This window comes from Nocardia sp. NPDC020380 (assembly GCF_044386975.1).
In the GTDB taxonomy this organism is placed as follows: Bacteria; Actinomycetota; Actinomycetes; order Mycobacteriales; family Mycobacteriaceae; genus Nocardia.
In genome coordinates this window covers 56,652-169,407 of the sequence record NZ_JBIRVQ010000002.1, presented here as the reverse complement: position 1 = coordinate 169,407, position 112,756 = coordinate 56,652, and the positions used below count along the sequence as shown (strand labels likewise).

General features: G+C 66.8%; 116 protein-coding genes and 4 tRNA genes (1 of these 120 running past the window's edge). 59 read left to right on the top strand and 61 right to left on the bottom strand.

What is annotated here, in order from left to right:
* A protein-coding gene (locus ACH438_RS04375; RefSeq protein ID WP_397001111.1) for a TetR/AcrR family transcriptional regulator crosses the window boundary here: on the top strand, positions 1–50 show its final stretch. It extends 589 nt beyond the left edge of the window; 50 of the gene's 639 nt are visible here — the last part of the coding sequence; its start codon lies off the left edge, out of view; the stop codon is at positions 48–50.
* Here the strand turns inward: ACH438_RS04375 and ACH438_RS04370 are convergent.
* Together ACH438_RS04370 and ACH438_RS04365 are read right to left on the bottom strand one after the other, a co-directional pair.
* Positions 47–808, bottom strand: coding sequence for an alpha/beta fold hydrolase (locus ACH438_RS04370; RefSeq protein ID WP_397001109.1), 762 nt, complete (start codon positions 806–808; stop codon positions 47–49). The two genes, ACH438_RS04375 and ACH438_RS04370, sit on opposite strands and share 4 nt — an antisense overlap.
* A gap of 106 nt (positions 809–914) precedes the next feature.
* The gene (locus tag ACH438_RS04365; RefSeq protein ID WP_397001107.1) at positions 915–1,898 is read right to left on the bottom strand and encodes an NADP-dependent oxidoreductase; all 984 of its coding nucleotides are present in this window, start codon (positions 1,896–1,898) and stop codon (positions 915–917) included.
* An 87-nt stretch (positions 1,899–1,985) separates the two neighbouring features.
* On the opposite strand from ACH438_RS04365, the gene ACH438_RS04360 reads away from it, so the two are divergent.
* Complete coding sequence (locus ACH438_RS04360; protein ID WP_397001105.1) at positions 1,986–2,900, top strand: LysR substrate-binding domain-containing protein; 915 nt, start codon at positions 1,986–1,988, stop codon at positions 2,898–2,900.
* Here ACH438_RS04360 and ACH438_RS04355 read toward each other — a convergent pair.
* The 4 genes from ACH438_RS04355 to ACH438_RS04340 all read right to left on the bottom strand — a co-directional run bounded on the left by ACH438_RS04355 (position 2,853) and on the right by ACH438_RS04340 (position 6,532).
* The gene (locus ACH438_RS04355) at positions 2,853–4,031 is read right to left on the bottom strand and encodes an RNA polymerase sigma factor (protein ID WP_397001103.1); all 1,179 of its coding nucleotides are present in this window, start codon (positions 4,029–4,031) and stop codon (positions 2,853–2,855) included. The genes ACH438_RS04360 and ACH438_RS04355 overlap by 48 nt on opposite strands.
* Positions 4,028–4,435, bottom strand: coding sequence for a YciI family protein (locus ACH438_RS04350; RefSeq protein WP_397001101.1), 408 nt, complete (start codon positions 4,433–4,435; stop codon positions 4,028–4,030). The genes ACH438_RS04355 and ACH438_RS04350 overlap by 4 nt, the downstream gene beginning before the upstream one ends.
* Before the next feature lie 47 nt (positions 4,436–4,482).
* On the bottom strand, positions 4,483–4,980 hold the full coding sequence (locus ACH438_RS04345) for a pyridoxamine 5'-phosphate oxidase family protein (protein ID WP_397001099.1): 498 nt from the start codon (positions 4,978–4,980) through the stop codon (positions 4,483–4,485).
* Between the two features lie 109 nt (positions 4,981–5,089).
* Positions 5,090–6,532, bottom strand: coding sequence for an FAD-dependent monooxygenase (locus ACH438_RS04340; RefSeq protein ID WP_397001097.1), 1,443 nt, complete (start codon positions 6,530–6,532; stop codon positions 5,090–5,092).
* A 115-nt stretch (positions 6,533–6,647) separates the two neighbouring features.
* On the opposite strand from ACH438_RS04340, the gene ACH438_RS04335 reads away from it, so the two are divergent.
* From ACH438_RS04335 to ACH438_RS04280, 12 genes are all read left to right on the top strand, one after another.
* Entirely contained in the window at positions 6,648–7,640 is a 993-nt protein-coding gene (locus tag ACH438_RS04335; RefSeq protein WP_397001095.1) for an Lrp/AsnC family transcriptional regulator, read from the top strand.
* Positions 7,641–7,716: 76 nt separating this feature from the next.
* Positions 7,717–8,085, top strand: coding sequence for a nuclear transport factor 2 family protein (locus tag ACH438_RS04330; RefSeq protein WP_397001093.1), 369 nt, complete (start codon positions 7,717–7,719; stop codon positions 8,083–8,085).
* A 115-nt stretch (positions 8,086–8,200) separates the two neighbouring features.
* Positions 8,201–9,622, top strand: coding sequence for an MFS transporter (locus ACH438_RS04325; protein WP_397001091.1), 1,422 nt, complete (start codon positions 8,201–8,203; stop codon positions 9,620–9,622).
* Positions 9,623–9,779: 157 nt separating this feature from the next.
* Entirely contained in the window at positions 9,780–10,361 is a 582-nt protein-coding gene (locus ACH438_RS04320; protein WP_397001089.1) for a Uma2 family endonuclease, read from the top strand.
* Between the two features lie 127 nt (positions 10,362–10,488).
* Positions 10,489–11,313 (top strand): CoA transferase subunit A, encoded by an 825-nt coding sequence (locus tag ACH438_RS04315; RefSeq protein ID WP_397001087.1) that lies wholly within the window; start codon positions 10,489–10,491, stop codon positions 11,311–11,313.
* On the top strand, positions 11,310–12,092 hold the full coding sequence (locus tag ACH438_RS04310) for a CoA-transferase subunit beta (RefSeq protein WP_397001085.1): 783 nt from the start codon (positions 11,310–11,312) through the stop codon (positions 12,090–12,092). Before ACH438_RS04315 ends, ACH438_RS04310 begins: the two co-directional genes overlap by 4 nt.
* Positions 12,089–12,805, top strand: coding sequence for a protocatechuate 3,4-dioxygenase subunit beta (gene pcaH, locus ACH438_RS04305; protein ID WP_397001083.1), 717 nt, complete (start codon positions 12,089–12,091; stop codon positions 12,803–12,805). Before ACH438_RS04310 ends, pcaH begins: the two co-directional genes overlap by 4 nt.
* On the top strand, positions 12,798–13,340 hold the full coding sequence (pcaG, locus tag ACH438_RS04300; protein ID WP_397001081.1) for a protocatechuate 3,4-dioxygenase subunit alpha: 543 nt from the start codon (positions 12,798–12,800) through the stop codon (positions 13,338–13,340). The genes pcaH and pcaG overlap by 8 nt, the downstream gene beginning before the upstream one ends.
* Complete coding sequence (gene pcaB, locus ACH438_RS04295; protein ID WP_397001079.1) at positions 13,333–14,685, top strand: 3-carboxy-cis,cis-muconate cycloisomerase; 1,353 nt, start codon at positions 13,333–13,335, stop codon at positions 14,683–14,685. Before pcaG ends, pcaB begins: the two co-directional genes overlap by 8 nt.
* A complete protein-coding gene (gene pcaD, locus ACH438_RS04290) occupies positions 14,682–15,482 on the top strand; it encodes a 3-oxoadipate enol-lactonase (RefSeq protein ID WP_397001077.1) in 801 nt (266 codons plus the stop codon). Before pcaB ends, pcaD begins: the two co-directional genes overlap by 4 nt.
* Positions 15,479–15,877, top strand: a complete 399-nt coding sequence (gene pcaC, locus ACH438_RS04285; protein ID WP_397001075.1) for a 4-carboxymuconolactone decarboxylase — start codon at positions 15,479–15,481, stop codon at positions 15,875–15,877. Before pcaD ends, pcaC begins: the two co-directional genes overlap by 4 nt.
* Positions 15,878–15,888: 11 nt before the next feature.
* Entirely contained in the window at positions 15,889–16,716 is an 828-nt protein-coding gene (locus ACH438_RS04280) for an IclR family transcriptional regulator (protein ID WP_397001073.1), read from the top strand.
* A gap of 6 nt (positions 16,717–16,722) precedes the next feature.
* Here the strand turns inward: ACH438_RS04280 and ACH438_RS04275 are convergent, their stop codons facing one another.
* Genes ACH438_RS04275 through ACH438_RS04265 form a run of 3 tightly spaced genes read right to left on the bottom strand, consistent with a single transcriptional unit; the run spans position 16,723 to position 19,839 of the window.
* Positions 16,723–17,901 (bottom strand): 4-hydroxybenzoate 3-monooxygenase, encoded by a 1,179-nt coding sequence (locus tag ACH438_RS04275; RefSeq protein ID WP_397001070.1) that lies wholly within the window; start codon positions 17,899–17,901, stop codon positions 16,723–16,725.
* Positions 17,898–19,172, bottom strand: a complete 1,275-nt coding sequence (locus ACH438_RS04270; RefSeq protein WP_397001068.1) for an MFS transporter — start codon at positions 19,170–19,172, stop codon at positions 17,898–17,900. Before ACH438_RS04270 ends, ACH438_RS04275 begins: the two co-directional genes overlap by 4 nt.
* Before the next feature lie 52 nt (positions 19,173–19,224).
* Positions 19,225–19,839: a TetR/AcrR family transcriptional regulator C-terminal domain-containing protein gene (locus ACH438_RS04265; protein ID WP_397001066.1), complete on the bottom strand. Its 615-nt coding sequence runs from the start codon at positions 19,837–19,839 to the stop codon at positions 19,225–19,227.
* 126 nt (positions 19,840–19,965) lie between these two features.
* Here ACH438_RS04265 and ACH438_RS04260 point away from each other — a divergent pair, with 126 nt between their 5' ends.
* Complete coding sequence (locus tag ACH438_RS04260) at positions 19,966–21,468, top strand: APC family permease (protein WP_397001064.1); 1,503 nt, start codon at positions 19,966–19,968, stop codon at positions 21,466–21,468.
* Positions 21,469–21,605: 137 nt separating this feature from the next.
* Here the strand turns inward: ACH438_RS04260 and ACH438_RS04255 are convergent, their stop codons facing one another.
* The gene (locus tag ACH438_RS04255) at positions 21,606–21,953 is read right to left on the bottom strand and encodes a group II intron maturase-specific domain-containing protein (RefSeq protein ID WP_397001062.1); all 348 of its coding nucleotides are present in this window, start codon (positions 21,951–21,953) and stop codon (positions 21,606–21,608) included.
* A gap of 144 nt (positions 21,954–22,097) precedes the next feature.
* Positions 22,098–23,003: a reverse transcriptase domain-containing protein gene (locus ACH438_RS04250; RefSeq protein WP_397001060.1), complete on the bottom strand. Its 906-nt coding sequence runs from the start codon at positions 23,001–23,003 to the stop codon at positions 22,098–22,100.
* A gap of 601 nt (positions 23,004–23,604) precedes the next feature.
* On the opposite strand from ACH438_RS04250, the gene ACH438_RS04245 reads away from it, so the two are divergent.
* The 3 genes from ACH438_RS04245 to mdlC all read left to right on the top strand — a co-directional run bounded on the left by ACH438_RS04245 (position 23,605) and on the right by mdlC (position 27,566).
* On the top strand, positions 23,605–25,203 hold the full coding sequence (locus ACH438_RS04245; protein WP_397001058.1) for an amidohydrolase: 1,599 nt from the start codon (positions 23,605–23,607) through the stop codon (positions 25,201–25,203).
* 24 nt (positions 25,204–25,227) lie between these two features.
* Entirely contained in the window at positions 25,228–25,860 is a 633-nt protein-coding gene (locus ACH438_RS04240) for a hypothetical protein (RefSeq protein WP_397001056.1), read from the top strand.
* Positions 25,861–25,952: 92 nt separating this feature from the next.
* Entirely contained in the window at positions 25,953–27,566 is a 1,614-nt protein-coding gene (mdlC, locus tag ACH438_RS04235; RefSeq protein WP_397001054.1) for a benzoylformate decarboxylase, read from the top strand.
* On the opposite strand, the gene ACH438_RS04230 is transcribed toward mdlC, so the two are convergent.
* Positions 27,567–27,947: an ArsR/SmtB family transcription factor gene (locus ACH438_RS04230; RefSeq protein ID WP_397001052.1), complete on the bottom strand. Its 381-nt coding sequence runs from the start codon at positions 27,945–27,947 to the stop codon at positions 27,567–27,569.
* 114 nt (positions 27,948–28,061) lie between these two features.
* Between ACH438_RS04230 and ACH438_RS04225 the strand changes: the two genes are divergently transcribed.
* Entirely contained in the window at positions 28,062–29,195 is a 1,134-nt protein-coding gene (locus ACH438_RS04225; protein WP_397001050.1) for a HoxN/HupN/NixA family nickel/cobalt transporter, read from the top strand.
* A 71-nt stretch (positions 29,196–29,266) separates the two neighbouring features.
* Positions 29,267–30,121, top strand: coding sequence for an MBL fold metallo-hydrolase (locus ACH438_RS04220; protein ID WP_397001048.1), 855 nt, complete (start codon positions 29,267–29,269; stop codon positions 30,119–30,121).
* A gap of 13 nt (positions 30,122–30,134) precedes the next feature.
* On the opposite strand, the gene ACH438_RS04215 is transcribed toward ACH438_RS04220, so the two are convergent.
* The 3 genes from ACH438_RS04215 to ACH438_RS04205 all read right to left on the bottom strand — a co-directional run bounded on the left by ACH438_RS04215 (position 30,135) and on the right by ACH438_RS04205 (position 32,698).
* Positions 30,135–30,914, bottom strand: coding sequence for a spermidine synthase (locus ACH438_RS04215; protein WP_397001046.1), 780 nt, complete (start codon positions 30,912–30,914; stop codon positions 30,135–30,137).
* Positions 30,907–31,641 (bottom strand): GntR family transcriptional regulator, encoded by a 735-nt coding sequence (locus ACH438_RS04210; RefSeq protein ID WP_397001044.1) that lies wholly within the window; start codon positions 31,639–31,641, stop codon positions 30,907–30,909. Before ACH438_RS04210 ends, ACH438_RS04215 begins: the two co-directional genes overlap by 8 nt.
* A 175-nt stretch (positions 31,642–31,816) precedes the next feature.
* Positions 31,817–32,698, bottom strand: coding sequence for a carbohydrate kinase family protein (locus ACH438_RS04205; RefSeq protein ID WP_397001042.1), 882 nt, complete (start codon positions 32,696–32,698; stop codon positions 31,817–31,819).
* A gap of 115 nt (positions 32,699–32,813) precedes the next feature.
* Here ACH438_RS04205 and ACH438_RS04200 point away from each other — a divergent pair, with 115 nt between their 5' ends.
* Positions 32,814–34,193, top strand: a complete 1,380-nt coding sequence (locus tag ACH438_RS04200; RefSeq protein WP_397001040.1) for a trehalose-6-phosphate synthase — start codon at positions 32,814–32,816, stop codon at positions 34,191–34,193.
* On the opposite strand, the gene ACH438_RS04195 is transcribed toward ACH438_RS04200, so the two are convergent.
* Entirely contained in the window at positions 34,150–35,271 is a 1,122-nt protein-coding gene (locus ACH438_RS04195) for a GNAT family N-acetyltransferase (protein WP_397001038.1), read from the bottom strand. The two genes, ACH438_RS04200 and ACH438_RS04195, sit on opposite strands and share 44 nt — an antisense overlap.
* Before the next feature lie 50 nt (positions 35,272–35,321).
* Between ACH438_RS04195 and ACH438_RS04190 the strand changes: the two genes are divergently transcribed.
* Positions 35,322–38,021: an HAD family hydrolase gene (locus ACH438_RS04190; RefSeq protein WP_397001036.1), complete on the top strand. Its 2,700-nt coding sequence runs from the start codon at positions 35,322–35,324 to the stop codon at positions 38,019–38,021.
* Between the two features lie 57 nt (positions 38,022–38,078).
* Positions 38,079–38,840 (top strand): dienelactone hydrolase family protein, encoded by a 762-nt coding sequence (locus ACH438_RS04185; protein ID WP_397001034.1) that lies wholly within the window; start codon positions 38,079–38,081, stop codon positions 38,838–38,840.
* 33 nt (positions 38,841–38,873) lie between these two features.
* Here the strand turns inward: ACH438_RS04185 and ACH438_RS04180 are convergent, their stop codons facing one another.
* From ACH438_RS04180 to ACH438_RS04135, 10 genes are all read right to left on the bottom strand, one after another.
* Positions 38,874–39,752 (bottom strand): family 16 glycosylhydrolase, encoded by an 879-nt coding sequence (locus ACH438_RS04180; RefSeq protein ID WP_397001032.1) that lies wholly within the window; start codon positions 39,750–39,752, stop codon positions 38,874–38,876.
* Positions 39,745–40,821 (bottom strand): GNAT family N-acetyltransferase, encoded by a 1,077-nt coding sequence (locus ACH438_RS04175; RefSeq protein ID WP_397001030.1) that lies wholly within the window; start codon positions 40,819–40,821, stop codon positions 39,745–39,747. The genes ACH438_RS04180 and ACH438_RS04175 overlap by 8 nt, the downstream gene beginning before the upstream one ends.
* A 9-nt stretch (positions 40,822–40,830) precedes the next feature.
* Complete coding sequence (locus ACH438_RS04170) at positions 40,831–41,793, bottom strand: NAD-dependent epimerase/dehydratase family protein (RefSeq protein WP_397001028.1); 963 nt, start codon at positions 41,791–41,793, stop codon at positions 40,831–40,833.
* Between the two features lie 34 nt (positions 41,794–41,827).
* Entirely contained in the window at positions 41,828–42,634 is an 807-nt protein-coding gene (locus ACH438_RS04165; protein ID WP_397001026.1) for a polysaccharide deacetylase family protein, read from the bottom strand.
* Entirely contained in the window at positions 42,631–43,014 is a 384-nt protein-coding gene (locus tag ACH438_RS04160; protein ID WP_397001024.1) for a hypothetical protein, read from the bottom strand. Before ACH438_RS04160 ends, ACH438_RS04165 begins: the two co-directional genes overlap by 4 nt.
* Entirely contained in the window at positions 43,011–48,116 is a 5,106-nt protein-coding gene (locus tag ACH438_RS04155; RefSeq protein ID WP_397001022.1) for a glycosyltransferase, read from the bottom strand. The genes ACH438_RS04160 and ACH438_RS04155 overlap by 4 nt, the downstream gene beginning before the upstream one ends.
* 11 nt (positions 48,117–48,127) lie before the next feature.
* Complete coding sequence (locus tag ACH438_RS04150; RefSeq protein ID WP_397001020.1) at positions 48,128–49,396, bottom strand: glycosyltransferase; 1,269 nt, start codon at positions 49,394–49,396, stop codon at positions 48,128–48,130.
* On the bottom strand, positions 49,393–50,139 hold the full coding sequence (locus tag ACH438_RS04145; protein WP_397001018.1) for a glycosyltransferase family 2 protein: 747 nt from the start codon (positions 50,137–50,139) through the stop codon (positions 49,393–49,395). Before ACH438_RS04145 ends, ACH438_RS04150 begins: the two co-directional genes overlap by 4 nt.
* Positions 50,140–50,277: 138 nt before the next feature.
* Positions 50,278–51,384: an NADH:flavin oxidoreductase gene (locus ACH438_RS04140; protein WP_397001016.1), complete on the bottom strand. Its 1,107-nt coding sequence runs from the start codon at positions 51,382–51,384 to the stop codon at positions 50,278–50,280.
* A gap of 85 nt (positions 51,385–51,469) precedes the next feature.
* Positions 51,470–52,402, bottom strand: coding sequence for a GlxA family transcriptional regulator (locus ACH438_RS04135; RefSeq protein ID WP_397001014.1), 933 nt, complete (start codon positions 52,400–52,402; stop codon positions 51,470–51,472).
* Positions 52,403–52,474: 72 nt separating this feature from the next.
* Between ACH438_RS04135 and ACH438_RS04130 the strand changes: the two genes are divergently transcribed.
* On the top strand, positions 52,475–53,161 hold the full coding sequence (locus ACH438_RS04130) for an HD domain-containing protein (protein WP_397001012.1): 687 nt from the start codon (positions 52,475–52,477) through the stop codon (positions 53,159–53,161).
* Between the two features lie 37 nt (positions 53,162–53,198).
* Positions 53,199–53,618 (top strand): RidA family protein, encoded by a 420-nt coding sequence (locus ACH438_RS04125; protein WP_397001010.1) that lies wholly within the window; start codon positions 53,199–53,201, stop codon positions 53,616–53,618.
* Between the two features lie 52 nt (positions 53,619–53,670).
* On the opposite strand, the gene ACH438_RS04120 is transcribed toward ACH438_RS04125, so the two are convergent.
* Complete coding sequence (locus tag ACH438_RS04120) at positions 53,671–54,552, bottom strand: SDR family oxidoreductase (RefSeq protein ID WP_397001008.1); 882 nt, start codon at positions 54,550–54,552, stop codon at positions 53,671–53,673.
* An 87-nt stretch (positions 54,553–54,639) separates the two neighbouring features.
* Here ACH438_RS04120 and ACH438_RS04115 point away from each other — a divergent pair, with 87 nt between their 5' ends.
* On the top strand, positions 54,640–55,212 hold the full coding sequence (locus ACH438_RS04115) for a TetR/AcrR family transcriptional regulator (protein ID WP_397001006.1): 573 nt from the start codon (positions 54,640–54,642) through the stop codon (positions 55,210–55,212).
* A gap of 6 nt (positions 55,213–55,218) precedes the next feature.
* Here ACH438_RS04115 and ACH438_RS04110 read toward each other — a convergent pair whose 3' ends face one another.
* The 3 genes from ACH438_RS04110 to ACH438_RS04100 all read right to left on the bottom strand — a co-directional run bounded on the left by ACH438_RS04110 (position 55,219) and on the right by ACH438_RS04100 (position 57,798).
* Entirely contained in the window at positions 55,219–55,914 is a 696-nt protein-coding gene (locus tag ACH438_RS04110; protein WP_397001004.1) for a DUF2993 domain-containing protein, read from the bottom strand.
* Between the two features lie 91 nt (positions 55,915–56,005).
* Positions 56,006–56,947, bottom strand: coding sequence for an SDR family NAD(P)-dependent oxidoreductase (locus ACH438_RS04105; RefSeq protein ID WP_397001002.1), 942 nt, complete (start codon positions 56,945–56,947; stop codon positions 56,006–56,008).
* Positions 56,948–57,009: 62 nt separating this feature from the next.
* Entirely contained in the window at positions 57,010–57,798 is a 789-nt protein-coding gene (locus tag ACH438_RS04100; RefSeq protein WP_397002276.1) for a serine hydrolase, read from the bottom strand.
* Between the two features lie 204 nt (positions 57,799–58,002).
* Here ACH438_RS04100 and ACH438_RS04095 point away from each other — a divergent pair, with 204 nt between their 5' ends.
* A complete protein-coding gene (locus ACH438_RS04095; protein ID WP_397001000.1) occupies positions 58,003–58,347 on the top strand; it encodes a VOC family protein in 345 nt (114 codons plus the stop codon).
* Positions 58,348–58,359: 12 nt separating this feature from the next.
* Here the strand turns inward: ACH438_RS04095 and ACH438_RS04090 are convergent, their stop codons facing one another.
* Positions 58,360–59,253 carry a LysR family transcriptional regulator gene (locus tag ACH438_RS04090; protein WP_397000998.1) on the bottom strand — a complete coding sequence of 298 codons (894 nt, stop codon included), beginning with the start codon at positions 59,251–59,253 and terminating at the stop codon, positions 58,360–58,362.
* 120 nt (positions 59,254–59,373) lie between these two features.
* On the opposite strand from ACH438_RS04090, the gene ACH438_RS04085 reads away from it, so the two are divergent.
* Positions 59,374–60,225 (top strand): NAD(P)-dependent oxidoreductase, encoded by an 852-nt coding sequence (locus tag ACH438_RS04085; RefSeq protein ID WP_397000996.1) that lies wholly within the window; start codon positions 59,374–59,376, stop codon positions 60,223–60,225.
* A gap of 21 nt (positions 60,226–60,246) precedes the next feature.
* Here ACH438_RS04085 and ACH438_RS04080 read toward each other — a convergent pair whose 3' ends face one another.
* Positions 60,247–60,624: a DUF427 domain-containing protein gene (locus tag ACH438_RS04080; protein WP_397000994.1), complete on the bottom strand. Its 378-nt coding sequence runs from the start codon at positions 60,622–60,624 to the stop codon at positions 60,247–60,249.
* Between the two features lie 119 nt (positions 60,625–60,743).
* Positions 60,744–61,406 (bottom strand): GntR family transcriptional regulator, encoded by a 663-nt coding sequence (locus tag ACH438_RS04075; RefSeq protein ID WP_397000992.1) that lies wholly within the window; start codon positions 61,404–61,406, stop codon positions 60,744–60,746.
* Positions 61,407–61,521: 115 nt separating this feature from the next.
* Here ACH438_RS04075 and ACH438_RS04070 point away from each other — a divergent pair, with 115 nt between their 5' ends.
* The 7 genes from ACH438_RS04070 to ACH438_RS04040 all read left to right on the top strand — a co-directional run bounded on the left by ACH438_RS04070 (position 61,522) and on the right by ACH438_RS04040 (position 69,485).
* The gene (locus tag ACH438_RS04070) at positions 61,522–62,466 is read left to right on the top strand and encodes a dihydrodipicolinate synthase family protein (protein ID WP_397000990.1); all 945 of its coding nucleotides are present in this window, start codon (positions 61,522–61,524) and stop codon (positions 62,464–62,466) included.
* Positions 62,467–62,509: 43 nt separating this feature from the next.
* Positions 62,510–63,973, top strand: a complete 1,464-nt coding sequence (locus ACH438_RS04065) for an aldehyde dehydrogenase (NADP(+)) (RefSeq protein ID WP_397000988.1) — start codon at positions 62,510–62,512, stop codon at positions 63,971–63,973.
* A complete protein-coding gene (locus ACH438_RS04060) occupies positions 63,970–65,187 on the top strand; it encodes an NAD(P)/FAD-dependent oxidoreductase (RefSeq protein WP_397000986.1) in 1,218 nt (405 codons plus the stop codon). Before ACH438_RS04065 ends, ACH438_RS04060 begins: the two co-directional genes overlap by 4 nt.
* Positions 65,184–65,498: a (2Fe-2S)-binding protein gene (locus ACH438_RS04055; RefSeq protein WP_397000984.1), complete on the top strand. Its 315-nt coding sequence runs from the start codon at positions 65,184–65,186 to the stop codon at positions 65,496–65,498. The genes ACH438_RS04060 and ACH438_RS04055 overlap by 4 nt, the downstream gene beginning before the upstream one ends.
* On the top strand, positions 65,495–67,000 hold the full coding sequence (locus tag ACH438_RS04050) for an FAD-dependent oxidoreductase (RefSeq protein WP_397000982.1): 1,506 nt from the start codon (positions 65,495–65,497) through the stop codon (positions 66,998–67,000). The genes ACH438_RS04055 and ACH438_RS04050 overlap by 4 nt, the downstream gene beginning before the upstream one ends.
* Positions 67,000–68,001, top strand: a complete 1,002-nt coding sequence (locus ACH438_RS04045) for a proline racemase family protein (RefSeq protein ID WP_397000980.1) — start codon at positions 67,000–67,002, stop codon at positions 67,999–68,001. The genes ACH438_RS04050 and ACH438_RS04045 overlap by 1 nt, the downstream gene beginning before the upstream one ends.
* A 65-nt stretch (positions 68,002–68,066) precedes the next feature.
* A complete protein-coding gene (locus ACH438_RS04040; RefSeq protein WP_397000978.1) occupies positions 68,067–69,485 on the top strand; it encodes an amino acid permease in 1,419 nt (472 codons plus the stop codon).
* A gap of 47 nt (positions 69,486–69,532) precedes the next feature.
* On the opposite strand, the gene ACH438_RS04035 is transcribed toward ACH438_RS04040, so the two are convergent.
* Positions 69,533–70,192 (bottom strand): HD domain-containing protein, encoded by a 660-nt coding sequence (locus ACH438_RS04035; protein WP_397000976.1) that lies wholly within the window; start codon positions 70,190–70,192, stop codon positions 69,533–69,535.
* Positions 70,193–70,263: 71 nt separating this feature from the next.
* Here ACH438_RS04035 and ACH438_RS04030 point away from each other — a divergent pair, with 71 nt between their 5' ends.
* Entirely contained in the window at positions 70,264–71,229 is a 966-nt protein-coding gene (locus ACH438_RS04030; protein ID WP_397000974.1) for a GlxA family transcriptional regulator, read from the top strand.
* A 5-nt stretch (positions 71,230–71,234) separates the two neighbouring features.
* On the opposite strand, the gene ACH438_RS04025 is transcribed toward ACH438_RS04030, so the two are convergent.
* From ACH438_RS04025 to ACH438_RS04000, 6 genes are all read right to left on the bottom strand, one after another.
* A complete protein-coding gene (locus tag ACH438_RS04025) occupies positions 71,235–71,435 on the bottom strand; it encodes a hypothetical protein (protein ID WP_397000972.1) in 201 nt (66 codons plus the stop codon).
* The gene (locus tag ACH438_RS04020) at positions 71,432–72,859 is read right to left on the bottom strand and encodes an amidase (protein WP_397000970.1); all 1,428 of its coding nucleotides are present in this window, start codon (positions 72,857–72,859) and stop codon (positions 71,432–71,434) included. The genes ACH438_RS04025 and ACH438_RS04020 overlap by 4 nt, the downstream gene beginning before the upstream one ends.
* Entirely contained in the window at positions 72,860–73,732 is an 873-nt protein-coding gene (locus tag ACH438_RS04015) for a GntR family transcriptional regulator (RefSeq protein WP_397000968.1), read from the bottom strand.
* Between the two features lie 180 nt (positions 73,733–73,912).
* Positions 73,913–74,611, bottom strand: a complete 699-nt coding sequence (locus tag ACH438_RS04010; protein ID WP_397000966.1) for a hypothetical protein — start codon at positions 74,609–74,611, stop codon at positions 73,913–73,915.
* Positions 74,612–74,652: 41 nt separating this feature from the next.
* Positions 74,653–75,441 (bottom strand): SMI1/KNR4 family protein, encoded by a 789-nt coding sequence (locus ACH438_RS04005; RefSeq protein WP_397000964.1) that lies wholly within the window; start codon positions 75,439–75,441, stop codon positions 74,653–74,655.
* Positions 75,442–75,471: 30 nt separating this feature from the next.
* Positions 75,472–76,689 carry an erythromycin esterase family protein gene (locus tag ACH438_RS04000; RefSeq protein WP_397000962.1) on the bottom strand — a complete coding sequence of 406 codons (1,218 nt, stop codon included), beginning with the start codon at positions 76,687–76,689 and terminating at the stop codon, positions 75,472–75,474.
* A 112-nt stretch (positions 76,690–76,801) separates the two neighbouring features.
* Between ACH438_RS04000 and ACH438_RS03995 the strand changes: the two genes are divergently transcribed.
* On the top strand, positions 76,802–77,497 hold the full coding sequence (locus ACH438_RS03995; protein ID WP_397002274.1) for a TioE family transcriptional regulator: 696 nt from the start codon (positions 76,802–76,804) through the stop codon (positions 77,495–77,497).
* Positions 77,498–77,743: 246 nt separating this feature from the next.
* Positions 77,744–79,333, top strand: coding sequence for a CocE/NonD family hydrolase (locus ACH438_RS03990; protein WP_397000960.1), 1,590 nt, complete (start codon positions 77,744–77,746; stop codon positions 79,331–79,333).
* Positions 79,334–79,361: 28 nt separating this feature from the next.
* Here the strand turns inward: ACH438_RS03990 and ACH438_RS03985 are convergent, their stop codons facing one another.
* Positions 79,362–80,558: an FAD-dependent oxidoreductase gene (locus tag ACH438_RS03985; RefSeq protein WP_397000958.1), complete on the bottom strand. Its 1,197-nt coding sequence runs from the start codon at positions 80,556–80,558 to the stop codon at positions 79,362–79,364.
* A 153-nt stretch (positions 80,559–80,711) separates the two neighbouring features.
* On the bottom strand, positions 80,712–81,068 hold the full coding sequence (locus tag ACH438_RS03980) for an ArsR/SmtB family transcription factor (RefSeq protein WP_397000956.1): 357 nt from the start codon (positions 81,066–81,068) through the stop codon (positions 80,712–80,714).
* A 144-nt stretch (positions 81,069–81,212) separates the two neighbouring features.
* On the opposite strand from ACH438_RS03980, the gene ACH438_RS03975 reads away from it, so the two are divergent.
* Together ACH438_RS03975 and ACH438_RS03970 are read left to right on the top strand one after the other, a co-directional pair.
* Entirely contained in the window at positions 81,213–82,712 is a 1,500-nt protein-coding gene (locus ACH438_RS03975; RefSeq protein WP_397000954.1) for an MFS transporter, read from the top strand.
* A 1,025-nt stretch (positions 82,713–83,737) separates the two neighbouring features.
* A complete protein-coding gene (locus ACH438_RS03970; protein ID WP_397000952.1) occupies positions 83,738–84,508 on the top strand; it encodes an SDR family NAD(P)-dependent oxidoreductase in 771 nt (256 codons plus the stop codon).
* Here ACH438_RS03970 and ACH438_RS03965 read toward each other — a convergent pair.
* A complete protein-coding gene (locus tag ACH438_RS03965; protein ID WP_397000950.1) occupies positions 84,496–85,467 on the bottom strand; it encodes an Rpn family recombination-promoting nuclease/putative transposase in 972 nt (323 codons plus the stop codon). The two genes, ACH438_RS03970 and ACH438_RS03965, sit on opposite strands and share 13 nt — an antisense overlap.
* A 216-nt stretch (positions 85,468–85,683) precedes the next feature.
* Between ACH438_RS03965 and ACH438_RS03960 the strand changes: the two genes are divergently transcribed.
* Positions 85,684–86,637 carry an acyl-ACP desaturase gene (locus ACH438_RS03960; RefSeq protein ID WP_397000948.1) on the top strand — a complete coding sequence of 318 codons (954 nt, stop codon included), beginning with the start codon at positions 85,684–85,686 and terminating at the stop codon, positions 86,635–86,637.
* On the opposite strand, the gene ACH438_RS03955 is transcribed toward ACH438_RS03960, so the two are convergent.
* The 7 genes from ACH438_RS03955 to ACH438_RS03925 form a co-directional block, all read right to left on the bottom strand.
* Positions 86,634–87,116, bottom strand: coding sequence for a hypothetical protein (locus ACH438_RS03955; protein WP_397000946.1), 483 nt, complete (start codon positions 87,114–87,116; stop codon positions 86,634–86,636). The two genes, ACH438_RS03960 and ACH438_RS03955, sit on opposite strands and share 4 nt — an antisense overlap.
* A gap of 153 nt (positions 87,117–87,269) precedes the next feature.
* Positions 87,270–87,608, bottom strand: coding sequence for an Lsr2 family protein (locus ACH438_RS03950; protein WP_397000944.1), 339 nt, complete (start codon positions 87,606–87,608; stop codon positions 87,270–87,272).
* A gap of 143 nt (positions 87,609–87,751) precedes the next feature.
* Complete coding sequence (locus ACH438_RS03945) at positions 87,752–88,141, bottom strand: hypothetical protein (protein ID WP_397000942.1); 390 nt, start codon at positions 88,139–88,141, stop codon at positions 87,752–87,754.
* Between the two features lie 866 nt (positions 88,142–89,007).
* Positions 89,008–89,424, bottom strand: a complete 417-nt coding sequence (locus ACH438_RS03940) for a pyridoxamine 5'-phosphate oxidase family protein (protein ID WP_397000940.1) — start codon at positions 89,422–89,424, stop codon at positions 89,008–89,010.
* Between the two features lie 21 nt (positions 89,425–89,445).
* A complete protein-coding gene (locus ACH438_RS03935) occupies positions 89,446–89,727 on the bottom strand; it encodes an alpha/beta fold hydrolase (protein WP_397000938.1) in 282 nt (93 codons plus the stop codon).
* Between the two features lie 2 nt (positions 89,728–89,729).
* Positions 89,730–90,572 (bottom strand): SDR family NAD(P)-dependent oxidoreductase, encoded by an 843-nt coding sequence (locus tag ACH438_RS03930; RefSeq protein ID WP_397000936.1) that lies wholly within the window; start codon positions 90,570–90,572, stop codon positions 89,730–89,732.
* A gap of 51 nt (positions 90,573–90,623) precedes the next feature.
* Positions 90,624–91,211, bottom strand: coding sequence for an NADPH-dependent F420 reductase (locus ACH438_RS03925; protein WP_397000934.1), 588 nt, complete (start codon positions 91,209–91,211; stop codon positions 90,624–90,626).
* 83 nt (positions 91,212–91,294) lie between these two features.
* On the opposite strand from ACH438_RS03925, the gene ACH438_RS03920 reads away from it, so the two are divergent.
* A complete protein-coding gene (locus tag ACH438_RS03920) occupies positions 91,295–91,798 on the top strand; it encodes a MarR family winged helix-turn-helix transcriptional regulator (protein WP_397000932.1) in 504 nt (167 codons plus the stop codon).
* On the opposite strand, the gene ACH438_RS03915 is transcribed toward ACH438_RS03920, so the two are convergent.
* The gene (locus ACH438_RS03915; RefSeq protein WP_397000930.1) at positions 91,788–92,981 is read right to left on the bottom strand and encodes an MFS transporter; all 1,194 of its coding nucleotides are present in this window, start codon (positions 92,979–92,981) and stop codon (positions 91,788–91,790) included. The genes ACH438_RS03920 and ACH438_RS03915 overlap by 11 nt on opposite strands.
* Before the next feature lie 107 nt (positions 92,982–93,088).
* Here ACH438_RS03915 and ACH438_RS03910 point away from each other — a divergent pair, with 107 nt between their 5' ends.
* The gene (locus ACH438_RS03910) at positions 93,089–93,466 is read left to right on the top strand and encodes an ArsR/SmtB family transcription factor (protein ID WP_397000928.1); all 378 of its coding nucleotides are present in this window, start codon (positions 93,089–93,091) and stop codon (positions 93,464–93,466) included.
* Here ACH438_RS03910 and ACH438_RS03905 read toward each other — a convergent pair.
* On the bottom strand, positions 93,403–94,059 hold the full coding sequence (locus ACH438_RS03905) for an NADPH-dependent F420 reductase (protein WP_397000926.1): 657 nt from the start codon (positions 94,057–94,059) through the stop codon (positions 93,403–93,405). The two genes, ACH438_RS03910 and ACH438_RS03905, sit on opposite strands and share 64 nt — an antisense overlap.
* Before the next feature lie 95 nt (positions 94,060–94,154).
* Between ACH438_RS03905 and ACH438_RS03900 the strand changes: the two genes are divergently transcribed.
* Positions 94,155–94,544, top strand: a complete 390-nt coding sequence (locus ACH438_RS03900) for a winged helix-turn-helix transcriptional regulator (protein WP_397000924.1) — start codon at positions 94,155–94,157, stop codon at positions 94,542–94,544.
* Here ACH438_RS03900 and ACH438_RS03895 read toward each other — a convergent pair.
* From ACH438_RS03895 to ACH438_RS03885, 3 genes are all read right to left on the bottom strand, one after another.
* The gene (locus ACH438_RS03895) at positions 94,541–95,110 is read right to left on the bottom strand and encodes a class F sortase (protein ID WP_397002272.1); all 570 of its coding nucleotides are present in this window, start codon (positions 95,108–95,110) and stop codon (positions 94,541–94,543) included. The two genes, ACH438_RS03900 and ACH438_RS03895, sit on opposite strands and share 4 nt — an antisense overlap.
* Positions 95,111–95,178: 68 nt before the next feature.
* Positions 95,179–96,015, bottom strand: a complete 837-nt coding sequence (locus tag ACH438_RS03890) for a hypothetical protein (protein WP_397000922.1) — start codon at positions 96,013–96,015, stop codon at positions 95,179–95,181.
* 107 nt (positions 96,016–96,122) lie between these two features.
* Positions 96,123–97,256, bottom strand: a complete 1,134-nt coding sequence (locus tag ACH438_RS03885; RefSeq protein ID WP_397000920.1) for an MFS transporter — start codon at positions 97,254–97,256, stop codon at positions 96,123–96,125.
* A gap of 300 nt (positions 97,257–97,556) precedes the next feature.
* On the opposite strand from ACH438_RS03885, the gene ACH438_RS03880 reads away from it, so the two are divergent.
* Genes ACH438_RS03880 through ACH438_RS03870 form a run of 3 tightly spaced genes read left to right on the top strand, consistent with a single transcriptional unit; the run spans position 97,557 to position 101,229 of the window.
* Positions 97,557–98,741 (top strand): cytochrome P450, encoded by a 1,185-nt coding sequence (locus ACH438_RS03880; protein ID WP_397000918.1) that lies wholly within the window; start codon positions 97,557–97,559, stop codon positions 98,739–98,741.
* A gap of 11 nt (positions 98,742–98,752) precedes the next feature.
* Entirely contained in the window at positions 98,753–100,039 is a 1,287-nt protein-coding gene (locus ACH438_RS03875; RefSeq protein WP_397000916.1) for an NAD(P)/FAD-dependent oxidoreductase, read from the top strand.
* The gene (locus ACH438_RS03870; RefSeq protein ID WP_397000914.1) at positions 100,036–101,229 is read left to right on the top strand and encodes a cytochrome P450; all 1,194 of its coding nucleotides are present in this window, start codon (positions 100,036–100,038) and stop codon (positions 101,227–101,229) included. The genes ACH438_RS03875 and ACH438_RS03870 overlap by 4 nt, the downstream gene beginning before the upstream one ends.
* Positions 101,230–101,416: 187 nt before the next feature.
* On the opposite strand, the gene ACH438_RS03865 is transcribed toward ACH438_RS03870, so the two are convergent.
* Positions 101,417–102,520 carry a DGQHR domain-containing protein gene (locus tag ACH438_RS03865; RefSeq protein WP_397002270.1) on the bottom strand — a complete coding sequence of 368 codons (1,104 nt, stop codon included), beginning with the start codon at positions 102,518–102,520 and terminating at the stop codon, positions 101,417–101,419.
* A gap of 56 nt (positions 102,521–102,576) precedes the next feature.
* Between ACH438_RS03865 and ACH438_RS03860 the strand changes: the two genes are divergently transcribed.
* Together ACH438_RS03860 and ACH438_RS03855 are read left to right on the top strand one after the other, a co-directional pair.
* The gene (locus ACH438_RS03860; RefSeq protein ID WP_397000912.1) at positions 102,577–102,816 is read left to right on the top strand and encodes a YlcI/YnfO family protein; all 240 of its coding nucleotides are present in this window, start codon (positions 102,577–102,579) and stop codon (positions 102,814–102,816) included.
* Positions 102,813–103,115: a type II toxin-antitoxin system PemK/MazF family toxin gene (locus ACH438_RS03855; protein WP_397000910.1), complete on the top strand. Its 303-nt coding sequence runs from the start codon at positions 102,813–102,815 to the stop codon at positions 103,113–103,115. The genes ACH438_RS03860 and ACH438_RS03855 overlap by 4 nt, the downstream gene beginning before the upstream one ends.
* Before the next feature lie 263 nt (positions 103,116–103,378).
* Here the strand turns inward: ACH438_RS03855 and ACH438_RS03850 are convergent.
* Positions 103,379–103,450 (bottom strand) — tRNA-Val (locus ACH438_RS03850).
* A 391-nt stretch (positions 103,451–103,841) separates the two neighbouring features.
* On the opposite strand from ACH438_RS03850, the gene ACH438_RS03845 reads away from it, so the two are divergent.
* The 7 genes from ACH438_RS03845 to ACH438_RS03815 all read left to right on the top strand — a co-directional run bounded on the left by ACH438_RS03845 (position 103,842) and on the right by ACH438_RS03815 (position 106,804).
* A tRNA-Gly gene (locus ACH438_RS03845) sits at positions 103,842–103,914 on the top strand.
* 23 nt (positions 103,915–103,937) lie between these two features.
* Positions 103,938–104,008, top strand: a tRNA-Cys gene (locus ACH438_RS03840).
* A 22-nt stretch (positions 104,009–104,030) separates the two neighbouring features.
* Positions 104,031–104,105 (top strand) — tRNA-Val (locus ACH438_RS03835).
* Between the two features lie 155 nt (positions 104,106–104,260).
* Positions 104,261–105,049, top strand: coding sequence for an MBL fold metallo-hydrolase (locus ACH438_RS03830; protein ID WP_397000908.1), 789 nt, complete (start codon positions 104,261–104,263; stop codon positions 105,047–105,049).
* A gap of 25 nt (positions 105,050–105,074) precedes the next feature.
* Positions 105,075–105,719, top strand: a complete 645-nt coding sequence (locus ACH438_RS03825) for a TetR/AcrR family transcriptional regulator (RefSeq protein WP_397000906.1) — start codon at positions 105,075–105,077, stop codon at positions 105,717–105,719.
* Positions 105,720–105,740: 21 nt separating this feature from the next.
* Entirely contained in the window at positions 105,741–106,274 is a 534-nt protein-coding gene (locus ACH438_RS03820; protein WP_397000904.1) for a VOC family protein, read from the top strand.
* Between the two features lie 26 nt (positions 106,275–106,300).
* Positions 106,301–106,804, top strand: coding sequence for a carboxymuconolactone decarboxylase family protein (locus ACH438_RS03815; protein WP_397000902.1), 504 nt, complete (start codon positions 106,301–106,303; stop codon positions 106,802–106,804).
* Here the strand turns inward: ACH438_RS03815 and ACH438_RS03810 are convergent.
* Positions 106,801–107,307 (bottom strand): response regulator transcription factor, encoded by a 507-nt coding sequence (locus tag ACH438_RS03810; RefSeq protein WP_397000900.1) that lies wholly within the window; start codon positions 107,305–107,307, stop codon positions 106,801–106,803. The genes ACH438_RS03815 and ACH438_RS03810 overlap by 4 nt on opposite strands.
* The gene (locus ACH438_RS03805) at positions 107,273–107,824 is read right to left on the bottom strand and encodes a hypothetical protein (RefSeq protein WP_397000898.1); all 552 of its coding nucleotides are present in this window, start codon (positions 107,822–107,824) and stop codon (positions 107,273–107,275) included. Before ACH438_RS03805 ends, ACH438_RS03810 begins: the two co-directional genes overlap by 35 nt.
* A gap of 124 nt (positions 107,825–107,948) precedes the next feature.
* Here ACH438_RS03805 and ACH438_RS03800 point away from each other — a divergent pair, with 124 nt between their 5' ends.
* Complete coding sequence (locus ACH438_RS03800) at positions 107,949–109,373, top strand: amidase (protein ID WP_397000896.1); 1,425 nt, start codon at positions 107,949–107,951, stop codon at positions 109,371–109,373.
* On the opposite strand, the gene ACH438_RS03795 is transcribed toward ACH438_RS03800, so the two are convergent.
* A complete protein-coding gene (locus ACH438_RS03795) occupies positions 109,363–110,274 on the bottom strand; it encodes a LysR family transcriptional regulator (protein WP_397000894.1) in 912 nt (303 codons plus the stop codon). The genes ACH438_RS03800 and ACH438_RS03795 overlap by 11 nt on opposite strands.
* Positions 110,275–110,477: 203 nt before the next feature.
* Between ACH438_RS03795 and ACH438_RS03790 the strand changes: the two genes are divergently transcribed.
* Positions 110,478–111,032, top strand: coding sequence for a DUF6817 domain-containing protein (locus ACH438_RS03790; RefSeq protein ID WP_397000892.1), 555 nt, complete (start codon positions 110,478–110,480; stop codon positions 111,030–111,032).
* 154 nt (positions 111,033–111,186) lie between these two features.
* Positions 111,187–111,690: a hypothetical protein gene (locus ACH438_RS03785; protein ID WP_397000890.1), complete on the top strand. Its 504-nt coding sequence runs from the start codon at positions 111,187–111,189 to the stop codon at positions 111,688–111,690.
* A gap of 19 nt (positions 111,691–111,709) precedes the next feature.
* On the opposite strand, the gene ACH438_RS03780 is transcribed toward ACH438_RS03785, so the two are convergent.
* Positions 111,710–112,603, bottom strand: coding sequence for a hypothetical protein (locus ACH438_RS03780; protein ID WP_397000888.1), 894 nt, complete (start codon positions 112,601–112,603; stop codon positions 111,710–111,712).
* Positions 112,604–112,756: the final 153 nt, after the last annotated feature.

Genomic DNA, 112,756 nt, shown 5'->3' with positions numbered 1-112,756 from the left:
TGCCGCCCGTGCCGCGACTGCTGCCCGCGGAATCGATATTCGCCCGTTAGGCGGGGGCCGGCGCGATCTCGCGGACGGCATCGGCGACGGCGCGAAAATCCTTGCGCAAGATGGCGCCGTGGTTACTGGCCACCTTTGCGCTGATTCGAATGTTCGGATTGCGGTCGCATACGCCGGGCAGGCTGTCACGGATCCGTTCCTGCTCATCGCCGTGACTGCCGAATGACGAACCCGACGCGACCACGTACCGGACCGGGACAGTGATCCGGTCCAGCACCGGGCTCAATTCCCGCACCCGGGCGAGCTTTCCCAGTTGAATATTGATGTCTGCCATCTGGTCGGCACTCAGTCGCGGGGTCAAGCCCGTCGGATGCAGCAGCGGCATGAACCAATTCAGCCGCTTGAACAACTTCCGAATCCGCAATTCCATTGCGTCGTCGAGCCAATCGTAGGGCTGCGCACCGTCTACCAGCACGGCTCCCAAGGCACGCTGGGGATTCCGGCTGACCCAATGGGCGGCCACGAACGCCCCATAGGACCATCCCATCACGAGCGCCCGGCCCACGCCCCGGGCCGCCAGTACCGCGTCGACATCCCGGACGGCGGCCTCGAACGAGTAATCCGCCGAACGCCCGGACTTTCCGCGGGCTCGCTCGTCATAGGTGATATGCCGGAACCCGTCCCCGAGTTCGCCGATGACCCGCCGCCAATATCCTTGGGTCGCGAACTGGCCGTTCAGATAGACGACGGAAATACCGGACCCTCCGGTGTCGGTGACGGCGAGCGCCGTATCCTCGACCGGAACCATTCCACGCCACTTCGAATCAGTTTGTGCTGTATTGGTTTTCGCCATACCAGCGACGCTCCGCCGCCGACCTGACATCACCCTGACACGGACCTGACACGGCCCTCGGTCACGGGACGAGTACGAGCTTGCCGGGAGCATGCCCGGCTAGTCCGGCGCGGTGGGCCTGTGCCGCCTCGGACAAGGGATAGACAGCGTTGATGAGAATGCGCAGTTCGGTTGCGCGGGAAGCCAGATCGGCGCGGGCGGCCTCGCGGAGCTCGGTGCCCGCATCCTGGCCGGGGCCGTAGCCGAGGGCCTTGATACCGGCGGCGACGTGGCGGTCGGTGGCGACGATCGAGGCGATGCGCTGTCGATCGGATACCAGTTCCAAGGAGGCGTCGAGGGCTTCGTCGCCGCCGGCGCAATCGATTGCGGCGGTGACCGGCCCGGGGGCGGCGCCGCGCACGCGGTCGAGCAACCCGGGGCCATAGGTAACCGGGATAGCGCCGAGGTCGCGCAGCAGTTCGTGATTGCGTGCGCTGGCGGTGGCGATGACGGTTGCGCCTGCTGCTGCGGCCAATTGCACGACCAGCGAACCGACGCTGCCCGCGCCGCCGTGGACGAGCAGGGTGTCGCCCTCGCCCACGCCGGCGGCGTGCAGGGCATGTGCGGCCGTGGTGCCGGCCAGCATCAGTGAACCCGCCTCGGGCCAGCCCAGATCGGCGGGCTTGGGGATCAGCGAGGTCGCGGGGGCGGTGACGTAGTCGGCGTAGGCGCCGGTGACGGGGTAGACGATGACCTCGTCGCCGACCTCGATACCCCGCACCTCGTCGCCGATCGCGGTGACGACTCCCGCGCATTCCAGGCCGAGCTGGGGCAAGTCGTCGGCGAGTCCGGCGGAGTCCTTGTGCTCGTCGTCCACTTTGTGGAAGGCGCCGCTGTAGAGCTTCCAATCGATGGGGTTGACCCCGGCCGCGCGGACCTGCACGACGACCTCGTCAGCAGCGGGTTCCGGTATGGGCGTCGAAACGATCGCGAGGACGTCCGGTGTCCCGTATGCGGTCGGCCGCACGGCCCTGGCCTTGGTTGTCAATTCCTGTGCGCTGCTCATGAATTCAGTCTCGGCCGCACGTGACATGATGTCTACTGCAATCTCTGCACTCTGAGTTTGCGTTGAACGCAATCGTCAGGAGGGCTCATGGCCGACCAGTTGGACCTCAATCTGCTGCGGGTATTCGACGCGTTGATGGACACCGGAAGCGTGTCCGCGGCCGCCGAGCGCCTCCACCTGTCCGGCCCCGCGACCAGCAGAGCCCTGGGCCGGCTACGGCGAGCAATGAACGACCAGATCCTCGTACGCGCCGGCCGCGGCCTGGTCCCAACCCCGTTCGCCCTCCAGAGCGCCCCCAAAGTCAAAGCACTCCTGAACGATGCCGCCGCCCTCCGCTCCGACCCCGCGAGCAACGACCCTCGCTCCTGGCAGCGCACCTTCACCATCCGCATCAACGACGCGTTGGTCCCCGTACTCGCACCCCGCCTGACCCGCCTGATCGCCGACAGCGCTCCCGGTGTCCGACTCCGTTTCGCCCCTGAGGCCTCCGAAGCCGCCGACCCCCTCCGAGACGGCACCCTCGACCTGGACGTAGGCGTAGCCGACCCACCCCCACCCGACGTCTGCACCGAACCGTTGTTCACCGACCACTTCGTAGCCGTGGTAGCAGCCGACTCCGAATTGGGCCGTGCCCCCGAGCTGACGGTCGACGCCCTCTGCGCCTACCCCCACATCTCCGCCTCCCGCCGAGGCTTAGCCCACGGACCTCTCGACGAGGCCTTGCGCCGCGCAGGCCGCACCCGCACCGTCAGTGCGGTTGTCCCCTCCTACGCCGTAGCGGCCCTGATCGCCTTGGAGGAGGACGTCATCACCCTCCTCCCCCAAATCCTGGCCCAACACCTGATCCACCGCGGAATCCCCGTCCGCTCCCACAACATCCCCTTCCCCCTCCCCCCAGCCGAAGTCGAATCCCGCTGGCACCGCCGCCTCAACGACGACCCCGCATCCCACTGGCTAAGAGCCCAACTGAAATCCGCCCTCCACCCCATCGGGGAGCAGTAGTTGCCGGATGCGGGCGGCTTCGCGGGTGAGGTGGTCACGCTCGGGGATGTTGGTGGCGGTGCGGGAGGCTTCGCTGTAGAGGGTGGCGGCTTGTTCGAGGTCGCCGGTTCGTTCGACTAGGTAGGCGCGGACTGCGGTGTGGCGCGGGAGGTTCGGGTCGAGGTCGGCGAGGGCGGCCAGGCCGGCTCGCGGGCCGTCGGCCTCGCCGACCGCTACCGCGCGGTTCAAGCGGATCACCGGGGTATCGGTGCGGAGCAGCAGTTCGTCATACCACTCGACGATCTGGACCCAGTCCGTCTCGGCGGTGCTGCGGGCGTCGGCGTGCAGGGCGGCGATGGCGGCTTGGGCCTGGTATTCGCCCAGGCGATCACGGGCCAGCGCGGCTTGCAGAATGTCGACGCCCTCGGCGATAAGGGTGGTGTCCCAAAGGGATCGATCCTGCTCGGCGAGGGGTATCAGGCGACCGTCCAGGCCGGTGCGAGACGCACGGCGGGCGTGGTGCAGCAGCATCAGGGCGAGCAGGCCCGCGACTTCGGGCTCGTCGGTGGCGGCGGCGAGCTGGCGGGTGAGCCGGATGGCTTCGGCCACCAGGTCGATATCACCGCTGTAGCCCTCGTTGAAGACGAGGTAGAGAACGCGCAGCACCGTCGCGAGATCACCCGGGCGGTCCAGTGGCAGGCCTGCAATGCGCCGCTTGGCACGGCTGATCCGTTGCGCCATAGTCGCTTCGGGGACGAGGTAAGCCGTGGCTATCTGCCGAGTCGTGAGACCACCGACAGCACGCAAGGTCAATGCGACGGCCGACCCCGTGGGCAGGGACGGGTGCGCGCACAGGAAATACAGCCACAGCGAATCATCCGTGGCGGGAACGGGACCCGAGGGAGGCTCGACCTCCACTGCGAATTCCCTTCCCCGCCGCGATGTTTCGGCACGCATGGCATCGATGAACTTGCGCCAAGCGGCCGCGACGAGCCAGCCCTTGGCATCACGCGGCGGATCATCCGCCCACGCTTCCAACGCCCGAATGAGGGCCTCCTGCACCGCATCCTCGGCCGCGGCAAAGTCCGCTCCCCGCCGAACGAGGACGCCGATCACCGCCGGCACGAGTTCGCGCAACAGGGATTCGTTCACTCGGTCACCGTAGGCAACCCCGAAAAGAACGGCCGAATCTCCAGCCACTCCTGCACCGGCTTCCCACCCGCCCCCGGCGCCGCCGACAACTCCCCCGCCAGTTCGAGCGCCCGCTCATAACTCTCGACATCGATGATCGTCCACCCGGCGATCAGATCCTTCGTCTCCGCGAACGGCCCATCGGTAACCGGCGGCCGCCCCTCCCCATCCGACCGCACAAACGTGCCTCCCGGAGCAAGCGCCCGATGCTCGACGAACTCCCCACTCTCCTCCAGCCGCGCACCGAAGTCCTGCATGTACTGCACATGCGCCGAAATCTCCTCCGGCGTCCACTGATCCATCGGCACGTCGTTCACCGATGCCGGCGCCCCCCGATAGTGCTTGAGCAGCAAATACTTAGTCACGATTCTCTCCTCTTCAGTCAGTGTCATCCTCGCCTGTCCGATCGATTTCATGCACCCTGCCGCGCAGCCCGCTCCCGTATCAGCTCTTCGACCGCCGTAGGCAAGGTGTTCTCGAAGTCGATCAACTTCACCCAAGTAGGAGTAATAACAACCCGAACCATCCCGTCATACAACGACCGAACCTCAGCCTCCCACTCCACCCGCTGCTCAGCAGTCATCCCATAACTTCCATTCATCCGCAAATACTCCTCAGGAATCCCCTCCACCACATCCAACTCCGCCCGCCCCCGAATAAGCAGAATCTTCGGCGGATGCACCTCGGTATCAATAGTCAACGCCACCTCGGGATTCCCCCTGAGCGAAGCCAACTTCGGAGCATTCTTACTGGTACAAACAACGACTGCTGACCCGTTCCAGGTAAACGCAATCGGAATGTTCCTAGGCGACCCATCCTTCGCCACATACGCCATCCGCAACAGATCCCGCCCCAACAACTCCCGACTGATCGGCAGCCCCAAAATCCCAGCAATCTCGTCCGGTCCCATACCCACTCCTCAATCGATGTCACGGAGCCCCGTCCGGCTCCTCACCCCTGGGACGGAGCCACCCACCCGTTCTCGACAGTCCCACCCCAACAAATCTCCAAGTTCCGCGTCAGGGCTTGCCGAACCAGTGGGTGAGGGCGGGTTCGAGGGGGTCGGTGTTGTGGGTGGGGTCGGTGGTCCAGGCTATGTAGCCGTCGGGGCGGATGAGCATGGGGGCGTGGGGGGTGGGGTGGGTTATGCGGGTTAGGAGGGGGGACCAGGGGGCGGCGGTTTCGGCGAGAGTGTTTGTTGGGTCCAGGAGGAGGGGGCGGGCGGGGTGGAGGAGGGTGTTGAGGTGGGTGGGGCCGATTGGGAGGTTGGGGGCGGGGAGGCCGGTGCTGGGGTGGGTGGCGGGGAAGGGGTAGCGGATGCCCATGCCGGAGAGGGTGTCGTCGAGGTGGTATTGGACTTCGGGGAGGGTGGCGAGGGAGGCGAAGAGGGATTTGGCGGCGGTTATGTCGGGGGCTCGGGTGCCTTCCCAGTCCATGAGGAGGCTTTGGGCTTGGACGTTGCGGAGGACGGCGGCGGCTACCGGGTGGCGTTCGGTGTGGTAGGTGTCGAGGAGGTGGGCGGGGGCCCAATTGTTCACTGCGGCGGCGAGTTTCCAACCCAGGTTGAGGGCGTCTTGGATGCCGGTGTTCATGCCTTGGGCGCCGATGGGGAGATGGACGTGGGCGGCGTCGCCGGCCAGGAAGACTCGGCCGTGGCGGTATCGGGCGGCCTGGCGGGCGGCGTTGGTGATGCGGCGGGCGTAGCGGAGTTCGAGAAGTTTTACCTGCGAACCGAATACGCTGCTGAGGCCTGCGCGGATCTCGTCTTCGGTGACCGGGACCTCGCGGGAGAGGGAGCGGCCGGGGCCGCCGAGGGCTAGGCGGTGGAGGGGCCGGCCTTCGGGGTCGGTGCCGAGTGGGAAGATCTGGGCCCAGTGGCCGTCATCGCTCCAACTGTGGCTCAGCGCGGGGGCGTCGCCGTCCAAGCGGACATCGGCGGCGACCACGGTGACTGTGCCGGGGCTGCCAGGGAATTCGGCGTGCAGGAGTGATCGCACCGTGCTGTGGGCACCATCGGCGGCAACGACATACCCGGCCTCGATGACGACGCCGTCTGCGAAGGTCGCGGTCACGGACTTGTCGTTCTGGGTGAGGGCGATCAGTTCGTGGTTGCGGCGGACGTGGATGTCGTGGGCGGCCAGGTGGTCTTCGAGCACGCCCTCGACCACGACCTGCGGTATGGACCGCCACGGCTGACGATGCCGGTCGCGGGTGAGCGGGAGCGGGATGCCGGCGAAGTGCGCGGTGCTGATCTGGTGATTTCCGGTGGCCAGCAACGGTTCCAGCAGACCGCGCTGATCGAAGGCTTCCTGGGTGCGGGACTGCACGCCACCCGCTTTGGACAACATGCTGCGCGCCGCGAGCTTGTCGACCAGCACCGTCGATACCCCGGCTACTCGGAGTTCGTTGGCCAAGGTCATACCGGTCGGGCCGGCGCCGATGATGAGAACGTCTGTGTCCATTGCATTTCCCCTTTTCGCGTCGATCGGAACACCAGCAACGCTGCGCTCACCGGGGGCGCCGAGCCACAAACCGGCCCTATTGTGCCGATACCTGACACTGATTACCGTCTACACAGTGGAATTCGACACCGACGAGCTGGATCACCGTCTCCTGCACGCCTTGCAGATCGACGGCAGGGCCGCATTCAGCGCAATCGCGGAAGTTCTCGGCGTGTCGGATCGCACCATCGCCCGCCGCTACACGCGCTTGTTGTCGGTCGGGGCGGTACGAGTGATCGGCGGCGTCGACCCGACAGCACTCGGCGCGACGACCTGGTTCCTGCGGGTGCGTTGCGCACCCGCCGCCGCGGTCCCGATCGCCGAAGCACTGTCCCGGCGCCCCGACACCTCCTGGGTGAGCCTCTGCTCGGGCGGCACCGAGATCACCTGCGCCGTCCGCACCGAGAACGAAACCGACAGCGAGACACTGCTCCTCGCCAAACTCCCCCGCACCTCCCGCGTAGAGGGCGTCACCGCGCATTCCGTAATGCACAACTTCTACGGCGGATCCGACAGCCTGATCGCCAAAGTCGGTGCCTTGCAACCCGAGGAGATCGCGCGGCTGCGCCCACCCCCGATGCCGGAAAGGCCGGGCCCCGTCCACCTCGACGACGCCGACCGCACACTGCTCGCCACCCTCGCCGACGACGGCCGCGCAACCATCGAGCAGCTGGCCGCGGTAACCGGCTGGTCGCCCACCACGGTCCGCCGCCGCATGACCGAACTGCGCGAACACCGTGTCCTGTACCTGGATCTCGACATCGACTGGCGGCTACTCGGCCGCGGCACCCGCACCCTGCTCTGGCTCTCGGTAGCCCCCGCACACCTGGAGGAGGCCGGAGCCGCCCTGGCCCGCCATCCCGAAATCGCCTTCGCCGCAGCCACAACCGGCCCGACCAACCTCTACGCGACAGCCATCTGCGCTGATCAGCGCGAGCTCTACCGCTATCTCACCACCCGCGTCGCCGCCCTCCCCGCCATCACGCACATGGAGACCGCGCCGGTGATCAAAACCCTCAAACAAGCCGCGAATCGGATCCACGCCGGCGTACAAGTCGTCAGTACCTAAGTACGACAGATTCCGCCCCGGTCGAAGCTCAATAACTTTGTGGTCAGCAAGTACGGAACCACGAAGGAGAAACACCATGAGCGACATCAACGAGCTGGTCGACCGCTACCTGGACGCCTGGAACGCCACCGACCCGGCCCGCCGCGCGGAACTGGTCGCCGAGGTGTTCACCGAGGACGCCGAGTACGTCGACCCGCTGGCCGCGGTGCAGGGGCACGCCGACCTGGCCGCCACCATCGCGGCGGTGCAGGGCCAGTTCGCCGGACTGGAATTCAGCCGCGGCGGGGCCGTCGACGCGCACCACAATATCGCCCGGTTCACCTGGAATCTCGGACAGCCGGGCGCGGAGCCGCTGATCGTCGGCTTCGATGTCGCGGAGCTCGCCGCGGACGGGCGGATCGTCCGGGTCAACGGCTTCCTCGACAAGGTGCCCGCCGGCGCCTGAGCCCGCTCTTCCGGTGGGAAACCCGCACGGCGCGTGCGGGTTTCCCACCGGGCTCCACCGAATCACCTGCGGCAGTTCACGGGACACTGTCCATCGATCGCTAGGACATTTCGTCATGTCATCACCGACCCTTCAGCGGCCCTCCGCCGCATCAACCCGGCCCGAGGCCGACCAGGCGTCGCTGGGCACCCTGCTCATCCTGCTCGCCGGTATTTTCGTGGCCACCCTCGATTTCTTCATCGTCAATGTCGCGATCCCGGACACGCAGTCCGATCTGCATATCGGTAATGCCGCCACGCAGTGGATCGTCGCGGGTTACGGCCTGGCCGTCGCGGCCGGCCTGATCACCGGCGGACGCCTCGGCGACATGTACGGCCGGCGCCGCCTCTACGGGATCGGAATGGCGGTATTCACACTGGCTTCCGCCGTGTGCGCCCTCGCCGGTGGTGCGGGTGAACTGATCGCCGCACGGGTCGTGCAGGGCGCTGGTATGGCGCTGCTCATGCCGCAGGTGCTCGGCATCATCACCGTCGTGTTCACCGGCGCCCGGCAGGCCCGCGCCTTCGCCGCCTACGGCGCGACCATGGGCCTGGCCGCGGTCTTCGGCCAGTTGATCGGCGGCGCGCTGATTCAGGCCGACCTGTTCGGCCTCGGCTGGCGCACCATCTACTGGATCAATGTGCCGGTGGGCGTGGTCGCTCTCGCACTGCTGCGGCGTATGGTGCCCGAGTCTCGTGGCGCCGCCGGTACCCGGCTCGATCCGATCGGCGTGGATCTGATCATCGCCGCGCTGGTCGCCATGGTGCTGCCGCTGATCCAGGGTCCCTCGCAGGGCTGGCCGCTGTGGACCTGGTTGTCGCTGGCGACCGCCGCCGTGCTGCTGGTGGTATTCGCCTGGTACCAGACACGATTGGCCGCTCGTGGCGCCTCGCCGCTGGTGGATCCCGACCTGTTCCATGAGCGTTCGTTCCGGGTGGGTGTGGTGGTCGCGCTGATCTACCAGATGAGCGTCGCCTCGTTCTTCCTCTTCCTGGCGCTGTATCTGCAACAGGGCCGCCACCTTTCGCCCCTGACGTCCGGCCTGTTGTTCCTGGCGATCGGCGCCCCCTACCTGCTCACCTCGAAACTGTCGGAGCAGCTCGCGGTCCGGCTCGGCCGCCAGGTGATCACCGTCGGCGCCGTCCTCCAGGCCCTCGGCTTCCTCCTCCTCATCCCGGCCACCACCGAATCGATCTCCCTGCTGATCCCCGGCCTGATCATCGTCGGCGCCGGCATGGGCCTGGCGATGGTCCCCCTCCCCGGCACCGTCCTGGCCCGAGTCTCCATCCACCACGCCGCCTCCGCCGGCGGCGTCCTCTCCACCGCGAACCAGGTCGGCGGCGCCCTCGGCATCGCCGTAGTAGGAATCCTCTTCTATAACCACCTCACCGGCGGCCTCGGCTCGGCCTTCGTCTGGAGCCTGCTCCCGATGATCGCACTCTGCGTCCTGTCCGCAGCCCTGGTCCAACTCCTCCCCAAGCTGACCTCCGAAAACTGAATCGGCCCGAACAGTTTCGACCCCGGTCACCCCTACAGGTGACCGGGGTCGACACGCGCATTACCTGCGCACGCGACCCGCCCAGCTATCGACGATATTCTGGCCGTGTCTACGCGTTTGCTTCCGTCGCCCGAAAGCGGCCCCCTACCGTGAGGACATGACCGCCGTGCATGAGTCACTCATGACGATCGAGGAGTTCGAGGAACTCGCTCGTGCGGCCGATCGCATTGCGGAAGGTGTGAGGCTCGAGTTCGTCGACGGGAAGCTGGGGGCCAAGGCGGTGCCGGACGGGGATCACAATCGAATCATCCAATGGCTGATCCGCATCTTCATGACCGTCCGCCCGGATCTGTTCCTCAGCCCGGAGCAGGGGCTCCGGATCGAACGGTATCGCAAAGGCCGAGCCAGGCCGGACGGTGTGCTCGCCGATGCGGATGCTTTTGTCGGCCAAGGGGAATGGGCCGATCCGGCACCCGTCCTGTTGGCGGTCGAAGTCACCTCGGACGATCAGGACACCGAACGCCGCGACCGGCAGGAGAAGCCGCGGGCCTACGCGGACACCGGAATCCCCGTCTACCTGCTGATCGATCGCGAGACGTGCGAGGTAACCGTCTACAGCGATCCCCGGGACGCTCGGTATCACCGCATCCTGACCGTGCCTTTCGGCGCTGTTGTCGAACTTCCGGAGCCGGTGAACGTCACGCTGGACACCGAGCCGCTGAAGCACTGGGTGCAGTAGACCCGAAGTCCCCTGGAGCAGGCCATCAGCCGAAAGCTGATGGCCTGCTCTTTTGTTTTGGTTGACCCACCCCCGGAGCGGTGTTCATAATGAGCACAGACGTTCACTATGCGAACATTGGAGTGATGTGGGCAAGGTATCGGGGTTGACGGAGGCGATTGCGCGGCTTGTTCATGATGGGGATGTTGTTGCGCTGGAGGGGTTTACGCATTTGATTCCGGTGGCGGCGGGGCAGGAGATCATTCGGCAGGGGCGGCGGGGGTTGACGTTGGTGCGGATGACGCCTGACATCGTTTATGACCAGATGATCGGGGCGGGGTGCGCTCGGAAGTTGGTCTTCTCGTGGGGCGGGAATCCTGGGGTGGGGTCGTTGCATCGGTTTCGGGATGCGGTGGAGTGTGGGTGGCCGGGGGCGTTGGAGATCGAGGAACACAGTCATGCGGGGATGGCCAATCGGTATGTCGCGGGGGCTTCGGGGGTGCCGTTCGCGGTGTTGCGGGGGTATGTCGGGACGGATTTGGCCACGGTGACGGACACCATCAAGCCGATCGTGTGCCCTTTCACCGGTGAGCAGTTGACGGCGGTGCCGGCGTTGAATCCCGATGTCACCGTGATTCATGCGCAGCGGGCCGATCGGGCAGGGAACGTGCAGTTGTGGGGGTTGCTGGGGGTGCAGAAGGAGGCCGTGCTGGCGGCGCGGCGGAGTCTGGTTACGGTCGAGGAGATCGTGGACACGCTCGAACCTGTTCCGGGCGCGATCGTGTTGCCCGCTTGGGCGGTGACCGCGGTCGCCGAAGTGCCCGGTGGGGCGCATCCGTCGTACGCGCAGGGCTACTCGGAGCGTGACAATGCCTATTACGCCGCCTGGGATGCGATCAGCCGCGACCGTGACACCTTCGACAACTGGTTGCATGAAAACGTATTCGCCTCTGCCGTCGGGAACAACGCATGACCGCCGCCCAGCCGCTCGAAACCACCACCGGCACAAGCACATACACCGCCGATGAGATGATGACCATCGCCGCCGCGCGGGCATTGCGCGGAGACAAGCGGTGTTTCGTCGGAATCGGCCTGCCGTCGACCGCGGCCAACCTGGCCCGCACCACCCACGCGCCCGATCTGGTGCTCGTCTACGAGTCGGGCACGCTGGGTTCCAAGCCGGATCGCCTGCCCGCGTCGATCGGCGACGGCATTCTCGCCGAGACCGCCGACGCCGTGATCAGCGTGCCCGAGGTGTTCAACTACTGGCTGCAGCCGGGCCGCATCGATATCGGATTCCTCGGCGCCGCACAGCTGGACCGGTTCGGCAATATCAACACCACCGTCGTCGGCGACTACGCGCACCCGCGGGTCCGGCTGCCCGGCGCGGGCGGGGCGCCAGAGATCGCCGCTTCCTGCGGTGAGGTGTTCGTCGTGGTCCGGCAGTCGCGGCGCTCGTTCGTCGAGCAGGTCGATTTCATCACCTCCTTCGGGCACGGGCGGGGCCGCGGGGAACGCGCCGCGCTGGGCCTGCGAGGTGCGGGCCCGACCCTGGTCATCACCGATCTCGGAGTCATGCGTCCTGACCCCGACGGTGAATTGGTCCTTGCCGCAACGCATCCCGGCGTCACCGTGAACCAGGTACGCGAAGCGACCGGCTGGGACCTACGGGTCGCGGACGACCGCACGGTCACCGAGCCACCGACCACCGCCGAACTATCGGCGCTCCGGGCCTTGCAGGCGGCGTCATGAGCAACGCCTACCGCCGCGATCCCGCGGACACGCACCCACCGCTGGACTCCCCCGCCTACGTCTCCACCGCGCTCCGACATCCCGGCCATCCGCTGGTCCTACTGCCGCAACGACTCACGGAACTCACCGGCCCCGTCCTCGGCGAGGGCCGGATCGGAACGAAGGACAACGATCTCACCGCCCAGCATCGCGGCGAACCCATCGGGCAGCGAATCATCGTGCACGGCAGGCTCCTCGACGGTGACGGCAAACCCATCCCGAATTCGCTCGTCGAGATCTGGCAGGCCAATGCGGGCGGGCGCTACCGCCACGACCGCGATCGCTGGGATTCCGCACTGGACCCGAACTTCGACGGCGCCGGCCGGACCCTCACCGACAGCGAAGGCCGCTACGAGTTCACCACCATCAAGCCCGGCGCCTACCCGTGGCGCAATCACCACAACGCCTGGCGCCCGGCGCACATCCACTTCTCCGTGTTCGGACTGGCGTTCACCCAGCGACTGGTCACGCAGATGTACTTCCCCGATGATCCGATGTTCTTCCAGGACCCGATCTTCCAAGCCGTACCCGAGCCTGCCAGGAAACTGCTGATCAGCCGCTTCGATTACGAACGCACCGAACCCGCACGAGCCCTGGCCTTCGAGTTCGACCTCGTCCTGCGCGGCCGCGAGGCGACTCCCTTCGAGACCGACGAGGACGACCACGATGACTAGCCTGCCGACCACCCCGTCGCAGACCGTCGGGCCATTCCTGCACATCGGCCTGATCTGGGACGACGGACCCTACGCCGTACCGCTGGGCACCGAGGGCGCGTGCTGGCTCCGCGGCCGGGTACTCGACGGCGCCGGCGCGGTGATCGACGACGCCCTGGTCGAGATCTGGCAGGCGGACCCGGACGGCCACTTCGACCATCCCGGCAGCCGCCCGGTCCGGCCCGGCTTCCGCGGTTTCGCCCGCAGCGACACCCGCAGCAGCGAATTCGCGCTCCACACGGTCGTTCCCGGCGACGTGGACGACGGCCTGCAGGCCCCGCACATCGACATGTCGGTCTTCGCCCGCGGCTTGCTGCACCGGGTGGTCACCCGCGTCTACTTCCCCGAGCACGCCGACCGGCACCGCACCGATCCGGTACTGGCCGCTGTTCCGCCGGAGCGTCGCGGCACGCTGATCGCCGCGCGCGGCAACGACGGATATGTTTTCGATGTGCACCTACAGGGCGACTCCGAGACGGTGTTCTTCGATGTCTGACGGACTGTTCGACGCCGTGCTCGCGGCCGGACCGGTCGCCGGGCAGGTCAGCGATCGCGCCTGGGTGCAGGCCATGCTGGATTTCGAGGGCGCACTCGCCTTGGCCTCCGCCGACGCCGGCGTGATACCGACCGCGGCCGCCGAGGAGATCGCCCGCCAATGCCGGGCCGATGACTACGGCATCGCTGAAATAGGTTCCCGCGCAGTCGATATCGGCAACCCGGCCGGCCCCCTGGTCCGCGCCCTCACCACGCGCGTCACACCGCAGGCGGCCGCCTACGTGCATCTCGGCGCGACCAGTCAGGACGTGTCCGACACCGCCGCAATGCTGGTGACCGCACGAAGTTTCGACGCCCTGCGCACCGAACTGCGCTCGGCCGCCGCCCTCCTGGCCGGACTGGCCGAGGAACATGCCTACACGGTCATGCCCGGCCGGAGTCTGCTCCAGCAGGCGCCACCCGTGACATTCGGATTGACCGCAGCCGGCTGGCTCAGCGGTATCACCGCGGCGCAATCCCGGCTCAACGCGATCCGGCGCGACCGCCTGGCCGTCCAATTCGGCGGCGCCGTCGGAACACTCGCGGCATTGGGCGACAATGGAATACGCGTCCTCAGCGGCATCGCCCAGCGGCTCGAACTGACCGAACCGGTACTACCGTGGCACACCGAACGCAGCCGAATCGCCGAGGCGGCAACGGCTTTGGGCCAGACCTGCGGCGCAGTCGCGAAGATCGCCCGCGATATCACCCTGCTCGCCCAGACCGAGATCGGCGAGGTTGTCGAACTCGGACCCGCAGGCACCGGCGGCTCATCGACCATGCCACACAAACGCAACCCGGTCGCCGCGGTGCTGGCCGCCGGCTCGGCCGGTCCGGCGCCAGGATTGGTCGCCGCACTACTCGGTGCCTCGGCACACGAGCATCAACGAGCGGCCGGGGCCTGGCACGCGGAGTGGCGGCCATTATCGGAGTTATTGCGCACCACCGGATCCGCGGTGCACTGGCTGGTGATCAGTCTGGAACGGCTGCGCGTCGATCCGGAACGCATGCGGTCGAACCTCGAGCGCACCGGCGGGCTACTGCTGGCCGAGAATGTGGCGATCGAACTGGTGTCGGCCTCGCAAGGAGCGGTCGGCAGACAGACAGCGGGCGATGCCGTGGCAGCCTGCTGCCGAGCAGCCCTCGCCGACTGCGGTGAACTCGTCGAGCTGCTCGCGGACGATCCGCTGATCGGGCAATATCTGGAACGCAGACGGCTGGCCGAATTGCTCGACCCCGCAGGCTATCTCGGCTCGGCAGACGAATTCATCCGGCGAACACTGGACGACTGGAAGGCACAGTCGTGAACCGAGTCCACTCGCGCCGAGCGAGCTCCGTCGCCGTGCGGTATGTCGAGGACGGCCCGCGCGGAGGGCGGCCCATCGTATTGAGCGGATCGCTGGGTAGTGATCTGCGGATGTGGGAGCCACAGCTCGCGGCATTGACAGGAGCCGGGTACCGCGTCATCCGCTATGACCTGCGCGGGCACGGCGATTCGCCGGTACCGCCGGGGCCTTACACGCTCGCCGATCTGGGCAGTGATGTCCTTGCCTTGCTCGACCGGCTCGATATTGCGGCCGCGGATTTCGTCGGGTTGTCCCTCGGCGGCATGATCGGCATGTGGCTCGCCGAGCAAGCACCCGAGCGGCTGCGCACCCTGACCTTATGTTGCACATCCGCCGAGCTCGGTCCGCCCAGCGGGTGGTCCGAGCGGGCGCGGTTGGTCAGGGCCGAGGGGATTCAGGCGATTTCGCAGTCGGTCGTGCAGCGCTGGTTCACTCCGTCCTGGCTCGCCGCCAACCCCGAACGGACTCGCGACTACGAAAAGATGGTCGCGGCAACGCCTTCCGAAGGGTACGCGGCATGCTGCGCCGCGATCGAGACGATGGACATCGCCACGGGACTGCCGGGAATCACCACACCGACGCTGGTCATCTCCGGCGCCGAGGACCCCGCAACGCCACCACCACACGGCCGGCGCACAGCCACCGCGATCCCCGGGGCGAAGTTCGAAATCGTCTCTCCGGGAGCACATCTGGCCAGTGCCGAACAGCCCGCTGTCATCAATGACCTGATCCTCCGACACCTGAAGGACCATCCATGAACGAGCGAGCCGAACAGGGCATGGCCGTCCGTCGTGAGGTGCTCGGCGACGCGCATGTCGACCGCGCGGTAGCGGCGACCACCGAGTTCACTCGCCCGTTCCAGGAGTACATCACCGAGGCCGTCTGGGGTTCGATCTGGACCCGTGACGGCCTGGACCGGCGCACCCGCAGCTGCATCACGCTGGCGGTGCTCACCGCCCTCGGCCGGCACGAGGAGATCGCCATGCATGTGCGGGCCGCGATCGGCAATGGCCTCACGGCCGCCGAGATCGCCGAGGTGCTGCTGCATACCGGCGCCTATGCTGGTGTGCCCGCGGCGAATGCCGCATTCGCCATCGGGCAGCGTGTGCTGGCCGAGCTGGGCGATGACGCGGCCCGGACGGCACAGGAGTGAGGAGGACGAGGATGGCGAGCGACGAGCTCGACGGCGCGGCCGACCAGGACGACGTCAAACGCGGCGCGCATCATGTGCAGTCCCTCGAGCGCGGGCTGGCCGTCATCAAGGCCTTCGATGCCCAGCACCCGCAGCTGACGCTCTCCGATGTGGCCCGCCGGACCGGTCTCACCCGGGCTGCGGCCCGCCGGTTCCTGCTCACTCTCGCCGATCTCGGTTACGTCCGCACCGACGGCAAGCACTTCACGCTGGCCGCCAAGGTGCTGGAGCTCGGTTACTCGTATCTGTCGAGCATGACGCTGCCCGAAGTGGCGCAACCACATCTGGAGCAGCTCTCCACCGAGGTGCACGAGTCCAGTTCGGTGTCCGTGCTCGACGGCGCCGATATCGTGTACGTCGCCCGCGTCGCCGCTTCCCGGATCATGACGGTCAGCATCAATATCGGCACCCGGTTCCCGGCGTACGCCACCTCCATGGGCCATGTGCTGCTGGCCGGCTTGACCGCGCCGCAACTGGACGCCTATCTCGCCGCGACGGCGCTGGCCCCGCTCACCTCGCACACTCTCACCGACCCCGATGCCTTGCGTGCGGAGCTGGAAACCGTTCGTAACCAGGGTTATTCGATCGTCGATCAGGAGCTGGAGGCGGGCCTGCGCTCGCTCGCCGCACCGGTGCGCGACCAATCGGGCACGGTGATCGCGGCCATCAATATCTCCACCCATGCCACCCGGCAGGACATGGATTCCATTCGGACGCAACTGGTTCCGCGACTGCTCGCCGCCGCCGGGCGGATCGAGCACGATCTGGCCGGCGCGGCGCCGATAGCCCGCCTGGGTTGATCGCGCTCATTTCGAGTGCTGCCACCCCGTATAAGCTTCCGCGAGGTAGGCCGCACCGTGGCGCGACCCGGTAATCAGGGACAATTCACCGCGCTGCCGCTCGATATCGAATGCGGTCGCGCCTGCGGCACTGTGCAGCATGGTCGTCATCCAGTACGAGAAGTGCTGGGCCTTCCACACCCGGTCGAGGGCCCGATCGGTATAGACGCCGAGCACATCCTCATCTCCGTCCGCGAGGAACTCGGTGATCACCTCATGCAGTACCCGCACGTCCGCGAGTGCGAGATTCAGGCCTTTGGCGCCGGTCGGCGGGACGGTATGGGCCGCATCCCCGGCCAGCAGCATCCGGCCGTGCCGCATGGGCGCGGTGACGAACGACCGGAACGGCAATACCATCGCGCCGCTGATCGGCCCTTCGTTCAGTTCGAATCCGTTGCCGTTGACCCGCTTCCGCATCTCCGCCCAGATTCGATCCTCGCTCCAGTCCTCGACGCGCTCGTCGGGTGAGCATTGGAAGTACATGCGCTGCATGGCCGGTGTCCGCTGGCTGATCAGCGCGAACCCGTGCGCTGAGCGGGTGTAGATCAGTTCCGGATGCGATTGCGGCGCTTCCGCGAGGAATCCGAACCACGCGAACGGATATTCCCGGAACCACTCGGTGCGAATGCCCGGCGGAATGGCCCGGCGGCAGATCGAATGCGACCCGTCCGCGCCGATCAGTAGTTCCGCCTCGACACGCGTTGCGACACCGTCGGAGTCGGTGAACGTCATCGCCGGTCGATCGCCGATGTCGACGGCGGTATCCGAAACCCCGTAGCGCACGTCTCCCCCATCGGCCTTGCGACGCGCGGCGAGATCGAGGAACACATCGGTCTGCGGATACAGCCACACCGATTCGCCCACCAGGTCCTGGAAGTCGATGCGATGGTTCTCGTCGTCGAACCGCAGTACGACCCCGTCGTGCCGATCCCCTTCGGTGACAACCCGATCCGAGACGCCCGAGTCCACCAGCAACCGCACCGACCCGGCCTCGAGGATGCCCGCCCGGATCGTGGTGGCGATCTGCTCGTGCGTGCGATGGTCGACGACAACGGACTCGATCCCGGATCGATGCAGCAGATGCGAGAGCATCAGCCCGGCCGGACCGGCCCCGACAATGGCGACCCGGGTACGGAGAGTCCTCATGCCACATAGCCTTTCGACGTATCGAGCGCGCCGTGCTCAGCGACCGTGGGCCGACCGGCGGCCGCCAGGCGCGGCACGATCGCCATGGCGAGCAACCCGCAAGCCGCCACCACGGCGAAGAAGTAGAACCCCCACGGATTCGCCGACCCCGCGACAATGAGCCAGCCGGTAATGGTCGGCCCGAGAATCGCACCGAGCCGCCCCACGGACGCCGCCAGCCCGAGCGCGGTCGCCCGCACCTCCGCCGGATACGCCTGCGTGACATAGGCATAGACGAGCACCTGCGCGGAGAACACGAAGACCCCGGTAACCAGCACCAGCGCATCCAGCAGCAGACTGCTCGATACCTGGACGCTCAGCAATGCCAGCAATACGGCACCCGCACCGAACCACACCAGCGCCGTCTGTTTGATGCCCTGCCGATCGGCGAGCGCGCCGGCGATGAGCAGCCCGATGATCGCGCCGATATTGAGCACCAGCAGCAGTGTCAGCGAGGTCGACATGTTGTATCCCGCATCGCGCATCAGCTTCGGCAACCAGGTGTTGAGGCCGTACACCAGCAGCAGTCCCATGAACGATCCGACCCAAACCCCCAGTGTCACACGCAGATACGGCCGCTGCAGCAATACCGTCGGCCGGACCCGGTTGGGTGCGGTCCGCCGCGCCAGATACGCCTCGGATTCGGGCAGTTTCGCCCACATGACCGGCAGCAAGAGCAGACCCGCCACGCCGCCCGCATAGAACAGCGGCTGCCAGTGCGGGATCAACCGCAACGCGATGAGCGACGTGATCACGGCGCCGGTGTGATAGCCGGTCATGGTGATCGTGCTGGCGAACGCACGCCGGGAGGCGGGCATGTGCTCGGCCATGAGGGTCAGCGCCGTCGGCATGCACGACCCGAGCCCGAGCCCCGCCAACAGCCGGAACGCGCCGAACACGGCAACCGAACCGGCGAGCGGAAGCGCCGTGGTGAACACCGAGAACAGTGCGATCGAGGCGAGCAGCACGCTGCGGCGGCCGAACCGATCGGCGAGCGGTCCCGATCCGGCCGCGCCGATCGCCACGCCGACCAGCGAGATCGTCGCCGCGAATGTGGCCCGGGCAGCGGTGAATCCGAGGTGGTGGTGCTCGATGAGGGTCGGGATGGCCGCACCGAGCACGACGAGGTCGTAGCCGTCCAGCAGCACGGTGAGCCAGCACAGTGCGGCCGGCCAGGAAAGCAGTTTGCGCATCATCGACAATCTGTTCGCATAGCGCACAGCTGTGCGCATATTGTTCGATGTGACGGTAGTCACCGCCCAATGCGCATGTCAAGACGCCGAATTACGCTTCAGCGCTTCGCGACACCCCTTCGAGCAAGGCCGCCAACCCCAATTCGAAGGCGGCATCGGCCCGCCGGCGACCGGCCGGTCCCGCCGTCACCGCAGCGCTGAGCGCGGGCAGGTCGGCGCGATCGGCGACGACCCAGGGCTGATCCGGCGCCGTGAGATCGAATGCCGAACCCAGGGCGAACGAGTCGAGCGCCGTGATCCACGGGACGATATCGGCCCCGGCCACACCGGCCCTGGCCAGCAGGCCGGCGACCCGGTCGTAGCTGCGCAGGCCCGATTCGGAGGTCATCGGCTGCGCGATGAGCAGCGGGATCAGATTGGGATGTGCGGCCATGGCCCGGCGGTAGGCGTGCATCCAGCCCGAGATCGCGCCGGTCCAGTCGTGATCGTCCGGCGCGGGCGAATCGATTGTGGCCCCGACCCGTTCGCGCAGCGCTTCGATGATCGCGCCGCGGCCGGGCAGGTGGTGATAGACCGAGGACGGGCTGGTGCCGAGCCGCGTAGCGAGTTCGGCCATTGTCAGACGGCCGGATTCGTCGATGCAGGCGAGGGCCGCATCGAGTATCGACTCGAGGCTCAGTAACCGATTCCGTCGCTTAACAACCATGTCTCCACCGTATTCGTTACAAATATGTTGACTACACACTGAATCCGCGTTTCTCGAGGTAGCGTGGCGCCCAGCTCTTAACCGAATGACGTTCACTTAAGCGTCGCGGATCGAAAGAACGATCTCATGGTCGAAAATCCCAGCACGCCATCCGCCGGTCGGACCGGCAACAACGAACTCGAGCGCGGCGTCCTCGGGACCGGCAGCCTGGTGTTCATGGTGGTCGCGGCCGCCGCACCACTGACCGTCATGGCAGGCGTTGCACCGCTGGCCATTTCGATCGGCGGCATCGGCGCCCCGACCGGCTACCTGGCCGCGGGCCTGGCACTGGCCGTCTTCGCGGTCGCGTTCACCCGGATGACCCGGCACGTCGGCAATGCCGGCGCGTTCTACGCCTATATCGCCCTCGGCCTCGGCCGCGGCTGGGGCATCGCCGCCGCGGTGCTGGCCCTGGTCTCCTACAACGCACTGCAGATCGGCGTGTACGGCCTGTTCGCGACGCAGACCAATCAGACGCTCTCCGATCTCTTCGGCTTCACGCTGCCGTGGCCGATCATCGCCTTCGCGGCGGTCGCCGCGGTCCTGCTGGTCGCGCGGCTCGGCATCGATATCGGCGCGAAAGTACTCGGTGTGCTGCTGGTCCTGGAATCGGGGATCCTGGGGTTGATGGCAATCCGCGTGGTCGTCAAGGGCGGGGCCACGGGTATCGGCTTCGGTTCGTTCACCCCGTCGGCCGTGTTCACGCCCGGCATGGCCGGGGTGCTGGGGATCTGTTTCGCGGCGTTCATGGGCTTCGAATCGACCGTGCTCTACCGGCGTGAGGCCCGGGATCCGGAGCGCACGGTCCCCCGCGCCACCTATCTGGCCGTCGGATTCATGGGGATCTTCTACTGCTTCATCGTATGGTCGGTGATTCAGGCCTTCGGGCAGGGCAATGCGGTCGCGGCGGCGCAAAACGATCTGTCGGGGCTGTTTTTCTCCGTCATCCGCAGTTATGTAGGACCTTGGGCCGCAACGGTGATGCACCTGCTGATCATCACGAGCGTGTTCGCCGCGCAGCTCGCCTTCCACAATGCGATCACCCGCTACGCGCACGCCCTGGCTGATGACGGCGTGCTGCCGGCCTGGTTCGGCAAGACCCATCCCCGCTATCGCTCGCCCTACCGGATCTCGGTGATCCAGACCGTGCTCGCGGTGATCGTGATCGCCGCCTTCGCCGCCGCGGGGGCCGACCCGTACACGCGACTGCTGCTGTGGGGGAACACTCCCGGCGTGGTGGGATTGCTGGTCCTGCAGACGTTCACCGCGGCCGCGGCCGTCGTCTACTTCCTGCGCCGCAATCCGGCGGCGAGCACCCCGATCGCCTTGGCCGCCGGGATCGCGTCCACGATCCTGCTGGGCGGCGCGACCTACCTGCTCATCGCGCACATCGACCTGCTGACCGGCACGACAGGCCGGATCAATGCACTGATCGTGGGTCTCGTGCCGATCGCACTGCTGGCCGGCGGCGCACTGGCGCTGTGGCTTCGACGCCGACGCCCCGACGTCTATGCCGGTTTCGGCGACAGCACTCCGATCACCACCTCCGAGGAAACCAGCGGTCGGGTCGGGAACTGGAGTAGCGAATGATCTCTGACGGTAGGACCCAGGGCCTTCGTGCCGCCGGTTTCCCGGTCGGTTGTGCGTCCCCTGATGCCCGTGGTCAGGCAGTCACCTCTCCAGCTCCCGCCGCCTCAAACCGTGCATGCGGTTCTCCCGCACACGGCTTACCTACGCCGTTCACCGCCGGTATTCGGTTTCTCCCGCCAGGGCTTGTTCGCCCTGGGTGCCACGACAGTCCCGGTCAGGTCCACCAGCCCACATCCATCCGGCGAGTGACACATCGCGGTCCAGCCGAAGCCACGGCCGCGTTTGTGCTTCTTACCGATGAACAGGGCAAGTCGCAGACGAGCGTGTGTCTCGATCAATTTGAAGCGGGTAGCGCTGTGACCGTAACGGAAATATCCGGTCCATCCGCGCAGGAACCTGTTGAGGTCTTTCACCACTTCCTCGACCGGCAACAACAACCGGGACCGCCTCGTCAGCTCGGCGATCCGGTCCCGTGCTCGTCGCATCGCCCGATCACTGGGCCAGCGAGCCAGAAACACCACACCGCGCCTACCAGTGACACCCCGCGACCGCACCAGCCGAAGAAGAAAGCCGAGAACAACGACACCCTCTCCGCCCTCGACCAATTCGACGATGCGGGTCTTGGCTTCCTACGGCGACAAGCCGAGTTCAGCCAACAACTGCCGCAGCCGCGCGAGCGCGGCCTCGGCTTGGTACCGGGATTTACACATCACCAGCAGATCATCAGCGAAACGCACCAGCATCCCGAATGCGCGTGTGTCCCAAGCCCGATCGAGCCGATGCAGGTACACGTTGCACATCAAGGGACTGATCACCCCGCCTTGCGCGGTTCCGGTATCGGAGTGTTCGACCACACCGGCATCCATCACTCCCGCGCGCAGCATCGCTCGCAGCAGTTTGAGCACCGACTGGTCACACACCCGTTCGGAGATCGCTTGCATCAACCCGTCATGCGGTATCGCCGAAAAGCAGTTGGCGATACCGGTTTCCACCACCCACCGGCGGCCCCGGAAACTCTCGTCCATCAGGACCTGCAATCCGTCGTGCTGACTGCGTTTCGGGCGGAACCCGAAACTGCAGTCAGCGAAGTCGGCCTCGAAGATCGGCTCGAGCACGATCTTGACCGCCGCTTGCACGACGCGGTCACGCACCGCGGGAATCGACAGTGGCCGTTGCTCTTTCGTTCCAGGCTTCGGGATGAACACCCGACGCGCCGGCAACGGCCGATAGCGGCCTTCCCGCAGTTCGGTGGCCAGTTCGTCCACGAGCCGGTCCGCGCCGTACTCGTGTTCGATCCAGTCCAGGGTGATCCGGTCGATGCCCGATGCGCCGTTGTTGGCGCGCACCGCGATCCAGCCTCGCCACAGGACGTCTCTGCGCGAGACCTTGTCCCACAGCGCATGGAACCGTCGTCCGGGATCGGCCTTGGCCGTCCGGTAGAGCATGTGTTGCAGGGCACGCACCTTGTCCACCGAAACCCTGCCCTCGGCACGGGTTTCAGTTGCGGCGGGACTAGCCAGCTTGAGGGCACTCACCGAGCACTTCTCCTGTCAATCGCATGCATCGACGTAGTAGTGGCCCTTCCCTCACCGGCGGTTATGTTGTCCGCTCGGCTCGATCGGTACTACGGCCACCTCCGACGCCCTTCCGGCTGGCTTCCACTTCCCGGCTCCTCACCGGTTATAGGTCGCCGCACTCCGGCAGCACTGCGCAGTCTGCTGGGCCGGGGAGGGCCTCTCCAGTTCCCGCCGTCACTATCCGAACGTTCCGAGCCCTCTACGCCGGAGAGTCCTTCACGGCTGCTCTTCCAGGGTCTTCACCGCTTCCATGGCCTTCGCCCGTCCTTTCGGGGCTCGGCACTCTCTCGCCCCATCCGTTTCCGGGCAGGTCAGGTAACGACGCGGCAGGCTTCACTTCACGTTACGGACCGTTCGGTTGCACACCCCACACACGAGGGTGCTCGACGCTGGGCTTCGACCCCGCCCGTTTCCAGACGAGACCGCCAGCCTGCTACCGGGCCTCCTGGCAGCTACCCGGACCGGACTTCCACCGGCAAGCGACGACGAGCTTACGAATCAGCCGTCAGTACTTCACATACCAACCACCTTTCCTACTGGACGCACAAGGGACGACCCGATGAACGCAGATCTCATAGTTTGCGCCGACACCGTACACACGCTGGCCGATGACCCGCGGCCGGTCGAGGCGATCGCCGTGCGCGACGGCGTCATCGTCGCGACCGGATCCCGCGACGAGTCCCGGGACTGGCGCGGAAACCACACCGAGACACTCGATCTCGGCGCTGCCATCATCACCCCCGGGTTGATCGACGGGCACAGCCACCCGGTGTCCGGCCTCGAACTGACCGACGGCACAGACCTGTCCGGAGCCCGGACGCTCGACGAAGTGCGTGCGCTGCTGTCCACCGCCGCGGCCGAATGCGCGCCGGGCGAGTGGGTGCTGGCGTGGGGCCTCGACCCGAATGTCTTCGGCGCCAACCCCATCGACAACACGACCCTCGACAAGGCCGTCGACGGGCGGCCGACCTTGGTGCGCCTGTTCGATGCCCATTCCGCACTCGCGACCGCGGCCGCCTTACGGATAGCCGGCGTCGACGGACCACGAACCTTCCGCGAACGGGCGAGCGTGGTCTGCGACGAGCGCGGCCGACCCACCGGCCTGCTCCTCGAAAGCGCGGCGGTAGACCTTGTCGCCCAGCACATTCCGGCCCGATCGGCGGCGGTGCGCGGCGCCCGGTTGCAGGCGCTGCTCGCCGAGATGGCCGCCACCGGACTCACCGGCGCCCACGTCATGGACAGCAATGGTGACAGCGAAGCGATCCTGCGGGCCGCCGAGGAACTCGGCGATCTTCCGCTGCGACTACGCGTCGCGCCGTGGTGCGAGCCCGGCATCGACCGCGACGGACTCGCGGCACTGATCGACGGGCAGGGCAGCGGCGGTCACCGCTGGCGGATCGGCGGCGTCAAGCTGTTCATCGACGGCACCGTCGACAATGGCACGGCCTGGCTCGAAAAGCCCGATGCGCTGGGGCAATCCACCGACAGCTTCTGGCCCGACCCCGCCCGCTACACCGAGGCGGTCCGCATGCTCGCGGCGGCGGGCGTACCGACCGCGACGCACGCGATCGGCGACGCCGGGGTCCGGCACGTCCTGGACAGCCTCGACGGACTCGGCCGCCCCGCGGCGGCGCCGCACCGCATCGAGCACATCGAGACCCTGCCCACCGAATTGATCGGCCGATTCCTGCGGCAGCAGGTGGTGGCGAGTATGCAGCCCGCGCACTGCCGTTTCACCCGCGCCGATCACACCGATAATTGGTCGACCAGGCTCGGCGGCGAACGCGCCGACCGGGCGTGGCGTTGCCGCGATCTGCGGGAGGCCGGGGTGCCGGTGGTACTCGGCTCCGACTGGCCGATCGCGCCGTTCGACGCCCGCGCCGGGCTGGCGACCGCGCAATTGCGCCGGCCCGCCGAGGATCCGAATGTTCCTGCGGTGCAACCGGATCAAGCTCTCACCGCCCGTATGGCGTTGGAGGGCTACACAATCCTGGCCGCCGCAGCAGCCGGCGAGACGGGCGCCCTGACGGTCGGCGCGGGCGCGAACCTCACCGCCTTCGTGGTCGATCCGCTGCGATCCGATCCGGACGAACTGGCGGACGCTCCCATCGCATTGACCCTGGTCGAGGGCCGGATAGCCCACCGATCACAAAGTTAGCAAACAGTCTTCTGCAGAATTTCCTTGACCGGCTTCTCCCAAGGCGGCGAGGCGGCCACGGCCGTGGGTGAAGCCTTGCAGGCCAACCAGATCCCCGGCTTCGGACTCGCGGCACTCGCCCCGATCAGCGGCCCCTACGACGTACAGCACGTCGAATTCCCCGCAGGCGTCGACGGCCGTGTCTCCCCCGCCGACGCGGTCTTCTACTTCGCCTACTGGCTCACTTCGATGAACCGCATCTACCACCTCTACGACAACCCGGCCGAGGCCTTCCAACCGCCCTACACCGACGCGGCAGAACTCTTCGACGGCAAACACGACGAAGCGGCAATCGGCAAGGCCCTGCCTCCCACTCCCGACAAGCTCCTCCAGCCGGCCTTCGTCAGCGCCGCTCTCGCGAACCCCACCGGTCCCCTGCTGCAGGCCATGAACGCCAGCGACGGCACCTGCGACTGGACCCCGCACGTCCCGGTCCACCTCTACGCCGCGTCCGGCGACCGCAACGTCCCCATCGCCAATGCCCAGAGCTGCCTAGCCGCCCTTCACACCGACCAGGCTACCCTCACCGATCTCGGCCAAATCGACCACACCACAACAGTTCACGTCGCTCTCCCCCAAATTCTCACCTGGTTCCAGCAACAAGTTCCCGCCACCTGATCGGGCAGCCCGCCGGTGCGTCGTATGGTGGTGATCATGCGCGACCACCAGGGATGGTCTCGGTCGTGAGCCTGCCGGACTGAGGAGACGCGATGGGGCTCGGTGCAGGACATTCGGTTGCGGAGGAAACGTTCGATGTCATGCGCCGGTTCGGGGTGACGCGCATGTTCGGCAATCCGGGGTCGACGGAGATGGCGTGGTTCCGGTACTGGCCCGGGGATATCGAGTACATGCTGACACTGCAGGAGGCCAGCGCGGTGTCGATGGCGGAGGGATTCGGGATCGTCTCGGGGACACCGGGATTCGTCAATCTGCACTCGGCGGCCGGAATCGGGAACGCGATGGCCGGCATCATGACGGCTTGGCGCAATCAGTCGCCGGTGGTGGTGACCGCGGGGAATCAGGCTCGCGCGCTGCTGCCGGTCGATCCTTATCTGGGGCAGATCTATCCGACCGAGTTTCCCAAGCCGTATGTGAAGTGGGCCGATATGCCCGCACGGGGCGCGGACGTGCCGGGGGCCATCGCACGTGCCTGTGCGACGGCGCTGACCGCGCCCTGTGGGCCGACATTGGTGACCATTCCCAGTGACGATTGGGAGCAGCCCGCGCAACCGGTGCCGCCGCATACGGTGGTACAGGGCCTCGGCGCGGACCCGGCCGGCATCGCGCGCTTCGCGGAAGTGCTTACCGCGGCACGGAATCCGGTGCTGGTGCTGGGCCAAGAGGTCGACCGCGACAATGCCGGCGCCGATGCCGTACGACTCGCAGAGAAGTTGAACGCCGGCGTATTCGAGGCGCCATGGTCGTCACGGTGCAATTTCCCCGAACGGCATCCCTTGTTCCAGGGGTTCCTGGCCGCGTCGAAGGACGCGGTGGCCGCCGCGCTGCGCGGCCATGATGTGGCGCTGGTGATCGGCGCACAGGTCTTCACCTATCACGTCTATACCGACGGGCCGTATCTGCCGGAGGGCACCGCGGTGCTGCAGGTGACGGAGAACCCGGAGCACGCTTTCTCAGCGCCGGTGGGCGAGAGCCTGATCGCCACGGCGGGCAATGCGATTCGAGCCCTCATCGACGCGCTGCCCCGCACCGAGCGCACAGGTCCGCCGGTGCGCCCGGAACCGGAGCCCGTCGGCGCGGGAAAGTCCATGACGGGTGCGTACGTGATGAAGACCGTGCGAGATCTGGTGCCGCTGGACACGCGGACGTTCGAGGAGGTTCCGTCGTTTCGCGCGACGATGCGCGACCAGTACCGCGTCGAATCCCCCGGGCTGTTCTTCAATGCGTTCAGCGGCGGCCTGGGCTGGGCACTGCCCGCGAGTGTCGGTGGCGCGCTGGCGGATACGAGTCGCAAGACGGTCGCCCTGATGGGCGACGGATCGATGATGTACTCCATCCAGGCCCTCTGGACGGCAGCGCAGCAGCGGGCGCCGCTCACCGTCCTGGTCATGAACAACGGCGAATACGGCGCGATGAAATCGTTCGCCACACTGTTCGGGATTCCCCAGTTCCCCGATTCGATCCAGCGCAGCCTGGACCTCCCCCGCATCGATTTCTCCGCGCTGGCAACGGGTTTGGGCGTGCCCGCGCTGACTGCGGACAATCCGGGCGTGCTCGGCGACATGCTGCGACAGGCCATGGCCGAGCCCGGCCCGATCCTGGTGGACGTGCACGTCGAGGCCCTGCGCGGTGTCGGCCCGCTGTGACTACCGGTGGTCCGCGCGTGCGGCCGTATGCGTGGCGCGAGCCATGGCCAGTATCGGACCGAGCGTGCGGTCGGTGAGCCGGTAGCGGATCACCCGGCCGTCACGCGTTCCGGTGACGGCGCCGGAAGCCCGGAGCAGGCGCAGCACTTGGGAAACCGAGGTGGCGGTCAGGCCGGTGGCCAGGGCCAGATCGGTGACGCTGATCGGGCCCGCGCGATCGACGGAGAGCAGGATGGCGAGCCGGTTCGGATCGCTGACCAGAGCGAACCTTTCGGCCCAGGCGGCAACGTGCCCGGGATCGCCGAGAGCCTCGATGGCCTCGCAGGCCCGATGCTCGTCGATGGCGGGCTGACCGGCCCGCTCGGGCGGCACGAGGTGCATGCCCCCACTCTTCCACACGCCTGATACCTAGACAGCTATGCAGACTTGCAGGTGTGGTGCGGCGGGCCTTACCCTGAAATCCTCTGTGCCTGTCCGCATCCCCGGGAGGATGCCGTGTTCTCGACTCTCACTGCCCGGACCCGCTCGATCGCCGGCGCCCTGCATCCCGCCGAATGGGGACGATTGGGGTCGATGGCCCTGGTCATCCTCGCGCTCAATGTGTTCGGGTGGGGTATCTACATCATCACCGTGCTGCCGCACCACTTCCGATACACCGGGCTGGGCATCGGTTTGGGGGTCGCGGTCACCGCGTGGACCCTCGGCGCCCGGCATGCCTTCGACGCCGACCACATCTCCGCCATCGACAATTCCACCCGCAAGCTCATGGCGGATGGCCGGCGCCCCTTGGCCAGTGGCTTCTTCTTCGCGCTCGGGCATTCCACGGTCGTGGTGGCGGTCGGGGTCGGCATCACCTTCGCCGCGAAGGCGGTGTTCGGCGCCATGGTGGACCCCGCGTCCACCTACGAGACGGTCGGCGGCGCGATCGGCACGCTCACCGCGGCCGGATTCCTGTATCTGATCGCGGCCCTGAATCTGATTGTGCTGCTGGGCATCTTCAAGGTCTTCCGCGATATGCGGCGCGGCGTCTACGACGAGGCGGAACTCGAGCGGCAATTGCAGGCCCGCGGCATGATGTGGCGATTCTTCGGCCGTTTCATGCGCTCGATCAACCACACCTGGCAGCTGTTCTTCGTCGGCCTGGTATTCGGGATCGGATTCGACACCGCCACCGAGGTGGTCCTGCTCGCCGCCACCGCTTACGCCGCCACCTCCGGGCTGCCGTTCTACGCGGTGCTCGCCCTGCCGATCCTGTTCTCCGCCGGGATGATCCTGTTCGACACCCTGGACGGCTGTTTCATGAACTTCGCCTACGGCTGGGCCTTCGCCCGCCCCGTGCGCAAGGTCTACTACAACCTCGTCATCACCGGCTTGTCCATTGCCGCAGCCTTTCTCATCGGCACCATCGAAGCGCTGGGCGTCCTGACCAGCGAACTGCACCTGAGCGGCCCGTTCTGGGATTTCATGGCGAACTTCGATATCAACAAGGCCGGCTTCGCGATCGCCGGACTCTTCGTGATCACCTGGCTCGCCGCCCTGGCGTTGTGGCGATACGGCAGGGTCGAAGCCCGCTGGCAAGCCGCCCTCGGCGCCTCAGATCCGGTAACCGACCCCTCGGGCGCGGAGTAGCGGAAGGATTGCCCGCTCGTATAGCCTCCGAAGATCGGTAGTGACCCGCGAAACCAACGAGGGAGCACGAGATGTCCGACGATGACCCGGTGGCATTGCGATTCGACATCCTGTGTGGTCGCCGCCCGGGACTCACCCGAGATCTCCCACCCGGTAAAGAGGACCTGCAATGGGTGGTCAATACCGCCACCCTGATCTACGACGACACCGATGCAGTGCTGGTGGACACCTTCACGACCGTCGACCAGAACCAGGAACTGGTCGACTGGGTCGAGGGCTACGGCCGGAATCTGAAGTACATCTACATCACGCACGGTCATGGCGATCACTTCTTCGGCGTCAAACAGTTGAAGGAAGCGTTCCCCGCCGCCCGCGCAATCGCCACCGCCGCTGCCGCGAAACAAGCCGCATACGAGGGCAGCCCCGAATATCTGGACATCTTCTGGGGCAAGGCTTTTCCCGGCCAGATTCCTACGCCGCCGGTGGCTCCGGAGGCGCTCGACGGCGACCGGTTCGAGATGAACGGCCACACCTTCCAGGTGATCGAAACCGGGTACACCGACACACATGACACCAGTGCCCTCTGGGTGCCGGAGCTGCGGTTGGTAGTCGCCGGCGACGTCGCCTACAACGGCATCCACCAGTACATGGCCGAAACCACCACCGAGTCCCGCGAGGAGTGGGCGCGCGCCACCGATATCCTCGCGGCCCTCGACCCGAGGTACGTCGTCGCGGGTCACAAGATCCCCTCGAATTCCGACGATCCGAAGATCCTGGCCGAGACCAAGCAGTACCTGACCGATTTCAACCGCCTCGACGCCACTACCGGCACCGCCGGCGAGCTCTACGAAGCAATGCTGCAGCTCTACCCTGATCGCGCCAATCCGGGATCACTGTGGGGCGGTGCGAAGAAGGCGAAATCCTGACGGCGGTCGTTTCTCACTCAGGGGTTTCGGGCGCGACGCGGGCCGGAGGCCACGTCTGCTCCGCGCGCTGATACAAGGCATCCAACGGGAGTGGCGCCCGGCTCACCGCCAGCACCTGGTTGCCGATGTAACCGGCGAACACGTCGCCGTCCACCAGCACCCGGTGGGGGAACATCGCACGAATGTCCTCCAGATGATGCCGGGTGCCGACCAGGTTCAGCAGGTAGACGCCCTCGGGCCGCAGAACCCTGGCCACCTGGGCGGTGAAGTCCGCACCGGTGATGCCCTGTGCGATCCGGAGCCCTTCGAAGGCATCGGCCACCACGATATCCGCGGAATCCGCAGGCAGCGTGGCGATTTCGGTCAGACCGTCACCGATGCGCAAGTCGACGCCCGGCAATCCGCGTAACCCGAGTCGCTCGTCGACGAAATCCGCCAGTGGCGCGTCGGCCTCGATGATCAAGTGCCGCGAGCCCGGGCGTACGGCGGCCAGGTAGCGCGGGAAGGCGGCGCCACCGCCGCCGACGTGCAGCACGTCCAATGCCGCGTCGGCGGGTTCGAGTGCGTCGACGACATAGGCCATGTACCGGAGGTATTCCAGTTCCAGGTAGGTCGGGTCGTCCAGGTCGATATAGGACTGCGCAATGCCGTTGACGGTCAGCAGCCAGCCGCCGGGCCGTTCCTCGTCCGCCGACAGTTCGGCGATGCCGAAGCGGACCGTCCGGGTTCCGGGGAACGGTTCGGGCGCCGGGCGCATGTCCTCGTCGGAGGCGGCTTCGGGGTATTTACTCATCGGCCGGCTGCCAATTGCCGGTCAGGCGGGCGGTGGCCGCGGAGCGGACCTGGGCGATCATGTGCTTCTCGGCGCCGTCGGCGTCGCGGGCCTCCAGCAGGGCCAGCAGCCGGGCATTGGATTCGACTGCGTGCGCGGCCATTTCGGGATGCGACCAGACCGATTGGCCGATAGGGACCGGATGCGTCTCCCAGATCCAGCCGAGGTGGCGGGCAATGATCGAGCGGCCGCCGACGCGGGCGATCCGATCGTGGAAGCGCCGGCTGGCCGCCGCCATGGCCTGCGGATCACCGTCCGCCGAGGCCTGGCGCAATTCCTGATGGGCCGCCCGCAGCGGGCCGAGTTCGGCTTCGGTGATCGAGGTCGCTGCCAGGCGGGCGGCCAGCCCCTCGACGGTGGCGCGCAGCGTGTAGAGCTCTTCGATTTCGGCCGCGGTGAATTCGGCGACCTTCGCGCCGAAGTTGGCCTCGTAGACGACCAGTCCCACCGATTCCAGGTTGCGCAGCGCTTCCCGGACGGGGGTGATGGAGACGCCGAGTCGTTCGGCGATGGCGTCCTGCAGGATCGGTGCGCCCGGAGGCATTGTGCCGCTGAGGATCTCGGAACGCAGCACGTCCTGGACGTAGCTGGCCCGGCTGCCGGGTGGTTTGACGGTGCCGTAGGCCTCGCCCGAGATCGCGGCGATCGGCGCCGCCGTGGCGGCGGCGGACTTGCTGCGTCGAGCCATCGAATCCGTCTCCCGTTCGTGTCCGCAAGGTTTCCCTGAATCGTAGTGCGGCGCGGAGGCACCCTTGGCGCACTAACTTATAACTTAATCTCCATGATGCGGTACGAACCGCTGAAGGTCGGCACCAGCCGCGGCGCACCGGCCAGCCTTTGTCGGAAAACGAACTACGGGCCAACTATGACAATCCTGCGAGCCGGCGGCCGAGTTCGGCGGCATCGGGCGCCGCCGACGAGCCGGGACCGCCGACGACGGCGGACCCGCAGGCCACCGCGGCGGCAAGGCATTTCGGCAGATCCCATCCCGCGAGCCGGCCGTGGACGAAACCGGCGTCGAAGCAGTCCCCGGCGCCGGTGGTGTCCAGCGCCGCAACAGGCTGTGCCGCAACGTCGTAGCGCCGGCCGGCGTGCAGCGCGATGGCTCCGGCCCCGCCGAGTTTGATCACCACGGTCGGCGAGAGCGCACCGAGCCGCGCCAGCGCCTCGTCGACGGTCGCCGTCCCGGTCAGGCGGAGCGCCTCCGCGGCATTGGGTGTGAACACATCGGTGAGCGCCAATGCCTCGCGGACTCCCGGCGTCTCCAGGTCGGCGGGGATGTCCTGGCAATCCATGACCACGGCGGTGCCGAGCCGGCGGGCCAGCCGCAGCGACCGCACGGTCTCGGCGTCGTAGCGCAGCTGCGGCACCATCAGCAGCCGGGGGCGGTAGCGGTGCAGCAACACCGCTATCGGCTCGGGCGTGACGGGATCCTGAAAGCTGATCATGGCGCGGTCCCGCGGTGTGGACAGTGCCACCGTCAGGCTGCGAAGGGACCGTGGGTGGCGCCGGAAGGCGGTGTCGTCCAGGCCTTCCGCACGCGCGGCCCGCAGCACATGCGCGCTGAACGGATCGGTGCCGAAGTCGGCCGCCCAGATCACATCGTGGCCGAGCCGGTGCGTGGCCATCGCCAGGGTGTAGGCGCCACCGGGCACCATCGCGAAACCGTCGGCGAACACCTCCTGCCCCGGACGTGCGACCTCGGACAGTCCATGGAATATCAGATCCGCGAAATACGCTCCCACAACGAGAATTTCGCGGCCCTCGCCAGCGGATTCAGAACGGTATGTTTTCGTATCTTGTTCTACACCAGCAGAATTCGCAGCACTTTCCATACCCGGCAATGCTACGTTTTCCTCGGTGACGAACTCCCGGGCCGCGGCCTCCGATGGCGTGCACTCGCTGGTCATCGGCTATCACCGACCACCCGGTATCCGCTCCGGCGCCACGCGGCGGGCGCCGTCCAGCCCCAACGGGATCCTGCCCACCCTGACCGGCCTGTTCGAACAGGGCCTGCCCGGTATCTGGGTTGCCGCAGCGCCGGGCGCCAATGGCCACCACGCCGCGATACCGGAGGACGTGCCGCTCGCGTTGCTCCCGCTCACGACGGCCGAATGGAACGGCTACTTCCATCGCGCGTGCAAGGACACGCTGTGGCCGGTGCTCATGTCCGAGCCGCACCGGCTGCGCTTCGATGCGCGCGCCTGGGCCGAGTACCGCGCGGTCAACCGGCGTTTCGCCGCGCACATCGCCGCCCGGGCCGCGCGCGGCGCCACCGTCTGGCTGCACGACTACAACCTGTGGCTCGTTCCGGCGGCGCTGCGCCGACTCCGGCCGGACCTGCGCATCGGGCTGTTCCACCACACCCCGTTCCCGCCGCCGGAGGTGTTCGCCGCGCTGCCCGTCGCGGAGGAGCTGCGCCGTTCGCTCGCGATGCTGCACTGGGCGGGATTCCACACCGATGTCTTCGCCGGCAACTTCCGGCGCGCACTCGGCGACCGGCCCGGCCCGCCGGTCCTGGGTATCCACCCGCTCGGTATAGACCGCACCGCTGTCGAGGCGCTCGCCCGCAACCGCGCACGTCGCACGACATTCCCGGCCCACCGATTGGTGCTGTCGGTGGAACGCCTCGACTACGCCAAGGCGCCTGTCCAGAAGGTCGAGGCCATCGCGGACCTGCTGACCCACGCTCCGGAGTACCGCGGCCGCTTGACCTTCCGGCTGGTCTGCCCGCCGCCGGAGCCCGGCATCACCGCCTACGACAGCACCCGAGATCAATTGGAGCGCCGCATCGCCCAACTGAACCGGGTATGGCGTACCGGCGACTGGCAGCCGATCGACTACATCCCGCGCAACCTGTCGTTCCCGGACGTCATCGATCAATACCTGGCCGCGGACGTCTTCTGGGTGACCTCCCTCCAGGACGGAATGAACCTGACCGCAAAGGAATTCATCGCCACCCGCTGGGCCGCTCTGCCACTGGGCGGCGCACCCGGCGTCCTCGTGCTCTCCCGGCACACCGGCGCCGCGACCGCTCTCGGCGACGCCGCCGTACTGACCGATCCGCACCGTCCCGGCGATCTCGCCGCCGCCCTGTCCCACGCCCTGGCCCTCGGCCCACTCGAACAGCGAATCCGGCTGCGGCACTTGGCCATGCGACTGGGCAACGATCGCCCGCTGGACTGGGCCAACCGCATCATCGACGCCATCCGCGGCCGGACACCGGTGCGGGCAGGCTGACCGACGATGCGAGACCAAGTGCACGACTGCGCAGCGCGGTACGGGCGCCGTCGAGCCTGGGGATCGGGAGCCGCTGGAAGGTGTATTCCGCGCCGTCGAATTCGATGGCTCCGAGTCTCTCCTTGACGTGCCGGATCCCGTTCATGCCTCCGGATTCCCCCATGACGAAGGTGCGGCAGCCGATATCGCATGCGTACTCGATCGAACGGCACTGCAACAGTTCCTGCGCCCGCGAGGATCCGGCGAATGCGCGGTCACCGTACGCACGCCAGCCGACGGCGACATATTCGTGGAACAGGGCGATATTGGCGGCCACGGGTGCGCCGTCGAGCTCCGCGACCCAGATCCGGCAGTCCGCACCGAGCATCGCGGCGACCGTCTGGAAACGACACAACGGTTCCGCGCTGCTCCACAGAGCGGCCAGCGGGCGCAGCGATCGCCATTGCTGCGCCCGCTGGTCCAGCCAGCGCAGATAGACCCGGTAGAAATCCGCGACCAGGTCCGGAGTGTTGCCGATCCGGATATCGATTCCGGCCGCGACCGCCTTGCGTTCGGCATTGCGAATACCGTTGCGCGCCTTGGAGGTGAATCTATGGGACCACACCTGGGCGAATCCGCCGGAGAGGTCGAGCACGTGGGTGCTGCGTGGCACGCTGTAGGTGGACCGGAATCGCTGCCGCGGTCCCTCGGCCGAGATCCGGGCCCACGTATAGGCCGCCGCATAGCCGGGCCGGATCATGGTCCGCAGTCTCGGATTTCGGCACAGGTCGGCGTACACGACGGCGATATCCTCCGCGGTGGCCCCGCCCGGGGCGAGCACACCGCCCGTCCCCCAGCCATGGGGAAAAGACGCCTGCACGACGGGCACCGGTCCCCGGGTGGACGCACCCACCAGGGGGCGGCGCACCAGCGGAAGTATCAGGGTGCGGCCGTCGGGCATCCGATACAACCGGCTGGCGTCGTGCCACCCATCGCTGCGGCACACGGAGTCGAGCCAGGTCGGCGTCTGTGACGGCGTCGCGGTCGGGTCCGCCGACAGCACCCGCAGCCAGACGTCTCTCGGTGCCGGACTCGTCACTGATTCGATCCAGACATCGTATCGACGATTCCCCGATGCCGATATGACCTGTGCGAGACGATGTTTACATCGAGAACGAGCCGGTCACCGGTCCCGACGCGATCGACCTGCTGCAGTCTGCGGACGCGCTGTGCAGGTCGCTTCGCGAGTCGGTCGCGGCCGAGGAATGGCTCGACGCATACCTGTCGGCGTGCGGGTTGTGGCAGCTGGTCGAGGATCATCTGCATCCGGATCGACTGCAACTCAGGCGCATTGCCTCGTATCTGACGGAACCTCGGACTCCGCCACCCGCGCGGCTGGCCGGTCGGGCCGCCGCGGCGGCCGCCGTGCCGGTCAATCTGTCCGGTCCGCGGCGGCTACACCGATTGACCCGAGCGCAGAATGCGCTGACCACACTCACGGTCCGATTGGCAGCTCAGCTGCTCTCGGCGGACGGCAATGCGGCCGATACGGCGCCTATCGCCGGGCTGATCCGTGAGATCGAACCGGTGACAACAGTGTTGGAGGGCGATGTATTACGGCTTCCGGCCTGCTTCCGCGACATCGACCAGTCTCCCGACGATCTGCGCAGGCTGGCGGCGAAACTACTCGCGGAAGTAGAAGTGCCGAGCTCTCAGCAGCTCCACGTGGTCGGGGTCCGGACGTCCGGCTGTTATCTGGCGCCCTTACTGGTCGCAGCGCTACGCGCGCAGGGACGCTCGGGTGCGCAAATGGCGACCTACCGGCCGGGACGGCCATGGCGGCGCAGCGAACGGAATGCGTTGCGATACTGCGCACGTGCGGGCGGGCGGATTCTGTTGATCGATGATCCGCCGGTGTCAGGCCGGTCCCTGGTGGCATCCGCACGAGCGCTCGCAGCGAGCGGAGTCGCCGAGGCCCGCATCGTTTTGATGGTGGCGACAGGCGCTGACGCCGACGAGCTCCCGGAGTCGTTGCGGCACTGGCCGGTAGTGCAATTGCCGTGGCGAGAGTGGGCCGTACACGAGTTGCTCACGCCACGATCGGTCCAGGCCACGCTCGGCACACTGGCGGGTCCCGAGTGGCGAGTCGGTCTGCCGATCGCACGTCCCGAATCGATTGCGCCGGGCCGCGATCACCTGTGTGCCAGGTACTCGGTGCCGTTCACCGACGCGGACGGTGAACACACGGAGATACGTGAACTCGCGATCGAGGGCGCCGGTCAGGGGCGCTGGGGTCGGCATGCCGTTTTGGTCGGCGAACAGTTGGCCGCCGAGGTGCCACGGATGTACGGCTTCGCCGACGGACTGCTGTATCGCGAGTGGATACCTGAAGGGCCGCAGCCGGATTCGGCCATTACCGCCGATCGAATCGCCGATTACGTCGCACAACGCCAGCTGTGGCTGCGCACTCCTCACGACCCTTCCCGAGCACTGCGCGGCCGTGGCCCGATCTGGGAAGTCGCGGCCTACCTGCTCAGCGGCGAATTCGGAGCGCTCGGTCCGATAGCGCGATTACTCCTGCTGGAACCGATGACCCGCATGCTGCTGACCGTGGACCAGCCCTGCATCATCGACGGCGCCACAGAACGCCGCTATTGGGTGCCCGATCCGGTTGCGCCGCAAGCACTACGAAAGGTGACATTCCAACGATCAGCATTCGGCAACCGCCAATTAGCCTGCTATGACGCCGTATTCGATCTGGCTGGAGCGGCCGTCGACGCAGCCGATGGGGCGTTCACGCAAGCACTGAGATCGAATTTCGAGTCCCGGACAGGCGCCGACGTCGACGGTGAACGGTGGCTGCTCTACCGCCTGGTGCACCTCTGGCAGCTCGATCGCGCAGGCAAGATCGGCGCGACCGACTTCACCCGCCGACGTGCTGCCGTCGTGCACGACTACCTAGCGGAATATCTACTGCCACACCCCCAACCAACCACCGGGCCGATCTGTGCCCTCGATCTCGACGGCGTACTCGAAACCGGTCCACTCGGCTTCCCCACCACCTCACCCACCGGCGTACTGACCTTGCGAGCCCTACTCGCACACGGCTACCGCCCGATCATCGCAACAGGCCGCAGCATCGCCGAAGCGCGCGACCGCTGCCGGATATTCGGCCTGGCAGGCGCGGTCGCCGAGTACGGATCGGTCATCTACGACGCCGCCACGACCCGCGAGATCGATCTGCTCACCGATTCGGAACGACAGCTGCTCGATGAAGTTCGCACGAAACTGAGCGCCGACCCGCACGTCGAGATCGACGACGGATACCGCCACAGCATCCGCGCACACGTCGCCCACGGCCCCCTCCCGCCGGAAACACTCAGCGCCCTATCCACTTTCGCGCCCTCCGATCTGCGATTCGTCAACGGCCAGGCCCAAACCGACATCGTCATCGCCCGCGTCGACAAGGCCACAGGCCTCGCGGCGCTGGCACAACGGATGCCGAACGCCGAGCATCGAATGACGGTCGGCGACAGCGCCGAGGACCTGCCCCTGCTCCGAACCGCGCAACTGTCCTTCGCACCACGCAATGCCGACACCCGGATTCGAGCCGCCGACATCACCCGAACCCGCCACGCCTACCAATCCGGACTGGCCGAAGCATGCCGCCATCTACTCGGCCACCGCCTCGGGCACTGCCCCGTATGCCGACCCGGCAAGCTTCCGCCACGAACACGGATACTCCTCACGGCGCTCGCCCTGCGCGAGGACGGTTTACGCGGCCTCCCGATCCGGACGGCACGGCTCGCCGCGCAACTCGGCCGATGGGGCCGGGTGGCGCGGAAGTAGCGCCGGGCTACATCGTGTTGAGGACAGGGCATCAACCACGACAAGAGGATCCAACAAATGACTGCAATTCACGGTAGTTCGGTCGACGTGCAGACACCCGATGGTGTCGCCGACGCGTATGTGGTCTACCCCGATGACGGTGCTGCCCATCCGGGCGTGCTGGTGATTCAGGACGGTTTCGGGTTGCGGCCCAGCCTGCGGGCGCTGGCCGATCGTATTGCCGCGCATGGTTACACCGTGCTGCTTCCGAATGCTTATTACCGGCATGGGCGGGCGCCGGTGATCGAGCTGCCGGAGTTCATCGACCCGGCGCAGCGGCCGGAGATCTTCCAGCAGCTGTTCCCGATGATTCGGGAGATCACGCCGGAGCTGTTGCGCTCCGATGTCGGCGCCTACCTCGACTGGCTCGGGGCGTCGCCGCAGGTCGCGGCGGGGAAGGTCGGGCTGACCGGGTATTGCATGGGTGCGCGGCTGGCGGTGCTGGCGGCGGCCATGTTCCCCGATCGGGTCGGGGCGGTGGCGGGATTCCACGGTGGACCGCTGGTCACCGATACCCCGGACAGTCCGCATCTGACCGTCGGAAACATCACGGCGGAGCTGTATTTCGCCCATGCCGGCTCGGATCACGAGCGGGCTCCGGAGCACACGGCCCAGTTCGACAAGGCGCTGGAGGCCGCCGGCGTTCGGCATCGCACCGAGGTTTACGAGGGATCGCAGCACGGCTACACCCAGGCCGATACCTCCGCCTACGACGCCGAGGCCGCGGAACGGCACTATCGCGAACTGCTCGCCTTGTTCGACCGCAATCTGCGCGGATAGCCGACGGACTCGAGGCCGGCTCGCAAACGTCGCTCAGGATGCCTCGTCGAATACGCGGACGTAGTCGATGAGCATCTGTGCCGGGAATTTCGTGCCGGCGTCGGGTGGTCCGGGCCAGTTGCCGCCCACCGCGAGGCTGAACAAGAGATAGAAGGGATGGTCGAAGTCCCAGCGACCGGCCGATTGTTGTTTGGTCAGGGTCTGGGTCGTCTGCCCGTCCACCTCCCAGTCGATTTCGGTGGGCGTCCAGGTCACGGCGTAGGTGTGCCAGTCGCTGATGGACTGGCCACTCGGCAGGGCGAAGCCGGAGCCGAAGTCCAATCCCGGTGCGTGCGCGTGCTGTTCGACGGCGCCGGTCTGATTCCCGAGGGTCTCGACGACGTCGATCTCACCGGACTCCGGGTAGCCGACGTCATTGATATTGTCGCCGAGCAGCCAGAACGCGGCCAGCAGGCCCGCGCCCGCCGGCATCTTCATCCGGACCTCGAAGTGGCCGTAGCGTTGCGAGAACAGGGCGGAATCACCGCGGTACGTGATTTCCTTGCCGCTCGTGTACTGGCACGGGCCGTACCAGCAGGATCGAATACCGCCGGACTGAGCGCGGGCCTCGAGCACGAGATGTCCCTGGCCGTCGAGAAAGGCATTCCCGCTCGGCGTGTAGTACTGCAATTCCTGATTGCCCCAGCCGGTTCCGCCGTGATCGGGATGCCAGTAGCGTGAATCGGGGGCTTTGCCCGCGGGCCCGTCGAATTCGTCGTCGAAGGTGACCTTCCAGCCCGAGGGAACCGGGAACGCGGAGGAAGACGGAGCCGACGGAGCCGAGGTGGGCGCGGGCGGCGATGAGGTGGTGCCGCAACCGATCAGGACGGTCGCCAGCACCCCGGCGATGAGTGCGGTAGCCGGCCTACGCATCCCGGAATCCGATCGCCCATTTGACGCCGGTCCGTATCGAACGTTCCATCCGATACAGCGGCGCGCGTTCCATCCAATAGCGTGCGTAATCCACCGGCTGCGCACCGAATCGGCTCTTGAATTGTGCCAACCCGGCCGATCCACCGGACTCGCCCAGGTGATAGGCCCGGCATCCGGCCGCGCACGCCTCCTCGATCGCCGCCGTGTGCAAGGCGCAGTTCGCCTGGGTCCCGGCGGCGAACGCCGGATCCATTGCGCCACGCGTGTAGTGGGCATTGGCCCCGCCACGCAGCACGAGGATCGCCGCGGCGGGACTTTCGCCGACCCACGCCACCGAGATCCGGCAACGGTCGCCCAGCCGATCGGCGATGACGCGGAACTTGTCGATCGGGTCGCGCCGCCGCCCGCGTAGCCGGGTGAGCCAGGCGGGCTCGTGCTGTTGGCCTGCCCACCGGTCGAACGATCGCAGCAGCAGTTCATAGAAGACGGGGGCCAGCCGCCCGGTGGTATCGGTTTCGATGCGCACGCCGGACTTTCGCGCCCTGCGGACATCGGTGCGGGTCGCCGCCTTGAAACGATCACGCCAGACCCGCTCGAAGCCGCCGGACAGATCGAGTACGTGTGCCCGGGACGGGATCGCGGTCACCCTGTGGCGGCCGGCCGTCGCGGCATCCCACGCGTCCGCGTGCAACGGATTGGCTCGAATATGCACCCGCAGTGCGGAGGTAGCGGACAGATCGTCCAATACGGCCGACACCAGCTCGGTGTCGACCCCATCGGGTGCGATGAGTCCGCCGAACCCCCAACTGTCCGGCATGGATTGCAGGATCACCGGACCGCCACCGGGGAAATGCCTGCGCACCAGCGGAAGGACGGCCAGCCGCCCGCCCGGCATTTCGTAGAGCCGGCTGGCATCCCGGTAGCGCCCCGTGGCGGTCACGCAGTCGAGCCATTCCGCGGCCTGGGTCGGGACGGCCTCGCAATCGGATTCGTGCAGCTCCCGCCACAGCCCGCGCGGGACAGGGCTGCGCACGGTGAGACGGTCGCTCGATACGGCGGTGCGCTTCACGACTCTTCCTCAGACGACCGGGCTCGCCGCGAGTGCGCCGCGAAGCCATTCGATGGTGCGGGCGACGCCCTCGCGCACGGCCACCCGGGGTTGCCACTGCAAGGTCGCCACGGTGGTGGCGCAGTCCAGCGCGATGGCATCGATCTCCCCCGCCCGCGCGGGCCGATACGACGGCCTGGCGCGCACTCCGATCGCCTGGGCGATCAACTCGTGCAATTGCAGGGTCGAGGTCTGCAGGCCCGTACCGACATTGAAGGTGCCCGCGACATCGGGAGGTGCGGCCGCGGCGCGGACGAACGCGTCGACGACATCGCTCACATAGATATAGTCGCGCGTCGCACTGCCATCACCGAAGATCGCGGTCGGCCGGCCGGTGAGCAGCGCGCTGCCGAAGATCGCCACCACCCCGGCCTCACCGTGCGGATCCTGGTGCGGACCATAGACATTGGCGAGCGCGAGACTGACCCCGCTCATCCCGTACAGCCCGGTGTAGGCGTGCAGGTAGTACTCCCCCGCGACCTTGGCGGCCGCGTACGGCGAAACCGGATTGGCCGCGGTCTCCTGTTGCACCGGAAGCGATTCCGGCCGCCCGTACCGCGAGCCCCCGGACGCCGCGTACACGACCCGCCGCACCTGCGCCCGCCGGCTGGCCTCGAGCAGGTTGACGGTGCCGAGCACATTGACCCGGGCGTCGTACCAGGGATCCGCGACCGACTTGCGCACATCCACCTGGGCCGCCAGATGGAACACGACCTCCGGATGCACGACCGCCACCAGGCCGACCAGTTCGGGCGCGGTGATATCGCATTCGACGAAAGCGAAACGCGCGCCCGCCCCTTCGGCGGCGGCGAGATTGGCCGTACTGCCGGTGCGGAGATTGTCGACACCGACCACGTCATGCCCATCGGCGAGTAGTCGGTCGACCAGATTCGAGCCGATGAATCCGGCTGCGCCGGTGACCAAGGCACGCATGAAGTCTCCTGTCGGTGGATGGTGAGAACTCCGGTCAGTCGATGCCGGCGATGACTCCGCGCACGGACCCCGGACCGCGCCATCGCCGATAGGTGCGCCACGCCTTCGTGCGCAGTAGCTCGGCCTGCGGGGCGATCGGCGCGCCCCGGCCGCCGAGCCAGGCGCGCAGGGTGGTCACGGAAGTGGTGGGCCGAACAGTCAGGCGGGCCAGGGCAAATGGACGGTCGGCCGCCGAGCTGAGGGCATTGCCTACCGCGCACGCCGACCGGTAGCCCGCCGCCGCGACCGCGCTGCGCAATGCCGCGGTATGGAATCCGTGCGGATAGGCGAAGCCGGTGATTTCCTGGGCCAGAGCGTCTTCGAGCAGCACCTTGCCGCGGATCAGTTCCTCGCGGACGGCCGCGGGGCCGATGATGTCGAGCTGGGGATGCGTGTGAGTGTGGGCACCTATTTCGACACCCTGCGCGGCGAGGCCGGCGAGTTGTGACCGGTCGAGCATCTGCGCGGGCGGGAGCGCCAAGTCGGCGGGTGTGGCCCGGCCGCGAAGTGCACCTGTGGTGACGTACAGCGTGCTCGGCATACCGGCGTCGGCGAGTGTAGTTGCCGCAGTGGCGAAATCGGCGAATCCGTCGTCGAAGGTCAGCACGATCGGCCGTGCGGGGAGTTCGGCGTGGCCCGCAAGGGCGGCACGCAGACCGGACACGGTCAGCGCGGTCCGCCCGCTGTCGGCAATGAGCTTCAAGTGCTCGCCGAAGACGTGCGGCGGGACCGTGTACGGCGCAATCCACCCGGGCGGATCATCGGCGATGGAGTGATACAACAGAATCGGGACGACGGTCATTGCTCTCCCCCATCCCCGCGTACACCCGGCGACCACCACACGGCGGCAATCGTCGCGACTGTCGTCACCGAGGCGAGCACGGCCAGGCGCTGTACCGTCGAATCGTCGTGTAATTCGTTGAATGCCACGGTGACCAGCACCCCGAAGGAAATGCTCAGCGCCACCGTGAGCACCCACCGCTGCAATCGGTCCTCGGTCAGCAGCCCCGATATCGCCAGCCCGGGGCAGAACAGCACGAAGGCGAACACCGCCAGCACTCGCACCGGCATGCCGTCCGGCAGATAGCTGAACGCGGCGAGCGCGAGCCATCCGGACGCCGCCAGCAGCAGATGCCGGATCCGTATGCGCGAAAGCGGTTTCCGCCGATTCATCAGGCTCATCTCACCGCCTCCTGCGGAGCGGAAGGGTTCGCCGTGATCACCACGGCATCGGAATTGCGATAGACGACACGGAATTTCGGCGATCCGGTCAGATCGGCGGTGACCCGTTCCAGTGCGCCCTTGGGCAGTTCCCCGGTCATCTCGACATCCGCCGTCTCACTGCGGGTCAGGATGACGAAGGCGTGCGGGTGCCGCTTCGGATCGAGATAGTCGGAGAACATGGCGACGGGGTGATCGAGCACCGCCTGCCGGTCCTTGGGTTCGAGCAGGGCGAACCACATGTAGTCGTAGACCTCGTAATGCTGGAAGGCCCACGGGAAGTTGCTGGTCGCCCCGATGATGAGTGATCCGGGCGGCGCCACGTCGTACAGGTATTCGGCGGCGGCGACCTCCTTCGGGCTGAAGTAGTTCGCCTGCTCCTTGCCGTAATACCCGAAGACGAACCCGGTAAGGAGCAGTAGTACGACGGCCAGCGCACCGGCCATCGTCCGCAGCGAACGCCCTGACGCAGGCCGCGGGTAAAGGGCCGCCGCCGCGAAGAACGCCACGAAGGGCAATCCGAACAGATAGACCCGGAAGATCATCTCGCCGCCGTAGTCGTTACCGGCCAGCACCGGCAGCGGCGCCACCGCCAGCAGCACCAGCGCGAAGTCGCGCCGATACCGGAACCGGCGGGCGAACCCGATCCCCGCCAGCACCCACACACCCGCACTGTGCAACCGGTCGATCCGGGCTACCACCGCCTGACTGTGGCTGGCCAGACCGAGATCGATGAATCCGGAATGCGTGTTGTGCCAGATCGATCCGATGGTGGAGCGAATATTGCCGAGATTCCCCCGAATCCACGGTCCGGCCAGCACCAGATCCCAGCTCACGGTGAGCGCGAGGGTGAGCACAGCGAGCAGCGCGACCCGATACCGGCACAGCAGCACCAGCAGGACCAGGCCCGACACCACCATCAGCGGGGTCAGCTGATGAATCACGATGATCGCCAGCGACATCGGCACCAGCGCCAGCACGGTCAGCAGCACCCGCTGCCGCGGCCGCACGGCGACATTGCCGCGGAACCAGTGCAGGCACAGGGCGATCAGGCTCAGATACAGGGAGTAGGCGACGGCCTGGGGTGCGAAGTAATCCTGGCCGACCCACGCGCTCAGCACATAGATGGCCACGGCCGACCAGACCAGGCGGCGGTCGGTGGTGGCGGTGCGGAAGATCAGCACCAGCGGGCCGATGAGCAGCGCATTGAAAACCGGCGGCGCCCAGATCGCATAGCCGAGCGCGGAATGCAGGCCGCTCGCCTGCACCAGCAGCGCATTGAGATTGAAGAACCCGGGCCAGTACTGGTAGGCGGACAGCTCCTGGAGTGCGGCGTTCGTGCCCTGATGGTGCATGAAGTAGTCGACGAGGCCGACGTGCTTCCACGCCCACGAATAGCGGAGCGTGCCGTAGACGATGCTCGGCGTGGCATGCAGGATGGCGATCAAACCGCCGATGTGCACCGCGAGCAGGGCGCTCGGCGTGCGCGAATTGCGCACCAGCGCTGTGAAACTCACCAGCAGGACCACCAGTGCCGTCCAGAAGGTGACCGGCAGCAATGGAAGCAGTCCGTAGTCACCGATCCGGTCGAGGGCGATGTGGCGGAGCGACAGCGCCCACAGCAGCATCGCCACCGGCAGGCCCGCGAACGCGATGTGCCGCAATAGATATCGGCTGATCGGCCGGCGGGTGTCCGACTCCGGTGGTCGGATCGTGCCGGACGCATAGCCCAGCGCGGTGAGCGCCACGCCCGCGACGAGCGCGCCCGCACCGGCAAGTCCGGCGCGGTGGCCGCGTGCCGCTCGGCCGAGCTGATGCCCTACTCCGCGCGGAATCGTCGACGTGAGATACCCCCGCTCGCTGGACAATCCGTCCTGCGCACCGGCGAGGCGGCGGACGACAGCCTTGGATTGTCCTTCCGCCAGACATCGTGCCTGGAAGTACGACCACGTGGTGCGTTCCTCCGGCACCGTGTGATGGACGACGGCCGCGGGCTCGTACACATGCGTTCCGCCGGGATGCGCCCGGCTCACCCGGATGCACAGCTCGGTTTCCTCGCACCCCAGCGGACGACCGGCGATACGGCCCAATTCCCCTGCGAAACCGCCCGATTCCCCCAGCACACTGCGGCGCAGGGACATATTGGCGCCGATGTGATTGCGCACCGTGGCGCGTGCGGTCGGCAGGCCGCGGTAGCTGCAGCCGATGACCCAGTCGAATTCGGGCGGGAACCAGCCCGGCCGCGCGCCACGCCATTCGGGCTCGACCCGGCCGCCGACGCCCAGGACCTCGGGATCGGAGTACGGACCGACCAGCGCGGCGATCCAGTCCGGAGCCGCCGTGGCATCGTCATCGAGAAAGGCGACGATATCGGCGGTGGCCTCGGCGATTCCGGTATTGCGGGCGCCGGACAGTCCCTTCGCGTTCCGATTCGCGACGACGGTGACATCGTGCAGCTCGCGGGTGGCCCGGCGCAGCAAGGCGGGACAGTGATCGATAACCACCACGATCCGCTGAACCGGGCGGGTCTGGTCGTGTATCGAGGCGACGGCGTCGACCAGGTCCTGCCAGCGGTCTTCCGTGTAGGCACAAATGACCACATCGACGGTCGGCGATTCATCGACGGGGGTCGGTTCGGCGGGGGGCGCCGTACGTACCTGTTCCTCCACCGCCGGTGCGAGGTTGGCGAAAGCGCGCAGCACCGGGGTGACATTGAGGGACCACCAGATGGGCCGCGCGAGGTACGCCTCCGACTTGGTCCACAGGCCGACGATATGGTGCAGCCAGGTCAGCAGAATCGCCGCCTGGTCGTCGATCTCACCGGTTCTGCTTGTGCCCCAGGCGATCTCCATCGGCTCGCGCTCGGCCGGCGGGAGACCACCGGCGCGGAGACGTTGCCGCACAACGGCGCCGAGCTCCCGATCCTCGACGAGACAGCGCGTGGTGAGCACCATGAGATACCCGTCGAGCACGGTGAGCTGCCCGGGACGCGCACCGCCCCAGTCGACGATCCCGGTCACTCCGCCATCGGCTCCGCGCAGCCGCACATTGCCCGCGTGGAAATCGCCGTGCGCCCAGCCCGTATGGACGCGGCGGCCCGCCAGGGCGGTATGCAGCACGGCGCCCAGGCGCTGCACCGTGCCGGTGGACCGGGGCGACATGGTGGTGCACGCCTGAGCCAGCTGCCGAACCGGCTGGTCGACCCACTTGGCGAGCAGAGCATCGTCGACTACGGCGACAGCGCCCGTACGCCGGTGGAATTCGTCGATCGTCGCCAGCGCCTCCATGGTCAAGGGCGTGGACCGATCGGGATGGGCCGTCAGCACCGTCGTCATATCGACTCCGGGCAGGAACGATTCGACCGACACCAAGGTGTCGCCGTGCGCGCGCAGGTCCACGATGTGCGGCAACAGGACGCGCCAGTCCCCCAGTTCCGGGGTGTCCGCCAGGCGGGCCAGGGTGCGCGATTGCGCGCTGAGGTCGTGCACCGCCTGCGGGGTGTGCGCGATCTTCAGGACCGCGGTGGGGTGATCGTGATCGTCGCTGAGCAAGGCCACCTGCAGGTCGGTGACCGTCGGGAGCACTTGCAGGACATGCATATCCCCTGGCAGCTCGCCCTCGACCGCCCGCCGGGTCCGCGCACCCGCGCGAGCCTGCCCGGGTGAGCGCAGGCGCTGCGAGGCCGACCGCAGGTAGGCGCGCAACGGCGTACTGGTCGCCAGCCGAATCGTCGCGCCGACGGCTCGCATCCACCATCGCGTGGCCGTTCCGCTGGTGAGCCAGAGGTCGCGGCGGACCAGCAGCACTGTGGCCAGCACGATTTGGGTTCCCAGCCAGGCGAAGGCAGCGCCCCGGAGCCCGAATCGCGGTATCAGAATCGCGGCCAGCCCGAGCGTCGCCAGGCACATGGCGATCTGAATCGTCAGCAGCAGGCGCAACTTTCGCCGGACCCGCGCCGCGCTGATCGCGGTCGAGACGAGCAGATGCGGCAGGGCCGCGAGCGCGAGCAATCGCAATGTCGTTGTGCCGGACCGATACCCATCGCCGAACAGGCCGAGCACGTACGGTGCGAGCACAGTCACCGTCGCGACCGCCGGGATCAAGATCGTGGCAGTCCGGGCCACGACCCGCCGGGCCTCGGCGGCCAATCGGGATTGATCGGCCGCGGTTTCCACGACGAGAGACGTCCCCATATTCACATTGATGAGGTGGACGGCATTCGCGATGGCCCAGGCGATCGAATAGTAAGCGGTCTGCGCGGGCCCCAGCAATGCGACGACCAGCACCGGCATCGCGGTCACCGAGGCGATCGAAAAGACCGAGCCGACATAGTCGGCGGCCACGAACCGGCCGATATCGCGCAGCGGCGGCAACCGATCGACGGCCGTACTCTCGCGCTGCCGCCGCGGGATCGCGCGGGCGAACAGGAACAAACCGACAACCAGCACCGCGCCACCCAGCGCCAGCACCCACGACGCGAAGAGCCCGCGCACCGGCAGCGCGGTGGCGAGCGCGATCAGCAGCCCCAACTTGGTTATCGAGAACAGGAAGTTCTCGACCGGCACCAGCGGTGTCCGGCGCAAGGCGGTCAGCACGCCGTCCTGGAGCACGAAGAGCGCATAAGCGGCAACAGCCACGATGAACATCGCCTGCGCCGAAACATCTTCCAGGAAGGTCACGCCCGGCGCGATCAGCCAGATGGCCGCGACGCACACGATGCCCGCCACGATCGCCATCCCGGTGCTGACCAGATAGGCGACCGCGACCAGCCGCCGCGTGCGCGCACCGGCGGCCGGAACGAATCGCACCATGGCGCCGGACAGATTGAGCTGCGCGATCGCGGCCACCAGCATGGTCAGCGAGATGGCCGCCGAATTGCTGCCGACCGCGGCCGCCGAATAACGCCACGCCGCCACGGTCCAGTAGCCGAGCCCCACGATCGCCGACAGCCCCGAACTGACGGTCAGCAGCATGCCATCGCGTACCAGGGGGTTCCGCATATCGGCGAACTGCGCCCGGAACCCCCGGGCCCGAATTCCCGGCGTCTCGGGTGCGTCGGTCACGAGACCGCCGCTCAACCCCCGGCCCCGGCTACCGCATGCCGGGTCCGCCAGCGGCTGACCGCGTACGCCGGCGGACCCGACAGCACACCCCGGCGCTCCAATCCGGCCAGCTCGGCGGGCAGGCCGTCGAACCGCTGCTGCCGCGCCGACACCCCGGAGAAGGCATAAGCCGCACCCCGCGGCAGCCGGCGCACGAACGGCCCCACCATCTTCGGATCATGGACGAGCGCGCTGGTCAGATAGGCGCCGAGACCTACTCCGTAGCCGTATACCTGATTGCGCAGGGCCGTCATATCGCGGTGATGGTGATGGCGGACCAGGGCGCCCGGCTGATACACGAGCCGGTGGCCGCGCACGATGACCCGGAAGAACGCGGCCAGATCGTCGCCGCCGCGGGCGCGGGTGCCGGCGCCGATCGCCCGATCGAAACCGCCCAGGCCGCGCAGGACCGCGGTATCGAAGGCCATATTGGCACCCGAGCCGAATCGGCCTGCGGTGAAGGGGAACAGCGGGTCGTCGGGGCGATTGCGGTCCATATCGAAGACGCGCCGCGCGAAACCCTTGCCGAAACCGCCGTGTTGTTCCAGCATGAGTTGGGCGGGCGTCTCGAGCTGGGCGGGCAGGATCAGGCCGGTGACACAGCCGACATTCGAGTCGGCGTCGAAGCCCTCGGCGAGGGCGGTCAGCCAGTGCCGGTCGGCGATCACGTCGTCGTCGGTGAAGGCCACGATGCTGCCGTCGGCCTCGGTCAGGCCGCGATTGTGCGCCGCGGCCAGGCCGCGCCGGTCCTCCCGGAGGTAGCGCACCCGGGCGCCGAAGTGCTCGGAAATCATTGCGGCGGTGGCATCGTCGGGCGGATCGTTGTCGACCACCATGATTTCGGCCTGCGGATAGTCCATTCGCAGGAGCGCGTCGAGGCACCGGTGCAAGCTGTGCGGGCGGCCGCGGGTCGCCACGATCACCGTGATCGACGACGGCTGCGCCGAAATGCGTTGCCGGCGCCAGGCGCAGTGCGTGATCGCGTCCGCCCGCAGATGCTCGGCAACCGCGTCCGCCACCGCGGTCCGGACCGTGGATTCGTGTGCGGCCCAGGCGCGGCCCAGGCGCGCGTCCAGCAGGACGACGCCGACCGGATCGGTGTGGTACCGCACCAGCGCCAGGATCCGGTGTGGTGCGGGGAGGTCGTCGTCGATCTCCAGTTCCGTTGCCGGTGCGCTGAGTTCGATCTCGGTGCAGGCGACCGGCAGGTCTTCGACGCTGATCTGCTGTGCAGTGCTCACAGCGACTCCGCCGGCGTCACCGGCACTGCGGGCGGCCCGGCGTGGGCGGCTCGGGTGCGGAGTCCGGTGGCGCCGAGCCGATGGCCCGCGAGCACGGCCCCGAGCACCCGGAATCCGTCCCGCACGGCATGCAGATTGGATCGCCCGTCCCGCCTGGGCATCTCGAAACTGGGCACCTCGGCGATGCGCAACCCGACCTGCATGGCCCGTACCGTCATCTCGGCTTCGATCTCGAAACCCGTTGCCGTCAGATCGAGGTGCTCCAGATAGCGGCGATCGAATGCGCAGAAGCCGTAACAAAGATCGGTGAGCCGGGTGTGATACAGCGTATTGAAGACCGCCAGCAGGAACCGATTTCCGGCCCGCCGCAGCCGGGTGATATCGAGCGACCCGCCGCCGCCGACGAATCGCGAGCCCTTGACGAAGTCGTAACCATGATCGAGAAAGTGCAGAAAATGCGAGATCTCCTGCGGCGCCATACTTCCGTCGGCATCCATCATCACGATGATGTCGCCGGTCGCCGCAAAGAATCCGGCACGCAGTGCGCTACCTTTGCCCGTACCTTGCTGCGCTACAACCAAAATGTCCGGTCGGTATTTTCTGGCGGTGACCAGCGTGGCATCGGTAGAGTTACCATCGACGAGTATCACCTCGGTGACATCGTCTGGCAGTTGCTCGAGCACCCCCGCGATATTTCGTGCTTCATTCTTCGCCGGGATGACAAGGCTCACGGTTCTTTTCATCACGGAGTCCGGATCGATCCATGCTTACAGGGATAGACAAGCAACAAGCCTACTGCAATTAACCCGAATGCCAACCCCTGGTAGCCAATTCGCTACCCGGACTCCACTCCGTTACCGTCCCGTTACCAGCACGTGGGATCACCGGAAAGGCGTGATCTCCGAGAGTCTTCCGTCGCGGACCTTGTTCACCCATGCCGGATCGGCCAGCAAGGCCCGGCCGATCGCGACGATGTCGAACTCGCCGCGGTCGAATTGCTGTTGCAGGACACGGAAACGCTGCGCCTGCGTCTCGTCGATCTCGTCACCGCGGAAGACCTTGTCCACTCCGACCGAACCCACGGTGATCACCGGGAGTCCCGTGATCTTCTTGGTCCAGCCGGCCAGGCTCAGATCATCCGCGTGAGAAGTGAATTCGGGCAGCCAATGCCGACGCAGCGAAGTGTGAAAGATATCGACACCGGCGTCGACGAGCGGAGTCAGCAATTCCTCGAGCTCGCCGGGCGTCTCGGCGATGGTGGCACTGTAATCGACGCCCTTCCACTGCGAATAGCGGTAGATGATCGGGAAATCGGATCCGACGGCCGCGCGGATGGCGGCTACCACCCGGGCCGGGAAAGCCGCACGCCCGCGGCGGGCCGCACCGTATTCATCGTCACGGTGATTGGTTGCGGCCCAGAAGAATTGATCGAGCAGATACCCGTGCGCTCCGTGCAGTTCGATGCCGTCGAAACCCAGTCGCTGGGCCAGGACGGCCGACTCCACATACGACTCGACCAGTGTGTCCAGGTCGGCGGTCGTCAACGCCCGCCCCACCTCTCGCCCGGTGTAGTCCACACCGGACGGGCTCACGGTCGGTGTCGCCGGCTCGAATTCGGGGCTGTCCCCTCGCTCCAGCCCGGTATGCCACAGCTGCGGAACGATGGCGGCTCCCTCGGCGTGCACGGCCTCGACCACTGCCCGCCAACCGGCGGCACTGTCGTCACCGTAGAACCGCGGCACATTCGCATGCGGACCGGCGGCCGGACCCCGCACGTACGTCCCCTCGGAGATGATCAGGCCCACCCCACCGGCGGCGTGCGCACGGTAATAGTCGATATTCTCCGTATTCGGGACGCCGTCAGGCGATTTCATTCTCGTCATCGGCGCCATCGCGAATCTGTTCCGCAGCCGCAGCGATCCTGCCCGGAAATCGGTGAAGAGTTCCTCGAGATGGATCGACGCATCGCCGACCAATTCTTGTGACATAAGGCACATTTCCTTCCGGAGCGACAGCTCGACTTCGGGACTCCGGACGAAACAACGGCAATCCCCCACACATTCCTGGCCGGCCTCAGCTCCCGAAGGTGCGCCGGTAGGCGGTGGGAGTGGTGTCCAATACGCGCCGGAAGTGCAGTCGCAGATTGGCGGCCGTGCCGAGGCCGCAGTCCTGTGCGATGCGGTCCACCGGGTGAGCGGTGGTTTCCAGCAGTTCCCGCGCCCGGCCGAGACGGGCGTGGAGCAACCACTGCAATGGTGTCGTGCCGGTCTCCTCGGTGAACCGGCGCATGAGCGTGCGCTGCGAAACGCCTGCGTGCCTTGCGAGTTGGCGGAGTGTGACCGGCTCGCCGAGGCGTTGCAGCGCCCATTCGCGAGTGCCGGACAGGGACGCGTCGCCGGAGACCGCGACCGGGGCGGGCACGTATTGCGCTTGCCCGCCTTCGCGATGCGGGGCGGCGACCAGGCCGCGGGCGATCCGGTTGGCCACCACCGCGCCGAGGTCGCGCCGGACGATGTGCAGGCACAGGTCGATGCCGCAGCACACCCCGGCCGAGGTGAGGACGTCACCCTCATCGACGTAGAGCACATCGCGATCGACTGTCACAGCGGGGAATTCGCGTTCGAAATCATCGATGTACTGCCAGTGCGTGGTGGCGTGCAGACCGTCCAGCACGCCGGCCGCGGCCAGCGCGAACGCGCCCGTGCAGATCGACACCATCCGCGCGCCCCGCGCGTGCGCCTCGGCCAGGGCGACACGGACGGCTTCCGGTGGACGACTCGGCGGCTCGGACCCCGGCACGATCACGGTGTCGGCGGTACACAGCTGATCCAGGTCTCCCTCGGTCAGCACCGCGTAGCCGCCGGTGGTGTGCACCTGCGCGGCGACGGTGCACACGGTCGTCTCGTACGGGGTCTCCGGGCGAGCGGCGAAGATCTGCGCGGGAATCGCCAGATCCAGGGGCAGGACCCCGTCCAAGGCCAGGATCGCGATCCGATGAGACGGCATGGCAATATCCTAACGAACTGCGGCAATTTTGCCTATCACCAGGTCAGAGCGACACCGCGCATGCTTCGATACATGACCGAAGCAATTCGAGAGGCGATCACCGCAGGGTCGGCCGACTTCATCACGCTGCCCGGTACACCGCTCACCGAGGCCGTGGTGGATCTGATTCGCGCGGTGGAGACGCCCGCGGTGTTCAACCACAGCGTCCGCAGCTACCTGTTCGCCCGGCTGGTGGCCCGGCAGCTAGGCCTGTCCGCGGGCAACGATTACAGCGACGACCTGTTGTTCTCCGCATGCGCGATGCACGACCTCGGTATCGCGCCGGGCGGCCCGCACACTCAGCGATTCGAGGTCGAGGGCGCCGATCGCGCCGCCGAATTCCTCACCGGCCGTGGGGTATCCGCCGCGGACACCGACCAGGTGTGGCAGGCCATCGCATTACACACCTCGCCGGGCATCGCGGAGCGCCGCGGCACGCTGTGCGTACTCGTCCGTCAAGGCGTCGCCTTCGACTTCGGCGGATCGATCGGAGCCGATCACCTCGATGCGCTCACCGATCCGCAGGCCGAGGCCGTGCATGCCGTCTACCCGCGGCTGGACATGGCCCGCTCGCTCATCGACGCGATCGTCGCGCAGGCCGCGAAGAACCCGAAGAACGCGCCCCGCTATTCGTTCCCCGGTGAGGCGCTTCGCGAACGCGAGACCTTCGGCCGGACGCGGATGGAGCACTCCTGCGGCTCGTCCCGCTGGGGCAACTGAACTGCAATCCGCTCAAAACAAAAGGGAGACACCGCAAATGACCATCCACACCGTCGAGATCCCGCAGGACTCAGAGGTTTTCGGCAAGACCGTCAGCGCCTTCGCGAACTTCGGCTACTCCGCCGCGGTCCGCTCGCACGGGCATCTCTTCATCGCCGGCACCATCGGCCGCCGCGCCGACGGCACCATCCCCGACGACATCGAGGAACAGACCGAGATCGCCATCCGGCGCATCGAGGAAATCCTCCGGCTGGAAGGGCTCGGCCTCTCCGCCCTCGTCGACGTGACCAGCTATCACGTCGACATCCACCGGCACCTGCCCGGTTTCTCCGCGGCCAAGGCGAAGCTGATCAACCCGCCCTACCCGACCTGGTCACTGATCGGCGTCAGCGCACTGGCCAGCCCGGGGCTGCTCGTCGAAATCCGCGCCACCGCCGCCTATCCCGACGCATCCTGACAAGCGATTCCGGGCCAGGGCGGGCTGCCGTAGCCCGCCGACTCGGACGCGCTCAGGGCTGGATGTTCTCCAGGTCCGCGAGCAGGCTCGGATGGGTGGGCTGCCAGCCGAGCGCCTCGCGGGTGTGGGCGCTGGATGCGGGCTGGTCGGTGGCGAAGATCTGGCCGAGGGGGCCGAAAGTGTCCTGCGGGACGGACTTCACGGGGAGATCGAGCCTGCGGCCGATGACCGCGGCGATATCGCGGACGGCGTCACCCTCGTCGGCCACGGCGTGCCATACGGTTCCGGCGGAGGCCTTTTCCAGGACCAGGCGGAAGAGTACGGCCGCGTCGAGGGCATGGACGGCCGGCCAGCGCTGGGTGCCGTCGCCGGGGTAGCTGACGACGCCGCTGCGGCGGGCGGCATTGGTGAGCAGGCCGGCGAATCCGCCGGTGCCCTGATTGTGGACCGTGCGCGGCATGCGGACGGCCGCACTTCGAACACCGCGTGCCGCCAGGTCCAGCGCCGCCATCACCGAGCGACCGCGGCCGCCGACGGGTCCGTCGGTCGACGTCGGGTCCGCTTCGGTGGATGCGCGGCCCGCCGCGTAGGGCGTGCCCGAGACCATGACGAACGGGCGGTCACTGCCGAGGAGTTCCGCACCCATGGCCGCCGATGCGGCGCCCTCCTCCGCGACGGCCGCGGCGAGCGCATCGGGGGTGCTGAAGTCGTTGGCGAAGGCCAGATGAATGACGCCGTCGGCCTGGGCCGCACCGGCACGCAGCGTTGACAGATCGGCCAGGTCGCCGCGCAGGGTTGTGGCGCCGGCGGCTTCGAGGGCTGCCGCGGAGGAGTCGGAGCGGGCGAGCGCGAGGACGGTGTGGCCGTTGGCGAGTAGTTCGGCGACGACGGCCGAGCCGATCAAACCCGCGCCGCCGGTAATGAAGACATGCATATCGCTACCCTTCGATAGTGATGGGACTGCTGTCTCATCACTGTAGCGCAGCGACGGAACTTTTGTCCCATCACCTATCATGAGCTCATGGCCAGATGGGAACCCGGTGCACGTGAGCGGCTCGTCATTGCCGCGGTCGACCTCTTCACCGAACAGGGATACGACGCCACGACGGTGACACAGATCGCCGAACGCGCCGGCGTCACCAAGAGCACCTTCTTCCGCCACTTCCCCGACAAACGCGAACTCCTCGCCGCCGGACAGGAAACGCTGAGCCGGCTGCTCGCCGAGGGGATCTCCGAGGCGCCCGACAGCGCCACCCCGCTCGAAGCGGTCGGGGCCGGCCTCGAACGCGCTTCCAACGCAATGGGTCCGATGAACCGCGAACTCGCACCACGGATCAAGGCCGCCATCGACGCCAACAGCGAACTGCAGCAACGTGATGCGCTCAAGAACGTGGGCCTGGCGGCGGCCATGACCGATGCCCTGCGCACCCGCGGCGTGCCGGATGCGACCGCTCGGCTCGCCAGCGAACTGGGCGTCCTCGCGTTCAAACAGGGCTACGCGCAATGGCTGCAAGCCCGGGAGGATGCCGCATTGGCGCCCTACACCCTGGCCGCTCTCGAAGACCTGCGCGCAGCGAGCCGGTCGCTTACCTGAGCGACCTCACGGCAGGCTGGAGAAGCGCACGGTATGCGCCACCGCGGTCACCTGCAGACCGTTCGCGCCCGGCTGGATGGACGTCAACTGTGCGCCCAGCGGCAGCTTCTCCAACGGCACGGTGAAGGTCAGAGCCTGCTTAAGCAAAGACAGCGAAAGCGTCGGACCACCAGCCGCGGCCTGCACCGACACCGGCGTGACCTCGATACCGCCGCTGGTCGGCGCGACGGTGACGACGACCGTCGCGGGGACCGGAATCCCTTCCACCGAGAACGTTCCGGTGACGTGCAGCCCGTCCGGGCCATTGGAGATCGTCTTCACGCCGTCCGGCGCGAAGCTCTGCACGGTGTCGTACGGGACCACGGCCGTGGCCGAAGCCGTCGCCGCGACCAGGTTGGAGGTGCGGTTCTGGAGCACATCGCCGAGCGGCGCGGTGACATCGGTCAGCGTCACATCGAGGTTGTGGACGGAGAGCTTCTCCTGACTCCAGTCCCCGACCCGGATGTCGATCTTCTGGTATTTCCCGTCCACGGCCTGCGTCAGGAACGGGATGCCGGTGATGTCGACGCTCGGCTGATTCGGCAGATTGTAGGCGGCGGCGATCTTGCGGCCGATCTCGTTCTGCGCCATCACCACTGCCACCCGGTCACCGACGACCAGCGCAATCGCCAGGACGATGATCAATATCAGTAATGCGCGCATGCGCTCACCCGCTCGGCCATCCCACCATCATGCTGTGGATTCCGGCCGACCGGTGGCCTCGACCCACTTGCTCACGGAAATACCAGGTTGATCAGAACCGGGCGAGCGCCCGCGGACGCAGCAGCGGATCGACGCCGGTGAGTGCCGCACTGGCAGTCCACAGTTCGGCGGCGGTATCGAGGTCGGTCATGTGCGCGCGGGGCGTTTCCAGGTGTGGTTTGCCGCGGGTGCCACGGAATACCCTGGGTCCCCAGAGCTGGCCGCCGGTGATCCCGGGATCCAGCACGGCGCGGACGATGCTGCGCGCGCCCGCCTCTTTGCCCTGCACCACTACGGCGGCCGGCAACCCGCGCAGGTACTGGGCCGTGGTGCGGACGAACAGTGGCGGACGCGACGGGGTCAGCGAATCCAGCGCGCCGCCGGGGTGAGCGACAATGCTGGCGACGCCGGCGCCCTGCGCGCGCAGCCGTCGATCCAGCTCGAAGCCGAACAGCATCTGGGCCAGTTTCGATCGGCCGTAGGTGCTCTTGGGCCGATAGTCGTGCTCCGACTGCAGATCCGCGAGATCCAGCCGTTCCGATCGCGCGGCGAAACTGCCCACCGTGACCACCCGGCTGCCGGCGGTGGCCGTCAATATCGGTGCCAGCTGCGCGACCAGCGCGAAGTGCCCGAGATGGTTTGTCGCGAAGATCAATTCATGCCCCTGCGGGCTCAGGCGGCGATCGGGCCCGGACAGGGCGATCCCGGCATTGAGCACGACCGCGTCCAGCGTGTCGACGCCGAGCGCGTCCACCGTCGCGGGCAGCGATGTGAGATCCGCCAGATCCAGCCGCACACAACGGAGTCGAGCGTCCGGAACCCGTGCCCGGATCGCCTGTACCGCCAGGTCGGCCTTACCCGCGTCGCGGCAGCCCAGCACCACGGTCGCACCGGTGGCCGCGAGCTGCTCGGCGACGAAGTACCCGATGCCGGCGCTCGCCCCGGTAACCAGAAACGTCTTCCCTTCGGCACGAAGGCCGCTCTCCCAGGTCATGACATCGACTCTCGCAGCGGCCTCTTGCATCGCTCTCACATCCCGCTGGCGTGCGGCCGGGATCAGCCGAAGTAGCCCTGGAACAGCAGGTTCGCGACCTGGGTATCCGTGGCCCGGCCGATCTGATCGCCACCGGCGACCGTCTCGGTGTTCCCGGTGATGGCCACGGTGTACCGCTCGTCCGGCCCGACGAAGCCGACCGAATTGTCCAGCCAGGACCCGTCGGAATTGTCATTGGACCAGCCGTCCTTGGTGCCCGGTTGCGCGGCCGCCCCCGCACCCCACACACCCCACTGCTGATCGCTCCCCACCGACCGCATCTCACTCACCAGATAGTCGCGATCATCCGAATTCAGCTGCGAGAGTGCGGAATTGATCAGCCGATCCAGATCCGCGGCCGTGGTCCGCTCCCACCCCCAGTACGGCGACTGCGGGGTACGAAACGTCGTCGACGTCATCCCGAACCGGCCGAGATCCCCACCGAAACTCGAACCGCCATACCGCTTCCACAGTGTGTCCGCGGCATTGTCATCACTGACATTCAACATCCGGTGCATCAGATCGCGATCATCGTCGCTGAGCGTGATGGCCCCGGACTCATTGCGCAACAACAGATCCGCGACCATCTCCAGCTTCGCGGTCGAACAAGCCCACACCGGCGTGTTCGCATTACCGTTCTCCCACATCGCGCCGGTCGTCCGGTCATAGACGACGATCCCCGTGACCCCGGGCCGCGACTTGGCATAGGAGTCCGCAGCAACCGCCCGCGACACCAACCCCGGATCGATGGCCTGCGCCTGCGCCCCCGGCGCCACCCCCGCGAACGTCGCCGCCAACGCCGCGGCAACCACAATCAATCGTCGAAATCCGGACATATCTACCTGTCAAAGAGTGTTTTCGCAAGCTTCCAGCCCCTGCAGAGTATTAGTCGGACGATCACCCCGCAGAAGTTCGACGCCCCGCCAAGGCGGTCAGGAATCAAGAAGCGACGGCCGGGGCCGCACCCCTAGCGTTGGTGTCAACGGAGTTCGGAACACAGACGAAGGAGCACTCCAATGACGAAGAAGATCGACGCCATCCTCTACCCGGTCGACGACATCGCCGCGGCCAAGGCACAATTCACGGCCCTGCTCGGCGTCGAGCCCCTCATGGACCAGCCCTACTACGTCCACTTCGAAACCACCGACGGCGTCGCCGTCGGCCTGGTCCCCAACGGCCAGCAGCGCGGCCTCACCAGCGGCACCCCCTTCTGGACCGTCGACGACATCCAAGCCCAGGTCAAAGCCTTGGTCGAGGCCGGCGGCACCGTAGCCGAAGACGTCCACAACGTCGGCGGCGGCAAGCAGGTGGCCATCGTCAAGGACGTCCACGGCAACACCATCGGCCTGGCCCAGTCCTGATCCCGACGCCCGCTACCCCACGGTGTCTTCGGAGATGTGACGCAGGGCGGCGGCCATCGCGCGGCCGGCTGCCGACATCCGTTCTTCCGGCGGGGTGGCGAGCAGAACCTGCCACAGCAGCGGCGATTCGAGCGATACGGCACGGAGATCGCCGAATCGCGCTGCCTCGGAAGCGGGTACGAGGGTGGTGCCGAGGCCGTGCCGGACCAAGCCGGCGGTGGTGGTCAGATCGCCTACCTCGTAAGGTGATACGGGTTCGAGATCGGCCTCGGCAAAGGCTCGGTCGGCGAGGGTGCGGATGCCCCAGCCGGCCGTGAAGCGAATGAAGGTCTCGGCGGCAAGGTCGGTGATCGCGATCTGTTCACGGTCTGCGAGCCGATGGTCGGGGCGGCACAGGAAGACCAGTGGCTCACCGAGTAATACCTGCATGGTGACGCCGCGCGGTCGCTTGTCCGGCAAGGTGACCAGGGCCAGTTCCAGTGAACCGTCGGCGACGGCGGCGAGATGCCCTGCCGAGCCGCCGATGCTCTGCCGCAGCCGCACCGATACCAGTGGATGCGCGCGGTGGAATCGGCCCAGCACCGCGGGCACGTCGAGCGCCCCGGAGGACTGCAGAATTCCGATCTCGACCGTGCCGCTGAGCCGGCCGTGGAATCCGGTCACCGATTCCCGCGCTCGCCGCGCCGAATCGAGGGTCGCGCGGGCCTCGCCGAGAAACGTAATGCCCGCGGCGGTGAGGCTGATCCGCAGCTTGGACCGATCGAACAGCTCGACCCCGAGCTCTCGTTCCAGCTTGCTCACGGCGGTGGACACGGCCGACTGCACCACATGTACACGCGCCGCGCCGCGCGAAAAGCTGAGTTCGTCGGCGACGGCCACGAAGTACTCGAGTTGCCGTATCTCCACCTCTCGAACCTATCGCGTTGGGAGATGAAGGTCATCTCGAACGTTCGTTGGACGCGATGAGGCTGCCGGGCCGATGCTTTAGTCAGCGGAATTCACGGGCAGATCGGATAGGAGCAGCAGATGCGTATAGCGATCATCGGAATGGGCAGGATGGGACGCGCATTCGCCGGGCGCGCGCTCGACAAGGGGCACGCGGTCAGCGTGTGGAACCGGACTCCCGGCCGGGCGGATGAGCTGCGTGAGCAGGGCGCCACGATCATGGACTCCCCCGATGACGTGAGCGATGAATGCGAGGCCGTCTTCCTCTTCCTCGCCGATGACAAGAGCACCCTGGAACTCGCGGTGCCGGACGGTCAGCCGCGCAAGCAGTGGTCCCCGACCCGCGTGGTGAACACGGGAACCGTTGCGCCCGAGGTCATCACGGCGCTCTCGCAGGCGTACGGCGACAGCTTCGTCAATGCGCAGATCGTCGGCGCGCCGCAGGCGGTCCGCTCGGGCGAGGCCCGGTTCATTCTCGGTGGCCCGGCCGCCGGCCGTGCGGCCCTGGCGCCGGTGTGGCGGGTCTTCGCCGGCGCGTTCGATGCCGGTGATCGCCCGGAGACCGCGGCCGTCATCAAGCTGCTGAACAACCAGATGCTGCTGACCCAGCTGGCCGCGGTCGCCGAAACCGTCCGGGCCGGCCGCGCCGCGGGCATCGACGACGCGACCTTGACCACCATGCTTCGCGAGTCGCCGATGCTGGCCCCGGGCCTGCGCAATCGCATCGACGTCATGTTCGACCCCGAGCACGCCGGGTGGTTCACCAGCATCCAGTCCGCGAAGGACCTGACCCTCGCCCTCGGACTCGTCCCCGATGGCGTGGCCCTGCCGGTCACCGAAGCCGCGCGGGACGCCTACCGGCGGTTCATCGGCGACGGTTGGCTGACCCAGGATCCGGCGGCGCTGGTCGAATACGGCCGCCGCGCACACTGATTCGCGACGGCCGGTCCCCGACTACTTGCTATCGACCACGACTTCCACGCGATCGGTGTAGAACGCGGCGTGGCCGGCGATCTCCGCGACGGAGTCGTACGGCTCCTTGTAGAACCACACCGCGTCGGTCAGCTCGCGGTCCGGGAGGCTGATCGTGTAGTAGGAGGCGTCGCCCTTGTAGGGGCAGTACGTCTGGGTGTCGGTGGGCGTGAGCAGCTTGCTGTCGATATCGGCGAGCGGAACGTACTGGACCGCCGGGTAGTTCGCTTCCTGCAAGGTCAGGGCACCGGTGGTGTCGGCGAGAACGGTCTCGCCGACACGTACTACCACCCGGCGGCCCGTCTTCTCGACGGTGATCGGGTGGTCGGGTCCGGGGATCTTCGGTTGCCGTGCAGCCATGATTTCTCCTCCTCTGATGAGACCAGTCTGTACCTCATCGCGAGCGGGCGCCGCCGGCGGTCAGGAAATCGGCGCCTGCACGAGGGTCAGCATGGAGCGTTTGCGCAGTGCGATTCCGCTCAGTCCGCGGGCTTGGCCCAGCGGCCGCGGGCCTGGCTGATGTGGGTGTGCATGAAGGTTTCCACGGCGTCCTGATCGCCGGATTCGATGAGATCGACGATGGTGAAGTGCTCCCGGGCCACGTCGACGAGTTCGCCCTTCTCGGCGAGCGAGGCCAACCCGAAGAGCCGGGTGTGATCGCGCAGGTCCGAGACCAGCGTGGTGACGCGGGGGTTGTCGGCGTAGCCGAGCAGGGTTAGGTGGAAAACCTGGTCGGCGGCGGTGTATTCGACCAGGTCGCCGCGTTCGGCGCCGGCCACGATCTTGGCGGCGAGGTCGCGGAGCAGCGGGAAGTCGGCGGCCGGGATCAGCGGGGTGACATCGCGGACGATCGGGGGTTCCAGCAACAGCCGTATCTGGGTGATGTCGTCGAGGTCCTTCTCCGCGACCTCGATGACGCGAAATCCCTTGTTGGGCACGATGGAAATGAGGTTCTCGCGGGCCAGATCCTGCATCGCCTCGCGGACGGGGGTGGCGGAGACGCCGAATCGCGCGCCGAGGGTTGGTGCGGAATACACCACGCCGGGCTCCATTTCACCGGCGATGATGGCCGCGCGCAGCGCCCGGGAGACCCGGTCGCGCAGGCTGACCTTCTCCATCTGGGTGAACTGGTCGATGCTCACGTGATCGCTCCCCACGGCTGATTCGATCGGTCCCGGAAATTCTATGCCATGTCACGTTGCATAACCGAGCACAACCCCTTGCGTGACCCCGGCCACACCGGCTAACTTCAGTGCAATGTCACACAGCACTGAAGGACCGGAGGCCGCAATGCCCGAAACGACCACGCCATCGGTGAACAAGCCCTGGCACGGGGTCCTGGTCGCGACGACCCTGCCGTTCACCGCAGACCTCTCGGTCGACTACGACGCCTACGCCGAACACGTGGCGTGGCTGGCGGGCAATGGCTGCCACGGCGTGAGCCCCAACGGCTCACTCGGCGAATACCAGACCCTCGGCGACGACGAGCGCGCCAAGGTGGTGACCACCGCAATCGCCGCGGCCCCGGCCGGATTCACGGTCATGCCCGGCATCGCGGCCTACGGGGCCCTGCAGGCGCGCCGCTGGGCCGAACAGGCCGCCGAGGCCGGAGCGCAGGCGGTCATGCTGCTGCCGCCCAATACCTACCGCGGCGGCCGGGATTCGATCCTCGACCACTACCGGACCGTCGCCGCGGTGGGGCTGCCGATCGTGGCCTACAACAACCCGATCGACACCCGCATCGACCTGACCCCCGGCATCCTGGCCGAACTACACGGCGAGGGCCTGATCGTCGGCGTCAAGGAGTTCACCGGCGATGTGCGGCGCTTCTACGAGATCAAGGAGCTCGCACCGGAACTCGATGTACTCGTCGGGTCCGACGATGTGGTGCTGGAACTCGGCATCGCGGGCGCGGTCGGCTGGGTGGCCGGGTACCCGAACGCCATTCCGCAGGTGACGGTGGAGCTGTACAACGCCGCGGTGAACCGCGATCTCGACAAGGCGCTGCCGCTCTACCGCGAACTGCACAAGCTGCTGCGCTGGGACTCCAAGACCGAATTCGTGCACGCCATCAAGCTTTCGATGGACCTGGCCGGACGACCCGGCGGGCCCTGCCGGCCGCCGCGCGTGCCGCTCGCGCCGGAGCTGATTGCGAAGATCACCGCTGATACCCGCGAAGTGCTGGCCAAGGGTTACCGGTAACGGGAGATATCCGGGCCACGGCGAATACGGAAGTGAGCGCACGATGACGAGCAAGGGCGCGACTGCGGCCGTCGATACGAATCCGGCGGAGGTCGACGCGACGATCGAGGCCGCCGCACGAGCCGCCGGCGAGTGGGCCGCAATGCACTCGGGTGTCCGGGCGCGGGTACTGGAGGGCATCGCGGACCGACTCGATGCGCAGGCCGGCGAACTGATCGAGATCGCGGCGCGTGAAACGCATCTGGGTGTGCCGCGACTGACCGGTGAAGTGCGGCGCACCAGTTTCCAGTTGCGGCTGTTCGCGCAACTTGTACTCGAGGGCGGATTCCTCGATGTGCGCATCGATACCGCCGATCCGGAGTGGCCGATGGGTGTGCCGCGACCGGAGCTGCGCCGCATGAATATTCCGCTCGGACCGGTGCTGAACTTCGCGGCGAGCAACTTCCCGTTCGCATTCTCGGTCGCCGGTGGGGATACGGCGTCGGCACTGGCCGCGGGTTGTCCCGTCATTGTGAAGGGGAATCCCGGACATCCGGAGCTGTCCCGTGCGGTAGGCAGCCTGGTCGACGAGGCGCTGGCCGAATGTGGCGCTCCCCCTGGTGTCTTCGGCTTGATCCTCGGGCGCGAGGCCGGAGTGCAGGCGCTCACCCACCCTGCGGTGAGCGCGGTGGCATTCACCGGCTCGACGGCGGGCGGCCGCGCGCTCTATGACCTCGCGTGCGCGCGACCGGTGCCGATTCCGTTCTATGGGGAACTGGGATCGATCAATCCGGTGTTCGTGACAGCCGATGCAGCCGAGTCGCGGACGGCGGAGATCGCCTCGGGCCTGCTCACCGCGGTGAGTTCCAGTGCGGGACAGCTGTGCACGAAGCCCGGCCTGGTAGCGGTGCCTGAGGGGGCTCCGGTGCTGTCCGAGCTGAGCAATGCCGCACTGCCGCCGACGGGTGAGTTCCTGAACGAGCAGATCGCTGCCGGATATGCGAACGCCGTCGAACAGGTGCGCGCGCATCCGGACGTGCGAGTCCTGGCCGGTGGACGCCCGGGAGAAGCGTTGCTGCTGACCACCACAGCACAGGCGGCCTTGTCGGCCCCGGATCGATTGCTACACGAGATGTTCGGCCCGGCAACCCTATTGGTGACCTACCGGGATACCTCGGAGCTGCTTGCACTGGCCCGTTCGATGCACGGTGAGCTGACCGTATCGATCTTCGGTGAGAATGCCGACGAGACGACTCGCACCCTCTTCACCGCCGCAACCAGGGTGGCAGGTCGAGTCCTCTGGAACTCCTGGCCCACCGGACTTTCGGTGACATACGCGCAGCAACACGGCGGCCCCTACCCGGCCACCACCGCACCGGGCATGACATCGGTCGGCACCGCCGCGATCACACGATTCCTACGCCCGGTGACCTATCAGTCGGCCCCCGACGACCTGCTGCCCGAGCCACTCCGCACCGAAAATCCCCTCGGAATGCCACGCTCGGTGAACGGGGCACGCGCGCAATGATTTCCGACTCTTCCGATGCCGGTTCTTCGACCGGTAGCCATGTGCTGATCATCGGTGGCGGCATGATCGGGTGTGCGCTCGCGGATCGGCTGACGCTCGAAGGCATGTCGGTGCGGGTGTGTGAGGCCGGAGCGCTGGCTTCCGGGACCACCGCGCATGGTGAGGGCAATATTCTCGTCTCGGATAAGGGTCCGGGGCCGGAGCTGGAGCTGGCCTCGTTCTCTCGCAGGCTGTGGCCGGATGTTCTGCAGCGCATTGCCGGGCAGCTGCCCGAGGATGCCGCGGGCGTCGAGTGGGAACCCAAGGGCGGCATCGTCGTTGCCACCACAGCGGCCGGGGCCGCGGCGTTGGAGGAGTTCGCCCGTGGGCAGCGGGCGGCCGGAGTTCGCTGCGAATCACTCGATGCGGACCGGCTGGCCGCGGCCGAGCCCGCATTGACCCGGGATGTGACCGCGAGCGTCTTCTACCCCGACGATGCTCAGGTCCAGCCCGTCGGCGCGGCGGCGGCCCTGATCGGGTCCGCCGTCGCGGCCGGTGCGATTGTCGAAACACGGTGTGCGGTAACCGGCCCCATCGTTCGTGATGGGCATTTGGTCGGTGTCCGGACCAGCCGGGGTGCGCGCTACGCCGATGTAATCATCAACGCGGCCGGGCCCTGGTCGGGCCGGGTGTCCGAGCTGCTGGGCGCGCCGATCGCCGTCAAGCCCCGGCGCGGGGACGTGCTGATCACCGCTCCCCTGCCGCCGACCGTGTTCCACAAGGTCTACGACGCGGACTATGTGGGGGCGGTGGGCAGTTCGGCTGCCGACCTGCAGTCCTCGGCGGTGGTCGAGTCCACCCGTGGCGGCCCGCTGTTGCTGGGTTCGTCGCGCCGACAGTGCGGTTTCGACGACCGGCTGCGGCCGGACAGTCTGGCCGCCATCGCCCGCAAGGCCTTGCGCCTGTATCCGGTGCTGGCGGATGTCGCGATCATGCGTGCCTACGGCGGATTCCGGCCGTATGTCGACGATCATCTGCCGGTGATCGGTCCCGATCCGCGGCTGCCGGGCCTCTGGCATGCGACCGGTCACGAAGGCGCGGGCATCGGTCTCTCGGTCGGCACGGCGGAATTGATCGCCGACGCGCTCGCCGGCCGCCGCGCGGAGGTCGATATCGCGGCCTTCACCGTCGACCGGCCGGCCGTCATCACCGTTCGGGAGCAGGTATCCCTATGAGTCCCAGCATGATTCCCCCGGACTCCGATCCCGTCGGCCGCGCGGACCGGCCGTTGACGATCGTCGTCGACGGCGCCGAGATGCAGGGCGTTTCCGGCCAGACGCTGGCCTCCGTCCTGCTGGCCGCCGGCCGCTCGCACTGGCGGACCGCGCCGAACGGCACGCCGCGCGGTGTCTTCTGCGGTATCGGCATCTGTTTCGACTGTGTCGCCACCGTCAATGACGTGCCGGATATCCGGCTGTGCCGGCGTCCGGCGCGTGACGGCGACACTATCGCCACCCAGACCCGCGTCTTCGAGGAGGAACGTTGACCAGGCACGTGGTCGTGATCGGCGGCGGCCCGGCCGGTACCGCCGCCGCGGAATCCGCTCTGCGGCACGGGGCTTCGGTGACGCTGATCGATTCCAACGAAGCACTCGGCGGCCAGTACAACCGGCGAATTCCCGCCCTGTTCGGAGTACGCAGGCCTTTGTCCATCGGGCACGGCTACCGCGCGGCGGCCGATCGCGCGACACGGCTGGCGGCGCATCCGCGTTGTGAGTATCTGCCCTGGGCGGCGGTCTACCAGATCGAGCGGCATCTCGAAGGCGGTTGTCCCGCAGTGCGATTGCTGATCGGAATCGAAGGCGAGCAGCGCACGCATCGCGTCGTGCAAGCTGACGCCTTGGTGATCGCGACCGGCGCCTACGACCGGGTGTGCCCGTTCCCCGGGTGGGATCTGCCCGGCGTCTATACCGCCGGCGCCGCCCAAACCCTCGCCAAGACGCAGCGGCTGCTGGTAGGCCGATCCGTATTGCTCTCCGGCACCGGCCCTTTCCTGCTTCCGGTTGCCCAATCCCTGGCCACGAGCGGTGCGGACGTGCTCGCCGTGCTGGAGGCCAACCCCGCCCGGCGAATCCTCCGGCAGTGGACCACACGGCCATGGGAGCTACGGCACAGCCTCGGTAAGGCCGGCGAACTGATCGACTACCTCGGTTCCGGTGTCCGACATCGTATTCCGCTGCGCACCGCGACGGCGGTCATCGCGGTGGCCGGCGACGGCCGCGCGGAGGAGGCCACCATCGCCCGCCTCGACGAGAACTGGACCCCGATCCCCGGCAGCTACACGACGATGCCGGTCGACGCGGTCGCCGTATCGCACGGATTCACCCCGCAGCATGAACTCGCCGTCGCCGCAGGCGCGCGGCTGACCAGGGACGGCTTCGTCCAGGTCGACGAAAGCCAGCGAACAACCGCCGAAGCCGTATGGGCAGCCGGCGAAATCACCGGCATAGGTGGCGCCCAGGTCTCGGCCATCGAAGGCCGGATCGCCGGAATGAGCGCCGCCGGAGCCGATCCCGACGAGGATCGCGCCCTCCGCGCCCGCCACCGCACGGCCGAGCAGTTCGTCACCCGCCTCACCGCCGCCCACCCCATCCGCCCCGGCGTCCTGACCTGGTCGCAGCCCGACACCGTGATCTGCCGCTGCGAATCCACCACCCGCGGCGACCTGACCACCGCCTGGTCCCACCCCGCCGGCGGCTACCGCCCCGCCAAACTCGCCACCCGCGCCGGCCTCGGCCCCTGCCAAGGCCGAATCTGCGCCGCCGCCATCGCGGCATTGAGAGAACACGCGTGTCCGGCTGCCGAGCACGAGTCGCAGGACGACCCCTGCCGTTCTCGGGACCAGACGGTCAGCCACAGCGAGTGTCCGGACGGCAGTCCCGCGCACCCCACCCCTGGTTTGGCCGCGGCCACTCCCGCGTGGCGGCCGCTGGCGGCCCCGATCCGTCTCCGTGAACTAGCCGACCTCGATACCGAAGGACAGCCCTGATGCGTAGCAGCAAGATCATCTCCGCTATCGACACCCATACCGAGGGCATGCCGACCCGGGTGATCACCGGTGGCGTCGGCACGATTCCGGGCGCGACCATGGCGGAGCGGCGCACGTATTTCCTCGAGCAGCTCGACGGGCTGCGAAAGCTGCTGGTCAATGAGCCGCGCGGGCACGCCGCCATGAGCGGGGCCATCCTGCAGCCGGCCACCACCGCCGACGGGCACTACGGCGTGTTGTTCATCGAAGTCAGTGGGCTACTGCCGATGTGCGGTCACGGCACCATCGGGGTGGCGACCGCGCTGGTCGAGGCCGGGATGGTGCCCGTCTCCGAGCCGGTCACCGAGATCCGGCTGGATACTCCGGCGGGGCGTGTGGTTGCTTCCGTGAATATTGCTGCCGGGCATGCGGATTCAGTCACCATCCGGAATGTCCCCGCCTATTGCGACAGTCTCGACAATGCGGTCGAGGTGCCGGATCTCGGCACGGTCCGCTATGACATGGCGTACGGCGGAAACTTCTACGCCATAGTCGATCTCGGCAAGCTCGGCCTGCCGTTCGACCGCGCGCACAAGGACCGCATCCTCGACGCAGGTCTGCGAATCATGCAAGCCATCAACGAGTCCCGCCGCCCCGTCCACCTCGAGGACGAGCAGATCGCCGGCTGCAAGCACGTCCTGTTCCTGGACCCCGCCTCGGAGCCCGCGCACACCCGCCACGCCATGGCCATCCACCCGGGCTGGTTCGACCGTTCCCCCTGCGGCACCGGCACTTCCGCGCTCCTGGCCCGCCAGCACGCCCGCGGCTTGCTGTCCGGTGATCAATCGCTGCGCAACGACTCGTTCATCGGCACCACCTTCCACGCGCGGGCGGTGGACACCACGACGGTCGGCGGCCGCCCCGCGATCGTGCCCGCCGTCACCGGCCGCGCCTGGCTCACCGCCACCGCCACCTACCTGCTCGACCCGTCGGACCCGTTCCCCGAGGGTTTCATCTTCTGACGCAATCGATTTCACGCCCCTACGAGCACACAGTTTCACCGATCACCACCCGAAAGGCCACGACAATGGCTGTCGTAACCAAGCGCACCCGCGCTCCCATGACCATGAGCGGCATGCTGCGGCGCATGCCCGTGAACGTCCCCGATACCGGCGATTTCAAGAAGAGTATGGGCCTATGGCAGTTGGTGGCGCTGAGCCTGGGTGGGCTGGTCGGCGCGGGCGTCTTCTCGCTCGCGGGGGTGGTGGCGAATGAAGTGGCCGGGCCCGCCGTCCTGGTCTCGTTCGCCATCGCCATCATCGCCTCCGCTGCTGCGGGGCTCTGCTATGCCGAGTTCGCGGGCATGGTTCCCAAGGCGGGATCGGCCTACACGTATTCCTATGTGGCGCTGGGCGAGATCATCGGTTTCATGATCGGGTGGGATCTGCTGCTCGAGTACACCGCGATCGTCTCGGTGGTCGCGATCGCGGTCTCGGGGTATCTGAACTACATCACCCACTACATCGGATTCGACTTGCCCACTTGGGCTCTCGGCGCTCCGGGTTCGGGTCACGGTCACCGGGTCGATCTGTTCGCGCTAGTGCTGTGCCTGCTGCTCGCCTTCCTGCTGTCGCGTGGCACCCGTGAATCCGCCCGGGTGCAAACGGGTCTGGTCGCGGTGAAGCTGGTGATCGTGGCGGTGGTGATCATCGCCGGCGTCTTCCACATCAAATCCGGGAACTACACCCCGTTCTTCCCGTTCGGTGTCGGTGGCGCGGTCTCCGGTGCGGCGCTCGCCTTCTTCGCGGTCTACGGCTACGACGCGATGAGCGCGGCCGCCGAAGAGTCCAAGGACGGCAAGCGACTCATGCCCAAGGCGATCCTGATCAGCCTCGGCATAGCCTCGGTCATCTACCTGCTGGTGTGCCTCGTCATCGTGGGCATGGTCAACTACACCGATATCGCAGTGTCCTCACCCTTCTCCAGCGCATTCGACTCGGTAGGAATGGGGATCCTCGGCCTGGTGATCGCGGTCGGCGCGGTCGTCGGCGTCACCACCTCGGCCTTCGCCAATATGCTCGCCGTCACCCGTGTCGGCTTCGCCATGAGCCGAGACGGCCTGCTCCCCTCCTACTTCGGCAAGAGCAGCGCCCGCCGAGTACCGACCCGAGTGATCTGGCCGGTGGGCATCGTCTCCGCCCTCATCGCCGGCTTCCTCCCCATCCGCCAAGCAGCCGAACTGACCAATATCGGAATCCTGATGGCCTTCATAGTCGTAGCCCTGGGCGTAATGCGCCTCCGCAAAACCCGCCCCGACGCCGAGCGCGCCTTCCGCACCCCCTGGGTGCCGGTGGTCCCCCTGATCGGAATCGCCTTCTCGATCTGGCTGATCAGCGAACTCACCCTCATCACCTGGATCCGCTTCGTGGTCTGGCTGGTACTAGGCCTAGCCGTGTACTGGGGCTTCAGCTACCGGAATTCGAAACTGAACGAAGCCGCCGCCTGAGTCGACAGCACACCGAATCGCCGCCCCGCCAATAGATTTGGCGGGGCTCATTCCGTCCAGCCGCAAGCCGCCAGTAGCTGATCGTCAGCCGGCAGCGGACCGAGATCGAGGTGTGCGCCGGAGAGCACCCACGCCGGTGAGAACAGCACCGCCTTGGCGGGTTCGCGGCGCACCTGCGCGGTCATCGTGTCGGTGACGACACGGCCGATGTCGAGCCGAGGATGGGCACGATGGATCGCCCGCCCGAGCTCGGCCGGGATGTGATCACTGTTGCGCCCCAGCAGATCTACCTCCATACCGTGGTGTGTGAGGGCGATCTCGGGTCGCTTCCGCGCGGCGATGCGGGCGCTGGTGTGCAAAGCGATGGCGTCCCAGAGTATTTCGGCGCGGTCCGCGGCCAGCCCTGCCGCGGTGAGCACCTCGACTGCCAGGTCGGCGCCGTCGACCTCGAAGCGTTGGTCGCGCTCACCGGCGGTGGTCAGGCCGAGGTCGTGCAGGGCCGAGGCGAGGAACAGCAATTCGTCGTCATAGTCCACATTCGGGCGCAGGCCCTGGTGGGCGCCGAGGGCGCGGGCGAACAGGTAGCCACGGAGACAGTGATGGACGATCGCGGGCGGGCTGACCGATTCGACGTAGGCCAGGGCGACCCGAGCCAGTGGAGTGTCGGGAAGCGCCAGCGGATCGGTGAGGGGTACGGGGTTGTTCACGCCGTCGAGTTTCATCGGACCGGTCGGTCGTCACGAGTGGCAATAGTGCCACCCTTCGTTACATTCTTGCCATGCATGTCGTCGCCGTCCTCGCGCTGCCACAGACGATCTCCTTCGATCTGAGCACGCCGTCCCTGGTCTTCGGGCTCGCCCGGCGCGACGGCGAACCGCTGTACTCGGTGCGGGTCTGCCTCGCCGAACCGGAAGTGGCGGTGAGTGGGTCGCTGTATACGGAGGACTTCCTGACCGTCCGCTCCGCATGGACCTTGCAGGATGCGCGCGATGCCGACACCGTGCTGGTGCCCGGGTCCGCGCGCTACACCGATCCGCTACCGGCCGAGGTCCGCGACGTATTGCGCGAGGCGCACGAGCGGGGTGCGCGGATCGCGGCGATCGGTGTAGGGACATTCACGCTTGCGGAAGCCGGTCTGCTGGACGGAGTCTCGGCGACCACGCACTGGTCCCACCTGGACGAGTTGTCGGCCCGCCATCCAGGGCTGCGCCTCGAACCATCTGTGCTGTACGTCGAGGACGGGCGCATCGCCACCTCCGCCGGGCTGGCCGGTGGCCTCGACCTGTGCCTGCAACTGGTGCGCCGGGACTTCGGCGCCGCGGTGGCCATAGCGGTGGCACGCAAGATGGTCATGCCGCCACGGCGCGACGGCGGCCAAACGCAGTACATCGAGCACGGCGAACCCGAGTCCACCGAGGGATCACTCCAGCACGTGGTGACCTGGATGGTGGAGAACATGCGATATCCGCTCACCCTCGCCGATATCGCGAAATACGCGGCCATGAGCCCCCGCACCCTCAACCGCCGCTTCCACACCGAAATCGGCAGCACACCCCTGCAATGGCTGCGCACCAAACGAGTCATGATGGCACAGCGCCTCCTCGAAACAACCGACCTATCGGTGGAACAGATAGCGGATCGCACCGGATTCGGCTCCGCCCTGAACTTCCGAAAGCATTTCGCCCGATCGGTAGGCGCCACCCCGCAAACCTACCGCCGCACCTTCGGCCGGACCGGCGACTGAACCGCTCAGGCTGCGTCGCGGGCGTCGGCTGTCATGTCGAAGGTGGTGCTGAGGGTTGGGTTTTGGGGAGGGATGGTGAAGCCGCCGGAGGGGTTGGTGTAGCGGGCTTCTGGGATGGCGTGGAGGGATTCGGACAGGGTGGCGATGTAGGCGGAGAGCGTGGCGATGGCGGCGGATTCTTCGGGGTTGGTGGACCAGGGGGTCATGGGATCGCTTTCTCGAGTGGGGTGGGGGTGGCCAGGTGGTGGTCGGTGCGGCGTTGGTAGGCGTCGCCTGCTCGCAGGACGAGGGATTCGTCGAAAGGTCTGGCGGTGATGGACATCGAGAGTGGGGTGCGGGAGTCGGAGAGGCCGATCGGGACGGCCAGGGTCGGATTGCCCAGCGGGTTCCAGTAAGGGGTGTGGAGGGAGGCGAGCACGCTCATCGGCTCGAGTTGGTCGATGGCGTCCAGGCGGGGTGCACCCAGGTGGCCGGTCGGCGTGACTATGAGGTCCACGCGGGCGAACAGGTCTCGCACACGGTCCTGCGCGATGCTTCGGACACGTTGTGCTTGAACGTAATCCGGTCCGCTGACGGCGCTGCCGGCTGCGAGGATGATGCGGGTTGCGCGACCGTAATCGTTCCATCGGGTGCGGAGGTCGGCGCGGTGATACGCGTGCGCTTCGGCCAGCATGACCACGATGTCGATTGCGGTCACCTCCGGGTACATCGGGAGTTCCACCTCGATGATCGTGGCGCCCGCATCCCGCAGGGCGTCGAGAGCGGCGGAGAATCTGGCGGGTTGCGCGGGATCGATTCCGCCCGTGGCATATCGGTCGAGGGTGTCCACGCCGACGGTGACGCCGCGCAGGTCGCCCGACAGTGCGGCCGGATAGTCCGCGACCGGCACCCGCGCACTGTACGGGTCGGAGGGTGCGTGACCGGCCAGCACCGACAGCAGCAGCGCGCAGTCGGCGGCGCTGCGCGCCATGGGCCCGACATGATCGAGGGTGTAGCCCAGCGGCACCACGCCCGACTTCGGGACGCGGCCGAAAGTCGGCTTGAGGCCGGTGATTCCATTGAAGGCCGCCGGAATGCGGATGCTGCCGGCCGTATCCGTGCCGATCGCGCCGAGGAACATGCCCGCCGCGACGCCACTACCCGAACCCGAACTGGATCCGCCCGCCCAGCAGTCCAGGTCCCATGGCGTGCGCGGGATCGGAAAGGGCTTGTCCGGGTCGGGAACTCCGATGGCGAATTCCATGGTCGTCGTCTTGCCCACCACGATGCCGCCCGCCGCTTCGAGCCGGTGCGCGGCGACACTGTGGCCCGCGGACGCGGCCCAGGCGGGATCGAGCACGAGGCTCTGCGCGGTGGTGGGTGCGTGCGGGTGGGCGAGAATATCTTTGAGACCCAAGGGGATTCCATCCAGCGGCGCCAGAGGAGCGCCGGTGGAGAGCTTGGCGTCGACCCGCGCGGCCTGTTCCCGCGCCCGGTCGTCGAAGCGGCTGAGGAAGACGCCGATTTCGCGGTCGTGCGCATCGGCGTTCGCCAGCGCCTGGTCGACGAGATCCACCGCGCGGATATCGCCGCCGCGCAGCGCCGCAGCAGCCTCGGTCAGGGTGCGGATCGTGGGTGTGACAGTGCTCATTCAGTGCTCCTCGAGCGGTTCACGGGTCGTGCGAGTGAGGTCGATGCGCGCGAGCCGATCGATATCGATGCGCGCCACGCGGTCGATGCGGAATTGCAGGTCGCTGCAACATGTTCCGAGCGCATAGTCGACAACGGCGCCGGTGTGATCGCGAATCGACTGCTCCATCAGCAGCACCGGCTCACCGGGCAGGAGATGCAGCAGCGCCGCGGTGTGATCGTCGGCCCGCGCGGCCTGCACACCCAGGTCGAAGTTCTCGATCGCGACGTCGCCGTAGCGCAGCAGCGAGTAGAAGTCGTCGACGAACGCCACCCGATCGATGCGCGCCGCTTCGGGCGACCGCAGATAATTGGTGAACACCGCGATCGGCCGATCATCCAGCAGCAGCAGGTATTCGATGCACAGGCAGTCGTCGCCCGCCCGCACCCCGGTCAGGCGATCACTGATGGTCTCCGCCGCCGGAATCCACGCCCAATGCAACAGCCTGGGCGCGATCCGGCCGACCGCCAGATGCTCTTCCAGCGTGTGCCCTTCCGCCGGAAGCGAGCTGGACACAATGTAATCCGACCGAATCGGCATCGTCCCCATACCGCGCCGCCGCTCCACGACCCCGCCACGCCGCAGCAGATCCAAGGCGGCGCGCACCACATCCCGCGGCGCTTGATACGCGGCCATGAGCTCCCGCTCATCCGGCAGCCGCCCGTCCCCGAACGCGCCCCGCCGAATTCCCGCCCGCAGTGCATCCTGCAATCGCCGCGCCAGCAACTGCGACGCCGAGGGCAGCACTTCCCGGAGTTGATTCCGGAATCTCGACTGCTCATCGACGCTCAGGGGCCCGGATCTCCGGCCTGCCGACTGCTTTCCGTCCTGCATTGCCACAGCGTGCGCCGACCGCACGTTACGCGACAAGCAGTCGAGGTTAACGATCAGTTACGCTCCGCGCACCCGGCCTGACCTGGTTGTTTCCTGCCGGATCCGCCGCCGCGCAGTTCGGGCGGGCCAGAAACGCCACGGAATCACCGTGTTACGCGGATCCGTAACCATCCCGGTCGATCAGGCCGGGTCGGCGATCAGGTGAAGGTAAGCGGTGTCGAGGGGAATGTCGACGGAGAACCAGGCGGCGGGGCGGTCGTCGTCGCGGGGGCACCACGCGGTCGCTATGCACAAGCGGGCCACTTCCGAGGGCGCCAGGGCGGGTAGATGCCACTCGACGCGGGCCGGATCCGTGTAGCGCACACCGTATTCGAAGCCGGTCTCGTCCTCGTCGTGCGGCAGTAGATGCTCCCAGCTGTAGGGCATCAGCCTGCCGTCGGCGGCCTGCATACCCAGCAATTGGGAATCCGGCCCGCCGATCGACACCATGAAGTGGTCGTTCTCGACACTCACAGCCGCAAGGCATTCACCTGGATCCGGCCCGCAGTACGCATCCGCGGGGAAGTCGCTCAATTCAGCCGAAACAACCAGTCCGGACACACCGGCCGCCGCCTGCACCTGCCAGATCCCCGCCCAGATCGGAACCGCCGCTCCGCCATCCCAAGCGGGTACGTCCACACTCCCGATCAGCAGATCGACCGTCGCGCCGCGATGCTCCCACCGATGCAGATGCGACCCATTCGGCAACCGCCACAACGCATCAGGCTCTCCCGGTAGGACGTCCGACCCCAGCATCACGGAAAACCCGACGGTGCCCAGGGGCGTGTCGATCACAGCAGGGCGATTGTCCGCCCGGTCCAGATGGTCGGTGGGAAGCATGCGCCCATCATCCAGGTACCCCACGACAGCAAATCGTCGGGTCACCGGGGCGCCGCTTCAGCGCGGTATGTGATCGGTGTCCAGGGCGGCCGTGCGGGCCATGCCGAGGAGACTCTCCGCCTGGTCCACCGGGTCGAGCAGGTAGTCGCGGACGGTCGGGAATCGGGGCCGGGATCGGGAAGCCACGTCGGCCGGATCGCTCCGAAGGCACGCCGTAGTTCGTCCAGTTTCGCCACGATCTCCGGTATTGCCGGGCTCTCCGCGGTGATGACCTGACGCCATGCGCGACCGTGCGGGCCGAAGGACTCGCCGTCGAGATAGTCGGTCTCGTCGGCGAGTTCGCAACGCAGCCAGGTCTCGACATTGTGGAAGACCTCATTCGATCCGGAACTGAAGCTGCGCACCTGTCCGGTGGTGTGGTCCGGGCCGTCGGTCATGATGACGAAGGACATCTCGGCGTAGTACTCGCAGAGCGGCACGGTGTCGGCGGGATTCGCGGGCCATCCGAAAATCGGTCCCCCGTCGGTGGAGTAGATCTCGATCATCTCCACCGCCGACCGCCAAGTGTCGGACAGGCCGATATCCGCGGTGCCCAGCAGGGTGTGGCTGCCGTCGTATTCCTTCCATCCGTCGGCGATCTGGAGTAATTGCCGATGGATCGGGTCGAGGGGACGGCCCAAGCGCGCCTCGGCGGCGGCCAGATCCGATTCGGAGGCACCGGGATTGGGGTAGGTCGGCGGCGCGTAGAGGTCGGGCATCAGGCGGGCGCGCAGCTCCCGCTGCACGATGAAGCCCTCGATCAGCTCCGTCAGCGACCCGGTGCGGTCCATGGGTGGACAGTAGCGGCCGGTGTGATGGCGCTACCAGTACTGATGTCGTTTTCCGTCGGTGTCGGCGATGAAGATGACCGCGTCGGTTCCGGCGAGGTCGGCAGGGGTGAGCGGGATATGGCCGCGGAGAATCGGTTTGCCCGCTTCGATCGATGCGGGGAGGGTGGCGAGGAGGGCCGGGGTGGGGAAGAGCGCGCGGCGGGTAGTTGCTTCGGCGAGGACGCCTTGGAGGGTGGCGGGATCGGGGTGGGGGTTGGCGTCGGACGCTACGAACAGGTAGTGGTCGCCCAGGGCGATGGAGACGAGAGCGCCGGCACTGCCCCAGGTAGCCTCGCCTACACCGGCTTCCATGTGAGATTCCATGCGCTGGAGATGAGTGTTGTGGGCGAAAACCAGGGTGGGTCCGCGATGTTGCTCTCGGGCGATGATCGCCAGCAGGTTCTCGGCCATCATTTCGGCGCGCACGCTCAGCAGGGTCGAGATGCGGTCGGGGCGGGGATCGGCCATTGCCGCGTGATAGCGCAGGAGGCCCTGGGCGGTGCGGGCGTGGGCGAGAGCTTGGTCGTAGGCGGCCGGGTCGGCAGGATGCAGAGCGGGGGCTGCACGGCGCAGAGCGCTGGCGAGGTCGTCGGCGATGATGCGCAGGGCGCCTACGCGATCGGAGTCGCCGATGGAGGCCGCCGGGTCGTACATGGCGGCCGGGTTCACCCATTCCGCCTCATCGCCGAGCAGTGTGTCCAGGTCGCGGGCCGATTCGGGGCGCAGGGCGGCGGGCAGGTAGTCGATGATTTCGAACAGTGCGCGGCGCGGGCTGGGCGCGGCCGCGTATTCGACGGGCGCTTCGAAGCCGTAGAAGTGAATCCGATCCTGCGGCGCGCGATCCGCGTTGTATGCCCGGAGCCATTGCACGAGTTCACGATTGCCGGGCACATTGCCGAAGCTGTGGCTGAATCCGGTCGCCAGGACGGTATCGATATCCGCGGTCGCGCCGCGCACATAGTCGTCGACCAGTGCGGCGGCGAAGAAATCGATCTCCAGCGCGATCGAACGGTACCCGCGTTCGGCGAGGTGTGCGAGAAGTTCGTTGCGCAGCAATGGGAATGCCACGATGCCGTGTGTCGGCTCGCCGAGGGCGAGCAGGGCCGGCGGTTCGTTCCGCGCGGCGAGCAGTTCATCGAATACCCGGCCGAGACTCTCCGAGTCGTCGAGTTGGTGACCGATGGTGTGCAGTGATCCGGCAGTAGACATGGAGACCCCTTCCAGAAAGAACTACCTTCGACGATATCGTTGAAGAATCGATTGAAACTTGGACACGATTCACCGGCGATAGTTCGCGGAAAGTCTCAATCGGAGGTGCAAGCTGCGACCCATCGACCTCGCCCGCGAACACGGTTTGTCCGCACAGGCGATCCGCAACTACGACGAGGCGGGCATCCTCCCGCCGGCCGAGCGCACCGAGACCGGCTACCGCCGCTACACACCGCTGCACGCACAGGCACTGCGCACCTTCCTCGCCTTGCGCGGCGGCCACGGACATCAGCCCGCCATGGAAATCATGCGCGCGACGAACAGCGGCGAGATCGATTTCGCTTACCGGCTCATCGACGCCGCACATGTCGCGCTGCTCGCCGAGCGCGATACCCGCACGAAAGTCGCTGCCGCCCTCGGCACGCTGTCCACCGCGACACCGCCTCCCTTGCGCGGCAGGCCTTTGACCGTCGGCGAACTCGCACGCCGGCTCGGCATGCACCCGGCCACGTTGCGCACCTGGGAAACCCAGGGCATCCTGCATCCCGAACGCGATCGGGCCACGGGTTATCGCGAATACGGCCCGGATTCCGTGCGCGACGCCGAGATCGCACGGCAACTCCGCCGCGGTGGCTACTTACTGCCGCAGGTCGCCGAATTCCTCGATTCGCTGCGCGAGGCAGGGGGCGCGGATGCGCTCACCACCTTCCTCGACTCCTGGCAGAACCGGCTGACCGCACGCAGCCGCAACCTGCTCGCCGGTGCGGCTCAGCTCGACGTCTACCTCACTATGCTCGATCTTGATTGATCGTTATTGAGCGATACGGGGATAGACAGAGCATAAACACGCAACTACCCTGCCATACAACCGGTTTCCGGCTCAGCACCGCGATTCGGCCGCCTACGCTCGCAGTCTCAGAGGACCGCTCATGCACGAACTCCCCGCGCCCGATCTCCTCGGCACCATCCTCGGCTATCTGTTCATGACCCCGCAGTCCCTGTTCGACAATCTGAGCCTGCTGCTCGGCGCACGTTAACCGGAAGCCAGCGAATCATGAGCACTCGATTGTTCGGCAGGCTGACCGCCGTCACACTCCTGGCGGCAGGCGCCGCGCTCACCCAATTCCCCGCCTCCGCAGTGCCGATTCCCGGCGGGCAAGCGACCACGATCTTCGTTCCCGGGGCCGACGGGATTCAGTTGAATGCCGTGATCACCGCGCCACCGGACCTCGCCGCCCACAAGAATCCGCTGGTATTGCAGCCGTCCGGCTGGGGTATGCCCGCGATGGGGAGTATCGGCTCGGCCTACGAGCTTTCCAGCGCAGAGGGTTTCGTGTCCATCGAGTACACGGCTCGGGGCATGTATCTCTCCGGCGGTCAGGTCGATATGCTCGGCGAGAAGGATGCGGAGGACGCCTCTGCCGTAATCGACTGGGCCATAGCGAATTTGAACGTCGATCCGGACCGTATCGCCATTGCCGGCGGGTCGTACGGCGCGGGGCTCAGTCTGATTGCGGCAGCGCATGATCCGCGTATCAAGGCTATCGTCGCCGACTCTCCGCCCGGCGATATCGGTGAGGCCCTCTCCCCGAACGGGACACCGAAAACCGGTGGCCCGATAGCACTGGCGGCGGCCGGTGTCGCCACCAATCGGTTCAGCCCCGACGTGGTGCGGCGCGGTCTGGATGCCATCGTGAATCACGATGCGGGAGCGTTCGATTCGCTGCCGAACCGCTATCTGCTCGCGCGGGCGATCCCGCAGCTCAATGCGCACGGCACCGCGGTGCTGCTGGCTCACGACTGGCAGGACAGCCTGCTTCCGGTGGGGCCGAGCTATTCGCTGTTCGATCAGCTGACCACGCCGAAGATGCTGTTCCTGGTGCCGGGTGATCACTCCACGGGTGGCGGGCCGGGGCAGGTGGCGGGGCTGCCGAATCCGATCTGGGATGCCGGAATTCGATGGCTCGACCACTACGTCAACGGGGTCGACAATGGCATCGACCGGGAACCCGTGGTCAATATCCAGCCCGCCGACGAGCCCAGCGGGGCATTCGTACACCGGGAGTCGGTGGCCGATGCGGCGATCGCCGGCCGTGACTTCACGCTCTCTGCCCCCGGCGGCGGTGTGCTGGGGGCCGATCCGGCCGAATCCTGGAGTCAGCCGCTGACTTCCGAGCCCACCACCGCCGTGGCGGCCATTCCTTATGTCACGGGCACGCTGGCGCAGCTGGGCCTGGCGCCCGCGATACCGCTCGCGAGTGTGGATCGGAACTGCGCCGCCGTCTGGCGCAGTGAACCGTTCTCGAATGGCGGTGTCCTGTCGGGGATTCCGCGCGTGAAGCTCACGGTATCGCCGTCGAGTCCTGACCTGACGATGATCGGAATCCTCTACGACGAGGCGCCCGACGGGAACGGCAAGGTGATCAGCTATTGGCCGATCACCCGGCACGGCCTCGCCCCGGGGCAACCGGCCCAGCTCGACTGGGATCTCGCACCGACCTACTGGAATCTCGCTGCGGGACACCGGTTGACGCTTACCGTCACCACTCAGGATCCGGTCCCGTTCGAGAGTTCGACTCCGCTGGGCAGTGTGAACGTCTTCGATTCGCCGTCCACGGTGGAACTGCCGTTGAGCGCGTCATAAGCGATCGGTCCCGGCGCCGGGTCTCCCGTCATCGCTGGCCGACGCGCTCCTTTCCGGTGCGCCGGGACGCGGCGACCAGGGCCGAAGAGTAGGCGAGCATCTTGGCTTCGTACCGGCCTACAGCCTCATACGGCGAGGTCCTGGCGGCGAGGGCGGCGGACAGCATGCGGGTCAGCTCGCCCGCGTCGCGCAGTGCGGTGTTCGCGCCCATGGCGAGCACGGGACTCATGGCGTGAATCGCGTCGCCGACGAGAGTCACGCCCTGGGTGTCCCACTGTTCGACGGGCTGTGCGGTCGAGATCCGCAGTGGGAACAGCGTTTCGGTGTCCCAGCGGCCGAGAATTCGGTGAATGTCCGGGTGCCAGTCCGGTCCGATGATGTCGCCGGCGAGCTTACGGAGTGCGGTCCGATCGAGTCGGCGGAGCTCCTCGAACGGTGGCATGAGTGGATGATCGGCGGACGCACCGACCAGGCACGCCACGTAATCGCCGACCGGAGACAGTGAGATCGGCGGCGCCGACTCGCTTGCCGCGACCTCCGGCCGTCGTGCGAGATTCACCGGGCCGAGGCCGATATGCGTGTTGCCGGGGCCGGTGACCACGGTGAAGATGCTGTCGAACAACCACTTCGGCAACTCCGCGGCGCCTCCGTCCGGCAGCGGGATCTTGCCGTAGATCAGCCGCAATCCGGCGTCTTCGACCTGCGCCTGCGGCAGCAGTTGGCGGCGCACCGCCGAGCCGACCCCGTCGGCGCCGACCAGTAGGTCCGCGGTCACGGTCGTCGAGTCCTCGAAGCGAGCGGTCACCCGGCCGTCGGACGTGTGCTCGTAGGTCGCGAATCGTTTCCCGAAATGTACTGCGCCCGGCAGCCCCGCCAGCAGGATCTGTCGCAATGTCGCCCGGTTCACGGCGAACGAGAATGTCCCCCGCCCCGGTCGTTCCGCGGCGGCCCGGTCGGCGCGCACCGCCAGCCGATGATCGAGCACGGTCACCCGCCCGGGCGGCGCACCGGCGGTCGCCAGGCTCAACTCGAAAAGCTCTGGCGGCAGGCATCTTTCGAGTCCCGCTATACCCGGCGCGTCGAGCTGGATGCGGTATCCCTGCGATCGGGCATCCCAAGCGGGATCCCGCTCGTAGACGATCGCCTCGATACCGTTGCGCCGCAGGCCGTGTGCGAGCGTCAATCCGCTCAGCCCGGCCCCGATGATGACTACCCGAAAATCCACAGCACGCTGCCTTCGCTCGATCACGAAGGAAGCACCGGATCCCGAGGGGATTCACGCAGCGTGTGTGCGCTGTTCCGAAACACCATTCTGGAACAATTTTTCGTGCATCCTGTTCAGTTACCGGGCCATCGTAGCGTCTGCCCCGGCCGCTCGTCAGGCCCGGCCCACCTCGCGGTCGGCCGCATCGATGATCGCGTCGAGCAGCCCGGGGAACGCCCGCTCCAGATCGTCCCGGCGCAGGGTGTTCATCTTCAGCGTGCCCTCGTAGTGCTGCCAGATGATGCCGGCCTGCCGCAGCACCTTGAAGTGATGGGTGCGCGTCGAGGCGGTGACCTCGATATCGAAGGCTCCGCACACCACGTCCTCCTCGGCGGCGGCGAGCTGCTGGACGATGGCGCGGCGCACCGGATCGGTCAGTGCGTCGAGCACTCCCTGCAGCGTGATGTCCGTGGCGGCGAGGTGATCGGTGATGCGCTCGTCCGCGATGCGTGCGCTGGTCCGTGCGGCCATGTGGCCCCGCCTTCCTGTCCCTGCTCGATGCGGTCCATCATACGACAGCGATCGAACTATGATGGAGATAAAATTTGACGGCGATCGTAATAGCGGATTCAATCGATTCGGAGGGCTTCCCCAAAATCCTTGCAGGAGAGACCAATGCCGAACTCCGACTCCGAGACCCTGCCGGTCGACACCGCCCCGGCACCCCCGCGCAGCGTTCCGGCAGGTCTGACCCTGACCGCGCTCGCCGCGGGCTTCGTCATGGCCGCGCTCGATGTCACCGTCGTCAATGTCGCGGGCGCCGCGATCCAGCAGCACCTGCACGCCTCGCTGGGCGAACTCACCTGGATCGTGGACGGATACGTCCTGACCTTCAGCTCACTACTGATGCTCGCCGGCGGCCTGGCGAACCGCATCGGCGCGAAGACCATCTACCTGTGGGGCATGGCGATCTTCTTCCTCGCCTCCCTGGCCTGCGCCCTCGCGCCGACGGCCGCCACTCTCATCGCCGCGCGCATCGTGCAGGGCGCCGGTGCGGCACTGTTCATGCCGAGTTCCCTTTCCCTGCTGGTGTTTTCATTCCCCGAGCAGCGCAAGCGCACCCAGATGCTGGGACTCTGGTCGGCAATAGTCGCCACCGCCGCCGGTCTGGGCCCCACCGTGGGCGGCCTGCTGGTGAGCGCCTTCGGCTGGCAGAGCATCTTCCTGATCAACCTCCCGATCGGGATCATCGGCATGCTCTTGACCCGCCGCTACATCCCTCCGATCAGCGGCCGCGCCATCAAACTGGCTGTGCCAGGCCATGTCCTGTGGATCGTCGCGCTCGCGGCACTGAGCTTCGCACTGATCGAGGGCCCGCACCTCGGCTGGGGATCCGACCCGATGCTCGTCACCTACGCGGCATTGCTCTCCGCGAGTGTGCTGCTGGTAGTTCACGAACGCCACTCAGCCAACCTGGTCATGCCGTGGGAGCTGTTCCGCCGCCCCAGCTTCACCGGCGCCAACCTGGTCGGCTTCCTCTTCAACCTCGCCCTCTACGGCACCATGTTCCTACTCGCCCTCTACCTCCAGCACGCCCGCGGCGCCACCCCCTTCCAAGCCGGCCTGCAACTCCTCCCGATGACCATCTGGTTCCCCCTGGGCAATCTCGCCTACTCCCGAATCTCCGCCCACATCCCCAACGGCCCCCTCCTGACCCTCTTCCTATCCACAGCCGGAATCGCCTCCCTAACAATGACAACCCTCTCCCCCACCACCCCTTACTGGCTACTGGCCCTAACCGTCGCCACAGCCAACATCGGCGCCGGCATCATCTCCCCCGCCATGACCGCGGCCCTGATCGACGCCGCCGGCCCCCACCACGCCAACACCGCCGCCTCCACCCTCAACGCCAACCGCCAAATAGGCACCCTAGTAGGCATAGCAGCAATAAGCGTCACCCTGACCACCATCCCCAACGACCCCCGAGGCCCCGCCACCTGCTTCCTCCTGATCGGAATCGCCTACCTAACAGCCGCATTCACCGCCTGGCTCCTAATCACCCGCCCAAACCATTCCAGTAAACAGCTGACGAACGAGGCACAAGCCAGTAGCCATACCCCCGCTCGGTGCCCTGACGAGCCATCGCCTCGAGTCCAGCGAGGATGCGCGGGTTGACAATCCGGATCCAGCCAAACCCGATCAGACCGATCACCCCGACGAACAGCATGCTGCTGCCGCTGTCACCCGGCGAACGATTCTTCAGCAACAGACTTACGAAAACTCCGAGGAAAGCGAGCCCGAACGCCGGCAACAGCCAGGACAGAGCGAGGGCAGCCCTGCGACGAGTACGTTCCTCGACGATCAACCCATTCCATCGAACGGCTTCGTCGAATGTCCTGAGAACCGGCAATTGACGAACACGCGCCGAATCGAAGAACCTGCGCATCTCCTCACGCCCCCCGAACTGACTGCGCTGCCGCGCCGTACCAACCGTGAAAGAGGGTGTCCCAATGCTCGCAAGCATCACCCCATACGAGCTGAACCCCGTCACCGCCGCAAACCCCCACAACACAGCACCCACCAAGACAACGATCACCCACAACGGCGCGAACCACAGGTCCCACAACCGCCCCACCCACACATCGGCCCGCCGCCCAGGCGGTAGCCCTGTCAGTAGAGAATCCCTTGCGGCTGAACACCATTCGGACAAGCGAAGGCCCCTACAGCTCCAGCCCCATGCGGTGGAATGAACCCTGACACCGCATACTGCGGCCCGTTGGGGCAAACCTCGGTGCCGGTGACGGTCTGTCCCTCGTCGGTCGAGTTGTAGCAGAACGCACCCGCGCAAGTGACGCCCGGAGGCACTCCCGCCGATGCCGTTCCCGCAGAGATCGCCAAGGCCGAGCCTGCCGCCGCAACGGCAAGAACCCCATATCCGAGTCGCCCAATCGGCGAAACTGCAGATTTGCCGCCCATTCGAACTCCCTCCAGAACCTGACAATACGACCAGTTAATTCGATAGCTAGATAATTGCTAACTGCCGATCGCTTGACCAGAGTCATCGTCGATTCATGACCCTTCTCACCCATCGCACGAGGATCGCTACCGATAAACAACCAAGCACTTGCTTGTTTAGTCTGATTGGGTTACGAATGAAAGCAATCGCCGCGCAACGATTGCGCCTGGAACAAAGGACGTGCATGGACGACTTCGGCCACCGCTCCGGCGCCGCACTCGTGCTCGGAGCCAGCGGCGGACTGGGTCAGGCCACCGCCCGAATGCTCATGGAGCGCGGCAGCAATGTCGGACTCACCTACTTCCGCTCCGCCGCGGCCCTGGACCCCATCTTCGAGTTCGCCAAACTACAGGGCAGATCAGCCGCAGGATGGCAGCTCGACCTGACCGACGCGGCTAAAACCGCCGAGGTAGTCACCGAAGTCGCCAACGAGTTCGGCGGCATCCACACCTTGATTTACGCTGCCGGACCACACATTCCAATGCGCCACCTGAGCCGCACGCCCCCCGAAGCCTTCCACTCCCAGCTAACCTCCGACGCCGCCGCCTTCTTCAACGCCGTCCACGCCGTCCTCCCCCACCTCCGCGCCACCGCAGGCAATATCGTCGCGATAACGACAGCCGCCACCACCCGCTTCCCAGTCCGAGACGGCCTATCAAGCGCCCCGAAAGCCGCAGTGGAAGCCCTGATCCGAGGCATCGCAGCCGAAGAGGGCCGCTACGGCATCCGAGCCAACTGCGTAGGCCCCGGCATGACCACCGACGGAATGGCCGAACGCCTGATCGCCTCCGGCGAACTCAACGAAACCGCCCTGGCCATAACCCGCTCCAACATCCCCCTGGGCCGCTTCGGCGACGCCGAAGACATAGCCGAAGCCGTCTGCTTCCTGGCCTCCGACCGCGCCGACTTCATCAGCGGCCAAAAACTCGACATCGACGGCGCCTACGGCGTCTGAAACACCCCATCAAGGCTGTCCGCACCGAGAACCCGAGCAGCCCAAACCCGCAACTGCCCCGCATCAGCCCCACGAACCACTTCCGCGACCGACGCCGGCACCGCCCCGAACTTCACCACCAGTAATTCGAGGAGTGCCTCAGCCCGCCCACGAACCTCACCTTCAGCGCGAAGTCGTTCTGCAGTTGACATGATGACCTCCTTCACGTTCGGCCCGAGCCGATCGAAGACCGCTCCCAGCTCGGCAACCTTGGTTTCCCCGACACTAAGAATGTACGTCACCACGCACTCCAGAGCCTCTACGCCGCCGGGCGCCGAGACGATCGCCAGCAGGTCTTCTATCAATGGCAACATGTCGTCGGCCAGGCGGCGGTTACCGGCGGCGATCTTCAACAGCACCAGCAACACCCGCGTCGTGGACGTCAGGTCTCGCGCACAGAGCGCGGACACCGTGTGCACAGTGAGGTCGTCGAGCAGAAATCGGAAACGCGGCAGATACTCGCCGAGCGCCTCTCGGGCAGCCGGATCGACATCGATCAGTTCGGACAGCTCGGAGGCGGCATCCCAGCGTCGACCGTCCGGGCTGGCGTGCACAACCAGCGGGATCACGGCCGGCAGGGTCTTGGTTTTGGGGAACTCCCGGACGTGGCGATTCCAGATGCCGACCAGATACTCCATCATGCGCATCGGCATCAGCGGGTCGGGTCGACTCTGATGTTCGACGAGCAGGTAGATGTACGCAGGGTGGTCGTTCAAACGGGTACGAAACAATAGATCGCTGTAGCGCGACCGTAGTTGCTGGGATACGAAGCTGCACGGCTGCAAGATCAGTGTGTCCCAATCCAGCAGGGTGGCAACCTCTTTCGGTAGTACCGCCTGAAGCTCACCGGCGGCGTCGGCAGGTCGGGACATCACCTGCCGGAAGTAGGCGTCGTGCGGGTTAGACGGCGAATCAGCCACGGCTCGGCAAGCTACTACCAGACTGATTGCGACACGCAGATATTCGCCGTCTCAGTTGAAATCAGTAGCGGGCCGACAGCGTGGGTGAGGTATATCAAGATCGGGTTTGAGGGGACATTTGTCCCTTTCGGATGGGCTTGGTTGTTGGTGGTGTGGGTGGATGAACCGGCCGCAGCGCATCCGGCGTGGCCTCGAATCATTGCCCAGGAGCACGGTTTGTCACGTCAGCTGACGCAGCGAGAGATCTTGGCCGAGCTGGAACCCGTCGCGGAGGAGTGTGTGCATCGGCATTTGTCGATGGCGAAGGATTGGCGTCCGCACGACTATATTCCGTGGGACGAGGGGCAGAACTTCGCGCTGTTGGACGGGATCGATTGGGCGCCTGAGCAATCCCGGCTCAGTGAGGTTGCCAAGGCGGCGATGGTTACCAATCTGCTGACCGAGGACAATCTGCCTTCCTATCATCGCGAGATCTCCGAGAACTTCTCTCGCGACGGCGCGTGGGGCACGTGGGTGGGGCGTTGGACCGCCGAGGAGAACAAGCACAGCGTGGTGATCCGGGACTATCTCGTCGTCACGCGCGGAGTGGACCCGGTCGCGCTCGAGAACGACCGAATGGCGCATATGACAAACGGTTTCGGCGCACCCGCGGAATTGGCGGACGGCGATGCCGGCTTCCTGTACTCGGTGGCCTACGTCAGCTTCCAGGAACTGGCCACCCGCGTCAGCCACCGCAATACCGCCAGAGTCTGCAACGACCCCATCGCGGACCGCATGCTGCAACGCATCGCCGCCGACGAGAACCTCCACATGATCTTCTACCGCACCATGTGCGGCGCCGCCCTCGACCTGGTCCCCGACCAGGCAATGGAAGCAATCGACACCATCGTCGAAAACTTCCGCATGCCCGGCGCCGGCATGCCCAACTTCCGCCGCAACGGCGTCCTCATGGCCAAACACGGCGTCTACGACCTCCGCCAGCACCTCGAAGAAGTACTCATGCCGGTAGTCCGGCAATGGAACATCTTCAACCGCAACGACTTCACCGCCCGCGGCGAACAAGCACGAGACCGCCTCGCACTCTTCCTCGACGACATGGAAAACGTGAAGATCCCCAAATTCGAGGAACAACGAGACCGCGCCTTGGCCCGCGAAAGAGCCCGCGCCTAACCCTCCACGACCGGCTCGACGACCGGCTGGTCGGAGGGGAGGTCGGCGATGGATGCGACGGTTTCCGGGGTGAACTCGGTGGGACCGAATACTCGGCTGCCTAGTTCGGCGATGCCGGCGGCGGCTACGTGGAGGAGGAGTAGGGCGCTGAGGGGGGTTGGGGCGGATTTGCTTCGGGTGGCGGCGAAGTCGTCGAGGGCGGCCATGGCCGCCAGTTCTTCGTGGGGGGAGAGGATTGTGGCGAGGCGGGCGCGGATGCCGGCGCCGATGAACTCTGGGGAGACCGGGTCGCCGGTGCAGTCGTCGCGGCCGGAGAGGGTTTCGCCGTAGCGGTTGGCCTCGGTCAGGACCTCGCGGATGTGGCCGGAGTCTTCGATACGGTCGGCGATCTCCGCTACTCGGTCGGGGTCACCGAGCAGGTATGCGCCGACGAGTTCGTACATCACGGGGCGGAGATACGACGTATCGGTATCGGTCACCGCCGCATTTCAGCACATAAATCGGCGGGCGGCCGGGATCGACGCGGATGTCGTACGGGAGGGGCCGGATTTTCTGCGTGGGAAGGGGAAACCCGCTGGGCGGTTCATCGAAACGAGCCAGCGGGCTGCGAATGCCTTTGGGCCGTCGGTGATCTACTTGGCCGCGTTGTGGTACGCCGAGACGACCTCGGCCTGGATGCGGCCGCGGGTCGACACCGTATAGCCGTGCTTGCGCGCCCATTCGCGGATGGCGCTGCTCTGCTCACGGTCGACCGCCGGTCGAGGACTCTGGGTGCTCGTGCCGCGCGGCGCCCGCCCGGTCTTGCGGGCGTGCGGGACCCACTTCTCGAAGACGCCGCGCAATTCGCTCGCGTTGAGGACCGAGAGGTCCATCTCATATCCCGCGCCGTCGAGCGCGAAGGCGACCGTTTCCGTCGCCTCGGATTTGCCGTCGAAGTCGTCGACGAGCGTGACGACTATTTTCCGTGCCATTGTCAGGCTCCCTTTGCCGGAGGTTTGTGTACAACAGGATCCGAGCAAGAACAGCCGTCATCCGCATACCTACCGCGGACTTCGGCTGCGGTCGAAGGCTACCCGCAGCCGCGTAGGACGACAAAGCGAAGCGAGCACCGGGCTCACAAGACGTGGATGGTCCCCCAGCACCCCTTGCCCGCACTGCCCGACACCCAGGGCGTCATGAGCTGAAACGGGATCGATCCCGCCGGCTGCGCGGGGACCTCGACCCAGGCGTTCGGGCTGAAGTAGGCGCTCGGCAGGATCACCCGGATGTTCAGCGAGGGAATACGGAACTCGGACTGATCCGTGAATTGGAAGCCCGTATCGATATCGACGATGAACGGAGTATCGGCCGGCACGCTGACATCGGTGGTCGTGCAGTAGCCGTTGTGGAAGCCGAGTTGCGCGGTCGGCAGCGGATCCGCGAGCGCCGGAGGGGCACCGATCACGGTCGCTGCGAGAACCATCGCCGGTACAGCGCCGAGCATGCCGCCGTGAATGCCCCTCATGGTCGATCCCCTTCGTTCCTGACCGATAGGACCCTGTCACAGACCATACCGCCGAGATCGACCACCATGCGGCACTCCGGCAGTTCAGAACGCCGTCCACGCAGGTGTTGGTGTCGGCGGGCTGAGCGGGCGTACTGGGATCGAAGGTCCACTGCGAACTCACGCCATCGGCGCGCCAGAGGACATTTCCATTGAAGTCGACGGCCTGGAATACATACGTGGTGCCGGGCTGGACGGTGTCGGCAATACACGTGTCGAAGTAGGCGGTGCCGGGTTGCACTGCGCCGACACTGAATCCGGTGGCCGCGGCCTGAGTCGCGCCGGGACTGGGAACAGTATTCGCATGCCCCGGCGCGGGCGCCTGGTTCCACCGAGCGGCACTGCAGGTGAACGCCGACCCACCGGCATAAACGGTGTCCCCCTGCGGATAAGACGCGCCCGCCCACTGGCACGATCCACCCGGCGCCGCGACCGCCTCGGCCGGATTCGCCACCAACCCACCCGCCAAGATCGCCGCCCCGGCGACAGCCACAGCGGAACCGGTGATGGCCGGCCGCCCGAACGTCCTGCGGTTCCGCGCCGGCGGATTGGTGTACGTCATTTTCTCGTCCGTTCTCGGATATGGGGTTGTCTGAACAGACCGGCCGACGGATTCGACCGGCCGAATTCCATTTCTGATCTTTCGGCGTCCAATTACATTGCTGCCGCTCGGATTCCCATTCACCCAGGGGAGAAGAACCCGTCACATGAGATACCGGGACGGGTTACGCGACAGAAGGACGTCGACTGCAGCCAACGCTGTGGAACGAGAAACGGCCGGTCATCGCAAAGTTGCGATGACCGGCCGTCCGATGTGATGAAGCTACTCAGGCCAACCAGGCTCCGACCCCGGTTACCTTGGTGAGTCGAACGCGGATCCGGTGGCCCTCACCCACCGCCGGATCGGCGAGAAAGTCCGCGTCAGGACCGATGTACGCCGCCCCGAGCCGGTTCAGCAGCACCCGCCCGCCACCATCCCCGAGCACCTCGGCATGCCCTTCGGCAACAAGATATTCAGCCAGCCCATGATCATCGATCACCCCCGACTCATACGAGATCGATACCCGCGGATCCCGCTGCAGATTCCGGATATAGCGCTTATCCAAGCTCATGGAGCCGATCATCAACGAATCCACTTCGGCATACGTCCACACGCAGCGCACATACGGCGAACCATCCGGATCGATGGTAACCAGATGCGCGAGCAATCCACCGTTGATCGCGTCGACAGCCTTCGCGGGCAATGTAGTTGGCATCAAACGACGTTAACCGGAAGCACGCACGAAATCGACGATATTGCTGGTGAATTCGGCGCTGTCCTCGAAGGGATAGGCGTGGCCGGCATCGACGTCGCGATACCGAGCGTGGGGGATGGCTGCCGCGACGGCGCGTTGGGCGGCGGGCGGGATGATCTGGTCGTGGTTGCTGACCAGGACCACGGTGGGGGCGGTGATCGACGGGAGAAGACGGCGGATGTCTACCTCTTGGTCTACGCGGAGTTGGACGGCGCTGGGGCCGTGGGTCAGTTCTACGGTGGTGGTGGGCATGGTCAGACTTTCGTGGACAGAGCGGTGTCGGTGAGTTCGCGTAGTCGCCGGCGGGCGGCGGGGTTGAGCGCCTGCGGGTGGGGTTGCCCCGGGGTGAGGCCGTGGAAGTAATGGCCTGTGACTTGCGCGAGTGCTGGATCGGCGATCACGCGCAGGGTTGCTTCGACTCCTTCGGCGACGGTGCTCTGCGGTGCGGCGCCCGTCTCGGCGACCATGGTGGTGTCCATGAAGGTCGCTGGGTGCAGGGCATTGACGGTTACCCCCGCGCCGGTGAGATCGGCGGCCAGCTCGAAAGTGGACATGATCTGGGCGAGTTTGCTGCGCCTGTAGGCGCTTACGCCGTCGTAGTCGTGGTCGAAGGACAGGTCGTCGAAGTCGATTTCCTGCTGGCCGGCCGAGGCCACGTTGACCACCCGTGCTGGCGCCGACGCCTGAGGTAGCGGCAGCAGGCGCCGGGTGAGGCGGTAGGGCGCCAGATGGTTGACGGCCCAGCGCAATTCGAACCCGTCGCTGCTGAAGAGGCGTGGCGCATCAGGGCGGCCGAATCCGATGCCCGCGTTGTTGACCAGTACATCCAATCTGGTTACGCGGGTGGCGATCTCGTCGGCAAGTCGGTCGACCTGCGCCAATTGCGACAGGTCGGCCAACACGATCTGAGGAGCCGGTCCGCCGGCGGCGAGGATCGACTCGGCGACCTCGCCGGCCCGCCGCTCATCGCGGCCGTGCACGATCACCTGGGCGCCGGCCGCGGCCAGTCGAAGCGCCAGTGCTCGGCCCAGGCCGTCGGTGGAGCCGGTGATCGCGATCGTGCGGCCGGTCAGATCGGCGGTTGTGTTGTCGGACATGACTTCTCCTGCACATGTCCCGGCCCGGCGGCCGGTGAGAGGGATGGTGAATCAGCCGCGGGCGAGAAGGTAGCCGATGCCCGGGCCGAGTCCGGCGCCGAAAGCCGTCTGGATCAACAGCTCCACCGCCGGTTCGGTGTAGCGGGCGCAGGCCAGCGCACCGACATCGACGGCGTCGAATCCGAGTTCCTCGCCCAGCTTCAGGACCAGCTGCTTGGCCTCGGTGCCGTCGCCGGCGATCGGCAGGAACTGCGATGTTCCGCCGAGCTGCGCGTTGGCGAGGTTGCCGGCGAATACGGTGTTGAACGCCTTCACCAGGCGCGCACCGGTCAGTGTCGCGGCGTTCTGTTCACCGGCCGACGTGGTGTACCCGAGGGTCAGCGACATGAAGTCGGCGGCCAGCGGGTTGGTCGCGTCGATCACGATCTTGCCCACGGTCGCGGCCTTCACCCGCGCGTCCAGTTCGGCTACCGCGGGGAACGTCACGGCCAGAATCACCGCATCCGCCGCGGCCACCGCCTCCGCCACCGTGGCCGGGTCTGTCTTCGAATCCGCCACTGTCACTTCATGATCGAGCCGCGACAGCCGCTCCGCCAGCGCGGAGCCGACATTGCCATTGCCGATGATGCTGATCTTCACGATCGATTCCTTCCAAGCCGGATGAGGCCGGGCCGATTGCTAAAGTGCTTCGAATTCGAAGCAAGTGGGTAGCATGACTTTTCATGACCGAACCGAGTTGGCTGAACGAGACCGAGATGCGCGCCTGGACCGGGTTCCTGGAAACCAGCGACCTTATCCATCGCCTGGTCGAGCGGCAACTACAGGAAGCCGGCAGGGTCACGATGGTGCAGTACGAGATCTTGACCCGACTCAACGAGCTGCCTGGGCGACGGGCCGGCATGACGCAGCTGGCGAGTTTGGTCATCTGCTCACGCAGTGGGCTGACCTATCAGGTCGGGCAGCTCGAGAAGGCCGGATTGCTCACTCGGGAACCGGATCCCGCCGATGAACGCGGTGTGCTGGCTGCCCTCACGGCGGCCGGTATCGCCGTTCTCGAACGCACCGCACCCGGGCATCTCGACACCGTCCGCGCGGGGTTCCTCGATCGCCTGACCCCGGAACAGATCGCGCAGCTCGCCGAGATCACCGACCGCACGCGCGAGCACCTGCGGCAGATCGTCCCCCTCATACCGGCTCGATCGAAGAAGAAGCCGATTACCGAGTAGCCAAAGGTGTTTCGTGCGAATATGCCGGGATTCGTTGGCCCGCACGGCGTTCGAGCGCGCCCGACAGCACGGCCAGGACAACCGCTGTGCCACTGAGGGCCACGCCGACCCAGCTAGGGGCGGTGTAGCCGTATCCCGCGGCGATGACCAAGCCGCCGAGCCAGGCCGAGAGTGCGTTGCCGAGGTTGAACGCGCCGATATTGAGCGCCGAAGCGAGGGTGGGCGCGCTCGCGGCCTGGTCGAGTACGCGTTTCTGCAGCGGGGGCACCGTCGCGAAGCCGAGGGCGCCGATGATCAGGACGGTGATCACGGCCGAGATCTTGTTGTGTGCGGTCAGGGGGAACAACGCCAGCGCCAAGGTGAGACCCGACAGAGCGACGTAGAGCAGGGGCATGAGGTGACGGTCGGCGAAACGGCCGCCGACCAGGTTGCCCAGCAGAAATCCGAGCCCGAACACGACCATGATCCAGGTGACGGAACTGTCGGCGAATCCGGTGACCGTGGTCATCATCGGGGCCAGATAAGTGATCGCGGCGAAGACACCACCGAAACCGAGCACAGTCATGGCCATCGCGAGAAGCACCTGCGGATTCTTGAGTACCGAGATCTCGTGCCGCAGCCGCGCATTCTCGGGGGCGGGCTGATCGGGGACCAGTGCGGCGACACCGAGGAACGCCGCACCCCCGATCGCGGCGACGACTCCGAAGGACAGCCGCCAACCGAAATGCTGACCGAGCAAGGTGCCCAATGGAACTCCGGCCAGCGTGGCGACCGTGAGCCCGGTGAACATGGTGGCAATGGCCCCGGCCCGACGCTCCGGGCTGACGAGATTCCCGGCCACGACCGCACCGATGCCGAAGAAGGCGCCGTGCGCCAGCGAGGCGATGATGCGGCCGATGAGCGCGAACTCGAAGCCGGGGGCGAGCGCGGAGACGAGATTGCCCGCGATGAGCAGCGCCAGGCAGATCAGCAGCATGCGTTTGCGCGACATCCGGGGACCCAGTCCGGCCATGATCGGCGCGCCGAGGGTGACGCCGAGGGCGTAACCGGTGATCAGCCACCCGGCCGTCGGGATGGTTACGGAATAGCTGCCGGCGATATCGGGCAGCAGGCTGACCGGGATGAACTCGGTGGTGCCGATGGCAAAGGCTCCGAGAGCCAGGGCTAACAGTGCGAGAGGCATAGGAGTGCTTTCGAGGTGTGGCCGAACGGCGAAAGTACGCGTTATTGCGAACTGTACGCAATTTAGTGGACTGTTCGCATGTGCGTCAACAGAGGTACCATCGGCTGATGATCGGTGTGCACCCCGAACGTCATCAGATCCGGCTGGAGAATGTGTTGTCCGCCTTGGGCAATCCGCTGCGCCTGGAGATCGTGCGGGTACTCGCGGCCGAAGGACAGCAGGCATGCGGCAGCATCCTCGACGGGATACCCAAGACCACGCTGACCCGGCACTGGAAAGTGTTGCGCGACAGCGGAATCATCTGGCAACGCCCCTACGGCCGCGAGAACCTCCTGTCGCTGCGCACCGACGACCTCGAGGCCCGCTTCCCCGGACTCCTGCCGACCCTGCTCGATGCCGCCGAACGCAACGCCAACAGCACCTACTCCGAATCGGACCCCGCGAACACGGCTTCGAGCGGCGGGAACATCGCTCGCGAGTCATGACCGCCGAACCAGAGCCCGACCACGAACACCGACGTGGCCTCCAGATATCGCGCCCGATTCAGCCCGCCGGCACGGACCGGGCGCAACTCCAGATCCTCGGCCAGCCCGGCAACCAGGGCCACCGCCGTGGGATCGTCGCCACAGAGCGGGACGGTCAATCGGGCACCGCCGACCTCCCGCCGCGGCGCCGCCCACACTTCGGCCGCCAGCAGATTGAACGCCTTCACCACATGCGCGCCCGGCACGGTGGCGGAAATCCGTTCCGCAACAGCGTCTTCGGACAGGATCCAGCCACTCTCCTGCGGGAGGAACGCATTGGTGCAGTCGATGAGCGTGCGTCCGGCGAAGACCTCCGGACCGAGCTCGGCCAGCACCTCCCCCAGCGCGGACACCGGCAGCGCGAGCAAAACCACCTCCCCGAAGCCGGCGGCCTGTTCGAGCGAAACGCCGCGCGCACCATTGCCGATCTCGACGGCGGCCTGCGCCGCCTTGCCCGAATCCCGGCCCCCAACAACGACTTCGTGCCCCGCCGCAGCCCAGCCGGTCCCCAAGGCGCGCGCCATGGCGCCGGCTCCGATGATTCCGATTCGCATATCAACTCCCGGTTCGAATGTGTATCGACGCGTTCGAACGCTAGGAGTTCCGATGCGCACCTCCGGGTGCGTATCACCGATGAGAGACTGCGACTGTGCCGATCAAGCCCGACTCTGCGGTGACCATGGAGCCCTACGGTGAGTACGAAGCCGACTGCCCGGCCCACCTCGCGGTCGACCTCTTCGGCAATCGCTGGCTACCGGTGATCGTCTACACACTGCGTGAAGGCCCTTTGCGCCCTGTGGATCTCCAGCGCGCCATCGGCGGCATCAGCCAGAAGATGCTCACCCAAACCCTGCGCCGCATGCAGCGCATGGGCCTGCTCGAACGCCGCGGCTACGCCGAAGCACCCCCACGCGTGGAATACGAACTGACCCGGGCCGGACGCGACCTGCTCGTCCCGATCGATGCCTTGGGCGCCTGGGCGGACCGGCACGGCAATACCGTACGGACCGCCCTCTACGGGCACGACGAGGACGACTAGGTCACCGAGTCGAGCGAGGAGAAGACGACGACGTTCGACAGGTAGCTCTTGGTGGTCTGGTCGAAATCACCACCGCAAGTGACTATTTGGAGAGTCGATCCGCCACGGGCGCCGAAGACCAGCTGGTCGGGGAACTGGGTCTTGTCGTACATCCGGACGTCGGTGACCTTGAAGTGTGCGACTTTTCCGTCGGCGCGGGTCACGTCGATCATGTCGCCCGGCTTGACCTTCTTCAGGTAGAAGAAGACTCCGACGCCCTTGTACGAGTCGACGTGACCGAGGATGACTGCCGAGCCCTGCTCGCCCGGGGCGGGGCCTTTCTGATACCAGCCGGCTTGCTGGTAGTCGGCCGGAACCTGTACCGAGCCATCGGCATTGAGGCCCACCGCGATCAGCGAACCCGAGGCCTTGATCGAGGCGATGTCGAACGATGTGGGCGTCGAGCGGGTGATCGGCGCCGCGGTCTTCACGCCGGTCGTGGGCGCGGGCGCGGCACTGGTTTTCGGTGCTGCGGCGGTGGTGTGTGAAGAACCGCAGCCGGCGAGCAGCGCCATACTGATCGCCATCACGGCCAAGAGCGAAAATCGCAGCGGCCGAAGGTATTTCGATGCTCTCGGCGTGCCATCCACTGGGCTCATGGCGCACTCACCTGAGCCGCCATGCCGCCGGCGCCGGTATCGGGCGCGCCCTTCGGAATCACGTAGCCGCCCGCCGGAACCTGATCGGTGACGGCCGGGCCACCGGCAATACCCGTGGTCGCGTCGGCGGGAATCGCCATGCCGTTCACCGTGTCCCCACCGGCCGCGGCAGCCCCCGCGGCGGTGGTCAGATCGACGCCTCCCAATCCGCCGGCCTGCACACCGGCACCGAGATCCCCGGTGCCACCGGCCTGTACACCCAGGCCGCCGCCGATATTCCCATTGCCGCCGGCTTGCACACCGCCGCCGAGGTTTCCATTGCCGCCCGCTTGGACACCGCCCCCGAGGTTCCCGTTGCCACCGGCCTGCACGCCGCCCCCGAGGTTCCCGTCACCGCCCGCCTGCACGCCGGCACCCCCGTTTCCGCCGACCTGCACTCCCCCGCCGAGGTTTCCGTCACCACCGGCCTGGACACCACCTCCGGTGTTACCGCCGACAGACACGCTCGGCGGCGCGGGCAACGTCGGCGGAGCCGGCAGGCTCGGCACGGTGGGCGCGCTCGGCAGCGTCGGCAGGCTCGGCGAAATCGATACGCCGGCATTGCCTCCGAGCCCGAGCCCACCGCCCGTCTGACCCGGCACTCCGGCGCCCCCGGTCACTCCGCCGCCGACATTGATGGACCCATTGCCGCCCACGCCCACGTCCAAGCCGCCACCGACCTTGATCCCCGGGGCGGGCGCGGTCGTGGTGGTGGAGTCCGCGGCTGCCACCGGTGCGCACAAAGCCGCTGCGGCCACGAAGACCACCGCAGCGGAGAAAGTTCTTGCCGACATTGTGAGTTCACTTCCGAGTGTTCAAACCGATCGCCCTCCTGTCGAATCTCTCGGACCGCGCGTTACAGAGCGCATCACCACCAGGGCAACTATTCAAATGTCCAGGTCTACGTGTTGGCGCGCGCCTCCGGGCGGAGGACGGTGCCCGCCGTAATGGCGAGCAGACCGAGGAGCACTGCGGTCGGGGCGAGGGCGACCGCGCCGCCGAGGGCCAGCACGCCGCCGCCGATCGCAGCGCTCAGTGCGACGGCGAGGTAGATCGCGGATCCGTTCAGGCCCATCGCGATCGGGGCGAAGGCGGGGACGAGCGCGAACAAGCGATGTTGCTGGGGCACTATCGCGATACCGGCGCCGGCTCCCAAGCCGAACATCGCGGCCACCGCGCCGTATTCGGTGGTGCGCGCGAGGACCAGGATCGCCGCGAAAACCGTTACAGCGCAACCACTCAGCACAAGGACGAAGGGGGAACCTCGCCAGCGGATCAATCGCGGTACGGCCGCGGTGCCGAGTACCTGACCGCATCCGAAACCGAACATCGCCACTACGACGAGCATGCCCGAGATGTGCAGGACGGTCGGCAGATAGCTGACGATAACGAAGGCGGGCACCATCACCGTTGTGGTGCCGATCAGGATGTCGCGCACGCGAGTATCCGTGAGCACCCGCAGCCGGCCACGTAATCCGAGACCGGGAGCGTGGGCCGCGGGCAGGAAGGCCACCGACACGCACGAGATCGCAGCCAGCACGACCAGGATCCACAGCGTATTCCGCCAACCCCAGGCCTGACCGACGAGGATGCCGAACGGCAGCCCGGCCACCAACGCCAGCGACGCACCGCCCGCGACAACGGCCAGCGACCGGGCGCGGCGCTTGTCGTCGCTCAGCAGCCCGGCTGTGCTGAACGCGTTGGACTGATAGGCCGCCGCACCCAGCGCCGCGATGACACGTCCGGTGGCGACTATCGGAAAATCAGGTCCGCTGGCCTGCAACACCATTCCGACGATGAATACCGCCATCCCGCCGGCGAGCAGCACGCGGCGGTCCCAATTTCCGGTCAGCGCGGCGATGATCGGCGAACCGATCGCGTAGACGAGCGCGAACAGCGAAGTCAGCTGGCCCGCCGTGCTCACCGAGACATGCAGATCCGCCGAAACCTCCGGTAGCAAACCGGATACGACGTAGCCGTCCACTCCGAGTGTGAATGTGCCGATGGCCAGGATCAGCAGATCGACAAGCGTCAAGTGTTTCGCTCCGGCGCGTGTGCCGTGCTCCGTCGTCATCCCCATTGCGACCCCGCCATCATGCCTCACAGTCTTCAACCCGCTAGGGCCGGCGGTGAGCGCCTTCGGAATCTCCTATCGCTCCGAATCGAAAAACGAATCACCACAGAAGAATCCGGAATGCGCCTGCATGCTGGCCCGGACTCGACAGCGCAGATAGCGACCAGCCCCCTCATGCGAAGGGACTCAGCCATGAGCCCGGCCAGCACGCCGACGCAGCCCACTCCAGCACCGGGTGAACTGTCGGTTGAATTGCAATTAATGCTGCAGATATTCAATCCGGAGAATCGGCACGACCCGTTTCCTTTCTATCGGCAGTTGCAGGACCTGGGTCCGGCGCATCGGTCACCGCTGGGTTTGAGCCTGCTCACCCGCTACGACGAGGTCGCCACCGTGCTCACCAGCTCCGACTGGGGTCACGATCAGGAGGTCGAGCACCTGCACTCCGGCCAGGAGGAAGTGTTCCCGCCGGTGTTCATGTGGATGGAGCCGCCGGATCACACTCGACTGCGTGGCCTGGTTTCGAAGGCGTTCACCCCGCGCCGGATCATGGCGATCCGGCCGCGGATCGAGGAGATCGTCGGCGGATTGCTCGACACCGCCTTGGCCGCAGGCGAATTCGACGCGATCACCGCCATCGCCTACCCGCTGCCATTGACCGTGATCTGCGAGATCCTCGGCATCCCGGCGGGCGACCACGACCGCATCCAGGAGTGGTCGCAGATCCTGTCCTGGGGTCTCGACCCCGATCACCTGCTGCCGCAGCAGGCCAAAGATGCTCGCGCGGAAGCGACTCCGAGGTTCCTGGCGTACCTGCGCGCGCTCATCGCCGAACGCCGCGCCGCACCCTGCGAGGATCTGATCAGCGGGCTGGCCGCCGTCGAGGATCAGGGTGATCGGCTCACCGAGGAGGAGATGCTCGGCACCATCATCTTCCTGATCGTCGCCGGGCACGAGACCACCGTGAACCTGGTCGGCAACTGCCTGCTCGCCCTGCTGCGCCATCCGGACCAACTGGCCCTGCTGCGGTCACGGCCCGAGCTCGTCCGCCCGGCCATCGACGAAGTGCTGCGCTACGACGGTCCCGCGCACCTCAATACCCGCTCGGCGAAGGTCCGCACCACCCTGGGCGGCCGGACCTTCGAACCCGGCGACGGCGTGGTCCCCCTGCTGGCCTGCGCGAACCGCGATCCCCGGGCCTTCACCGACCCGGAAACGTTCGACATCACCCGCTTCGACGGCCACGCACCGGTGACCAAGCACCTCGCCTTCAGCCTCGGCCACCACTACTGCCTGGGCGCACCACTGGCCACCCTCGAGATGGAAGTGCTGCTCAACGCCATCCTCGCGCGGGTCGGCGGCATGGAACTCCTCGACGACAACCCGCCGTACAAGCCCAACGTGCTCATCCGCGGGCTGGCGGAACTCCGGGTCCGATTCCATTGAAAGGTCAGTCCATGAGTCAGGCTGTGGTGCTCGGTGCGGGCATCGCCGGATTGTTCGCCGCCCGCGTGCTCGCCGAGGCATACGACCGGGTGCTCATCATCGAACGGGACACACTCGACGGCGCGATGCCGCGGCGGGGTGTGCCGCAGGCCCGGCATGTGCACGGGCTCATGGATCGCGGCAGGCAGATCATGGAGGAGCTCTTCCCCGGGCTCACCGCCGAACTGGCCGCCGCGGGCGCGCCGGTCACCGACGTGCTGCGCGGATCTCGTTGGTACATAGCGGGATTGCGGGTCCACCCGACCGATACCGGGCTGACCGCCCTGCTCGCCAGCCGTCCGATGCTCGAGGACGCCATCCTCACCCAGGTGCTCGCCATGCCGGGAGTGCAGTTGTGGCAGCGTCGGACAGCGGCGGGGCTGATCGGCGACCGTGCCGTCACCGGCGTCCGCCTGGCCGACGGTGCGGAAGTGGCGGCCGATCTGGTCGTGGACGCCACCGGGCGGGGCTCGCGCGCCGCGGACTGGCTCGCCGCGCTCGGTCACCAGCGGCCCGACGAGGAACGCATCGACGTCGATCTCGGCTACACCTCGCGGATGTTCCGCCGCAAACCCGACCACCTCGACGGCGATCTGGCCGCGGTGGTCTCGACCACGCCCGGGTTCCACGGCGGCTCCGCCATCACACTCGAAGGCGACCGGTGGCATGTGACGCTGAGCGGCATGCTCGGTGACCACCCGCCGACCGATCCGGTGGCGTTCGAGCAGTTCGCGGCAACCCTGCCGGTGCCCGACCTGTACGAGATCGTGCGCGCGGCCGAACCGCTGAACGACCCTGTCCCGCACCGCTTTCGCGGCTCGCTGCGCCGGCGCTACGACAGGCTTCCCGCCGCGCCGCGCGGGTTTCTCGTCCTGGGTGACGCGATGAGCAGTTTCAATCCCCTGTACGCGCAGGGGATGACGGTGGCCGCGCAGCAGGCCCTCGCGTTGCGGGAGTGCCTGCCCGATCCGGTACCGGCGCAGTTCTATCGGCGGGCCGCCGTGCCCATCGAGATCGCCTGGCAGATGTCCACCCAGGCCGACCTGCGCTTTCCCGGAGTCGAAGGCCGGCGCTCCCTGCGCGGCCGGATCGTGGGCGCCTACACGTCGAGGATCCCGATGGCCGCACATCACGACGCCGAGGTGGCCCGCGCCTTCATGCGCACCGCGAACCTCACCGCCCCACCGACTTCACTGCTGGCACCCGCGATCGCCCTGCGGGTACTGCGCGCGAGCTCCTCGGAACGGAGTACACGATGACCGTGACCGCCGACCCGTTCGCCCCCGAATTCCGCAACGATCCAGCGCCGGCCTACGAAATCCTGCGCGACACCGGCAGATTGCACGAATACCGGCCCGGCATCTACCTGGTGCCGCACTACGCCGATTGCAGCACGATCTTCGCCGACCCGGCCTTCGGCCACGGCTACTTCTCCGGCATCAACCCATTCCGGCCCGGTATCGATCCGCGGACACTACCCGGCTCGTTCCTGCTGATGGACCCGCCCGACCACACCCGGCTGCGCGCAATGGTGGCACCGGCGTTCACGTCCCGCGCCATCGCCCAATTGCGCGACCAGATCACACACACCGCGATCGCACTGCTGGACAAGGCGGTCGCCACGGGCGAGGTCGACTTCGTCACCGACATCGCATACCTGTTGCCGCTGACCACAATCTGCACGATTCTCGGGATTCCCCCAGCCGACCACGAGACGTTCGGAATCTGGGCATCAGCGATCAGCCGCGGCCTTGACCCCGACGCGTTGTTATCCGACAACGAAAAACAGGCCCGTGCCGCCTCCGTGCTCGCGTTCACCGAGTACTTCACCGAACTCATCGGACGCCGCCGAACCGCCCCCGCCACCGACCTGCTCTCCGCCCTCGCGACCGAAACAGCCCTGGAGACAAAGGAACTCGTCGACATCGCCGTGCTCCTACTAATCGCAGGTCACGACACCACGATGAACCTGATCGCGACCGGCCTGCTCGCCCTGTCACGCAACCCCCAGCAACGCGAAATCCTGCGCGCCGACCCAGAGTCCAGCCGCCTCGCCGTCGAAGAATTCCTCCGCTTCGACACCCCCGTCCCGTTCCCCACCCGAGTCGCCATGCAAGACGTGTCCTTCGCGGGTCACACCCTCCCCCGAGGAACCGGCCTCATCCTCCTGATCGGCTCCGCACACCGAGACCCAACAGCCTTCACCACCCCCAACTCCCTCGACCTCACCAGATTCGCACCAGGTCAGCCCACACCACGCCACCTAGCCTTCAGCCACGGCCCCCACTTCTGCATCGGCGCCCCCCTGGCCAGACTCCAAGCCGAGATCCTCTTCACCGAACTCATGACCCGCACCCCGAACTTCACCCTGCTCGACCCAACCCCCACCTACCGCGCATCAGTATCCATGCGCGGCCCCCAATCCCTCCCCGTCCGCATGCCCGCCTGACCACGAAGGCAGGAGTCACAGCATCCAGCTTGCTGACACATAACAGAAGAAGCCGCAGGTCGATGACCTGCGGCTTCTTTCAGTGTGGTCCTAACGCTAATCAACCCGAACCACCCGACTGCGGAGGGTCCGATCCTTCGAATTAAGCCGGTTGGTACGCGCGAGACAGCACCGCACTATAAGTGAATCAGATTGTCAACGTGGCGTTCGGCGAAGGCAGCAGGGTTTCGATCACATGAGTCAACCGACGGCGTCCGGCATCCCCGCTAAACGCTGAGACAGCGCTGCCAACCTTCCAGAACTCGCTGCCCTCCACGATGTCGGTCTGACCATCCTTGACCACCTGGCCCTGCAATTGGTCGATGTCCTTGAGAACCTCGACGTATGAATCTGGGTCGCCGAGACGCTGATGGCTACTGCGGACAACCTCAATGACCTGCGGCAAGACGTGGTGCATTACCGCTACCCCGGTGCCGCGCTGGAGAACGTAGCCCTGGGGCGAGTTGAAGGCCGCTGGCAACACCCGTGACACAGCGGTCCAGTAGGCGTTGAGTACCGTCGCCAGCGTATCGACGTCGGTGTCCTTGAACATCCCCATCTCCAAAACCGGCTTCAGAGAGCGAGCGAACTGAGCCGCCTGAATGACTGCCGGATCGTTCTTGCTGCGGCGTTGATTGACAGCCGTGAAACGGCCCTCCCATGGACCGTCCGTGACCCCCAAAATTTCGGCGATCTCCTGGCCGCGCACGACCCAATCCTTGCCTTTCTCCAACAGCTTCATCTGAGTCACGGGGTCTTCCTTTGCCATATCCTGAAGCAAACGCAGCGCAATGTCTGTCCGCACCGACTTGGCGTTGGTATTGATCTGGTAGAACTCGAAACGCTCGTCGCGATCTGCCAAGTTGATCGTGATCGATACAGGGATCGGAAAATACGCGAACGTCGAGTAGTCCGATTTGAGCAATCGTCGTACGCCCTCCATGCGGTGCTGGCCGTCGTAGATCCACAGGACAACCTCTCGGCCGAATTCGACCACACCGGTACCGATCCAGTCCCCTCCCTCGGCGAGCGCCTTCTTGAATCCAGCTCCGTCTCGAGACGGGGTGACCAGCACCTCCCCGCTTGCGTAGTCGACATCTCGGATATTAAGGAGTAGGGGATTCGGCATACGCCCCGGCGCATTCCCATCGTCACTTCCGCGGTAGTACTCGGCAATGCCCTTGATGCGTGCCGTGATTGGGGCGCGTTGGTATCCGCACCCCTGATCCTGGTCATAGACATCGGAGTGTATGTGTACGTCGAGATCATCAGCCCCGTTTCCATACCATTCTTGGTATGCTCATCGGTATGAGCAAACAGATCACCATCCGCCTGCCTGATGAGCTAGTCGATTTCGTGGACGCCGAAGTGGCAGCCCAACATTGCGCCAGCCGGGCCGCCCTGGTCGCCGCGGCACTCGAGCACTACCGCGAACGCGCCGTCGGGGAAGCCATCGTCGCCGGGTACACCGCCATCCCCGACGGCGAAGACGAGGACTTGGACGAATTCCTGGACGCCGCAAGCAAGTCCGCGTGGGGTGATGAGTGAGGCCGATCCACATTGCCGAATTGGGCACAAAACCCCGGCCGGTACTGGTACTCACTCGTGAGATCGCCCGGCCAGTACTGAACACAGTCACCGTCGCCCCGATCACCAGCACCATCCGCGACATACCCACCGAGGTCCGGCTCGACGCGAGCAACGGTCTCGATCACGACTGCGTGGCATTGCTGGACAAGGTCACCACCATCTCCGCCGAGGCGCTCGGTCACCGTGTCGGCTATCTGCACCCCGGACAAGAGCAGAGCTTGACCGACGCCATTCATGCCGCGTTCGAATTGAAGTAGACAACCGAACCCTACTGGGCTGACGAACGCCGCGACGCCGCGGATCCCAGCTACCCGCTTCCCGTTCCCACCGCCCATCGCCCCAGACCAAATTCCCACGCTCGGCTACGAAATCGCCGACACCACCGTCGCTTCGGCCCAGAACTCGACCCGAGTTCACACCCACAGTTCGGCGATGCGCAGGTGAAGGGTCGAAGCGGTTCGGGTTGATACTTATATGCAGCGAAGCCGCAGGCCCTCTGGCCTGCGGCTTCGCTGTTTTGTGGTCCCAGCTGGGATCGAACCAGCGACCCCTCGCGTGTGAGGCGAGTGCTCTCCCGCTGAGCTATGAGACCGTGCGGGTGTTCGGTGGGGCGGATTTTCTTGCCGCTCCGAACGAGAGAGAACATTACAAGCATCATCGGTGTGACACCAAATCGCGTGGACAGCGGGGTAAAAGAGGGGGTTTACGAGGGGCTGTGGCGGGTGAGGTTTCATCGGGGCGTTGCCGGGTGGTTACGAGGGTGTCGCCCGGGGCGGGTGGGATGAGCGGGCGGATGGGCCCGCCTTCCGGTGGGCGGACCACATCGTTGGCGGATACCGGCACCGCGTTTGCGACGGCCGAGGAACTACATGGCTGTGGTTCACATTTTGGGGTGCCTACCAGGCGATTTGTTACCTGTGCGGATCGTCGACTAGTGTTCTCTCTCGTCAGCCGGACAGCCGAGAGGCGCCGGGGGACGAAATGCGGATGTAGCGCAGCTGGTAGCGCATCACCTTGCCAAGGTGAGGGTCGCGGGTTCGAATCCCGTCATCCGCTCGAGGGGCCAACACGGCCTGCTTGGCGGTGTGGCCGAGTGGTGAGGCAACGGCCTGCAAAGCCGTGCACACGGGTTCGATTCCCGTCGCCGCCTCTTTGAGGCAACAAATAGACCCGCGCGATTAGCTCAGCGGGAGAGCGCTTCCCTGACACGGAAGAGGTCACTGGTTCAATCCCAGTATCGCGCACCACGATTGACCAGATCAGGCCCGGCTTACGCCGGGCCTTTCTGCATTTCCGAACCGGATCCGACCCGAGAAGCATTGACGGCACGGGTCCGGGACATTAACTTGCTGGTTGACTAGTAAGTGTGTGCCGGGTCGGCCGGCGTCGGAGGGATCGCCTCGTGAAGGTTCGTCATTTGAACTGCGGCACTATGCATCTGCCGACGGGGGTCGAGCTGGTGTGTCACGTGCTGCTGATCGAGACCGATGCGGGGCTGGTGCTCGTCGACAGTGGGTACGGGCTGGACGATATTGCGCGGCCGGCGCGGCGGATCGGAGCGATGCGGCGGTTCGTGCGGCCGGTGTTCGAGGTCGCGGAGACCGCGGCGCGGCAGGTCGAAGGGCTCGGGTATCGGCGGTCGGACGTGCGGCATATCGTCGTCACGCATTTCGATGCCGATCACATCGGCGGGCTCGCGGACTTTCCGGAGGCCACCGTGCACACGACCGCGGCCGAATATCGGGGCGCGGTGACCGAACCCGGTCTGCGGGAACGGATTCGATTCCGGTCGGCGCAGTGGGCGCACGGGCCGGCGATCGTCCGGCACGAGCCGGCGGGCGAGCGGTGGCGGGGGTTCGCGGCGGCCAAGGAGTTGACGGAGATCGCGCCGGGGATCGTGCTGATCTCGTTGCCGGGGCATACGCGCGGGCATGCGGCCGTGGCCGTCGACGCCGGTCATCGGTGGGTGCTGCATTGCGGTGATGCCTACTTCCATCCGGGCAGCATCGACGGGTATTCGCCGGTGCCGGCCGTACTCGCCGGGATGGAGGCCGCTGTCGCATGGGATTTGCGGCAGGTGCGGGCGAATCATGCTCGCCTGAACGAGCTCTACCGGCGCAATGAGCCGGATCTCTTGCTGATCTGCGCGCACGACCCCGACCTGTTCGAGCACGCCGTAGCCACCGAATGAGCCATACCGCCCGGAACGGAGACGAATGATGAACCGCAGCAGCACTTCCGAACGCCGCTCACAGGAGGAGCGCCGCGGCGAAGCGGAACGGCGGCTACTGGAAGCGGCGGCCGAGGCGGTGGCCGAACTCGGCCCCTCACAGGTGACCCTGGCCGTCATCGGTGAACGCGCCGGGTACAGCCGGGGGCTGGTCACGCATCACTTCGGGTCGAAGGGCGCGATGATGGAGCGGCTCGTCGGCACCGTGTCCGAGCAGTTCCGCACCGAGATCCTCGGCAAGACCGCGTCCGAGTCGGCGGTCGAGGCGCTGCGTGGGTTCCTCGATCTCTATTTCACGGTCATCGCGGATCTGCCGCCGATCAATCGGGCGCGGCTGGTGCTGTGGGCCGATGCCGTGGCGACGCCCTCCGAGCGCCGCGCCACCGTGCTGGCCGCCGACCGCGAGTTCCGGGCGGAGTTCACCCAACGCATCGCGGACGGGCAGGCGACCGGTGAATTCTCCGCCGAGGTCGATGCGCAGGCCCTGGCCATGACGGCGATCGGCGCGCTGCGCGGCATCACGCTGCAATCGATGCTCGACCCCGAACTCGACCTGGAGGCCGGCCGTCGCGAACTCGAGCAGATGCTCTTCGCACGACTGTGCCCCGCAACGGATTTCCGATCCCACTGAGAAGTACGAAGGGCAGTACCCATGAGCCGGATCTTCGGCAATATCACCCAGCTCGGTTATGTCGTCCGCGATATCCGGACCGAGATGCAGCGCTGGCTCGACCAGGGCGTCGGGCCCTGGTTCTACGTCCATGACGTGCAGACCGACAACTTCGTCTATCGGGGCGCCCCGTCGCCGATGAAAATGAGTGTGGCGCTCGCGAATTCGGGTGATCTGCAGATCGAGCTGATCCAGCCGCGCAATGATGCGCCGTCGCTGTACAAGGAGTTCCTCGACTCCGGGCGGGAGGGCCTGCAGCACATCGCGTACTGGACCAAGGATTTCCAGGGCCTCTACGACAAGGCGCTGGAATTGGGATACACAGTCGGGCACGAGGGCTCGATCGGCGGCGAGCAGGGCCGCTTCGCCTACCTCGACACCGAGCAGACCTTCGGGCACATCATCGAGATCTCCGATACCAGCGGGCCCAAGGGGCAGTTCTTCGACTACATCCGGCAGGTCGCCGCCGAGTGGAATGGCAGCGAACCCCTCCGCGGCGAGATCGACAAGCTCTGACGCTCTCTCTCACAAAGGATTTCACCGTGGATTTCCCAGATATCCAGGCCCTGCCGAGCGCACTGCAGGAGACGCTGTCCACCCACAGCGCCAATGTCTATCGGATGGTGGCGCACTCCCCCGGCCTCGCGCCGAGCTTCCTATCGATGGCAGACGCCATGCTGCAGGCCAACTCGCTGCCGATGACACTGCGGGAGTTGGCGATCCTGCGCGTCGGCCACATCTATGCCGCACCGTATGAGATCCATCATCATGAAAGATTCGCTCGCGCAGTCGGTCTCGGCGATACCGCGATCGCGGCGGCAGCCACCGGAGCCGGTGCCGGCCTCGCGGCCGAGGAGGCGGCAATCCTCGCCCTCACCGACCGGCTGCTGATCGCCCACACTCTCGACGACGCCGACCGCAAGAAGGCGCTGGAATTCCTCACGGTCACCCAGCTGGCCGATCTCGTCCTGACCGTCGGCTTCTATCAGCTGGTCTGCAATTTCCTCAATACCTTCGAGGTCACCACCGCCGGAGAGCCTTTCTAACCGCTCGGATCCAGCAGAGGCGGTTCCTCGCCGAGGCACACGAGCAGTCCTTCCCTGATCGCTCGCACCGCCAGTTCCGTGCGCGAGCCGGCGCCCAGTTTGGCGAGAATCCGTTCGACGTGGGTGGTGACCGTGCGCACCGACATCTCGAGTCGCCGCGCTATCGAGCGATTGTCGTAACCGCGGGCGATGAGGGTGAGGACCTCGAGCTCTCGATTCGTGAGCTGATACGTGTGCGGCGGCCGGGTCGTGTATGCGACTGCCGGGCAGGATAATTCGGCGCCGGCGGGCGGTTCGGCCAGGATGACCCGCTCCCAGTCGACATCGGGCGTCTCCCGCCAGAGGAAGGCTCCCGATCGGGCTCCGGCGCGGACCAGTGCGACCAGCCTCGCGTGCAGTCCGGGCGCCCGGTCGTGCGCGGGTGCGCCACCGAGTCGTGTGACGCCCGCGCTCGTGACGGCCCAGATGTCATCCGTGCCGAGCGCACACCGCGCCAACGGCATCGGTGATTCCGGCCAGCGTCGGGGCCAGCAAGGCGACCAGATCTCGTTGCCGCGCCGAGGGATAGCGTGCGTTCGTGGTGCTCAGGCTCAGGCTTCCCGCATGCCGTCCGTCCCGGGTGAACAGCGCCGACCCGAGCCCCTCCCGGAATCCGGCCGGCGCCACCACTCGATAGCTGGTCAGATCCCGCCCGCCGCCGGGCAGATCCCGGAAGCGCACGGTCAGTGGCTGGTCGAGCAGGCCGAGCCGGGCGTGCTCGTCACGCCGCAGCTCACTGTGGATTGCCGCGAATATCGGCGGCGAGTAGCCGGCATTGACCACCGGCCGATACACGCCGGAGATCGGATCCCAGGCCGAGAGTGCGGCGCATTCGTAGGGAACGAGGTCGCGCAGTGCCGCGAGCACCGATCGCGCACGCTCGGCGATGGGCCGCGGCTCGGCGGTTCGCGCGGCGATATCGGCCAGCACCGCGCACGGATCCGCGGCGCGGCCACGCCGGGTCTGCGTTGTCGGTTGCATGCGCCTCACCTCGCTCCGACGGTATCACCGGCCCGCTGACCAGTCGGTACGTCACATTACGTATGGCCGCGGCCGGGACGCGGGACGGAGGGTGAATACGCCCCTTCCGGAGAAAGGAAATCCCGTGTCCGACAACGAAGAACTGTGCTGGATGCCCGCCGTCGAACTGTCGCGCCACATCGCGGCCCGCGAGATCACCCCGCTCGAGGTCGCCGAGGCCGTCCTGCGGCGCATCGAAGAGGTGAATCCGGCGCTGAACGCGCTCGTCTTCCACCAGCCCGACCAGGTGATCCGCGATGCGAAGATCCTCACCGAACAGCTCGCCGGTGGCGCACCCGCCGGGCCCTTGCACGGTATTCCCTACAGCCTCAAGGAAGGCTGCGCGGCGGAAGGCACCCCGGCTACCTCGGGCATCGTCGCGCACCGCGATCGCATCGCCGATCGTGACGAACCCGTCGCGGCCCGCTTGAAGTCCGCGGGCGGCCTGTTCCTCGGCAAAACCAATGCGGCGGAGGCCGGTTACTGCGCGCTGTCCAAGAACCACCTGTACGGGGCCACGCACAATGCCTGGAAGCACGGGTACACCGCCGGCGGGTCCAGCAGCGGTGCGGGCGCGGCGGTGGCGGCGGGCCTGGGTCAGTTGGCGCAGGGTACCGACGGCGGCGGTTCGGTGCGGATCCCCGCCGCGGTCAACGGGGTCGTGGGCTTCAAGCCCTCGCTGGGCCGTATTCCGCAGACCCGGCTGCCGGGCCGGTTCCACTCGTTCATCTTCCACGGCCCGATCACCCGCACGGTCGGCGATGCGGCGCTGATGATGAACGCGGTCGCGGGTTTCGATCCGGGCGATCCGCTGTCGCTGCCGACGGATGGCGTCGACTACCTCACCGCCCTCGACACCGATATCGATCGCACCCGCATCGCCTGGTCCCCCGATCTCGGCTTCGCCGACGTCGATCCCGAGATCGTGCGGCTGTGCGAGCAGGCGCTGACGGCCTTCGAGGACCTGGGTTGCGTTGTGGAGCAAGCTCATCCGGGCTGGGAGCATCCCGGCCGCGTCATGTGGGAGTCGGTGTGGGCGCCCACCTATGCGGCCATGCTCGATGCCGCGGACTGGGATGCGCAGACCGGGCAGGTCGACGAACAACTGCTGGCGGTCATGCACGAGGGCGCGAGTCTGTCGGTGCGGCAGGTGCAGCGCGCCGACGCGGCCCGAGGCCTCATCTTCGACCAATTCTCCCGATTCATGCAGTCATTCGATTTCTTCGTCACACCGGTCACCACCATGCAGACCTTCCCCGTCGACGACTTCTGTCCCGCCCCGCTCGCCGGCGCTCCCCTGACCGAGCAGATCCTGGGCTGGCTGCTGACCTACCCGTTCAACCTGACGACCACTCCGGTCATCAGCGTGCCCGTGGGCTTCACCTCCGCCGGTCTGCCGGTCGGACTGCAGATCGCCGGCCGCCTGCGCGCCGACTTCGAAGTCCTCTCCGCCGCAGCGGCATTCGAACGTGCCCGCCCCTGGGCACAGCACCGGCCCGTCATCGAATAGCCGCGTCCGGTGGCGAGGTCCGGCACTGCTGCTCGACGAGATCCGCGAAGGCGCGCGCCAGCGGGGTGAGCGCGTCCCACCGCCGGACCGCCCAGCCGACCGGCAGCGGCGATACGAACGGCAGGGCCAGGTACCGGAGCCTGCCGCCGGTCGCTGCCGAGTTGTACCGGAGCGCGGGCACCACCGCGTGCCCGATGCCGAGTTCGGCGAGCAGCACCGCCGTATTCCAGTCCGTGACACCGGTTTCCGATGTCAGGTGGATGCCGAGGCGGGTGAGCGCGGTATCGAGATGTCGCCGGGAGGCGGCGTGCTCGGGCAGGCGGATATGCCTGATCCCGGTGAGATCTTCGGGGCCGATCGCGGACCTGTGCGCCAGCGGGTCGTCGTCGCGGACCGCCAGGACCCACGGCAACTCCACGACAGGTCGTAGCTCGACACCCGGCACTGTGCCGTTGATCGTCACCCAGGCCAGATCGACGCTGCCTTCCAGCACAGCGTCGAAGCTCTGGCGGCTGGACACGGTCGTCCGGAAATCGAGTGATGCGCGGGGAAATTGCCCGCGGAATTCGATGATCGCGTCGGCCATGAAATGCCGGATGGTGGTCGCTCCGGTGTGCAGGCGGACGGAACCGGCCTCGCCGCGCGCGAATTCGCCGAGCCTGCGTAGGGCGAGGTCGAGTCCGGAGATTCCGTCGCTGGCCGCCGCGTACAGCAGCAGGCCTTCCGGTGTGGGTGTCACCCCGTCCGGCCGGCGTTCGAGCAGGCGGACGCCGGTGGCCTGTTCGAGGCGTTTCACGTGCTGGCTCACGGCGGGCTGGGTGCAGGACAGGTCGCGGGCGACGGCGCTGAGGTTTCCGGCCTGGCAGACCGCCAGGAATACTCGCAGGTCGTCGAAGGTCATGCGCACGAATATCACCGTAGTTCGCGCCGCATCCAAGCCGAATCTTGGGGATTGCCAAGTTATTCCGAGAATTGACCGCGCACCGGCCGGGGGCAATGATCGATATGGGCCCATTGGGCGGCAACCCGGCCCGGTCTTTCGCCTGGTCCGGACCTCGCGCGGAAGCCGGGACGGGTGCCGACCCGCACTCCCGGAGGAAGGCGATGACCATGCCTGTCGAACGGACGAACGTCGAAGAATTCCTGCGCAGCAGAGGCGCGGATCGGATTGCGCATCCCGGCGGCACATTGTTCGCGCATCTGAACAGAGTCGCCGATTTGCTCGCCGCATGGGATGCCGGGGAGGACATTCGATACGCCGGGCTCTGTCATGCCATGTACGGCACCGATGGCTTCAACCAGCCGTTACTCGAACTCTCCGCGCGCGACACCGTGGTCGAACTCATCGGTGAGCCCGCCGAATCGCTGGTCTACTTCTACTGCAGCTGTGACCGATCCGCGGTCTATCCACGACTCGATTCGACGCCTGTCGTCTTCACAGACCGATTCACCGGCCGTGACTACGAGCCCGCGGACAGCGCGCTGCATGCCTTCATGGAAATCACCGCCGCGAACGAACTCGACGTCATGGCTCACAATGCCGAACTCGCCGCCGAACACGGGCCGGCGTTGTATCGACTGTTCGAGCGCACCAGAAGGCATCTCTCGCCGCAGGCCTGGCTAGCGTGCAGCAACCAGCTCGCACCGAAGGATTCCTGACTGCGCTGCGGTGAAACGCGATTCGATCCCGTAGCCGCTCACAGTTTCACCACAGCGTTGGCAGTCGGTTGCCAGAGCGGTCTGACGAAACTCACAGCCGATCGGGGTTTGCTTGCGCGGAAACGTTTTTCGAGCTCTACATTGGGAGGTCGCCATGTCGATTGCGACTCGCGGCGGAATACTGTTGTTGTCCGTCGCAACGCTGGTCGGAGTATCGGCGGGAGTGGCCAGTGCGGCGGTGCCCGGACCGGGTCCGGCGCCGGTGACGATTACGCCGCCGCTGAAGCCGGTGGATGCGAACGATGATTACAACAACGCGGTCGCGGCGCAGACCGCACAGGCACAGAGCGCATCCATCGGCGCGGGCCTCGCGGGTGCGGCGATCGGCGCGGTGCCCGGGTGCCTGGTCGGCGGGCTGATGGGTTTGCCGATACCGCCGGCCGAGGTGCTGTCGATTCCCTTCGGCTGTCTGATGGGCGCGGTCGCAGGTGGCGGAATCGGCGCCGCGCTCGCCAGCGGTAACGTCATCAATGCCACCGAGCCGGATGTGATGCAGAAATGCTCGCTGGCCATGCCCGCCTGGGCTTGCCAGATTCGCGAAAATCAGCGTCTCGATCCGGATGACGACAATCCCGTACCGCCGCTCCCGGCTGGGTAACGCTGCGGAATCGCTGTCATCAATGCGAATTCATGGTGCGTAGCAGCGCCACCGCTACCTGTGGTTGGGCGGTGCCGCAGCGTGGGCAGGCATTTCCCGCCTGCGGGACATTGAGCCAGTAACCGTCCACGAACGATCGGGTGGCGTCGATTGCGGCGCCGACCTGATCGGCCGTGACGGATTGACCGCTGGGATTGGTGCTGATTCCGGCCAGCACCACCACTTTCGGATTCGCGGCACGGGCCGCGGCGGCCGCCTGCTGCACGAAATCGGCGTACCGGGCGGTGTCCGCTTCACTCCCCTGGGCTTGAATGTCGATGACGTCGGCGGCTTTCGCTGCGGCAGAGGAGATTCCGAGGCGCAGGTACGCGTCGTAGCTGTTCTCGCCGGGAGCCAGGATGCGGGTCAGATCGGTGGCCGGAGTGGCTATGAGCAGCAGGTGATGAGCATGGGCGAGGGCGGCCGCGCGGGTTTCGGCGGCCGCCGGGTCCTGTTGCTCGGCGGTGGGTGTGAGCGGCCATGCCTCGTTGTCGTAGAGCACGGCCTGAGTCGCGGGGTCCAGGCCGCGCTCTACGGCGGACTGCAGCGCATCGACGCTCGTAAAGGTCTGTGTGCGAACAGCATCGGCATAGTCGTCCGCACCTTGTGTGCCGGCGACCAGGTAGGTCGACGGTGTATCGAAATCCGCGGTGAGTTCGGCCGATGACATGCCCGCCCCCGCCAGCAGTTTCAAGGCGGCGGACGAGACCAGCCATTTCGGCATGCTTTTCGGGGCCGCCGCAGCCGAGGAGGTCGCCGATACCGGCTTCGTCCCCGTATGCCCGTGCGAGGCCTCGCAAGCGCCGGCACTCAATATCACCGCCGCCGCGATCGCCGCCCCCGCCCGCAAACTTCCGCCCGCACGCAATCCCATTGCCGGCCAGCACCTCCGTGTGAACCACCTGCCCAACTCTCGCATTCAACCGTCCCGGCGGCCCGTTCGCGCCGATCCGGGCAGTTTCGTCAGCCGATCTTCAGGCGCGCGGCGAGGCGGCGAGGAATACCGGGAGCGGGAAACCGGTTCGTC

Excerpts from the sequence above, each read along its gene's own strand:
- ACH438_RS04370 (WP_397001109.1), bottom strand. The coding sequence starts at position 808 with ATGGTTCCGGTCGAGGATACGGCGCTCGCCGTCACCGACACCGGAGGG.
- ACH438_RS04365 (WP_397001107.1), bottom strand. The coding sequence starts at position 1,898 with ATGAGCAGCGCACAGGAATTGACAACCAAGGCCAGGGCCGTGCGGCCG.
- ACH438_RS04360 (WP_397001105.1), top strand. The coding sequence starts at position 1,986 with ATGGCCGACCAGTTGGACCTCAATCTGCTGCGGGTATTCGACGCGTTG.
- ACH438_RS04345 (WP_397001099.1), bottom strand. The coding sequence starts at position 4,980 with ATGGGACCGGACGAGATTGCTGGGATTTTGGGGCTGCCGATCAGTCGG.
- ACH438_RS04340 (WP_397001097.1), bottom strand. The coding sequence starts at position 6,532 with ATGGACACAGACGTTCTCATCATCGGCGCCGGCCCGACCGGTATGACC.
- ACH438_RS04330 (WP_397001093.1), top strand. The coding sequence starts at position 7,717 with ATGAGCGACATCAACGAGCTGGTCGACCGCTACCTGGACGCCTGGAAC.
- ACH438_RS04325 (WP_397001091.1), top strand. The coding sequence starts at position 8,201 with ATGTCATCACCGACCCTTCAGCGGCCCTCCGCCGCATCAACCCGGCCC.
- ACH438_RS04320 (WP_397001089.1), top strand. The coding sequence starts at position 9,780 with ATGACCGCCGTGCATGAGTCACTCATGACGATCGAGGAGTTCGAGGAA.
- ACH438_RS04310 (WP_397001085.1), top strand. The coding sequence starts at position 11,310 with ATGACCGCCGCCCAGCCGCTCGAAACCACCACCGGCACAAGCACATAC.
- pcaH (WP_397001083.1), top strand. The coding sequence starts at position 12,089 with ATGAGCAACGCCTACCGCCGCGATCCCGCGGACACGCACCCACCGCTG.
- pcaG (WP_397001081.1), top strand. The coding sequence starts at position 12,798 with ATGACTAGCCTGCCGACCACCCCGTCGCAGACCGTCGGGCCATTCCTG.
- pcaB (WP_397001079.1), top strand. The coding sequence starts at position 13,333 with ATGTCTGACGGACTGTTCGACGCCGTGCTCGCGGCCGGACCGGTCGCC.
- pcaC (WP_397001075.1), top strand. The coding sequence starts at position 15,479 with ATGAACGAGCGAGCCGAACAGGGCATGGCCGTCCGTCGTGAGGTGCTC.
- ACH438_RS04280 (WP_397001073.1), top strand. The coding sequence starts at position 15,889 with ATGGCGAGCGACGAGCTCGACGGCGCGGCCGACCAGGACGACGTCAAA.
- ACH438_RS04275 (WP_397001070.1), bottom strand. The coding sequence starts at position 17,901 with ATGAGGACTCTCCGTACCCGGGTCGCCATTGTCGGGGCCGGTCCGGCC.
- ACH438_RS04270 (WP_397001068.1), bottom strand. The coding sequence starts at position 19,172 with ATGCGCACAGCTGTGCGCTATGCGAACAGATTGTCGATGATGCGCAAA.
- ACH438_RS04265 (WP_397001066.1), bottom strand. The coding sequence starts at position 19,839 with ATGGTTGTTAAGCGACGGAATCGGTTACTGAGCCTCGAGTCGATACTC.
- ACH438_RS04260 (WP_397001064.1), top strand. The coding sequence starts at position 19,966 with ATGGTCGAAAATCCCAGCACGCCATCCGCCGGTCGGACCGGCAACAAC.
- ACH438_RS04255 (WP_397001062.1), bottom strand. The coding sequence starts at position 21,953 with ATGCGACGAGCACGGGACCGGATCGCCGAGCTGACGAGGCGGTCCCGG.
- ACH438_RS04245 (WP_397001058.1), top strand. The coding sequence starts at position 23,605 with ATGAACGCAGATCTCATAGTTTGCGCCGACACCGTACACACGCTGGCC.
- mdlC (WP_397001054.1), top strand. The coding sequence starts at position 25,953 with ATGGGGCTCGGTGCAGGACATTCGGTTGCGGAGGAAACGTTCGATGTC.
- ACH438_RS04230 (WP_397001052.1), bottom strand. The coding sequence starts at position 27,947 with ATGCACCTCGTGCCGCCCGAGCGGGCCGGTCAGCCCGCCATCGACGAG.
- ACH438_RS04220 (WP_397001048.1), top strand. The coding sequence starts at position 29,267 with ATGTCCGACGATGACCCGGTGGCATTGCGATTCGACATCCTGTGTGGT.
- ACH438_RS04215 (WP_397001046.1), bottom strand. The coding sequence starts at position 30,914 with ATGAGTAAATACCCCGAAGCCGCCTCCGACGAGGACATGCGCCCGGCG.
- ACH438_RS04210 (WP_397001044.1), bottom strand. The coding sequence starts at position 31,641 with ATGGCTCGACGCAGCAAGTCCGCCGCCGCCACGGCGGCGCCGATCGCC.
- ACH438_RS04185 (WP_397001034.1), top strand. The coding sequence starts at position 38,079 with ATGACTGCAATTCACGGTAGTTCGGTCGACGTGCAGACACCCGATGGT.
- ACH438_RS04180 (WP_397001032.1), bottom strand. The coding sequence starts at position 39,752 with ATGCGTAGGCCGGCTACCGCACTCATCGCCGGGGTGCTGGCGACCGTC.
- ACH438_RS04170 (WP_397001028.1), bottom strand. The coding sequence starts at position 41,793 with ATGCGTGCCTTGGTCACCGGCGCAGCCGGATTCATCGGCTCGAATCTG.
- ACH438_RS04165 (WP_397001026.1), bottom strand. The coding sequence starts at position 42,634 with ATGACCGTCGTCCCGATTCTGTTGTATCACTCCATCGCCGATGATCCG.
- ACH438_RS04160 (WP_397001024.1), bottom strand. The coding sequence starts at position 43,014 with ATGAGCCTGATGAATCGGCGGAAACCGCTTTCGCGCATACGGATCCGG.
- ACH438_RS04145 (WP_397001018.1), bottom strand. The coding sequence starts at position 50,139 with ATGAAAAGAACCGTGAGCCTTGTCATCCCGGCGAAGAATGAAGCACGA.
- ACH438_RS04140 (WP_397001016.1), bottom strand. The coding sequence starts at position 51,384 with ATGTCACAAGAATTGGTCGGCGATGCGTCGATCCATCTCGAGGAACTC.
- ACH438_RS04135 (WP_397001014.1), bottom strand. The coding sequence starts at position 52,402 with ATGCCGTCTCATCGGATCGCGATCCTGGCCTTGGACGGGGTCCTGCCC.
- ACH438_RS04130 (WP_397001012.1), top strand. The coding sequence starts at position 52,475 with ATGACCGAAGCAATTCGAGAGGCGATCACCGCAGGGTCGGCCGACTTC.
- ACH438_RS04125 (WP_397001010.1), top strand. The coding sequence starts at position 53,199 with ATGACCATCCACACCGTCGAGATCCCGCAGGACTCAGAGGTTTTCGGC.
- ACH438_RS04120 (WP_397001008.1), bottom strand. The coding sequence starts at position 54,552 with ATGCATGTCTTCATTACCGGCGGCGCGGGTTTGATCGGCTCGGCCGTC.
- ACH438_RS04115 (WP_397001006.1), top strand. The coding sequence starts at position 54,640 with ATGGCCAGATGGGAACCCGGTGCACGTGAGCGGCTCGTCATTGCCGCG.
- ACH438_RS04110 (WP_397001004.1), bottom strand. The coding sequence starts at position 55,914 with ATGCGCGCATTACTGATATTGATCATCGTCCTGGCGATTGCGCTGGTC.
- ACH438_RS04105 (WP_397001002.1), bottom strand. The coding sequence starts at position 56,947 with ATGACCTGGGAGAGCGGCCTTCGTGCCGAAGGGAAGACGTTTCTGGTT.
- ACH438_RS04095 (WP_397001000.1), top strand. The coding sequence starts at position 58,003 with ATGACGAAGAAGATCGACGCCATCCTCTACCCGGTCGACGACATCGCC.
- ACH438_RS04085 (WP_397000996.1), top strand. The coding sequence starts at position 59,374 with ATGCGTATAGCGATCATCGGAATGGGCAGGATGGGACGCGCATTCGCC.
- ACH438_RS04080 (WP_397000994.1), bottom strand. The coding sequence starts at position 60,624 with ATGGCTGCACGGCAACCGAAGATCCCCGGACCCGACCACCCGATCACC.
- ACH438_RS04070 (WP_397000990.1), top strand. The coding sequence starts at position 61,522 with ATGTCACACAGCACTGAAGGACCGGAGGCCGCAATGCCCGAAACGACC.
- ACH438_RS04065 (WP_397000988.1), top strand. The coding sequence starts at position 62,510 with ATGACGAGCAAGGGCGCGACTGCGGCCGTCGATACGAATCCGGCGGAG.
- ACH438_RS04060 (WP_397000986.1), top strand. The coding sequence starts at position 63,970 with ATGATTTCCGACTCTTCCGATGCCGGTTCTTCGACCGGTAGCCATGTG.
- ACH438_RS04055 (WP_397000984.1), top strand. The coding sequence starts at position 65,184 with ATGAGTCCCAGCATGATTCCCCCGGACTCCGATCCCGTCGGCCGCGCG.
- ACH438_RS04045 (WP_397000980.1), top strand. The coding sequence starts at position 67,000 with ATGCGTAGCAGCAAGATCATCTCCGCTATCGACACCCATACCGAGGGC.
- ACH438_RS04040 (WP_397000978.1), top strand. The coding sequence starts at position 68,067 with ATGGCTGTCGTAACCAAGCGCACCCGCGCTCCCATGACCATGAGCGGC.
- ACH438_RS04030 (WP_397000974.1), top strand. The coding sequence starts at position 70,264 with ATGCATGTCGTCGCCGTCCTCGCGCTGCCACAGACGATCTCCTTCGAT.
- ACH438_RS04025 (WP_397000972.1), bottom strand. The coding sequence starts at position 71,435 with ATGACCCCCTGGTCCACCAACCCCGAAGAATCCGCCGCCATCGCCACG.
- ACH438_RS04020 (WP_397000970.1), bottom strand. The coding sequence starts at position 72,859 with ATGAGCACTGTCACACCCACGATCCGCACCCTGACCGAGGCTGCTGCG.
- ACH438_RS04015 (WP_397000968.1), bottom strand. The coding sequence starts at position 73,732 with ATGCAGGACGGAAAGCAGTCGGCAGGCCGGAGATCCGGGCCCCTGAGC.
- ACH438_RS04010 (WP_397000966.1), bottom strand. The coding sequence starts at position 74,611 with ATGCTTCCCACCGACCATCTGGACCGGGCGGACAATCGCCCTGCTGTG.
- ACH438_RS04005 (WP_397000964.1), bottom strand. The coding sequence starts at position 75,441 with ATGGACCGCACCGGGTCGCTGACGGAGCTGATCGAGGGCTTCATCGTG.
- ACH438_RS04000 (WP_397000962.1), bottom strand. The coding sequence starts at position 76,689 with ATGTCTACTGCCGGATCACTGCACACCATCGGTCACCAACTCGACGAC.
- ACH438_RS03990 (WP_397000960.1), top strand. The coding sequence starts at position 77,744 with ATGAGCACTCGATTGTTCGGCAGGCTGACCGCCGTCACACTCCTGGCG.
- ACH438_RS03980 (WP_397000956.1), bottom strand. The coding sequence starts at position 81,068 with ATGGCCGCACGGACCAGCGCACGCATCGCGGACGAGCGCATCACCGAT.
- ACH438_RS03975 (WP_397000954.1), top strand. The coding sequence starts at position 81,213 with ATGCCGAACTCCGACTCCGAGACCCTGCCGGTCGACACCGCCCCGGCA.
- ACH438_RS03970 (WP_397000952.1), top strand. The coding sequence starts at position 83,738 with ATGGACGACTTCGGCCACCGCTCCGGCGCCGCACTCGTGCTCGGAGCC.
- ACH438_RS03950 (WP_397000944.1), bottom strand. The coding sequence starts at position 87,608 with ATGGCACGGAAAATAGTCGTCACGCTCGTCGACGACTTCGACGGCAAA.
- ACH438_RS03945 (WP_397000942.1), bottom strand. The coding sequence starts at position 88,141 with ATGAGGGGCATTCACGGCGGCATGCTCGGCGCTGTACCGGCGATGGTT.
- ACH438_RS03935 (WP_397000938.1), bottom strand. The coding sequence starts at position 89,727 with ATGCCCACCACCACCGTAGAACTGACCCACGGCCCCAGCGCCGTCCAA.
- ACH438_RS03930 (WP_397000936.1), bottom strand. The coding sequence starts at position 90,572 with ATGTCCGACAACACAACCGCCGATCTGACCGGCCGCACGATCGCGATC.
- ACH438_RS03920 (WP_397000932.1), top strand. The coding sequence starts at position 91,295 with ATGACCGAACCGAGTTGGCTGAACGAGACCGAGATGCGCGCCTGGACC.
- ACH438_RS03915 (WP_397000930.1), bottom strand. The coding sequence starts at position 92,981 with ATGCCTCTCGCACTGTTAGCCCTGGCTCTCGGAGCCTTTGCCATCGGC.
- ACH438_RS03910 (WP_397000928.1), top strand. The coding sequence starts at position 93,089 with ATGATCGGTGTGCACCCCGAACGTCATCAGATCCGGCTGGAGAATGTG.
- ACH438_RS03905 (WP_397000926.1), bottom strand. The coding sequence starts at position 94,059 with ATGCGAATCGGAATCATCGGAGCCGGCGCCATGGCGCGCGCCTTGGGG.
- ACH438_RS03895 (WP_397002272.1), bottom strand. The coding sequence starts at position 95,110 with ATGGCGATCAGTATGGCGCTGCTCGCCGGCTGCGGTTCTTCACACACC.
- ACH438_RS03890 (WP_397000922.1), bottom strand. The coding sequence starts at position 96,015 with ATGTCGGCAAGAACTTTCTCCGCTGCGGTGGTCTTCGTGGCCGCAGCG.
- ACH438_RS03880 (WP_397000918.1), top strand. The coding sequence starts at position 97,557 with ATGCTGCAGATATTCAATCCGGAGAATCGGCACGACCCGTTTCCTTTC.
- ACH438_RS03875 (WP_397000916.1), top strand. The coding sequence starts at position 98,753 with ATGAGTCAGGCTGTGGTGCTCGGTGCGGGCATCGCCGGATTGTTCGCC.
- ACH438_RS03870 (WP_397000914.1), top strand. The coding sequence starts at position 100,036 with ATGACCGTGACCGCCGACCCGTTCGCCCCCGAATTCCGCAACGATCCA.
- ACH438_RS03860 (WP_397000912.1), top strand. The coding sequence starts at position 102,577 with ATGAGCAAACAGATCACCATCCGCCTGCCTGATGAGCTAGTCGATTTC.
- ACH438_RS03825 (WP_397000906.1), top strand. The coding sequence starts at position 105,075 with ATGATGAACCGCAGCAGCACTTCCGAACGCCGCTCACAGGAGGAGCGC.
- ACH438_RS03820 (WP_397000904.1), top strand. The coding sequence starts at position 105,741 with ATGAGCCGGATCTTCGGCAATATCACCCAGCTCGGTTATGTCGTCCGC.
- ACH438_RS03810 (WP_397000900.1), bottom strand. The coding sequence starts at position 107,307 with ATGCCGTTGGCGCGGTGTGCGCTCGGCACGGATGACATCTGGGCCGTC.
- ACH438_RS03805 (WP_397000898.1), bottom strand. The coding sequence starts at position 107,824 with ATGCAACCGACAACGCAGACCCGGCGTGGCCGCGCCGCGGATCCGTGC.
- ACH438_RS03795 (WP_397000894.1), bottom strand. The coding sequence starts at position 110,274 with ATGACCTTCGACGACCTGCGAGTATTCCTGGCGGTCTGCCAGGCCGGA.
- ACH438_RS03790 (WP_397000892.1), top strand. The coding sequence starts at position 110,478 with ATGACCATGCCTGTCGAACGGACGAACGTCGAAGAATTCCTGCGCAGC.
- ACH438_RS03785 (WP_397000890.1), top strand. The coding sequence starts at position 111,187 with ATGTCGATTGCGACTCGCGGCGGAATACTGTTGTTGTCCGTCGCAACG.
- ACH438_RS03780 (WP_397000888.1), bottom strand. The coding sequence starts at position 112,603 with ATGGGATTGCGTGCGGGCGGAAGTTTGCGGGCGGGGGCGGCGATCGCG.